This is a genomic window from Polynucleobacter sp. UB-Siik-W21, from assembly GCF_018687415.1.
GTDB lineage: Bacteria > Pseudomonadota > Gammaproteobacteria > Burkholderiales > Burkholderiaceae > Polynucleobacter.
On sequence record NZ_CP061289.1, the window covers coordinates 1,609,515 to 1,722,599 of the forward strand.

The following is a 113,085-nucleotide window of genomic DNA, read 5'->3' on the forward strand; positions in this document are numbered from 1 at the left end:
CATCACAATATATTTACTGACGATTGTGTAAAACACATCGCAAATAAAAGTAGTACCGAATGATTTTAGGGATGAAGCTTGCCATTAACAACCCTGACGCAAATGAGGATAGATGCTGTAGGGATATTTTTACTAATGAGTATTGCCAAATATTGCTAGACGCCAGAGAGATGTAGTCTCTTGAGATCGGGCTTTATGTAATGCATCCGTCTTATCAAATACCTTTTGATGTTGTGGCTTGGCATCCAATCGAGCAATCACCTTGAGACCAGCAGCATCAATCCAAGCAAGTAACTCTTCTCTGGTACGCAAGCCTAAGTGCTCGGCTAGATCTGACAGAATCAACCAACCCTCACCTTTTGGGAGTAAGTGATCTTTCAATTGACTTAAGAAACCCTTGAGCATCTGACTATCTGGATCATAAACCGCATGCTCCAGAGATGAACTTGGTCTTGCTGGTAGCCAAGGTGGGTTACAGACAACCAAGGCCGCGTTTCCTTCAGGGAATAAATGCCTTTTTTGAATTTCAATCTGATTGTCCAGATTCAGGCAATCAATATTTTCCTGTGCACAAGCAATGGCGCGATCATCTTGATCAGTGCCAATGATCTTTTTGATTTCTCGCATTGCTAATACTATTGATAGGACGCCTGTACCCACACCGATATCAAAAGCAGTCGAATTTTCTTTGAGGGCGCTTGGAAGTGGTGCCTTGAGAACAAGCTCAACATATTCCCCGCGAATTGGTGAAAAAACGCCATAGTGTGGATGAATGCGAATCTCTTCATCATCTCTTGCCAAAATCGGCACGCCCTTCTTGCGCCACTCATGCGCACTGATAACACCGAGTAATTCTCGTAAGGAGATGACGTACGACTCATTCTGGCCCCCATATGCCTCAAGACAAGCTTGTACCACATCTGGAGCACGCCTTAAGGAAATGGTGTGATCTGCATTCACTTGAATGAGCAACATTCCTAAAATACGAGCACGCTGTGATTGAGAGAGACGATGCAAATTGAAAGTATCTAGAGAACTTTTCGTTTTGTCTTTTTCGATACGATCCACCCGTTTAGATTTTTTGGATGGCTTATCTACTCTTCTGACTAAAGCTTGCAGTAACTGGCGTGCATTCTGAAAGTCGCCTCTATAGAGAATTGCAGTACCTTCGCATGCCATACGGTATGCAATATCTGCCGTTAGCGTATCGTCGCCAATCTGAATTTTTTTATGCGAAGCAATACCATTTTCGGAATGCCATTTAGCAGCGCAAGATTGACCCGCCTCGTCCCAATGGATCATCACGAATGAATCATTCAAGAGGTCACAAAGCGATTGTTTTGGTAATCGTCGATGGCCTGTTCAATCTCAGAGCGTGTATTCATTACAAAGGGGCCGTATTGAACAATAGGCTCATGCAAAGGTAGTGCTGCAAGCACAATAAACTGCGCGCCTTCAGCACCAGCTTTCCCCTTGAGCAAATCACCATCACCTAATACGATCGCAGCCTGCTTGGGTGCAGCTTTCATTGGACCACCAAGCTCTAGGTTGCCCTCATAAATATACACAAATGCGTTGAGTTCCTTGGCAACGCGATGCTCAAACTCTGCATTAGGAGGCAAATGTACATCTAGAAATAAGGGCGTAGTAGTAATCCCCTGTATAGGCCCTTGAATACTTGCAACCCCGTCCTCATAAGAGCCTGCAATCACCTTCACAGATCCACCATTCAGCAACGATGTCCTTGGAATATCTTCCACTTGAATGTCTTGATAGCCAGCTGGCTTCATTTTTTCTTTAGCGGGTAAATTAATCCATAGCTGAAAGCCTCGCATTGCGCCGCTTACTTGCTGTGGCATTTCTGAGTGGATGATTCCGCGTCCTGCCGTCATCCACTGCACTCCGCCTGTTTTGAGATGCCCTTGATTGCCCAAGTGATCCTCGTGCAACATGTGCCCTTCAAGCATATAAGTCACCGTCTCAAAACCACGATGAGGATGCGCTGGAAATCCTGCCACATAATCATTTGGATCATTCGATGAAAACTCATCGAGCATCAAGAAGGGATCAAGCCTGACTTGCTGTTGACCCCCCAAGCTGCGCCGCAACTTCACGCCTGCGCCATCAGTAGTAGCGATGCCTGGAATAATCGTTTGGATATTGCGGATCATTGAAGAATTGTTATCTTCGCTTCAGGCTGGTGGATGATCTTCAGGATTCACATCCAAAGCAATCAAAAAGCGTGACACCATGTTGTAAGCAGCAATCACTGTTACTAATTCGACTGTATCAGTGCTACCCAGCTCTTTTTGCAAACGCTTCATCAATTCAGAATCTACTTTGATATTGCGAGTCATTTGAAAAGTCAGGTCTGCAGCATCATTCTCCACCTGGGAGAACAGATTTCTAGGGAAGCTAGACTGACCAATTAAACGCAAAGCCTGAACTTGTTCTTCTGTACCACCGGCTTTCTTAAAAGGGAGTGCATGATGAAAGAACTCATATTCAGCGCCGTTCAATACTGCAACACCACACATCGCCAACTCACGCAACTTGGGATCTAGTGAAAGATTGTTCCGAATCTCGCCGATGAAATGATTCCAACCCTCGGCAACCGGCACGCTATGTAATAGCATACGATCCAAATTAATAAACTGACCGCCACGACGCTGACGAATGGCCGCAACTAGCTCAGCTGGTTCAGCTAAGTCCATGGGCTGATAGGGAATTAAACGTTCTGACATAAATACTTTCTATTGAGCGGTTTCTTTAATATTGTTTTCAATCACGAACTTACCCCAGATACCAATTTGCTTGCCAATAAATTCGCGCGCAGTTTCAGGAGTGCCGCCAATGATTTCAATGCCTTGAGATTTAAATTTCTCAGCTACAACTGGGGTCTTTAAGGCTTTATTCAAAGCCTTATTCATCGCATCCACAATGGCTGGTGGTGTTTTGCCAGGCGCCAATATTGCCCACCATGCTGGCGCACTAAAGCCAGGGAAACCACTCTCAGCAATGGTTGGAACATTTGGCAAGGCTGGAGATCTCTTTGCAGTAGTAATCACCAAAGGAATGACGCCGCCACTTTCAATGTGCGGCTTTACCAAGAACTCTGAACCAATTGCTAGCTCAACTTGACCACCCAAAACGTCTTGCATTAAAGGACCGCCGCCACGATAAGGAATGTGGTTCCAATCAAAGCCTGCCTGCTTTGCCAAACGCGCCATCGCTAAGTGCCCTAAGCTACCTATACCGATAGAACCGTAGCTAAATTTCTTACCTGCTTTAGATTGCTCAACAATTTGTTTAAAACTGGTAATGCCGGAGTTCTTACTAGCAACCAGCACCATTGGCGAAGTACCTACCAAAATGATCGGCGCAATATCTTTAATCGTGTCGTAGGGGAGCTTATCTTTGAGACTCGGGTTCACGCCATGGGTATCAAAAACTGCTGCGAAGGTGTAGCCGTCAGGATCAGAGCGTGTCATGGCAGATGTACCAATCACGCCTGAAGCACCGCCGATGTTTTCAACGATCACATTTTGTTTTAGTTCGGCCTGTAGTGCGGGAGCCAAAATTCGGGCTACCTGGTCTACAGATCCACCAGGAGGAAAAACAGCAATCAAGCGAATAGGTTTCTGGGTTGGCCAAGCACCGGTGCCCGCAGTTTGTGCCAAGGCATGGTTACTGACCCCGAGAGCTAATAAAGCCAGGATCAGGACTCTTTTAGTCTTTTTTGCCATATCTAGCATGGATTCGTCTCCTTTGAATAAGACCTCAAGATTACCACCCTCAAGCCCTATTTGCTCGATAATGCTGGGGTAGCTTGAAGAGAAAAAACATGAAGTCGATTTTGAACATTGCCGCCTATTTATTTGTCAGCTTAGATGAGCTGCCAGAACTGCGCGCCAAAATGCTCGATGAATGCAACGCCAGAGAACTCAAGGGCACCATTCTGCTCACTGGCGAAGGCATCAATCTATTTCTCGCAGGTAAAACAGATGCCTTACGTGGATTTTTAGATTGGCTACGTACCGACTCTCGCTTTGCACCTTTGCAGGCAAAAGAAAGTTGGTCGGATGAGCAGCCGTTTAAAAAAATGCTCATCAAACTCAAGAATGAAATTATTCGCATGAATCATCCAAGCATTCAGCCAGAGAAAGGTCGAGCGAATTTTATTTCCCCAAAAAAATTACAAGAGTGGTTAGATCGAGGCACAGATGATTTAGGCCGCCCTGTAGTGATGGTCGATACGCGCAATGCATTTGAAGTGGACTACGGCACTTTTGAAAATGCCCTGCACTTTAATATTGAGAAGTTCACCGAATTTCCTGCGGCCATCTCTGCGCATAAGGAAGAGTTGACCGATAAAACCCTAGTCAGTTTTTGCACTGGCGGAATACGTTGCGAAAAATCAGGACTCTACATGCGAGAAATCGGCATGGAGCATAGCTACCAACTGGAAGGTGGCATCCTCAAGTACTTCGAAGAGGTTGGTTCTGCCCACTATCAGGGCACCTGCTTTGTGTTTGATGAGCGTGAAGCGCTAGAACCCAATCTGGATACCATACCCTTAGAGCAATCGATTCGGAAAAAGCTCAAAACTGGCTGACTTGATAGCCAATACTGAGCATCAATAGTAAAATGATCTACCTGCATTACCTTAATAAGTAACAATCATTCGGACTTGAGACATGTCTAAATCTATTTATCGGCAAACGCCGATTTTTTTATCTTTTCTGTTTGCTTTGATCGGACTCACAACGAGTCTTAGCATTCAAGCGCAGACACCCGCTTATCCGACTAAGCCGATCAAGTTGATTGCACCAGTTGCTGCCGGTGGTGGGCTCGATAACATTGCTCGGGCTGTTGCAGAAAAATTGTCTCGCTCTATTGGTCAAACTATTGTGGTTGAAAATATGGGTGGTGGTGGTGGCACGATTGCTTCTCAAGTAATCGCCAAGGCGCCTGCTGATGGCTACACTCTGATGATTGCCTATGTGGGGACTCATGGCACCAACCCAGCAGTTCGTCGTCTGCCTTATGACGCCATTAAAGACTTCACCCCGATCGGCATGATTGGCGCAACACCAAACGTACTAGTGATTAACTCTGATTTACCGATTAAAAACTTTAAAGAGTTTGTTGATTACGCTAAAAAGAACCCTGCCAAGTTAAGCTATGGTTCTGCTGGTCCAGGAACGTTAACTCACCTTGGAATGGAGCAACTGAAATTAGCAGCTGGGATCTTTATGGTTCACATTCCTTATCGCGGGGTTGGTCCTGCTTATACCGATTTGTTAGCAGGCCAGACACAAGCCATGCTCCCCACCCTGTTTGCTGCTTTACCTTATATCAACACAAATCGTGTGCGTGGACTGGCGGTAACAGGCGCCAAACGCAGCTCCGCTGCTCCCACCATTCCGACTTTTAAAGAGCTAGGTTTCAGCGGTTTTGATGGCCAACAATGGTATGGACTAGTAGGACCCGCGAATTTGCCACCTGCGATCGTCACCAAGCTCAATAGTGAACTTAACAAAGTTCTCGCCTTGCCTGACTTCTCAGAAAAAATGACCAGCGAGGCGATGACTTTGATGCCAATGACACCACCCCAGTTTACAAATTACATCAAAGAAGATATTGCACGCTGGGCTAAGGTTGCAAAAGATCGTCATATTGAACTCGAATAAAAATAACCCATTAAGAATAGGAAAACATATGTCTCACGCTATTGCTGCAGCAGCCGATTTAAATGCACCACCCGTTACCAAAATGTTGGCAGAGTTTGTTACCTCCCATCCAAGCCAAGGCTGGACACCAGAGGTGGATCACGAAGCTCACCGGACTTTTCTCAACTGGCTAGGTTGTGCTATTGGCGCTGCCAATCATGAAAGTGTTGAATCGTCTTTAGCCGCTATTCGCGAATTCCAGCCAGCACCACAAGCCAGCATCTTAGGTCGAAAAGATAAAGTTGATATGGGTGGCGCTGCCTTAATCAACGGCATCAGCTCACATACTTTTGACTTCGATGACACTCACCTCAAAACCGTGATCCACCCTGCAGGTCCAGTAGCTTCTGCAATTTTGGCTTTAGGCGAACACATTAATGCCAATGGTCGCCAAATCATTGACTCTTTAGTTTTAGGTATCGATGTTGCTTGCCGCGTTGGTAATGCGATGTATCCAGATCACTACCACCGTGGTTGGCATATCACTGGCTCAACCGGTATGCTCGGATCTGCTGCAGCTTGCTCACGCTTAATGGGTCTTGATCTACAGAAAACTACCATGGCACTGGGTATTGCCGCATCACAACCAGTTGGAATGCGTGAGCAATTTGGCACAATGACAAAGCCATTTCATCCAGGTGGTGCAGCACGCGCAGGGCAACTCTCTGCATTACTTGCCAAGCATGGGTTCACTTCGAGCCCGAAAGCATTAGAAGCGGGTCGCGGCTATATGCAAACTGTTTCTACGAAATGTGACTGGTCAGAAATTGATCGCGCCCTCGGAAAATCATTTGAGATTTCTTTAAATACTTACAAGCCCTTTGCTTGTGGCATTGTGATTCACCCTGCGATTGATGCTTGCGCACAATTACGCGCCCAAGGCGTTAAGGCAGAGGAAGTGGAGCGTATTGAATTACGTGTGCACCCTCTGGTCTTGGAGCTCACTGGCAAGAAGACTCCGAAAGATGGTCTCGAAGGGAAATTTAGCGTGTACCACGGCTGCGCTGTTGGCTTAATTTTTGGTCAAGCGGGTGAAGGTGAGTATGCTGATGACATCGTCAATCGCGCTGATGTCATGGCTTTGCGCGCCAAAGTAAATGCTACTACCGACACTTCTATTGACGAAGCTTCAGTTGATGTCAAAGCATTCTTAAAAGACGGTAAAGAAGTACATGTATTTGTAAAGAATGCTATTGGCTCTCTCGAAAATCCAATGAGCGATGCTAATTTAGAACAGAAATTCACAAATTTGGCTGAACCCATCATCGGCAAAGAAAAAACTCGTCAACTCATCTCAGCATTATGGAAACTTGGCAATGCATCAGATCTCAAGCAAATCTTGAGCCTTTGCACACCTGACTAAATCTAAAGAAAGTATCGAGTTATGGCCTCATTACCAAACATCGTCATCCTTGGCGACTACGAACGCGCTCTGGCTCGCTTTTCTGACTGGGAAAATTTAGAGCAGCAAGCAAGCCTTACCTTTCATCATGAGCCCCTGCGTGATGAGGCGCTCTATGAAGCCGTTAAAGATGCTGATGCAATTGCAATCGTACGGGATCGCTCCCCATTTAATGAAGCCATGATTGCGCGCTTACCTAAGCTGAAATTTCTCATGTTTACTGGTGAACGTAATGGCACCTTGGATGCTTCAGCATTAATCGCACGCAATATTCCGATAGCCTGCTCGCCCGGCGGCCCATCCAAAGAAACTACTGCGGAACTCACATGGGCACTCATTCTTGGGGCTTCAAAGCGCCTGATTGAGGAAAACAAACTGATTGCCTCTGGTGGTTGGCGTGATCAACTATCGGTTCTTCCCATGCTCTCAGGTGAGCGCTTAGGCATCATGGGTCTTGGTGCCATTGGTAGTCGCGTTGCACGCGTAGGCGCAGCCTTTGGTATGGAAGTCGTTGCGTGGAGCCCGCGCATGACTCCTGAACGAGCTGCTTTAGAAAATGCAAAAGCAGTGAGCCTAGAAGAATTACTTTCCACATCGAAGATTGTGTCAATGCACCTAGTAGCTGGTCCTGGAACCAAGGGGCTGATTAGTGCAGATCAATTGGCTTTAATGCGCCCTGACTCTATCCTGGTAAATACTTCACGCTCTGCGCTCATCAATATGAGCGATCTGCAAAAAGCATTGGCAGCTGGCAGGCCAGGGCAGGCAGCTGTCGATGTCTTTGACATTGAGCCCCTCCCAGAAAAAGATCCTTTACGTAATACCCCCAATCTTTTAGTAACTCCCCATTTAGGATTTATTGCAGAGCCAATTTTTGCTAGCTTCTCAAAAGGCATTACTGAAACACTAGATGCCTGGTTGAACAACAAACCCATACCTCATCCTTTTAAGCCACAGTAATTTTGAAAACACTCACACCTCTCGAGCTATTTATTAGCTTTAGCAAAATCGGGATGTCTGGGTTTGGTGGGGTCTTACCTTGGGCCAGAAGAACCTTGGTTGAGCGCGATAAGATTTTGACCTCTGAGGAATTTAGCGCCATTCTGGGCATCTGCCAAATTGTTCCTGGGCCTAACATTGTCAACCTCGCAGTGTGTATTGGCTCTCGTTTTGGCGGTGCCAGAGGCGCTATTGCCGCTGTATTGGGTTTAACTCTAGGACCCATCTCGATCGTCATGGTGTTAGCCCTTTTATATGAACACTATCGATATCTTGACTCCGTCCAAGGTGTACTTCGAGGAATATCGGCCGTGGGTGTTGGCTTGATTGCATCTACAGGCTTCAAAATGCTTAAGGATGAGTTTCGGTATCCAGCGATGTTGATTGTGGTCATTGTCACCATACTTGCTGCTAGCTATTTCCATCTTGGCTTAGGTTGGGTGGTGCTCATCTCCTCGCCATTAGCATTGGTCTTAGCCTGGAAGAAGGCCCATTCAGAATGAGTATTCTCATCAGTCTTTTTCTAAAACTGTCTGCATTCTCTTTGATTGCATTTGGTGGGGTGAACGCCCTGCTTCCGGTGCTATTTAACTTGGCTGTAAACCAAGAGCATTGGGTTGATGTGCAAACTTTCTCAGACTATTTTGCAATCGCCCAAGCAGCACCCGGCCCCAATTTTATGACCGTCACTCTATTGGGTTGGCATATCTATGGTGTCATTGGTGCACTCGTTGCCACGTTTGCTATTGCATGGCCATCTTCTATTTTGATCTTCTACTTACAGCGGCTCATTATGGGCATCAAAGATCCTCTGAAAAAGAAATCAATTCAATATGCTGCGGCAGCGCTAGCCATTGGCCTAGTACTCTCTTCAGCCTGGCAAATTTCTTTACAAATCAATCAAAGTGTCGCGGCTTATATATTGACGATGACTACGATTGCGATTACCTTCTTTACACGTTGGCACCCTCTGTATCTGATAGTCATCGGAGCCGCACTAGGTTTATCAGGTATCGTCTAATAAGGATCAAAATGAAACTGACCCATTTTCTTCTAAGCGTAATTGGCTTAAGCAGTCTCTTGAATGCTGGTATGACACAGGCACAGTCTAGCTACCCTAATAAGCCGATTAATTTTGTAGTGCCTTATGGTGCTGGTGGTGGTGCAGATTCTCGTAGCCGTCAAATTGCACAAAAGATGAGTGTCATTCTGAAGCAGCCGATCGTTGTTGATAACAAGCCCGGTGCCGGCGGTAATATTGGCACTGAATTTATTTCTCGCGCTACTCCGGATGGTTACACCATTGGTATGGGCAACTTTGCACCTATGGCAGTAAACAAAACATTGTTTGGTAATTTACGCTACGACCCTGAAACTGATATCACCCCAATTGTGTTGGTTGAAAAAGGTCCTTTGGTATTAGTAGTCAATCCAAGCTCATCTTATAAAACCATCCAAGATATTGTGGCTGCAGCCAAAGCAAAGCCAGGTGAACTCACATTCTCATCCGGTGGTATTGGTGGTAGTCACCAGCTTTCTGCAGAACTCTTTGAGCAAAATGCCGGTATCGATATGATTCACGTGCCATACAAAAGCGGCTCTGCTGGCCTCACCGATTTGATGGCAGGCAATGTCACGATGATGTTTGATCAAATGTATTCGGCTATGCCAAGCATCAAAGCAGATAAGCTCCGTCCAATTGCCATTACCAGTAAGAAGCGTTCTCCGCTTCTACCCAATGTGCCAAGCTTTGCTGAGAATGGCTACCCCAAGGTTGAGGTGCTGAATTGGCAGGGATTAATTGCCCCTAAAGGCACACCGAAGGCCATCATCGACAAACTCAACGCCGCAGCCAATGAAGCCTTAAAAGATCCTCAATTACGAGAGCTCATGCTTTCACAAGGAAATGAAATCGGCGGTGGCAGTCCTGCAAACTTTGCAGCGCTGATTAAATCAGAATCCATCAAGTGGAGTGCCGTCGTCAAGACGGCTAATATCAAGCCAGAGTAATTTACTCTAGACTCACTTGAGGGCTTGGTAAGTCAAGATACCTAAGAAGGTTAGTACCAATGAGCCAATCAGGTGTAGCAGTGCTGTGCCCAGCGCCCAAGTAAATTCTCCCCGCTGAATAAAACTCACTACTTCCGCGGAGAAGCTAGAGAAAGTAGTGAGACCTCCAAGGAAACCTGTAATCACAAAGAGTTTCCATTCCGGTGAGAGTTGTGGATTGTTACCAAAGAACGCTACTGCTAAACCAACGAGGTAGCCACCGACCATATTCGAGATCAAGGTACCTAAGGGTATGACTGAGGCTGCACTCACGGTCAAAACATTAAAGCCTGCCCGCAACAAAGCACCAAGACCAGCACCAAAGAAAATTGCAAGAATAGAGAGCCACATAATTTTTCTTTATTGAACAGAAAAGCTGAGCATACTGATCGAACTCATTTCGATACCATCAACAAATACTTTGGCATGCTCACCGTCTTGTTGTAATGCTAGGGTATATAAAGCAGGCCAGTAGTGCTCTGCAGTCGGAATTGATAGATGGGCAGCCTCACCATACTTTTCCCAATCGATCAGAGGTTCATGGCGATTGGCAAGAATCTCGGTAGCAAAGAATTCACTAAATTCTTTCGCCCACGGGTAAGGTTGCGCATTCTCTTGCCAATGAATCGTGCGCAAGTTGTGCACCACATTCCCGCTAGACAGAATCAGAATATTTTCATCACGCAAGGGTCTTAACTGCTTTGCTAACTCATAATGCTCGCGCGCTGACATAGACCCATCTAAGCTCAGCTGCACCACTGGCACATCTGCATTGGGATAGAGGTACTTCAAAACAGACCAGGCACCATGATCAATGCCCCATTCATTCTCTTCAAGTACGACGGGTATATTGAATAACTCTTGAACGCGATCCGCGAGAGCAGGACTGCCCACTGCTGGATATTCAATTTCAAAGAGTGCTTGCGGAAACCCGCCGAAGTCATGAATAGTTTTAGGTTTTGCCATTGCGGTAACCCAAGTACCTCGAGTGACCCAATGCGCCGAAATCACCAAAATGGCGTCAGGACGTTTGAGTGATTTTCCTAGAGCAGCCCAAGCCGCAGTAAAACGATTGGGCTCTATAGCGTACATCGGACTGCCATGGCCAGCAAATACAGCAGGTTGGCGATGGCTAGTCATGAAGACTAATTAACCGAATACGTAACCAGTATGAGCAGCTACCAATGCAAACAAAATCGCCAAGCTAGTTGCAGCAGCCAACATCACGATCAAAGTAATGATCTTTTTGTTAACTTCTTCTTTAGATTCGTTGTGCCATTCGTTCATGCTAAATCCTCTGTATGCGCATTAATAATAAGTGCAATTATCCACTATCGACCGCGGCCGGCCTTGCGCATCATCCCTTTTCCACCGCCAAAGCCTGCCTGAGGCCTACCAGCAGGTCCAGATGGGCCTTTTGGTGCTGGTGGACGGGCTGGGGGTTTAGCCACTACAGGTTTAGCTGGGTTTTTTGGGTCGGGTTTTTTATCGTCAGTCACTTTGAGCTCCTATGGATATCATATTGCCATGATTACTGACTATTCTATCCAAGCCGTCGCCATTAATGCGATTCCCCTCATTTTTGCCATCACCATCCATGAGGCAGCCCATGGGTATGCAGCCCGTAAATTTGGCGATAACACCGCCTATATGCTTGGCCGAGTGAGCCTCAATCCCGCCAAACATATAGATCCCGTTGGCACGATCTTAATTCCCCTGGTCCTTATTTTGACCGGCTCACCCTTCTTGGTTGGCTACGCTAAACCCGTGCCTGTGAATTTTGGACGCTTGCGAAACCCTAGAATGGACTCTATTTGGGTTGCCTTAGCGGGGCCTGGCTCAAACTTCTTTCAAGCCCTGATTTGGGCGATCTTGCTTATCCTATTGTTAGGTTTTGGCATGAATGAGAAATTCTTTATCTCAATGGCTCAAGCCGGTATTACCTGGAATTTGGGTCTCCTGGTATTTAATCTTTTTCCTTTGCCACCCTTAGATGGTGGACGTATTCTTTCCAGTCTGCTCCCCGCCCGTCAATCGATTGCTTTAGGCAGACTAGAGCCTTGGGGATTTTTTATCGTTCTCGGGCTGGTCTTTACTGGAATCATCGGTAGCCTTTGGATGGAACCCTTGATGGCTTTTTTCAAATGGATCGTTTACCTACTGACGATCCCGCTGCAAATGATCTTTTCATAGGACGGTCAAACAAAAGTCATCATTCTGGAGTATGCTAATTTCACAGTAGGCGGTCTCCATTAACGAATATATCTCAAGAGGTTCCCATGAAGCTACAGAAAATTATTTTAGCGAGCACGGCAGTAGTCTTGGCAATTGGTGCCGGCGCTGCGATTGCACAATTTCAAAAACCAGAAGATGCTATTAAGTATCGCCAAAGCACCTTCACTGTTATAGGCAACTCTTTTGGAAAAATCGGCGCTGTCGTTAAAGGTGAAGCTCCCTATAACAAAGATGAAGTCGCTAAAAATGCTGCGATCGTTGCTATGCTTTCTACCTTACCTTGGCAAGCATTTGGCCCAGGTACTGAGGGTGGTAAAGCGCAGTCTGATATTTGGTCTGATAACGCCAAGTTCAAAGCTGCTTCTGAAAAAATGCAACTAGCAGCAGTCGATCTCAATAAGGCTGCTCAGTCTGGTGATTTAGAGAGTATCAAAAAAGCATTTGGCGCCGCTGGTCAAACCTGTAAAGGTTGTCACGACGATTTCAGAAAAAAATAATCTGCTTATTTAGTAATGAAATAAGCTACCGCAAGGGCTATAGCACTAACAAGCACCAAGGCTAGAGTACGTTGCAAGCCTCCATCTTTGGAGGGTTGACCCAAGTCAGAAAGCATATATTTTGCTTCCTCGCTTGGGTCGATTTCTTTATCGCCGCTCAGCATAGGTTTAATTAAGTCCTCATTTTTGTATTTCCTATAAAACCAAATGGCAGCGATATGAATCGTAATCAAGGTATAGATCACGACTTGATTGCCTTCGTGAATTTGAGATAAAAAAGAAACTACTGCATTGGGCACATATTTAGACAAGGGTCCTTGAAAAGCGATCTCATCATCAACAAATAAACCCGTTAATACTTGAACACTTAAAACCAAGAGCAACGCAAAAACGGAGAGAGCGCCTACAGGGTTATGCCCCAAAACGCGGAGAGACTTTCCTTGTAGGTAATCGAAAATAGCAGCACGCGTAGGAAAGAAGTTGGCAAAGCGGGCATGTCTAGATCCCACAAAGCCCCAGATGACTCTAAAAATCAATAAACTCAAAACGCTGTAACCAAAATAAGCATGCCATTCAATAGCGTTACCACCGAGGTTAACGCTAATCAGACTGCCGGCAATGCAAAGCACTAGCAGCCAGTGAAATGAGCGGATTGGTAAATCCCAAACACGAATTGATTTCTTCATAGCATGAAGAATAAAGCAGAAACTCCCTTAAACTCATTAAAAATGAACCCAAGTAAAGCCTTTAGAACCCTGCTGCTCTACCGAATTGGCGCAACACTCAGTTACCAAATTACGATGGTGGCGGTGGGTTGGCATATTTACGAGATTACCAATAGCGTAGTTTCCTTAGGTCTCATTGGCTTAGCTGAATTGGTACCGTACTTTCTGCTGGCACTCTATGCGGGCCATGCGGTAGATCACTACTCTCGCAAACTCATCGCAGCGATTGCCTGTCTCATTCATATTGGGGTCGCTTTATTTTTGACGGCGATTGCGCTTGGCTGGGTGGCACCACCCGTTCCTTTAATTTACACCGCAATTGCCTTGATTGGTGCAGGCCGCGCCTTGTTAAGACCCGCCTATACCGCTATCTTTGGACAAATTATTCCTAGAGAGCATTTACCACGCTATACCGCCTACGCATCTTCTGCATTTCAAATTTGCGTAGTCGCTGGTCCTGGCTTAGGCGGTCTGATGATTGGGTTTGCGGGACTAGAGTGGACCTATCTTCTCGCCGGATTTTGTGGGGCTATTGGTTTGTATGGCATCACCTTCATACATGCGCCACAAGAAAAAATGAGCCAGCTCTCAGGACATTTCTTTAAAAGCTTCTTAGAAGGGTTTGATTATGTTCGTAAGCATGAACTCATCTTGAGCATCATGGCATTGGATATGTTTGCCGTATTGTTTGGTGGTGCTGTTTCAATTCTGCCAGCTTTTGTAAAAGAGGTTTTGGATGCGGGACCAGAAGCTTTAGGCATTCTGCGTGCTGCGCCAGCAGCGGGCGCAGTCATTACTGGCATCTACTTGGCTAAGCGGCCATTACTAACAGATTCTGGCAAGCACTTGTTGCTCTCAGTAGGAGGCTTTGGTTTAGCCATTATTGCTTTTGGTCTTTCCAGTGATCTATGGGTTTGTGCCGTCTTCCTATTTATTTCGGGCTGCTGTGATTCAGTCTCGGTCGTGATTCGCGGCAGCATTATGCAACTCACTACTCCGGATCACATGCGAGGTCGAATCAGCGCCATTAATGGGATCTTTATTGGATCCTCAAATGAATTGGGTGCGCTAGAGTCAGGCATCGCAGCGAGCATGATGGGCTTGGTACCATCGGTTGTATTTGGGGGAGTTGCGACCATCGCAATCGTACTGATTACCTATCGACTCGCACCACATCTCAGTAAACTCCATCTCAAAGATATTTCCTAAAGATGGAGTTTGGGTTAGCTAGACTTATTTGATTTCTGGTAACTCTTTTTGAATAATCTTCAGGCCTTCACGCAAGGCATCTTGATATCGCTCACGTTCGGCTTTAATAGATTCAGCAGTCCATGAATAAAAACCTTCACCCGTCTTCATGCCAAACTTTCCACTCTCTACCCGCTCGCTTAAGCACTTAGCAATCGTAGTTGAGTTATTTAGCGTGGGATAAATCGTCGCTCCACCAGCAGCATGAATCTCTAGACCCGCATGGTCTCTTTGCATTGCCGGTCCAGCGGCAATATAACGGAAGCCAAATCCATAGCGCACTGCCTTATCAATATCTTCTGGAGTGCAAATACCAGCATCGACCATCGAAAACGCCTCACGCGACAAAGCATGTTGCAAACGATTTGCTAAGAAGCCAGGCAAATCTTTTTTGACCGTTACAGGCACCATGCCACATGCAGTCATCAAACGAGTCAGGCTATCGCCAACTAGGGGTGAAGTTTTTGCACCGTAGATCACTTCCACGCAAGGAATCAAATGGGCCGGCATAAAAAAATGTAAACCAATCATGCGCGCAGCTGTTTTTAATCCGCTAGCGATTTCGCTAATTGGAAAGCTCGTACTATTGCTAGCCAATACTGCTTCTGGCTTTGCGTACTTCTCTAGCTTGGCAAATAATTCACGCTTAATATCTAGACGCTCCGGAACACACTCAATCACCAGGTCAATCTCTGCCCAATCGACCTCTTCCAGAGATCCAGCAACAGACAACAAGTGAATACGATTTTCATAACCTAAATCGGTCATGGTGTTCACAAAGTAATCTGGCAACAGGGCACGACGCTCTGTGGTCGGCTCGACTACTTGCACAGCACAACCACCGCGCGCGCAGACTGCGGCGACATCGGCCCCCATCGTTCCGCCGCCGACGACAACTACTTTGGTTTCAGCTGGGGTAAACAACATGACATATTCTCCTAGAGGGGAGGACTTTTCTGCAAAAATCCTCATACAATGGAATCATTATTCCAATAAAAAATAGAGACAGACATGATCCCCGTCAATTCGGTGCTGCAGGTCGGCCATTTTCCTGAGATTATGCAGGCGGAAATCGATCGCCGCTTTACGCCAATCCGACACCCCGATATTAATGCGGCACCCCCCGCTGGAAACTTCGAGGCTATCTTGATTCGGTCTAACACCAAATTACCTGAAGCCCTGGTCAAAAAAATTCCCAGTATTAGACTGGTATCCACCTGCGGCGTAGGTTACGATAATCTCCCCCTAGGCTACCTTCAGGCACAGGGAATTAAGGCCACCAACACCCCTGGCGTTCTGAATGATGCCGTTTGTGAATTGGCGATTGGCATGATGCTCAGCCTCATGCGGCGCCTTCCTGAATCCCAAGAGTATGTCAAAAGCAATGCTTGGGCTAAAGCCCCGTTTCGCTTGACCACCACCTTGGCAGGCAAACGGGTTGGGATCGCTGGTATGGGTCGCATCGGCCAAGACCTAGCCAAACGTTTAGAGCCATTTAAGGTCGAGATTGCGTATTCTGGACCAAATCCAAAGCAGGTTTCTTATACCTATTACAAAGAGATTGTAGATTTAGCTAGGGTTTGTGATGTTCTGTTTTTGGCCTGCCCAGCAACACCTGATACGGATAACTTGGTTGACACTGCCGTTTTAGAAGCGCTTGGACCCTCGTCATACTTAATCAATATCGCTCGCGGAAGCGTGGTTAACGAAGCCGCTCTTTTATATGCGCTGCAGCATAAACAAATTGCTGGCGCCGCCCTGGACGTGTTTAATAATGAGCCCTGCCCTAATTCTGCCTTTCTAGACCTGGATAATGTTCTACTGACACCCCATATCGGTAGCGCTACCTCGGAAACACGAGTAGCTATGACGAACTTAGCAGTAGATAATTTAGAAGCTTTCTTTACACAACAACCACTTCTTTCAGAAGTTCATTATTAATTGGAGTCAGCATGACCATTTCTTTACATCCCTCTACTTTGCCAGCGGTGTTATCACCAGTTTTGACACCATTTAAAGCAGACGGTAGTCCAGATGCCCAGAAATTACTAAAGCAATGTCAATGGTTAGAAACCAATGGCGTAGGTCAAGCCATCTTTGGTACAAACTCAGAAGCAAATTCTATGTCTGCTACGCAAAAGATGAATACGCTCACTGCGCTGATTGAAGGTGGTTTAAATCCAAAGCATATGATGCCCGGTACTGGTTCTACCTCGATCGAGAGTACTTATCGGATGACTGCTCATGCATTGAGCTATCAATGTGCAGGCGTATTAATGTTGCCACCCTTCTATTACAAAGATATCAATGATGATGGTCTGTTTGCTTATTTCTCGGAAGTGATTCAGAAGGTAGGCAGCTCAGGATTACAGATTTACATCTATAACATTCCGCCAGTGACTAAAATCAACTTAAGCCTGTCACTACTCGAGCGCTTGACAAAAGAATATCCAAAGACAGTCGTTGGGATGAAAGATAGCTCGGGCGATTGGGAATATACAGAGTCCGTGATTAAGCTCTTGGCGCCACACGGCTTCCGCGTCTACGCTGGTAGTGAAGTATTCTTAATGCGCACCCTGCGTGCTGGTGGCGTTGGCTGCATCTCTGCTACTGCAAACGTTAATCCACAAGCTATTGCTGACCTTGCCACACATTGGAGAGAATCTAATGCAGATGAACGTCAAGCAGGCTTAGATAAAGTGCGTAGCGTCTTTGCAAAATATCAAATGATTGCCGGTATGAAAACAGCGGTAGCACACTACAGCAATGATCCAGAATGGTTGCGTGTACGCCCACCACTAATGCAATTGAGTGCGGAACAGCAAGCTCAGCTGCTCAGTGAGTTAAAGCAAATTAACTTCAGCATGCCAGGTCTTTAATCAATACCTCTTCATAAGATCAATAGGAGACACCAATGAAATTACTAAAGCTCATTGCCTTATCGCTCAGTTTTATATGGGCTAGCGCATATGCACAAAACATCTCGATTGCAACCGGTGGTACTGGTGGCGTTTACTACCCAATGGGTGGCGGCCTTGCTGCCATGCTCTCAAGCAAAGTACCGGGTATGTCAGTTACGGCGGAAGTCACTGGTGGCTCTGTGGATAACTTAAAACTGGTTGGCACTGGCAAGCCTTACGTTGCCTTCTCTATGGCTGATGCCGCCAAAGATGCATCAGTGGGTGATGATAAATTTAAAGACAAGCCAGTCGATTTACGGACCTTGCTCATACTGTATCCAAACCTCATGCACGTCGCTACCGTTGAGTCTACTGGCATCAAAACCATGAAGGATTTGAAAGGTAAACGCGTTAGTACAGGTGCCCCAGGAAGCGCCACTGAAGTCATGGCCTTCCGCTTGCTAGAGGCTGCAGGTCTAGACAAAGATAAAGATGTAAAACGTGAGCGCTTGAGCGTTGCTGAATCTGTCAATGCAGTAAAAGATCGCAAGATTGATGCTTTCTTTTGGGTGGGTGGCTTACCCACTGCAGCTGTTACTGATTTAGCGAATAGCCCAGGCATGAAAATCGTGATGGTTGATACCGCTGCTGAAGTTCCTGCTATGAATAAAAAATATGGCAACCTTTACTTCCCGGCTGTGATTACCAAGCAAACCTACAGTGGTATGGCGAAAGATAATAATGTTGCAGCAGTTGCAAATCTGCTGGTTGTAAACTCATCTATGCCTGATGCAGAGGCATACAAAATTGTCAAGGCTATTTTTGATAATCAACTTGAACTAGTTCGCTCACATGCGGAGTTCAGAAATATTAAATTAGAGAGCCAAAAATCGAATGCAACACCAGTTGCTTATCATCCAGGCGCATTAAAGTACCTTAAAGAAAAAGGTGTCAAGGTAAACTAAGCCATATCGGGGTGAGTTAATCTCACCCCTTCTGCTTTTAAGTGGTACATCAATATAGGTTGAAGCATGAATCAGAACGTCATCGACAATGAAACCCAAGAGAAATTAGACGCTTTTATTAAGCAAGAGGAAGGCGACTCTAATGACTACAAAGGCTTATTGGCCAAGTTCATTACTTTAGTTGCCGTCGGCATGTCTTTGTTTCACCTGTATGCCGCCTACTCGATTGTTCCAACTCAGCAGCTGCGTGTTATTCACGTTGCCTTAGTGTTATTCCTGGTGTTCTTAAGTTTTCCGCTGGCAGCTCGCTTTAAAAATAAGTTGATGTTTTGGGATGTTTTGTTTGCCCTAGGGTCAGTAGCTATTTCTTATTACATCCTGAGTGGTGGTGATGACTTCATGGATCGCAATACCGCCCCAAATCCTACTGACGTCATCATCGGGATTGGCCTCATTCTATTGATTCTAGAAAGTGTGCGCAGAACAAACGGCATGGTTCTAGTGACCGTTACAGTGCTCTTTTTACTTTACGCCCTCTTTGGTAACTATCTGCCTGCGCCATGGACACACAAAGGCTATGGCCTCGATCGCCTAGTTGGTTACATGTATATGAGTCTTGAGGGAATCTATGGCACTGCGGTCGATGTCTCTGCAACCCTCATTATTCTCTTTACGATTTTTGGCGCCTTCCTGCAATTTACTGGGGCCGGCAAATTCTTTATCGATTTCTCTTTTGCTGCAATGGGTGGCAAATCCTCTGGTGTAGGCAGAACCATTGTTCTCTCTTCTTTCTTAATGGGTGGTCCATCAGGATCCGGTGTTGCAACTACCGTTACCGTAGGCTCTGTTGCCGCTCCCATGCTGGATAAAGTTGGTTACGAAAAAAATGCTGCGGGCGGACTGTTAGCTGCTGGTGGACTTGGCGCGATCATCTCGCCACCCGTTTTGGGTGCCGCAGCGTTCTTGATTGCAGACTTCCTGAAAATTTCCTATTTGGATGTTTTGCTCATGGCAACCATCCCCACCATTTTGTTTTATCTTGGTTTATTTGTAATGGTCGAAATTGATGTTCGTAAATATGGCATGAAGAACATCCATTTTGAATCTGCTGAATCTGCTTGGGAATTAACAAAAAAATATTGGTTTCACTTTTTCTCGCTGATCTCGATTGTGGTGTTTATGATGTTTGGCTTCTCACCAGTCATGTCGGTATTTTGGGCCACCGTAGTGTCCGCCTTCTCCAGCATGTTGCGAGAAGATACGGCCATCATTCCTTGGGCTTGGTTTAAAGGCAAGGAACCTATCTTGGCAGGTCTGTATAACTCCAACCTCACCAAGGCCCTGGCCTCAGGCTCCACAGGCGTATTGGCCATTGCTGCAACTTGCGCTGGTGCTGGCCTGATCGTAGGTACAGTAACCTTAACGGGTTTAGGACTGAAATTCAGCTCGATTGTGATTCAGTATGCAGGCGGCTCTTTATTGCTCACCGCCATCTTCACCGCCTTAATTGTTTGGATTGTGGGTCTGGCAGTTCCAGTCACTGCTTCTTACATTATTTGCGCAGTGATTGCCGCGCCAGCCTTAATTAATTTAGGGGTGCCTGCATTTGCTGCTCACATGTTCATCTTTTATTACGCCGTTCTCTCTGAGGTATCCCCTCCAACTGCTTTATCTCCGTTTGCGGCAGCCGCTATTTGTAAAGGCAATCCTTATAAGACGACATTACAAACCTGGAAATATGTTGCGCCAGCCATTCTGGTGCCATTCATGTTTGTTTTAGATAAATCTGGTGTGAGCTTGCTCTTGATGGGATCAAGCAGCGCCCTCGAGCAAGCAGACTGGATGCAGATTGCGTGGATTTCCTTCACTGCAGTGGTGGGCATTATCTGTTTAGCTGGTGGCCTACAAGGCTGGTTTATTGAGAAAACCAAATCCTTCGAACGTATCATCATGGTGATCTCTGGCGTGGCTTTAGCTTATCCATCCACTGAGGCAGATCTGATTGGCTTTATTGGTTTTGGCTTGGTCTTGGTTACCCAAATGATGACTTATTACAAGCTCAATCGAAAGCCTTCCTAAACACTGTTGAGTATCAATATGAATACCCTAGTTTCATTTATAAAGCCCGCAATTGCGGGCTTTATTTTTACTCAGTGTATCTAGCTTACTTTAATGTGACTAAGCTCAAGCGATCTTGGTCCAAGGTGTTTTGCCAGCATACTTCTGAACTGCAGCTTCATCAAACTCAAAACCCAGTCCCGGAGTCTTGTGCAAAATCAAATCGCCATTCTTAAATGTTAATTGCTTATTAATTAAGCGGCGGAAGTTCAGCACTTGATCATCCAAGAAAAACTCAACAAAGCGAGCATTGGGTGTTGCAGCTACAAGAGGAGCATGGAGATCATGCATCCAATGAGGGCAAACAGTGATGCCCTTAACATCGGCATAAGCAGAGATACGGCGCCACTCCGTAATACCGCCACAAACCGCTGCATCAGATTGCAAAATCGCTGCACCACCAGCATCAATCAACTCTCTAAAGCGCCAACGACCTGCCTCCATCTCACCGGTAGCTACATTAATCTTGGTTTGACGTGCTAAAGCAGCATGCAGATCAATCGCGTCAGGTGAAAATGGCTCTTCAATCCAATAAGGGTTGTAAGCCTCAAAGCGTCTGACATACTCCAGCGCAGTAGGCAGATCACGCCAAGCATTATTCGCATCCAAAGTCAGCAGAATATCGTCTCCAATTGCCTTGCGGGCAGCCTTCACACGCGCTTCTTCTTCAGCAGGAGAGAGGCGCCCTACTTTCATTTTCACTGCCTTAAAGCCCTGCTTAACGTAGGATTCCATTTCCTTACCAAGCTTGGCAGGGGTCTTACCTTCTAAGTAATAACCGCCGCTGGCATAAGCGGGTACGCGATCATCTACTACTGAGCCAAGATAATGATGCAAAGGCAAACCGGCAGCTCGAGCATTGAGATCCCAAAGTGCCGTATCTAAAATAGAGATCCCGCGCATCACAGCACCAGTGCGTCCCTGCAAAATGGATTCGTTATACATATCCATCCACAGGCCTTCGCTCCGATGACTATTTTGACCAATCAACTTGGGCGCAAGTAATTGCTCAACAGCAATCTTCGCAATATCACCGCCAGCGCTACCAACATAGCAAAAACCAATTCCCTCATTACCATCCTTACCGCGAACTTTAACTAAGCAATAGTGACGCTCAGAGACGGTCCGGGTTGAAAATGAGGTGACTTTATCCAAAGGTACAGCCACTGAGGTGACTTGCACAGACTCGATGATCGGCATCCGAACTCCTTCATAAAAAAAATATTGTAGCCAGTATTGAAATACTGGGTTTACGTCATTTGTGGGGTTAATTTATTGCAGCACAACAAAATTATCAGAGTGGCAGTCCACATTATTAGATAATTGCATAGTGAATAGAAAAGTAACCGCTCATTACCGCCTCGTCAAAGGGATAGCGCTCCTACTGGGAAATGGCTTGCTCAGCCTCTCTATCGGATTGAGCCCCATAGCACATGCTCAGACTAGTCAGACCCAAAAGTCAAATCAAAGCCGTACCAAAGTGTATGTTCAAAACACGAAGCAAGTAGGATTTAAAGATAAATCCGCAGGGTCTAGCTCAAAGATCAATAGCATGAGCTTAAATCCATCGGTCATCCAAAGAAAAGATCCTAGTGAACTCATGCTCGATAGCGATGCCAACCTGGACTATCGAGTCATGCAGGGATGTTTGCGACGCAGCTTTAATGATGCTAATTTGCCATCAAGCATCGGTATTGATAATCGCCAATTTTCTGAATTCTTTAAAAATCAGACTAAAGGATTTTTTGATAAGATGCGGGGCGATTGCATTCCGTATGCAGTGGCATTTACAACGCGCAATCGTTTTGATTCATTAAGCATTATGAATGGTCCTGTACAGGATGATAAAACGGAAGTTTGGACATTTACACCATCTGCTTTTGGTGGATTCTTAGTACAACAAGATCTTCTCAGAAATGAATCCAAAAACCTAACAGAAATTCGGGTGCCTTTAAGAGAAGTTTTATATGACCCACGCAAACTAGGCGATAAGTTACCAGTGGAATTAGTCTGGGAACTGAACTCAATCATCAAGCAGATTTATCCAGAGGACAATAATTCGCTTGAAAATACTAATAGCGTTGTGCGACTCATTATCGACTTTGGCGACCGCGAAAGATGGGCGCAGATTTGGGCTGTTGAGATTATCGATCCCAATAATAAAGAAGTATTTGCTAGCGCCTTTTGGGTCGAACGGAGTGATATACCTGGCGGCTTCTTTACCAGTGGCGGTGAATCCCTTGAGCACTCTTTCTGGACTAACCCACTAAGCTATCGACGCATCTCCCGCGGAGTGGGTATGGTACGCGCCGGCAAAGCGAAACGCCCCAAGAGTAATACTACCGTTGTCCAACCAGCACCAGCCAAGCAGCGCTATCGCACCCATATGGGAATTGATTACGCAGCGCCGATTGGCACACCAATCTTCAGTGTAGCCAACGGTAAAGTAGCGCATCTTGGCTATAACGGCGCATTTGGCAATCTGATTGTTTTAGAGCATCCGGGTGGCTATCGCACTTTCTATGCGCACTTAAGTAATTACAATCCAGAACTTGAGTTGGGAAATGAAGTGCGTCGTGGCCTTGAAATTGGTTACGTTGGATCTACCGGGCGATCAACTGGACCCCATCTCCATTTTGAACTGAGAAAAGATGGTGTTTACATCGACCCCTATTCAAGCAAAACACAACTCGATCTATGGTCAATGCGGGATAGCGAAAGTGGACAACTCACAAGAGAGGTTTTACTACTAGGCAGCCCACTTGCTTATCAAGCCAAGTAATCCTTAGCTCCGCAAATAAATAGGGCCCAATGGGGCCCTATTCTTTTGACAATATTTGAGTTATTAACCAAGCACGAGCACAGGTAACTTAGAGTGCACAATGACTTCGTGGGTTTCGCTACCTAATAAAACACCTTTGATACCGGTGCGTTTATGAGAAGCCATCACAATCACATCTGCTTTTGCTTTTTTGGCGCCATCTAAAATACCTTCAGCAAGATTTGTATTAGAGATATGCAAGGACTTAGCCTTGATACTTGCGCCGAGGCTGGTAGCTGCCTTTTTGAAAACATCTTTTGCATAGGCTTCACAAACTTTTTGATGCTCTTTTGCAGAGACTCCGTAGCCCATCGAGCTGTCGGAATACACCAAAGGAGGTAATGGATCAGATACGTATACCAAGGTTACGGCAGCGCCATCTGCCTTAGCAAGTTCTGCAACCTTTTTTAAAGACTTTTTGCTGACCTCTGAACCGTCAACCGGTACTAATAAATGCTTAAACATATCTACCCCCTTAAATTGAACTAATAACGTTCTCTTTCTATGATAATACTTATTATTAATCTATAAAAGATCAAAGGGGAACTTAATTGCTCAAGTATCTAGGAATCTACTTTACTTTTTTAATCACCCTCCTTGCGGTGGATTTAACGTGGCTTTTAGGAATCGCAAAGAACCTCTATCGCGAGGAAATGGGCGATCTCATGGCTAGCGAACCCAAGCTCATTGCCGGCTTAGCGTTTTACCTTCTCTATGCTTTAGGCGTCTGTATTTTTGTTATTGCGCCTGCACTCTCAAAACAGTCTCTGATCTATGCACTGCAATATGGTGCCCTCTTTGGATTTTTTTGCTACATGACCTACGACCTGACCAATCTAGCCGTCATTCGAGACTTCCCTACGAAATTAGCATTCGTTGATATTGCCTGGGGATCTGTAGTAACAGGTCTCTCTGCGGGATTGGCGTATTGGGTAGGCGATCGACTGTCTTAAAACAAAGATGTTTTTTCATCCCAGAATCCTAGACTCATTTAAGGGCTATAACAGCACCTTATTAACCAAGGATGTTTTAGCAGGCTTAACAGTAGGTGTCGTAGCGCTGCCTTTGGCTATGGCTTTTGCGATTGCCAGCGGGCTTAAACCCGAAGCGGGAATTTTTACCGCCATTATTGCTGGCGGTCTCATTTCACTATTGGGAGGAAGTCGCGTTCAAATCGGTGGACCGGCCGGTGCATTTATTGTGGTTGTATACGGCATTGTTGAACGCTATGGCATCCCTAATTTATTGCTAGCTACAGCAATGTCTGGGGTGTTCCTTTTATTGATGGGAATATTCAGACTGGGAACTCTGGTGCGATTTATTCCGATCGCTGTCATCATTGGCTTTACAAATGGCATTGCCTGCTTAATCGGTCTATCGCAAATCAAAGATTTCTTTGGTTTAAGGATTGAGAAAATGCCTGCTCAATTTTTTCAGTCGATTCACGCTTTATACAACGCAGCAGATACGGTCAACCCCACTGCACTAAGTTTGGCCTGCGGAAGTCTAGCCATCATTATTGGCTGGAAAAAAATTCAGAAGCATTTAGGCTGGCTCTGCCATCTTCCAGGCACAGTCGTAGCAATGTTTCTAGCTACTCTCATTACCGCTCTCTTTAACTTGCCAGTCGATACGATTGGTAGTCGATTTGGTGGCATCCCTTCGAGCCTCCCCCATTTTGAATGGATCTCAATTGGTTGGGGCACAGCACAATTTATGGTGATCCCTGCTTTAACACTAGCGCTACTCGGCGCTATTGAGTCTCTACTCTGTGCACGCATTGCCGACAGCTTAATACATGATCGTCACGAATCCAATCAAGAGCTGATGGCGCAAGGTATTGCTAATTTAGTGACGCCATTTTTTGGCGGAATGCCCGCAACTGGCACTATTGCCCGGACTGTCACCAACATCGAAAGTGGTGGCAGATCGCCGCTAGCAGGCGTTGTTCATGCGCTTACTTTATTGCTTGTGGTGCTGTTTGCTGCTCCTCTGGCAAAAAATATTCCTTTGGCAAGCTTGGCTGCAATCCTAATGTATGTCGCTTGGAATATGGGTGAATGGAAAAAGTTTGTGGACTTAAAACAATTCCGACTACCTTATCAACTCACTATTGTGAGTGTATTTTTGCTCACAGTGATTTTAGATCTTACTGTCGCAGTACAGGTAGGTCTACTCTTTGCCTTTATCACTTTTATCTATCGCATCTCAAGCCTATCACGTTGCGAGCTAGCGGATGCTAGCAGCTTCAGTCAACTCGAAAATCAACAGGGTCGTATTGATGCCTATCGAATTTACGGTGCTATCTTTTTTGGAGCAGTCAAATTACTAGAAAAGATTGAAGAAAAATTACCTTCTCAAGTTTTATTAATTGATCTGAAGAATGTAATCTATGTAGATACTTCTGGGATGGAAACTATTACTGAATTAGCGCATCTTTGCAAAATACGTAATATCAAATTGATCATCTGCGGTTTAGAGCATCAGCCTTATGAGATGGCACAGCGTAGTGGTTTCTTACAAACCTTACCATTAGATTGTCTGTACCCAGATTTACTCTCAGGGATTGCGGCTGCAACACAGCACTAAACGATATAAATTAATACCGCCTGCAGTAAATAGTAGTGATAACAAATCGCTTTAATACTGTTTGTCATTACTCATGAACTTGGTTTATCTATCCAGCCATTTCGACGCTCATAAATCACAAAGAGAACTCCCCACATCACGACGGCAACATAAGCCCATACCCAAGCAATTTGAGAAGAACGCGAACCAGAAATATCCAACACAAAACCAAAAATGGCGGGGCCCATTAAGCCACCACCAAATCCCATGAGCGAATGCAATCCCATGGCAGCACCCTTAATATTTTCTTGAGCGCTAATGACTAAGCCGGCCGTTAAGGTAGCAGAGTCAGCCATGATAAAAATGGCATGCCCAATTGCTAAAGCCACAATTAACCACCAGGAGTGGCCTGTGGAGGAAGCAAGCGCAACACCCAGCACTGCACTTGTCAGCATCACAATACAAACCCACTTTTGACGCCCCACTCGCAGAGCAATCTCATTACCCAAAATCGAGGAAGGCACCCCAAAGAAATTGATGACTCCAGCTAGGGTAGTGGCAGCTAGAAAAAAGGATTCCCCAGATGCCGCTGTACAAAATGCAAAGAAAGCCACAAGCCAACTTCGAGAGGCAAATAATTCAAGGGAGTGAGCGGTGTAACCAAAGATAAATCCAGAGGCCTTTTTGTTTTGCAGCACTAACTTCCACTTATCCACTGGAAAGATGTCGCGCAAACGGATTTGGATAGGCCCTTTCCATTGCTCATGCGCAAGTGGCGGTATGAATATCAAGACAATCAGAAATGCAGTAAACGGCCCTAGAGCAATGATGCCAAATACATAGTGCCACCCTAGTGCACTCAATATCCAGCCAGAACATAAATAAGAAAAGCCAGTACCAATTCCAAAGAAGGCCGTATAGAAAGCAATGTGACGTGTCAACTCACCAGACTGAATTCGGTCAGACAAAATTTTAAGGCCTGGCATATAGGTCCCCGCAAGACCTGCACCATTGATTGCCATAAAGAACATCGCTGTCCAAAAATTACTGGCAAAGAGACTCATTCCCAATAAACCAGAGGTCGCAGAAAGACCACCAACCAGATATACCTTACGAGCATCTATGCGATCGGTTAATGCTGTAGCCAGAGGTACGGCAAGCATATAACCAAAGAAGAAAGCACTAGCAATCAAGCCTGATTGAAGATTACTTAAATGCCATTCCTCTTGCAAAGGGGTGAGGACAACGGCATAACAGGCGAAACCCAGTAAAGCACAGGTTTGCGCCATAAGCATAAGAGGGGTATAGCCAGCCGATCGAAAGCGCATAAAGTATCAGTAAAAACGTGAACCTATTCTACTCGCCCAAGTCCTCCAAGACCCGCTACACTAATGAAAAGAAGATGGAGACAAGATGAAAAAAATACGGATTCTGAGCTGCTACATTGGTCTTATCCTTGGCTTTACCAGCACTCTAGTATTAGCTGATAACTACCCCTCAAAACCCATTAAGGCTATCGTTCCATTTGCACCCGGTAGTGCTACCGATCAAATTGGACGAGCATTTGCAGCCAAAATGGCCGAGTCTCTCGGTCAAGCTGTTGTCATCGAAAATCGCCCTGGCGCAAACGGCATGATTGGGGCAGACGTAGTGGCCAAATCTCCTGCCGATGGATATACCCTTTTATTTGGCACGAATAGCACTAATGCAGCGCTAAAAAGTTTGGTCAAAAATTTACCGTATAACCAAGACACTGCATTTACGCCAATTGGTTACTTTGGTTCAGTTCCACTCATCGTCGCAGTCAATAATGATCTTCCGGTGAAATCTCTCAATGGCTTTGTCTCCTTAGCAAAAGCGGATCCTGGAAAAATGACTTTTGCTTATGCCAGTACATCACAACGGGTTTCATCAGAAATGTTAGCCAATGCTGCTGGCATCAAAATGACTGGCGTCTCTTATAAGGGTGGCCCCAATGCCATGACCGATTTAATTGGCGGTCAAGTCAATATGTTTACTGCTGACTTTGCAGTAACCTTGCCTCAAGTGCAAGCAGGAAAAATTCGTGGTCTAGCAGTGACCTCACTCAAGCGCTCGCCTGCTATTCCAGAGTTACCTACCGTGAACGAAGCATTAGGAATCAAGAACTATGAATTGATTGCTTTCTTTGCAGCCTTTGGTCCTGCCGGCATGCCCAAAGATGCGGTGATGAAGCTCAATAAGGCTATCAATGATGCTGCTAAATCTAAAGATTTAACTGAACGATTTGCTTCGATAGGTTTTGAATCTCAACCTGGAACACCTGAGGCACTCGGTCAAAAAATCAAGTTTGAAACTGCCAAATGGGCGCAAGCTATTAAAGCAGCTGGCATGGAAGCAGAGTAATTTACTGCTGACTACGATACGGTGAGTCTTGAAAACCGTTTGATCTATAAGTGAGGACTAAGGTATCGCGATAGCCATAGTCTGCCAGTGGCTGAATTGGCGTGGATTCATGGATCATGCGCTCATCATTCATGAGGAGCAATGACCAGGGTTGCGTCAAAGTAAAGCGTAAACCAGCAGAGCCTTTAGCATCGAATATCCTGGTCTCACCACCTTTGATACCAACCCGATCTAGTAAAAATACAGCGACAAAATCTACGCCATCACGGTGCGCCCCCTCTGGCGTTGGGCGACCAATTCCATCAGTGGTATCAATCCGAAATTGATGGGCTTCCACAAACCAAGTAGTGACAGGCTTTATGCTACTGAATACATTTGCCAAGCCAAGTAGTACAGCCTGCCATGCTGAATCATCAAGGACGTTTGACTGAATAGGTTCAAACCAACGCTCAAGGCCGCCATGTAATGCGTTGTAGTCAAGCGACTGCCAATGCGCACGATGAGGCACTAAAGTCAGTGCATTATTTTTAATCTCGTAACTGGCGTGACGACGAAAACGATAACGACCGCCATCCTTGAGATAAGGGTCACGTGGTAAGCCTTCCCAATACTGAGTGAGATTCTGTAAATTAACTAAAGAGGCTTTACTAAGCTCTGCAACTGTTTCAGCAGATACTACTGCAAAACCATCATCCTGCAGAGCCTGCGGGATGTCTTTAGCTGGAGTTAATGCAGGAGATAAATGGGCTGAAGTCATCGTTTCATTTTAGGGCAATCAGCCACCAGAGATTAATCCAGCTGCGCACCTGATGCCTTCACGATTTTTGCCCATTTAGCCAACTCCTCCTTGAGCAGGCTACTGAGCTTTGCTGGTGGTACGGGACTTAAATCCAAACCTTGCGCAATCAACTTCTCGCGCACATCTGGCTTAGCCATCATCTTATCCATTGCCACCTGAATCTTCTTCACCGCGTCTGCTGGCGCACCAATCGGTGCAAATAAAGCGACCCACACTTCGCCTACGCAATCAGGATAGGTTTCTGCAATGGTTGGAATTTCTGGGGCAGCACTAGAACGTTTGGCTGAACTAATTGCAATAGCTTGCAGCTTGCCCGCCTTAATGTAATTTAAGGCAGATGGCAGACTAGCAAATGCCAGTGGCACCTGACCTCCCAAGACGTCATTAATTGCCGGTGCTACACCTTTATAAGGAATGTGCTGCATATCTACACCTGCACTGGTATTGAGCATCGCGCCCAAGAGATGGCTGATAGTTCCATTGCCAGCAGATGCATATGAAAGTTCACCGGGTTTCTTCTTAGCAGCAGAAATCACATCAGCGAGTGTTTTGTAAGGAGCGCCAGGTGGTGACACTAAAACGTAAGGCGTAGCCCCAATATAGTAGAGAGGAACAAAATCATTGATTGGATCAAAGCCAGGATTTTTATAGAGGGCAGGATTAATCGCTTGTGCACTATTAATCGTGAGCAACAAGGTATAACCGTCTTTTGCTCCACGCGCCACACTTTGCGTACCAATATTACCGCCAGCACCAGGTCTATTTTCAACGACTACTGAAGAGCCAATAGCATCTCCAAAGGCCGGTGCAATTAAGCGAGCAACAATATCATTCGTACCGCCAGCCGCCTGTGGCACAACCAATGAGATTGGCTTATTAGGGTAAGGCTGGGCAATCACCAATGAAGATAGTAAGAGCCCGATGAGTAGGCCTGCTAAAGCAGTGTATTTTTTATACATATTGTCTCCGTTAAGCATATAGCTGTTTTAAGCGAGCTCTGACATCCCCAACATGTCCCTTGAGGTCATACAGCTCTTTTGAATCCATCATAGATACTTTGATGTTACCCACCCGCCTTTCAATAGCCTCAAGATCTTTCATATTTTTATCTTTGAGATCTGGGTTAAAGGCGTTTTTCTCAAGCTCTCGTAGCTCTGCGTAGACTTGCGCGAGCTTCAGTCGTAGTAAAAAGTTTTTAGCTGACGGAATGTAAGTAAATAAGGGAATAAAAATCACCAGTAGCGGAATCACAATCTTGACGAAGCGCCCGACCCATACTGCTGTCCAAAATGGGAGATGGCGGTGCAAGAAAGATGGTCCATCTTTTAAGTAAATTTCGGCATCTACATGGAGTGGAAAGTCCATGCCAATACTAGAAGGAAACTCTCCTGGCTTTTGTATACGTGAATAAGACTTCAAAATATCGTAAGAGGCACTGAGCAATAGGGAGATCATTGCGGGACTCACATTGTCATGCGCTACTAAAGTGGCTGTCGGAGCTATCACCTGAATCTCCTGGCGAGGGAGATCGTATTCAATACTAAGCAGACCGCGTGGAACACTGACTTTAGATAAATAAATTAAGTTACGAGTGTATGCATCTGCCTGATCAAAGCTCATTAAACGAATGCCTGGGATTTTGTAGAACTTTTCTAAAATCGGGGCTTCAGCAGCAGCCACAATAAATGCTGCGTCTAGTTCCCCACTATTGAGTTTTGCTAAGGCCTCATCCGACTTTAATTTTTGCGCAGAAAATTCATTTTCAGAAATGCCGCTAATTTTTAAGAGGGCTGTACTAAGTGCCAGTGTTCCGCTACCCTCATTACCAATGGCAACACGCTTACCCTTTAACTGCCCCAAGACCTGCAGTCTTCCGCCATCATTTTTAAATCCTGGCTCCCGGTACCAAACCCAAACAGGTTCATAGAACATTCCTGCGACAGAAACTAAATTGGGATATTTACTAACATCTGCAACACCACCTTGAACCATCGCAAAGTTCACGCCAGACTTGAGGTCACTGAGTAAGGCTAAATTATCGATCGTTCCACCAGTAGTTTTGACTTCCAAATTCACACCGTCGGCTGCAAGCTCCTTCTTTAAGCGCTCACCAAACTGGTAATACAAACCCGTTGGAAAACCGGTAGCCATTTCAATTGCTTTGGGTGGCGGCGGCACCAGAATCCACAAGACAGCAAAAATAGAAAACAGCAACACGCAAAAGCCAATGGCAATTGCTACAGGATTGTAAATTTTTTGTTTTAGAGAATTCATAAGGCCTCTATGGTGTATTGCTTGCGGCTAACTGCCATGCTATCAATTTATTGGCGAACTTGATCGACTAATAGCTTAACTTGATTTGATCCGACTTTAACGGTTTGAACTGCAGAGATCAAATCTCCTGCCTCAGCCCTAGCCATACCCGTTTTAGAAATTCTCACTTCAATAGAAACTTCGGATAACTTTGAGATAGGCGCGCTTGGATTCATGGCCAAGACATCGGTTAAAGCAAAACTCATTGGAAATTCAGTCACAGGCGCTTTCAGAACGGCAACTGGCATCCGTTCGCCTAATGGGCGTGCGATTACCAGCACTATATCGCCAGGATTCACTTTAGATTTAAGGCCAGCAACGATCTCAATCTTCCCACTAACGCCCTTACTACTAACAACCGCAGTATTGGTGCCCACTAAACCACCTTTAGAGCGTGCCTCGCCAATAGAACTTTCAATCGCCCGCGCCTCTTCAGAGCCTGGCGGCAATTGTTGAGCCAGCTTTTCCCAAGTTTGCACTGCCACCTTGTAATTGCCACTAGCAAAGGAGGCTGTTCCCGAAAGCCAAAGTGCTAATAAATTCTTGGGGTCGAGTTTTAAGGCCTGATTGATCAGTTGCAATGGCTTTCCTGAGAAGTTGCCGTTTGCATTGGCTACTAAGGTATCTGCATACTCTGCCAGAAGCTCTGGATCATTATTGATAAAGCTGCCTGCGCGACCATATGCCTTTGCAGCATCCTCATTGCGCCCCAAGATTCGATAGGAACGCCCTAACATTGCCCAACCCTGCAGATTATCTGGATCTTTTTCCATCTTGAGGGCAAAATCAGCAACCATTTTTTCAACGCCAACCTGGCTCATGGGTTTTTGATCGCCCTGTTGAGCAATACGAACAACATCGCCCAAGGAAAAATACAAGCCAGAAGATAGCAGCACAATAAAGGCGCAAACACCGATGACTACTTTTTTAGTAGAGCCCATGACTGCCTTGTCATCTTCTTCATTGGTATCTTGAAAAAGACGTTGGCGCATTTCTGCATGGCTCATCTCGTACTCTTGCGCATTAATCGTTCCAGCAGCTTGCTCAGCCGCTAATTTATCAAGCTCTTCACGATAAATCGCAGCATTCATCTGGCGGCGAGAGGTGCCCTCATTTTTTCCTGAGAAGATAAATGGTCGCAGCAATAAAAACAATACCAGCGCAAGCAATAAAAAGGCAGGGATGAAGAAACTAGCCATGGATTCCATCCCGATCATTTTTGCCAAGTGTATTTAGTAAGGCATCGATTTTTTGATTGTCTGCTTCAGATAGCACCTTAGTCGCAGCCATCGTATTTCGACGACGCAAGTAAGACATTAAGAAGGCGATGCCAATGGCTAAGATCACAAATGGTCCAATCCACAGCAGCCAAGTAATGGGCTTTACCGGTGGGCGATATAAAACAAAATCGCCATAGCGCTCAACCATAAAAGCACGAATTTGCTCATCGCTCTTACCCTCTTTAATGAGGGTGCGGATTTCTCTGCGAAGATCATTTGCCAAATCCGAACGGGAGCCAGCTAAAGATTCATTTTGACAAACCAGACAACGCATTTCTTCAGAGATACTAATAAGACGTTGTTCCGTTACCGGATCATCAGCCAATGGAGCGGCATTATTTGCATAAGCGGCATGCAAATACAACGCTGACGCGAGCACTAAAAAAATAGATTTCATGATTTTTTTAGCTCGGCCAATAAAGGGTAAATCTTGTTGTTCAAAATAAGCGGGGTTAGCGGGCCAATATGCTTGAAGCGAATTACGCCCGCTTGATCAATCACGTAAGTTTCAGGAACACCATACACACCATAATCAATGCCCACTCGGCCGTTGGCATCGAATGCAGAAAGCATATAGGGATTGCCCTGTCTTTCTAACATCACTAGAGCGTCTTCACGTTTATCTTTGTAATCAAGACCAATCAAGGGTGCCTGTCCAGACTTTGCTAGTTCAACCAAGACAGGATGTTCTTCTCTACAGGCTACACACCAAGAAGCCCAAACATTCAAGATCCAAACTTGACCCTTCATGCTTGCTGGTGAAAATGTTTTATTCGCTTGCGCTAACTGAGCAATGTCAAAAGCGGGCGCAGGCTTATTAATCAAAGGGGAAGGAACTTCATGCGGATCACGATTAAGACCAATAGCCAAAAAGATCACGAGCACAACAAACAGCAATAAAGGTATTAAAAATTTAGCCTTCATGGTGTCGCTCTTTTTAAGCTCATTCGATAGCGCTTATCGGAGATGGCGAGAATGCCGCCTAAGGCCATGAACAAACAACCACCCCAGATCCAATCTACGAACGGCTTGTAATAGACCCGCACAGCCCAAGCTTGATCGTCTATAGCCTCGCCCAAGGAAACATAAATATCTCTGGTTAAACCCACATCAATAGCAGCCTCGGTCATCGGCATCGTAGAGGAAAAATAGCTCCGCTTTTCTGGATAGAGGGTTGCTTCAGTGCTACCGTTCTTAGTTAATAAGAATGTGCCACGCATGGCTTGATAATTCGGGCCGGGCGCCTTATTAACACCAACGAGCTGAATCTGATAACCGCCCACACTGACAGTATCGCCAGCCAACATGCGCACATCTTTTTCTTCCTGATAGGCGCCAACCATCGTGACCCCAATCACAAAGATCGCGATACCCAAGTGAGCAACTTGCATTCCGATAAATGAACGGGTTGGTTTACCCAGCTTTGCTTGTCGAGCGATTTGCATGCACCCAGAAGCAATCACCCAAAAAGCCAACAAGAAACCAAGCCCAGCGAGCCAAGTAAATTCACCCATCATCAAAGGAATACCTAAACCAGCTAGAACTGCAACCAAGCCAGCGAGCCATAAACGCTTGATCACTGTCAGAAGATCAGTATTTTTCCAATGGGTCCACGGGCCAATACCCATGAGCACTAATAGTGGAATCATGATCGGCACAAATACGCTATTGAAATAAGGAGGGCCTACTGAAATCTTTCCTAAGTGGAGAGCATCAATTAATAAAGGATAGAGAGTGCCCAACAATACTGATCCTGCTGAAACCACCAAGAACACATTGCCTAATAAAATAAAGGTTTCTCGAGAACTCAAACTAAATTTGCCGCCCAAGGTATTTTTAGGAGCGCGCCACGCATACAAAGCCAATGAAGAGCCGACGACAAGTGATAAGAAAATCAAAATAAAGATACCGCGCCTTGGATCAGTCGCAAATGCGTGAACTGAAGTCAATACGCCTGAGCGCACCAAGAATGTCCCCAACAAGGAGAGTGAGAAAGCAGTAATCGCAAGCAGTACTGTCCAACTCTTAAAGCCACCGCGCTTTTCAGTTACCGCCAAAGAATGCAATAAAGCAGTGCCAACCAGCCATGGAATAAATGAAGCATTTTCCACAGGATCCCAGAACCACCAACCGCCCCAACCTAATTCGTAATAAGCCCACCAGGAACCCAATGCAATACCAAGCGTCAGAAATACCCATGCAGCAGTTGTCCAAGGGCGTGACCACCGTGCCCATGCGGCATCTAATCTACCGGACAGCAAAGAGGCTATGGCAAAGGCAAACGCTACCGAGAAACCAACATAACCCATATACAACATCGGTGGATGAAACACCAAGCCCGGATCTTGTAATAAAGGATTGAGCGAGCGACCGTCTTGAGCTGCAGGCAATAAGCGCTCAAATGGATTAGAGGTAGTTAATACGAACAATAACAATCCACTGGTTACTAAACCCAATACGCCAATCACTCTAGCAACCATGAACTCGTCTAAGGCTTTAGAGAGTTGAGCTACTAAAATGGTCCAGGTACTTAATAAGAAGATCCAGAGCAATAAAGAGCCTTCATGACCACCCCATACCGCACCTAAGCGGTAGATGACCGGCATTTGCGAATTGGAATGCTCAGCAACATACAGTACTGAAAAGTCATTCGCATAAAAGCTCCATGCCAAAATGACGAAGGCAGTTGCCAAGAGCATGAAGACTGTTTGGGCAGCAGGTCTAGCGAGAACTAAGAATTCTCGGCGACCATAATGAGCGCCTACAAGCGGCAAGACCCCTTGAATGAGGGCGATACATAAAGCCAAAATGAGCGCGTAATGCCCAAACTCAGGAATCATTTATTGCTTCCATTTTTTTGCGCTTGCTCTAGGGCATGCTTTGCTTCGGGAGGCATATAGTTTTCATCATGCTTTGCTAGCACTTCACTAGCAACAAATTCACCATTGGGATTAAGACGACCTTGGATAACTGCGCCCTTACCCTCTTTAAATAAATCTGGCAGGATTCCGGTATAGGACACGGGAATATCTTTCACAAGATCAGTAATCACAAAGTGAACTGTCAAGCCATCGCGCTTTACAGAGCCATCCTTAACCATGCCACCAATGCGAAAGGCTTGGCCTTGTGGCGCCTTACCAGCAGCCACTTCGCTTGGGGTGACATAAAGTGCAATATTGCTATTGAGCGCATTCAAAATCAACATTGCAGCGATGCCAATGACCACTAAGGCAGCAACAATCATGAGTGCACGTTTATATCTAGGCTTCACTGACTACTTTCTTGATCAAACTGTTCTGCTAAACGCTCTTGCTGAAGTCTGCGAATAATTGCTTTTTTGCGAACCCGAATACTCATAGGCTCCCACAATAAAACCGCTGCACAAACACCAAAACTACTCCATACATAGAGTGCGTAGCCACCCATTGCAAAAAACTCTGCTGGACTATTCCACATTAGCTTTTCACCTCTTCTAATTGTCTCACCCAATCCGTATGGGCTTCACGCTCCAGGATAATGGTGCGGACGCGCATCAAGCCTACTGCAATGGAGTACATCCAGAAGCACAGAGTCATTAATAACATTCCTAGCAACATGGTCTGTGCCATGGCTGGGGCCTTAGTCAAAGATACTGAGGCGCCTTGATGGAGGGTATTCCACCACTTCACTGAAAAATAAATAATGGGCACATTGACCACACCGACCAAAGCCAAAATCGCGCCCGCTTTATCTGCTCTGCGCGGATTATCGATTGAAGCCTGTAAGGCAATGAAACCTAAATAGAGGAATAACAAAATCAGCTCTGAAGTGAGGCGGGCATCCCATACCCACCAAGCACCCCACATGGGCTTACCCCAGAATGCACCTGTCCATAAGGATAGAAAAGCCATCCAAGCACCAATGGGTGCTAGCGCTTGTGCCATCATGGCTGATAGGCGAGTATTAAAAATCAGCCCTAAACCTGCCCATGCTGCCATCACTACGTAGATGAACATCGACATCCAAGAAACTGGCACATGAACAAAGATAATTCGATAGCCCTGGTCTTGAACAGCATCCACTGGTGCCACAAAGAAACTGACCCAAAGACCGGCTACCCCAAAGATAGCAGTCAAAACCCAAAAGAGTGGAATCAGCTTTCCCGCTAATGGATAAAAGGTACTGGGGCTTGATAACTTAAACCAGTTCATCAGGCGGTTATTAGAAAAATTATTTGTATCAGTCATTCAATCGCAATCTTTACAGCGGTAGCACTAACCCAAGGGACAAATGCTAAAGCCAAAATCAATAAAGCGCCCAACAAGGAAAAATGTCCAGAAGTCTCTAGTCCCACACTACTGGCATATACTGCCCCAGCGCCAAAAATCAGCACGGGAATATAGAGGGGCAGGATCAATAAGCTCATCAATACGCTCCCACCCCGGACGCCCAGAGTTAAGGCTGCGCCAATAGAGCCCAATAGCGAAAGTACCGGGGTGCCCAGTAACAAAGTTCCCATTAATACATAAAGGGAGCTTGGATCAAGATCAAACTGAATCCCAATCACTGGCGCCAAAATGACCAATGGCAAGCCACAAACAAGCCAGTGCGCAATGATTTTCCCAGCAATCAATAAAACCATCGGCTGCGGTGAGAGAACGATTTGCTCTAAAGCCCCATCAGCGTAATCGGCCGCAAACATCCGATGCAAGCCCAGTAAGGTGGCCAACAAAGCAGCAACCCAGATTACGCCTGGAGCGATTTTGCGAAGGAGCGCGGCATCCGCACCAATGCCTAAAGGAAATAAACTTGTCACCACGACAAAGAAAAATAATGCCGTTAGCACCTCACTCTTGCGACGCATTACCAAGAGCAAATCTCGTTGAATCATGGCAAATAAGGCGCTCATAAATCCAGCACCTTCACATGAGGGAGGTTTATAGTCTGGTGGCTCGTCAGTACTAGCAAGCCACTAGCAGCAAGATGCTCGGCAATCAGGTTCTCTAGTTCAGTAACTGCATTGCTATCTAAGGCATTAAATGGCTCATCCAAAATCCATAGACGCGCTTGACGCGTCAACATCCGCGCCATGATGACTCTGCGCTTTTGTCCTGCTGATAAATAATGCACTGGTAAATTTTCACGGCCACGCAAACCAAAACGCCACAAAGCAGCCAATGCCTGATCAAGAGAAAGCTTGACATCATCGAGTGCTGCATACATTTGCAAATTTTCGAGAGCGCTTAACTCTTCTTTGAGCGCATCACGATGACCTAAAAATAATAATTCGCGATGATAGTGAGCTGGCTCAGAAAAGATGGATTGTGCATTCCACAATACTTCACCAGACTCAGGCTTAGATAAGCCAGTCAAGAGACGCAATAGACTCGTTTTACCAACCCCGTTTTCACCACGAACATGCAGGCAGTCACCAGCAGCAAGCTGAAAACTCAGACCAGAAAATAAGCTTCTGTCGCCACGCACACAGGCCAAAGCGCGTGCTTCAAGCGCTTGACTAGATTGACTGGAAGTTGGGGAAAGATGGGCTGTCATGAGTGTTTTGGCATGAATCAAACCGCCAAACGCATTGTCCAAGAGCACCTACAGGCTGTCAAACGTACAGAAAGGGATTTTTGAGAATAATCTCTTTTAATTCAATTGCTTACAAGATTATAAGCGGAGTTTAACGGCAAGTCTCTAAATGCCTAAAACACTATTCTGGCTTGATACCCGCGCTTTTAATAATTTTCCCCCAGCGGGCTGACTCTTTCTTTTGGAAGGCCCCAAATGCTTCAGGTGTCATAGCGTAATACTTGGCACCCTCAGACTCCAACTTTTTTTGCACCGCTGGCTGCTGCATAATTTTGCTCACATCATCATGCAGTTTTTTGACGATAGCGGGTGGCGTTCCTACTGGCGCAAATAGACCAATCCAATTTTTAACATCAAAACCGGGAAGGGTTTCGCTAATGCTCGGTAAATCGGGCATCGATGGATCTCTAGTGGCACCAGTCACTGCCAAGCCCCGCAACTTATCACTCTTCACATATGGAAGAATGGTGGGCATGGTTGCAAACATGACTTGAGTTTGCCCACCGATTAAATCGGTAATCGCCAAGGCATTTCCTTTGTACGGAATATGCGTCATGTCCACCTTAGCAGTCATTACAAAAAGCTCTCCTGCTAAATGACTAGCAGTTCCAATACCCCCTGAACCATAAGATACTTTTCCTGGGTTCGCTTTTAAATAGGCAATCAGCTCACTCACATTTTTCACTGGAAGACTTGGGTTAACAGCCAATAAACCTTCAGCATCAAGAACAAAAACTACCGGAACAAAATCTTTCAGCGGGTCGTACGGCATATTTTTTACGAGGTAAGGATTAACTGCATGCGTACCGATACTTCCCATAATTAAGGTGTAGCCATCAGCTGGAGACTTCGCAACAAAGTCAGCGCCAATATTGCCACCGCCACCCGTCTTGTTTTCAACAATTGCTGGTTGACCATAAGACTCGCTTAATGCTTGTGCAATGATGCGTGAGAAACCATCAGCGATTCCGCCAGTAGCAAACGGTGAAATAATTTTAATTTGACGATTGGGGTAATTTGCTCCTTGCGCACAAGCAAGTTGAGCACTCAAAAACGTTAATCCCAGAACACAGACTAGTGCAATTTTTTTCACGTTCAATTTCTTAAGAAGATTTATTCAGGGGTGCGGGTGCCAAACCCTGTACTCGATATTTCTGAATCAAATTAGCGACCAAACTCGTACTAATAAATTCCTCTACACAGGCAGTTAAAAACTGAACCGCCTCATGATTGGCATTCTGGGTTGCAATCGCTTGTTGGATTCCAGTAAATTGGCCATCGAGAACCCGTGATCCAGGAATTTTCTGAGCGGCAGTTATGAGGCCTGTTTTCAAGCCTGCTAATGCATCGAGCTTTTCATTCACAAATAAATCATTGCTTGCTTGAATGCTGTCAGCATGAACCAAGGTGGCATGTTGCAGATTACGCTGCAGCCAAAGATCGTAGGCGCTCTTAAAAAAAGAGGCGATGCGGATCCCTGGCCGGTCTACTTGTGACACATTATGAATAGGCGAATTGTCCAATACCAGATAGGTTGCCTCCAACTCAACGTAGGCAGGCGTGAAGGTCACTTTTTTAGCGCGCGCAGGATCTGAGCCCAACAATACAATTCCACACTTTCCACTGGCAGCAGATTCAACCACCTCATCCTGAGTTTCATGGCCAATGAGTTTGAGCTCAACATCTAAGCGGTTGGCAATCTCACGACAGATATCAGGGGCGATGCCAGCAGGCTCACCCGACGGTGAGCGCCCAGTCACTAGCAAAAAGTTTCCAAGATAGACTGCAGCCGAGAGAACGCCGTGAGGAGCAAGCTGGCTCCTCACTTTAGGTGAGATGAAATTCAAGAAAATCCTATCTGCTATGAATACGATTTAAAACTGGACTGTTTCACCTTCTGTCATCGGAACAATCTTGATATTGCTTCCCTTCATCGCCGCCTGGAATTCAGCAAGCGTTCCTTTTGTCATCGGATTGGAGTTGTAGTGCATTGGAATCACCATCTTAGGTTTGATCCAAGTTTTTAATGCATAAGCCGCATCGTCTGGCGCCATAGTGAAGTTGCCACCAATCGGAATCAACACTAAATCTGGTTTGTAGTGTTCGCTGATGAACTTCATATCGCCAAATAAACCGGTATCGCCCATATGCCAAATCTTGAAACCATTTTCAAGTTCAATGATGTAGCCCATTGCTTCGCCTGCAGGATGTGATTCCATCTTTTCAGTAGCCGGATTTTTCCAAACCAGTAAAGAAGAGTGCTCAGCCTGAACTGCAGTTACCTTTACACCTGGCAATGGAGTTACACGACCAGTTTTATTAAAACGCCAGCCGAGATCAGCAGGCAAGATCCCCAATGTAATTAATGGTGTCACCATATCAGCAGGGCCGTACAACTTAGTGTTATTTGCTTTAGCTACTGCAGGTGCATCACCAATATGGTCTACGTGCGCATGAGTTACCAATACCAAATCAATTGGGCCAATTGAAGCCAAATCATTTTTGTACTGTGGGGGAGTTTTTGGTCCGCCAGTAATCCAAGGATCAATCAAAATCATCTTTCCCTGAGGAGACTTAATCCGAAAACCGGCCTGACCGAACCATAAAAGCTCTGTCTTACCTTGTGCACCTGCGCTTGTAGCAGTTTGAGCCAAAGCAAGGCTGCTGCCAGCCAAAAATATTGACAGCAATAAAGCATTTGCAATCGTTTTCTTAAATGAAGCGCTTCCCATGGTTTTGTCTCCTAAGATCTTTTATGTGAATAAGAAAACTATATCCGAAATCGGGTATCAGGGCTGAGCAAGCCTCTTATACGGCACTGCACCAATTCTTAGGGCCAAATGCTTTGTATTTTTGTGACAAGCGTGCTTTGATACAAATGAAAAGCCCCGTAAGAACGGGGCTTGTGCTAATCAACTTCTACTTCTAACTAAGGAATCATCACAATGGCGCCAGATACTTTTCTGCCTTCAGCGGCACGATGTGCATCAGCCGCCTGCTCCAGTGGGAACTTTGCACCGATCTGCACTTTGACATAACCCTTAGCAATGGCATCGAATACCGCTTTAGCGTTCTCTTGCAACAACGCATGTGTCGCGTTATGAGGAAATACTGATGGTCTTGTTAAGAATAGACAACCTTTTTTATTAAGAATCTCTGGCTGAATTTCAGGGGCAGGACCGGAAGCGGCACCAAAGAGTGCAAGCGTACCAAAAGGGGCTACGCAATCTAAAGAACCTAAGAAGGTATCTTTAGCCACAGAGTCATAAACCACATTGGCTTTTTTGCCACCGGTCGCCTTCAATACTTCCTCCACCCAATTGGCATTGGAGTAATCGACAACAGCATCACATCCCGCTGCCTTAGCTGCAGCAACTTTTGCTTGAGAACCAACTGTGCCGACCACAAAAGCACCCAAACCTTTTGCCCAGCCAGCCAAAATTTGGCCAACACCACCAGCAGCAGCATGTACCAATACGATATCACCGGCTTTCACTTTGTAAGTCTTTTGCACAAGGTATTGGGCAGTCATGGCTTTAAAGAAGACTGCAGCAGCAACTTCATCTGAAACATTGTCGGGCACTGGGACTAATTTATCAGCAGCAACATTGCGTGCACTAGCGTATGCACCAATACCTGCATTCATATACATGACACGGTCGCCTACTTTTAAACCAGTGACACCCTCACCCAAAGACTCAACTACACCAACAGCCTCATGACCAAGACCCGTAGGTAATTCAAGCGGGTAAAAACCAGAGCGCTGATAAATGTCGATGAAATTAAATCCAATCGCTGTCTGACGAATCTGCACTTCGCCCTTTGCTGGTGGAGGTAATTCTTTATCAATCACTTGAATGACATCTGCGCCACCCAGTTTATCCAAACTCACTACTCTTGCTTTTGTCACATGTCACCTATTTGTATTTGTTATGAGAAAAAATATCATACAACAAGGGCGTTTTCTTCTATCACTGCCCAAGTACTGTCTCCCAACTTCTTCACTGCCATGGCATATGTCCAACCATCCGGAATGCCACAGCTCCACTCTTTAGGTCCATTCTGTATCAAAACGTTCGTTGAATTTCTGCTGTCGTAATACAGGTGGTAAATTTTTCCATGAATGGGATTGAAGCTAAATTTTGCACTGTGCACCATCTCTGTTGCATCGAGCCTTGCCTGCAAGGCCCTCGCCTGCTTCATCAACACCTCAGCCTGCTCCATGATGCGCTCGTACTCTTGCTTGGCATTTTGACGTGCCACATTTACTGCTTTATCTTTTTCTTCGACTACTTTGATAGGGGCGAAAACAGGGGCGCCAACCTCCATTGGGTATTCGATACCCGCGTGTCTTGCTGGGTCGGTGTCTTCGATTCTCATTGCTTGCCCGTGAAATCTGGTTTTACTGCAAAATTGGTTTTAGTCAGCGATATTGACCGAGAAAGTGTGACACAAAAAGGGAAATTTTGCCGAGAGGTAAAGCAAGCTATTGAATACAGCAGCTACAAACACTAATAAGGAAAGAATTAATGAGTAATGATGTCGCCCTTAACGTTTTAGGGCAGCCCTTGGTTCCCTGTTCTTTTGATCCTCTAACCGGATTCTTGAGGGATGGATGTTGCAAAACCAATTTGGAGGATGTGGGTAGTCATCTAGTCTGCGCAATTGTGAATGATGACTTTTTGCAATTTAGCCTCAGCCGTGGCAACGATCTCATTACACCCATGCCTGCATATCGCTTTCCTGGTCTTGTTGCAGGAGACCAATGGTGTCTATGCATCAACCGCTGGCTCGAAGCAGTAGAGGCTCGTTGCGCACCTTTAATTAAATTAGAGAGCACCAACATCAAAGCCTTAGAAAAAGTATCCCTAGATTTTCTAGAGCAATATTCCAGCGATATTTAGAGACTTCCTAGAAAGCGTCTTTGAAAGCTTATTACTCAGACCATTTTGTATTACCACTGCCATCGGGACATCGCTTTCCAATGGAGAAGTATTCCCGCTTGCGGGATTTAGTCGGCTCGCTTGCTAAGCTGGAGTTACTTGAAGCACCTGCCGCAAGCGATACCCAACTTCTCTATGCACATGACCCGAGCTATCTTCTGAAAGTCATCGAGGGCAAACTGAGTCCTGAAGAGCAAAGAGAGATTGGCTTTCCTTGGAGCGAAAAAATGGTGGAACGCTCACGACGTTCTGCAGGGGCCACTATCGCTGCAGCTAAGACTGCTATAGGTGAAGGCATATCTGGAAATCTTGCTGGAGGCACACACCATGCCTACCGTAATCTTGGCAGCGGGTTTTGCGTATTTAATGACTCCGCAGTTACCGCTCGCACACTCCAAAAAGAAATCAGCCCGCACCTCAAGATCGCTATTATTGATTTAGATGTTCATCAGGGTAATGGCACCGCATCTATTCTTCATCACGATGCCTCTATCTTTACTCTCTCGATACATGGTGAAAATAATTTTCCCTTTAAAAAGGAGAGTAGTGATCTTGATCTGGGTCTTGCCGATGGATGCGATGATCAAACCTATCTTCAATCCCTCAATCAATGCCTCGACAAATTAGACTCTCGCTTTAAAGCAGACTTTGTTATTTACCTTGCAGGAGCTGATCCTCATGAAGGGGATCGCTTGGGCAGACTCAAGCTCAGCAAAACAGGTATGCGTCTCAGAGATGAAACGATCTTTCAATACGCCCTAGATAAACAAATACCCCTGGCATTCTCGATGGCCGGTGGTTATGGCAAGGAAATCGACTCTACTGTCGAGATTCATTTTCAAACCATCCAAACCGCCCTTCACTTCCAACAGCAATACTAGCGTCAGGGCTGTTTTAAACACCGCTTCTAAGACTTCTTCTTGGAAGCACCTTGAGCAGTCGTCAAACTAGTCATACTCTCGACGCTTTTTTCAAAATGACTAAATGAATCTGCCATAGCAGCACGGACTAATTCGAAGTTTTGGAGAGCGTTATTAAACGAGGTTTTAAATACCGAAACATACGCTTCACTACCAGCGGGTGCATTGTTGGTAGCATCATTCACAAAATGAATGAGGTCCATCTTGGAATCCTGAATCATCACTTCCGCAATATCTGCCATTTCTTTATTACCACTTCTCAATACATCGAGTAGCTGTTGGTGATAATGGGCCACTTCTTTTGCAGCATCTTGCAATACTTCAGCATGAACAAAGTCAAAAGCTGTTTTAGGATCCTGAGCTTTCATTAACTCAGCAACCCGTTTCTGAATAAGCTCTGCAAACTCTTCAGTAGCCTTTTGATTGATTTGTGCAATCGCTTGCGCACTCTCCATGGCTACGCGACCGACAACCCTACTTGCATCAATAGCCTTTTGTGGACTTTTGCTCATAACAACCCCTTTCAGTGAGAGAGACGCGATGGATATTTATACCAATCTACTCTCGTTTTAGGGCCTTGCTATAGAGAAATACCAGTAGATCCCAGCATAGGCTTTCGTGCTTATTTTGCTGCGGGGACCTTACTCGTCAGGCTCTTGAGCGTAGCGGCGTCATTCAACTGCTGATCCACTAGATATAAGGTGCCGCCATAGTTAGCCTGCAAGTCATAGCCGGAGAGACCGACTGTATAAAAGGTGATATCTGGGTTGAAAGAGCGAATCGTTCCACCAGAGCCTGCTGAAAAATTAGCATCCACATCGATACCGCCTTTTTGCCCGTCAATCGATGTTAATAAAAATTGGTCAATTGCTGCAGTCGTTTTAAAAACCACAATTTGATATTGATCTTGATAGCCTGCACCCAATCCTTCACCTGTTTTTAAAGCCTGCATAAATACTGGCTCTTTGCGACGTTTGTCATACAAGACGCCCTCACCCCGCGCCACTACGATCAAGACAACATTCACATTGGTTGTGCTAAAGACGGCATAGCCCGGTGCCTTTTCAATATCTTCTTTTACTTTAGGGTTTTGTTTGATCAAAGCATCCAGACCCGTTTTAGCCATCTGGAGCGTTGCCTGTCGTTTCTGAAGAATTTCAGCTTGAGTCAGCGGCTTGCCATCCTTACCGGTCGATTGGCAGCCTGTTAGCAACAATATGCCACAGGCAATTGCTGAAATAAACCGGATGAAAGCTGTAAGTTGAATGGACATGTCGAGAAAGATCTTTCAAAAGGCGTTGAAATAGGCATTTAGGTGCTCAGGATGCCATTATCTGCGCATTGCATTATGGCGATATTTTATTATCAATAAAATCGATTATTTCTATCTAAATTATTCATTATACAAATATACAGATAGCCCCTAGAATGGACTCCGTTGTCAAAACATTAGCAGTTTGATTAACCCAATTTATTCAACAAGAGGAGCACTATGTCTATTATCAACACCACCGTAGCACCATTTAAAACCGAAGCTTTCCACAACGGTAAGTTTGTCACTATTACTGATGAATCTCTCAAAGGTAAGTGGTCAGTTTTGATTTTCATGCCAGCAGCATTCACATTCAACTGCCCAACAGAAATTGAAGATGCGGCTAATAACTATGCTGAATTCCAAAAATTAGGCGCTGAAGTGTATATCGTTACAACAGATACTCATTTCTCACACAAAGTTTGGCACGAAACTTCTCCCGCAGTTGGTAAAGCCAAGTTCCCCTTGGTTGGTGACCCAACTCACACATTGACCAATGCATTTGGCGTACACATTCCTGAAGCAGGCTTGGCATTGCGCGGCACATTCGTTATCAACCCAGAAGGCGTGATCAAGACTGCTGAAATTCATTCCAATGAAATCGCACGTGATGTCTCTGAAACATTGCGCAAGCTCAAAGCTGCTCAATACACAGCAGCGCACCCAGGCGAAGTTTGCCCAGCGAAATGGAAAGAAGGCGCAGCGACTTTGACTCCATCTTTGGACCTCGTAGGCAAGATCTAAATAGATCTCACTCTATAACCAATCAGACTCTCTCCGGAGAGTCTATTGGAGAGGATCAGATCCTGCCCAATAGACTCACTGAAATTGAAATAAAGGATGCACCATGTTAGATGACAATATCAAAACCCAATTAAAAGCATACTTCGAAAAAATCGTTGCTCCAATTACGCTCACAGCCAGCTTAGATGAAAGCCCTGCGGCCGTCCAGATGCTAGAACTTTTAAATGAAGTGGCTGAGCAATCAGACAAAATTAATGTCAAGACGGATGGTAAAGCGGCAAACGTTCCTAGCTTTACTGTCAGTAAGACTGGTGAAGATGCACGCATTACTTTTGCGGGCATCCCAATGGGCCATGAAATGACCTCGTTTATCTTAGCAATTTTGCAAGCCAGTGGCTATCCACCTAAGGTCGAAGAGGACATCATTGCGCGTGTACGCAAGCTAGATGGAAAGTTCCGCTTCCAGACTTTTATTTCTTTGTCATGCCATAACTGCCCTGACGTGGTTCAGGCCTTGAACTTAATGTCAGCCCTCAATCCTCATGTTGAGCATGAAATGATTGATGGCGCTATCTATCAGAATTTGGTAGATCAATACCAAATCATGGCTGTCCCCACTGTCATCCTCAATGGCGAAGTATTTGGTCAAGGGCGTATGGGCGTAGAAGAGATTATTGCCAAACTCGATACTGGCAGTGCCGAAGAGGATGCAGCCAAACTCAATGCTAAGGATAACTTTGATGTGCTAGTCATCGGTGGCGGCCCAGCTGGTGCTGCTGCTGCAATCTATGCGGCGCGTAAGGGCATCCGCACTGGCATTCTTGCCGAACGATTTGGTGGTCAAGTCATGGATACCTTGGGTATTGAGAACTTTATCTCTGTATCTCATACCGAGGGACCAAAGCTCGTGCAAGCATTAGAGCAGCACGTGAAAGACTATGAAGTGGATATCATGAACTTACAACGTGCTAGCGCTTTGCGTAAGACAGGCGATGGCATTGAAGTAGAGATCGCTAATGGCGCGGTATTGAAAAGCAAATCTGTCATCATCAGCACCGGTGCACGTTGGAGAGAAATGAATGTTCCAGGCGAACAAGAATATCGCAACAAAGGTGTCGCCTACTGCCCACATTGTGATGGCCCTCTATTTAAAGGCAAACGTGTAGCAGTGATTGGCGGTGGCAACTCGGGTGTTGAAGCCGCGATTGACTTAGCTGGTGTTGTAAGTCACGTTACCCTGATTGAGTTTGATAACCAATTGCGGGCTGATGCCGTGTTGCAAAAGAAATTATTTAGCCTGCCTAACGTCTCCGTCATTAAAAGTGCTTTGACAAAAGAAGTGTTGGGTGATGGCAGCAAGGTGAATGGCCTGCGTTATCAGGATCGCATTAGCAATGCTGAGCAAACTCTTGCGCTGGAAGGCATCTTTGTTCAAATCGGCTTGTTGCCAAATAGTGAATGGCTCAAAGGCACAGTCGATCTTTCGCCTCGTGGTGAGATCATCGTGGATGCAAGAGGAGAAACATCAGTACCTGGCGTATTTGCTGCGGGAGATTGCACTACCGTTCCTTATAAGCAAATCATTATCGCCATGGGTGAAGGTGCCAAAGCGTCACTGGGAGCCTTTGACTATCTGATTCGGCACTCCGTTAGTGAAGAGGTACCCAGCAAAATTGCTGCTTAGGTAAATGTAAAGTTCTGAGTCGGCCCGAGCTCAGCAAATAAAAACCCCAGAGCAATTTCTGGGGTTTTGTCTTTCCGGGTGATGAAAAACTTAATTTAGCTTACGAGGCATTCCAAAACGGGGTGCATCTTTATATACAGGAGTTGTGCTCACTGGGCCCATACCCATGATTTGGATCTCTGTAGCTCCCTTCATAGCACCATCAAAATGCACTACACCTGCAGGATGAAACATCATACTGCCTGCTGGCAAGCCAACCGTAGTCGCTGGATCCCAACTAGCATCAGTACCTGCATACCAAGTTCCCTTGATGACTGTAACAAAACGATCTTCAGAATGAGAATGGGGTGAACTCATAATGCCCTCAGGAAAGATATTACGAACAACATACATTCCAGGCTTACTAGGATCACCGAATAACACTGCAGTCTTCACGCCTGCAGGCAAATCGCCCCACATCACTTGATCGGGTTTGACAATCACAAAATTCTTAGCAGCGGCTTGTGCGGAGACATGCAGAGATGCAAAGCTCAGAACCGCCATAGCGAAGATTTGTATTGCTAAAGAAAGTCTTTTCATCTATATCTCCAAAATAATTTTTATGTGATGTGAATTACGAGGATTAATCTAGCATGGGCTTATACAGAAGGCTCTAAGGGATTACGCCTAACGTTTATAAAAACTCAGTGTGACTTCGCCTAGATTGATACCAAACTTGCTCATTTGGGCTTTATTAATCATGACTTTTGGTGTTACGAGATACATCCAGTCATCAAACTGAACATGGTAAATGGTGCCATCAACTGGCAAAGCTAAGGTGTATGCCCAGTTGAGAGCATTCCCAGCAGATGAGCCATTGGCCTCACCTACTACGTCATCTGCCTTACCAGTATATTTTCCAGGAGCAACTTCGGTTAGCTTCCAAATGCGTTTCTGCTTTGTGCCATCAGAGTATTCAAAGCTTTCATCTAGAGTACCTACTTTCTTACCATCGACGACCTGCCAGTTCGCTTGAATCAAGACCGTAAAACGTTTGACCACTACTCCGCTGCGATCGGTGAAGATGCCGTAGGCATCAATCGTGCCTGAGAAATACTCACTCAAATCCAATACGGGCTTTTCATTAGCGTATTGAGATACTTTTGGGCCAGCGCAACCCAGCAAGAAGCTGGCACAAAGGATAGCTACACTGAATTTGCTAAAGAATGATTTCATTATGGACAAGCCTCTTGGAAAAGGGGTGGTGGGCAATTCTGCCCAAGTAGTTGCTCACGTAGTTTAGGGGCACTCGTTTTAGGATCTAACCAAATACCAAAAAAAGCTTTAGAAAAATCCGCTCCCGGAATCTGCGCAAGGGGTTTTCCTTCGAAATAAAAAGTAGTTCCCTGGTTGGGTGCGTAAATTGCAGTGAGATTTTGACCTGACTCCACGTTTGGCATAAATGTGGCTAATTGTTTCTCCCAAGCCTGTGCCTGTGTATCTGGTACACCAAGCTTTTTCATCTCATCTGCTGAGCTCTTAGCGATTGCCACACCAGTGAATGATTTTTGATACCGCAAGTCCAGTGCAAATGCTGAAGCATTAGTACTTGCACCTCGATAAAAATTGGCATCATAAATATGAAAGCCCCACCAAGTTAATTTGCCGCTGCCCTGAAGTTTGGCAGGATTCAAGGCTTCATTGATATAGGTCAACTCTCGGGCATTACTATTGGCGCTGAATAAAAAGGCAAGAGCACACAGTTGGATGAATAGGGTTTGGACTTTCATAAGGCGCCTGATACATTCTTACTTTTAGATGTGGCATTGACTAGTCGCAATGCACCTGGACCTAATATTCGTGAAATCGCATGGCGATGCTTAGCAAAAAATTGATAACCTAGGCGCAAGGGTGGCTGCACGATCTTTCTGGAAAACAACCAGGCCAGAAAAGGAAGATTAGCTCTGCGATATGCCTCTGGAAAAACAACCGCACCACTGATTAATGAGCCATCAGCATATTGACCATACATAGCAGCTAGCGCTTGTTCGCATGACACACCAAGGGCTGATGGGTCATAGCGATCTGAATTGATGTCGACAAAGCCAAGTAAACCAGCTTGGTTACGCCCATTAAGAAACAATATCTCCGCCTGACACAAAGGGCACGCGCCATCATAAAACAGAGTGAGTTTTTGTAAATCATGGGCCATGAAGCAAGTGTAAGACTTATTGACTAAACTAGCTTGCAGCACAGTCGTCATTAAAGCCCCTTTGAAAATACTCCCTAATCCCTTTCGCGCTCTGGTCATTGGCTCATCTGGCATGATTGGGTCAGCTTTTGTAGAGCTCCTCAAAAATAACCCCTCATGCTCAGGGGTTGTGGGTATTCACCGTCATTCAGAGCATCCGCTTGATTATCAAAATCCGGCTTCTATCGAAGCTTCCGCTAATGCGCTTGCAGCAGTAGAACCCTTTCAACTGATCATCAATACCATTGGTGTATTGCACAGCAAAGACTGGATGCCGGAGAAAAAAATAGATGACCTCAATGCCGAACAATTCATTGAGCTCTTCAAAATCAATACGATTGGTCCCGCCTTAAGCATTCGATATTTCTCCAAACTATTGGATCCAAAAAATTCTATTCTGATTACCTTATCTGCCAAGGTTGGTAGCATTGAAGATAACCGTCTCGGTGGCTGGTATAGCTATCGAGCCTCTAAAGCAGCCTTGAATATGCTGATTAAAACGGCGTCCATTGAGCTTGCTCGCACCAAACCCAATGCTGCACTCATTGCTATGCATCCAGGCACTGTCAATTCCAGCCTTTCAAAGCCTTTTCGGGGCGAGCAAATTGGCAGACCAGCAGCAGATGCGGTGTCCGATATGTTTCAAGTGATGCAAAATCTTGAGAAAGAGGATTCTGGCAGTTTTATTTCTTATTCAGGTGAAAAGCTGCCTTGGTAAAAGTCAAAGGTGATCAGGCTCGACAACATCTGACTACTACGCCTGAGTACTGCACCTGACTACTACACCTGACTTTTAGCTCCCTTTTTTCTACAGGCATCAGAGCAGTATTTCACTGACTCCCAATTTTTTGCCCATGACTTTCTCCAGGTCATTTCCTTTTTGCAAACAACACAGATCTTGCTTGGCAAATAGCTCTTATTTCCTTTAAAGGAAGTGCTCATAACAAACCCTAGAGATCATTCAAGTGATTTAACAACTGCTTTGCGTGCTTTGTAATCGAGCTCTGATCTTCATCGCTGATTCTTTTCAGATTTGCTGTCATTAAACGCGTTCGTGGGCTTGCCTCAAACTGAGTGCGATGCTTGATTAAGAAATTCCAGTACAGGGTCGTGACTGGGCAAGCATTATCTCCAAAGCGAACATCTGGCTTGTATTGACAGGAGCCGCAGTAATTGCTCATGCGTTTGATGTAGGCTCCACTAGCAATATAAGGCTTACTCGTAAAGCGTCCACCGTTAGCAAACAAGGCCATGCCAGCGGTGTTCGGTAACTCTACCCATTCAATAGCATCAACATAAATTGCCAAATACCAGTCACAGACTTGTGAGGGCAGGATCTCAGCCAACAGAGCAAAGTTGCCGGTCACCATCAGGCGCTGAATATGATGCGCATATCCATACCTCAAGGTCTGACCAATGGCATCTTTCATACAAGCCATATTGGTTTGGCCGGACCAATACCACTTAGGCAAAGACCTCTGATGCTGGTAATAATTATCCTGAGCCATCTTTGGCATATCCAAGTAATACATCCCTCGAACAAATTCTCGCCACCCCAAAATTTGACGAATAAAGCCCTCGACCGTAGATAAATCTAGGGAGTACTTTTTCCAAGCATTAATAACAGCAGAAATGACCTCGCGGGGATTAAGGAGCTTGAGATTCAGGGAGCTCGAGAGCATAGAATGCCAACCATATGGCGTATCAGTCCACATAGCATCCTGGAAGACACCAAAGTTTCGCAAACGGTAATCTACAAAATAATTCAGCGCTTCTAGAGCTTGCTCTCGAGTTACCGGCCAACGAAATGCCTCTAGTGAGCCAGGATGCTTTGGGTAGGTTTTCTTGACGAATGCAATCACCTCTTGAGTGATGGTGTCTGGCTCAAACAGAATGGGTTCCTCAATGATGCCGGGCCCTTTTTTGGGATAGGGCTTACGATTGTCTTGATCAAAGTTCCATTGACCGCCTTCTGGATTACCATCAGCATCCACCAGAATTTGATGGGTCTTCCGCATCAAGCGATAAAAGTACTCGAGCCTCAATTCTTTTTTACCAGCTGCCCAATCTGTAAATTCTTGATGGGAGCAGAAGAAATGCTCATCCTCACGCATCTCCAATTGCAATCCAAGCTTATTGGCTAATGCTTCAATCTCCTGCTTTAGGCGCCATTCGCCTGGCTCGACGCAAATGAGATGGGTAATTTTCTCTTGCTGTATTCTCTCTTTTAATGCATCAACAATAGATAAAGGGGTGCTTCTGATGTAGCTGATTGGGTAATGCAAGCTTTTCAAAGTCTGGGCAAAGTGCCGCATAGCCGATAGAAATAAAGCAATTTTGGCCTGATGCGACCAAACATATTGAGCCTCATGCATAGACTCCACCATAAATACCTCATCGGTTTCATGATGAAAGTTGTGAAGTGCTGCACTCTTTAAATCCAGCTGATCCCCCAGAATCAAGACCAGCCTTTTAGGGGATGTCATTTATTTTTATATTGGGTTGGGCAATAAGCACGATCGACTAGCTTACTTCGCAGAGCGACATGTTTCGTAGATCGACCTGTCACGCGCTTACGCCATAGCTCAAATGAACCTCTCTTGAGCTCGTGTCGCATTAATTGAATCACTTGAGATTCAGAGAGGCCAAATGACTGCTCAATCGCATCAAACGGAGTACGGTCCTCCCAAGCCATCTCAATGAGACGAGATATATCAGGAGCAGAGAGTGTTTTTGGAGAGAATCTTGCCACCGTGCAAGTTTAAGACTTATTTAATAAACTGGCATGACCCCACCAAACCCAAATACTCATGCTTGGAAAAATTCGTCAGAAACTCATTTCTTTGGAGCCCAAGCCACTCCAAAAGGTACTGGAAACTGTCTGCCCTATTTGTGACCGCCCTATCCCGGAATCACAAAAAGATGCTCATCATCTAGTACCCAAATCGAAGGGCGGTAAGACCACGGAATATCTGCATCGCATTTGTCATCGGCAGATTCATGCTTTATTTACTGAAACTGAGCTAGCCATACAATTCAATACTGCTAGTAATCTACAAGAGCATCCTGAAATGCAGCGATTTATTCGTTGGGTCAAATCCAAGCCCAACCACTTTTATGAGAAAACTCGCAAAAGCGCGCGTATTAAAACCTCATAAGAAAGGCTTCAACTAAATTAGCTTTCTTTCATCACCATAGATGATTGAATAGCGGCAATATTAGCGGCACCCATCTGCTGCATGGTTGATTTAAATTCAGTTTGCAAAATTTCCATGACGCGCTCTACGCCGGGTTGTCCAAAAGCACCCAAACCCCAGAGATAAGGACGACCCACACAAACTGCATTCGCTCCTAATGCCATTGCTTTAAATACATCGCTACCTCGACGTACACCACTATCAAATAGAATGGGTACCTTACCTTTTGCCACTCTGACAACTTCAGGCAAACACTCAATCGAACCGCGCCCACCATCTTCACTTCTGCCGCCATGGTTTGATACATGAATTCCATCAACGCCATATTTGAGGCAAAGTTGCGCATCCTCTTCAGTCAAAATTCCCTTGATGATGATTTTCATTTTGGTGGTATCGCGCACCTGCTTAATAAAGTCCCAAGTCATATTAGAAGAGGTCATCCTGACGCCAGTCATATCAATTCCATCATAGTTTGGTCTTTCTTGCGCACTGCCAAAGCCATGCACATGGCAGCCTGCACAATTTCGCGGATCCAATTTCTTAAGACGGGCAAAAGTTTCTTGATTTCTTCCGCCATTACGATCAACAGTAATTTCTAAAACAGGTGCCCCAGCTTTTTCAACCCGTCGAATAACTTGCTTAGCAACTGCAGGGCTAGAAGTTGCATATAACTGAAACCAAACCTCACCTTGACGAGCAGCGATGACGTCTTCAATTGTGGAGGCTCCAGCATTTGACAGGATATTTAAGAAACCACCCGCTCTCGCCGCTCTCGCAACCGCTACCTCTCCCTCTGGGTCATATGCCTTATTGCCACCAGTTGGGGCAATAATGATGGGAGAGTTCCACTTAGTTCCAAAAAGCGTAATAGAGGTGTCAATTTGACTCACATCGCGTAAACGACGAGGACGTAATTGGTACTTTAGAAATGAAGTGCGATTTGCTCTTAATGTCACCTCATCATCAATGCCTGATGCCATGTAAGCAAAGTGTGCTGGAGGTACTTTCGTAAATGCTACTGGCTCAAAATCAAAAACATTGATTGCTTCCTTTGGATTGGATATCAGATCCAAGGGAGTATTTGGCGCCCAAATCATGGGGTCTGGTCGCTTCGTGAAATTTCTGATTAACTCTCTCGGATCTTTTGCTTCTTGAGCAAACAAATCTTGATTAGCGCTAAGGGCAAACAAGGGGCTGGCTGCAAGCCATGTTAAGAGCTGTCTACGTTGTTCATTTCGGTCCTTGCGATTGCTCATGTCTCCTCCATCCTATTTTTTGAGCTACAGGTATTTCAACCACTGTATTACATTACCTCAAAGCCTCTAATACTGCTTTTGCCATAGATGCAGTATTTCCTTTGCCATTGATATCCCCGGTTCTAGCATTTGGATTAGCAAGCGCTACTGAAGTTGCCTCTGACATCGATCTTGCCATCGCCACAGCCTCTGGGATATTCCGGCTATAGCCAAGCCAATCAAACATCATACGAGTTGATTCAATCATGGAGTATGGATTGGCAATGCCTTTGCCTACGATATCCGGAGCTGATCCATGAGTGGCCTGTGCCATCACCACATCACCATCACCGATACATAAACCTGGCGCCATTCCCAAACCGCCAACCAGACCTGCAGCTTCGTCTGACAAAATATCGCCAAACATATTCGTAGTCACAATCACATCAAAGTTTTGGGGGTCACGCACTAAGCGCATTGCCATAGTGTCAACGATCACATCATCAACGAGGACATCTGGATATTCTGGTGCTAGTTTTTTACACTCCTCAACAAACATACCGCAACCTAGTTTAAAGACTGTATCTTTATGGACGTAGGTCAAATGCTTCTTGCGTTGACGCGCTAATTCATAAGCTGCTTGGGCAACGCGACGGCTACCAGTTCTGGTAATCACGCGCATAGACAGAGTCATTTCATCGCTTGGACGAAACTCTGCATTACCTACCAACATATTCCGATCTGGCTGAAAGCCCTCGTTGTTTTCACGAACAATAATTAAATCAATATCATCACGAAGACACCCAATATCTGGGTAAGAACGTGTTGGTCTCACGTTTGCAAACAAATTAAATTGCTTACGCAAAATTGGGTGGGGATTGATGGCGTTAGCCTGCTTTGGATAAGCACGATGACCAATCGGACCCAAGATCCATCCATCCAGAGTATGGAGAGTTTCTAAAGTTTCAGGTGGCAGAGTATGGCCATGAGTATCGAGCGCGCGACGCCCAATGGGTAAAGGTACCCACTCGATATTCACTTGATGCAGTTTTGCAGCTGCTTTGGCAACCTCTACTGCAATCGGCACAATCTCATGACCAATGTCATCGCCTTCTAAAATTCCAACTCTTAATTTCTTCGACATGACCTACTCTTCCAATTGAATATTGCGAGCTTTTGCCAAGGCAGTCCATCGCTTAGTTTCATTTTTAATAAATTGACCGAATTGTTCAGGAGACATCGGCATAGGCTCAACTGCTTCAATTAATAACTTCTCCCGCATCTCCGGTAACTTCAGTGTAGCAATTTGCGTTTCATTTAAACGCTTCACAATATCCGATGGAATTCCAGCAGGGCCTACCGTGCCATACCATTGCATTGCGTCAAAACCCTTAAAACCGAGCTCTTCCATAGTTGGGACGTCTTTTAAGACTGAGCTGCGTTTTGATCCCGTAACCGCTAATGCACGGACCCTGCCTGTTTGTATATATTGCAAAGCCGCAGCTAGGCCTGGGAACATAGTCTGCGTTTGACCGCCTAATAGATCGTTAATCGCTGGGGCAATGCCACGATATGGGATATGCAGAATGTAAAGACCAGTTTCCTGCTTAAATAATTCCATGGTCATATGTGTCAAAGATCCCTGACCAGCAGTACCGTAACTTAACTTCCCTGGGTTCTTGCGCGCATAGTCGATAAATTCTTTCATGTTCTTGACTGGAACCTGACTATTCACAATCAAGACGTTTGGGGTCGCACCAATCATCCCAATCGGCGTGAAATCCTTAATAGGGTCATAAGGAACTTTTCTTGTCGCAGGATTTGTACCATGAGTGGCCACATAACCCTGCATCAAGGTATATCCATCAGGCGGCGCTCTCATGGTGGCCTGAGAGGCAATGACTCCGCCCCCACCACTTTGATTCTCCACTACAAAAGTTTGGCCCAAAACTCGCCCCCAGCGCTCAGTAACGACCCGTGCAATCATATCGTTACCACCACCTGCCGCAACAGGAACGATATAACGAATGGGTTTTGAGGGGTATGCCTGTGCCCTCACAGAAAATGGCAGAGACAGAGCTAGCGATAAACCTAAAAAATTGCGGCGCTTCATATGTGCATTCGTATCTTGATAGAAAATTAGGATAACTGAATTTAGGGCTTGCTGTATATTTAAGTCATCCATTAAGTAAAAAAATATGAGCAAAAATATTCTGGTTGTTGGAGAGTACGGCAAGATCTTCCTTGATCCACTTAGTGCAGTACTTGGAGATCAGTGGGCAATACAACATTGGACTATTGAACAGCCCAAAGCAGAGCTATTTGACTTAGCATCTAAAGCCAGCATTCTGGTAGTAACAGCAGAGCTGATCTATTCAAAAGATAAGCAACTGATTGAAGATCTCATTAGGGCTGGCAAGCAATTACAGTTAATTCAGGTACCATTTTCTGGAATGGAATGGCTTCATCCAGATTGGCTACCAGCGGGCTGCAAGGTCTGCAACACCAACCAACACTCTGAGCCAATCGCTGAATATGTCATGCTCGGCATCTTAGAGTTTGCTGTCAATATGCGCTTAATGGATCGCGAGCTACGTCAAGGTCGCTGGACTTACGGCGGATCAATTGTGCGAGGTAAGAAGCATAGTGAAATTCAGCATAAAACCATTGGTTTTATAGGCTACGGCCACATCGCAAAGCGTGTTACTGAATTAGCCACTCCTTTTGGCATGAAGTTTCTGGCCATTAGTCGTAACCCTAAGCAAGACTCAAGACTGGCATGGTGGAAAGACAGTTCACATCTTGATGAATTACTTTCTGAGAGTGACTATATCCTCATCACCTCGCCTCTTAGTGACAGCACGAGAGACCTGATTAATGAACGCACGCTAAAAAAGATGAAACCAACAGGTGTCATCATTAATGTGGCTAGAGGTCCCATTATTAATGAAGAGGCTATTTATCAAGCCCTGAAGCATCGTCAGATTGGTGGTGCTCTTCTTGATGTTTGGTATCAATATGCCAGCACTGAAAACTTAGAGATGCAACCATCAGCCTTTCCGTTTCATGAGCTCGACAATGTCATCATGACACCACACACTGCCAGCTGGACGGATGATCTCGATGCGAGACGTATCGAATCGGTCACGCAGAATATTCAAAACTTCATCAATCAAAAACCACTAGTAGAAGTTGTGTACTAGCGGTTTTAAGCTTACTGAGGTGCTAGATTAATTTTTGTAGCCAGGATCTAGTTTTTCAACAATACGCAACATGGCAGGCCATTCCATTTCACCAAAAGGCCTTCTGACATTGGGTTGATAGAGATGATGCGTCTTCTCTATCACCTCTTTTGAGGGCATGGTGAGCTTCACCCCCGAAGAGAGCGCATCCACCTGAGCTTTGCAGGCCATCTCCAACCAATATAAGGTATTAAATGCTTGCGCTACGCTAGGCCCTACTGCTAGCAAACCATGATTCCGCAAGATCATGGCGGTTTGATCGCCCAAGTCCGCCACCAAACGGGTTTGCTCATCAAGATCTATCGCAACACTTTCGTAGTCGTGATAACTAATGCCATGAAAGCGCATGGATGTTTGCGTAATTGGTAAAAGGCCACACTCCATAGCAGAGACTGCCATACCAGCACGTGTATGCGTGTGAATGACACAGCTGACATTTTCTCTTGCACGGTGCACCGCACTATGAATTACATATCCTGCTTGATTAATACCAAAATCAGGATTGGGGTTATAAATTACTTCGCCATCTAAATTAATCGTGACTAAATTAGAGGCGGTGACTTCGTTGTACATTAATCCATAAGGATTAATCAAAATATGATCGTCTTTACTGTCTGGAATTCTGGCAGTGATGTGGTTATAAATCAGATCACTCATTCCAAAATGGGCAACCAGTCTGTAACAAGCGGCTAAATCAACGCGTACCTGGCGTTCTGCAGCTGAGACAACATAATTACTCTTAGTCATTACTTCATTGCTCCATTGGTTTGATATTGAAATCACGGATCAGCTTACCGGTATTTTCATTATCATTTTTTATGAATAGAGCAAACTCACCCGAGTTAGTTGACATCCGCACCTCAGCGCCACTCTTAGCTAACTTGGCACGAGTTTCAGGCTCTTGCAAGATTGCGTTGATTTCATTGAGTAAGGTTTTTTGAATCGCAGGCGGCAAGCCTAGCGGGCCAAAGAGGCCGAGCCAAGCACCAATTTCAAAGCCCGGAAAGCCCTGCTCTACTACTGTCGGTATTTCCGGAGCAAGTTCTGTCCTCTTCAGAGTCGCTACAGCAAGAGGCTTTAACTTACCAGCCCTCACCATTGCAATGCTAGAAGAAAGCGTATCAAAGGTCACAGGTAATTGCCCACCAATCACATCTGCTTGCGCTTGGCTACTTCCTTTATAAGGAATCTGAGTCATTTCAACGCCAGCTCGTTTAGCTAAAACTGACATTACCAAGTTACTGGTTGCACCATTACCAGTAGAGCCATAGCTCACTGGAGTTGAACTCTTTTGTGCATTCGCCAAAAATTGCTGCAAGGTATTAGCAGGATCATTCGGGTTGACCACCATGAGATACGGCAACCATACCAACATGCCAATCGGTGTGAAATCAGTCAGCGGGTTATAAGTCAGATTCTTATAGATATGCGGATTAATTGACATGGGTGCAGATGCACTCACCAACAGGGTGTAGCCGTCTGGTTTCGCTTTCGCTGCAATGCCCGCACCAATACTGCCAGCAACACCTACTTTGTTATCTACTAAAAACTGCTGACCCATACGCTGAGAGAGTCGATCAGCCATGATGCGAGTCACAGTGTCTGTCCCTGTGCCCGGCGGAAAGCCAATGATGATCGTGACGGGTCTATCAGGATAGGCAGCTAAGGCTACTATGGCATTGCTAGCTAAAAAGACAAGTCCAAAAAACTTTATTAAGCAATTCAATTTCACGATGCCCTCAAATAGTTTCTATATTGATATTTATTTTTCTGGCTTAAATGTACTATCCAAAAACTCCTGGACACCAGTAAACATCAACATGCGATTCTTTTCCATAATGATGGTGTGAGTACCTTCGCTGATTTGCAACATGATTTTGTAAGGCGCATTTTCTAGCTTAGTAAAGTACTCATACATCATGTAGCTTGGCAAGTCCGCATCCCACTCTGCGTGAACCAGCATGACTGGCACACGAATATCTTTAGGCTCATAAACCGGTATGCCTGCTGTCCAGAACTCACGTGCATCCTGAATGGTTCCATTAGGTGCACGCAGTTTTTTAGGGCTCTGTGTTTTTCCCCAAGGATCGGTTTCAAAGGTGGCTACAGCCCACTTCTCAAACCAGCCATCGGGAATCAATGTGGCTTTGGCACTCTCTGGCACACCAGTCAACCAACGATTCTTGGCATCGGCAACCGAAGCGACACGATATGCGCCTAAAGGACCGCCTTTGTCTGTTAATGGCGCACCGCCTTGACGTAACCATTGCGGTGCATACAGCACTAACTTGTTAACCTTTTGATTATTTTCAGCTGTGTACTTACCCATGATGGTGGTACCCCATGACCATCCAAGTAAATTCAACTTATTAATGTTGCGCTTCTTCAAGATGTAATCTACGGCACTAGACACATCACCGACGGCAACATTGGTACGGACTATCGGTGGATTTTGCTCAGCAGGTTGATCCATCTCTGGTGGACGAGTCGATTTTCCATAGCCACGCAAATCAACTAGCCAAACGTCATACCCCCTAGCAGCGATGTACTCCATCCATGATGTGCCACCTAAAGATAAGTCAAACGCTGTCTCTGCGGGATAGGTTGAGCCATGTACATAAAGCAATGTTTTTTCAGGGGAAAACTTTTTCATTCCCGCTAAATGCTTATTGCGGACATACAGAGAAATACCAGGGGTATCACTCTGAATCATGTATTCATTCATCTCGATTTTGCCAGCAGCAAAAGCCTGAGAAAAACCCAAAAAAGCGAGTAGACCAAGGAATAACTGTTTACTTGATTTCATTACGTCTCCTGATGATTTTTTGTGTAATTTATTCACAGACAATATTACTATTAACTAGTCAGATTGAGTCAATTTAACCCAAGGAATCCAGCCCATCCGTATATGTTTGCGAAAGGTGCAGAACTGCATTGAATGCCTCTTTTAAATAGTCCTAATCACGGTATCAAAAGCATAGCTAATGGAAGATACCAATAGAGTCTGATCCGAAAGAGCAGATACTTTAAATAAAAGTAGCAAATTTCACTTATAGAGGAGACAAAATGATTAAGACTGCTATTACTAAAAAGCTAGCCTTAGCTGCATTCGGTTTTGCAATTACGGGCAGCGCTTATTGCGCAACTTATGTTTACATTTCCAATATTGAGGATGCTGACATCACAGCATATGAACTCACGGCTGGGGCAAGTCCACACTTAACTTCAGTTGGTCGTTTCCCCGCTGGAAAATTTGTGATGCCCATGGCGGTGACACCAGATAATAAAAATTTGTATGCCTCTGTGCGCTCCAAGCCCTTTTCTTTATACATGTATCAAATTGATCAAGCCAATGGACAGCTAAAATGGACTGGTGCAATTCCATTGCCCGATAGCATGGTTAGCGTCTCGACTGATAAAACCGGTAAATGGTTATTGGCCACCTCTTTTGGCGGTCACAACAATAGCGTTAATCAAATCCAAGCAAATGGTTACGTTAATCCCGTTCCAGCTGAGGCCTTCCCTAGTGGTGGAAAGAATCCGCATGCGATCGTATTTGATCAGTCCAATAAGTTTGTTTATGTTCCACAACTAGGTACCGATGAGATCAAAATTCATACCTTTAATGCCTCTCAAGCAAAGCCCTTATCAGAGACAGCCAGCTCAGTAGCACTTCAAAAACAACAGGGGCCAAGACATATCGTCATTTCGGCGGATAATAAATTCGCTTATGTCATTACTGAGATGACTGGTGAAGTAATTGTTTTCTCTAGAGATATCAAGACAGGAGCCTTAACTCAAATTCAGGCTGTATCCAGCCTGCCAAGTGATAGCAAGTTAGTGCCAGGAAGACCAAGACCTCCTACCGGATCCCCAGAAGCCACTGCTTTTGATGATTCCAATATGATCTTCTGTGCCGAAATTAAACTGACACCTAACGGTAAATTTCTTTACACATCAGAGAGAACAAAAAGCACTTTAAGCGGCTTTGAAGTGGATACCCAAACTGGCAAAGTAAAGTATCTATTTACCACCCCGACAGAGGAGATGCCTAGAGGATTTAATGTTGATCCGAGCGGACAATTTTTGGTTGCTACAGGCCAGAAATCTGACAAGGTTTCCCTTTACTCTATTAACCAATCTTCAGGCGAGATCGCTCTAATCGAGAGAGTTCCTGGAGGTAAAGGGGCGAACTGGGTCACTTTTGTAAAAACGAAATAAGCTTCAGAATTCTTTTTTTGATTGAGACTAAATACCGCCTGCAGGCGGTATTTTCATAAGACTAAAGGTGACATCATGAAAGTGATAAACAATAGAAAACGTCAATTTTTACAATATGGGGCTAGCCTGATAGGTGCCTCGGCTGTGAGTAGTATCAGCCAACCCGCTTACTCTCAAGGGGCAAAATGGGTAGGCTCGCAGTACCATAATCAACCTGCAATCAGCCACCAACATTCTTTTTTGGTGGATATGTGGTCTGCTGTCGCTCGTGAAACCAATGGGCAATTACAAATTACGGTTTATGCCCAGAACAATCAAATTCCAGGATCAGACCCACAGGCCTTAGATATGCTGCAGCGTGGAGATCTGGAGTTCTTTACCCTCATGGGCGGAATCTTAGGAAAAGTAGTGCCCATTGCAGAGATCCAAGGCATCCCCTTCGCTTTCCAAAATAACGCTCAGGTCTATGCTGCTAATGACGGATCCCTAGGTGAATACATAGCAAAAGAATGCGCAGCCAAAGGAATCTATCGATTTCAATACGGACTACTAGAAAATGGATTTAGGCAAATTGGAATGATTGATAAGGCAATCTATACTCCAGCCGATTTATCTGGAATGCGCATTAGAGTTCCCGATGGTGAAATGTTTCGCGATCTATTTAGCTCTCTTGGGGCAACACCTGTCACCGTAAATATTCGAGAGCTCTATGAATCAATGAAGACTCGTAAGGTTGATGGACAGGAAAATCCTCTCGTCATCACTGAAGTCAATAAGCTGTATGAGGTCAGCAACAATCAATCTATTACAAATCACATGTGGTCTGGATTTAATCTCTTGGCTAATCAGAAATTCTGGAAATCGCTGCCAGGTGACGTTCAAGAAGTAGTTCTCAGGAATGTCAAAAAATATGTTTCCCTACAAAGAACCTATACCAATAATTTAAACAAGCAACTTGAGGTCACTCTTACAGAACGCGGTCAAAAATTCAATCAAGCCAATATCCAAAGCTTTAAAGATAAGCTAGGTGATGGCTTCTACGGAAGATGGCGCGAGCATTTTGGAAAAACGGGTTGGAACCTATTAGAACAATCTGTTGGAAAGTTATGAATAGGCTCTAAACTCTAAAATAGATTGTTAGCAGCTTTCAGTTGAATGACTTCATGCTTTAGCTGATGACTGCTCCTTCATTGCGGTCTTGACCGACTCCGGCGTAAATGGAATCGTTCTCAGTCTCACACCTACCGCATCAAATACTGCATTAGCAATGGCTGCAGGAATGGTTGTTGGGGTTTGCTCTCCCGCGCCCCATGAAGGTGTACCAGGTTGGTCAATCAACACGGTATGGACTTTAGGAACTTCATTGAAGCGAATAATTGGGTAAGAGGCCCAGTCAACACTCTCAATATCGCTGCCCTTCCACTTCACTTCCTCCATTAATACACGGCTGACCGTTTGTATTGCACCACCCTGAATTTGATTTTGCACACCATCAGGATTAATGATTTGACCGCAATCATGTGCAACATACAAATTCTTAACCAAAATCTTGCCAGTCTCTCGATTAACCTCTACATCAGCAACTGTAGCAACATAGGTAATAGCGTTGTTGTATCTCACATAAGCAATGCCACGACCCTTAGCGATATTGCTGCCTTGATTAGACTTATATGCTGGATCCCGACTTTGCCAGCCCGAAGACTTCATCGCCGCACGGATCACTGCAATAGCTCTAGGATCCGTTAAATTCTTGATACGATACTCCGCAGGATCAGCATTACTAGAGATAGCAAGCTCATCAATAAAAGATTCATTACCAAAGCTATTCTCAATTCTTCCGGGGCTTCTGAGATGGGAAGATCTTAAGAAAGTTTGCGCAATATGTTTGGTATTGACTGAAATATTAGGCACTGCATAGGGTGCCCCAGTATTTTGAAAGAGGAAGCCTACCCAATTTCCAGGACGAGGAACTCCCGTATCGGTAGCAGCAAGCAATGGAAAATCTAAAGGCTTCATAAATGCAATGTGATTCAGGGCGATATAAAAATCACTCTTCCAGCCAATAATATTTCCCTTGCTATCCAAACTGGCTTCGAAGTCCATCGTTCTTGGTGGACTCTTTGGTGCGAGTGCAGTTTCATCATGACGCATCCACTGCATGCGTACAGGCTTACCTAGCGCAATAGCAGCTAAGGCAGCGTCGGCAGTAGCATCTTCATGCCCATTGCGACCGTAACAACCAGAACCATCTAGATAGATCAGGCGAATTGAATCTTTTGGTAAACCAGTAATGACTGCTAACTCATGCTGCATTGAATGGGTTGCCTGAGAGGCGCTCCACACCGTCAGTTTTCCATTCTGATAATCAGCTACCGCACAAGATGGGCCAATTGAGGCGTGTGTCTGCACAGGAAAATTGTAGGTAGCTTTGATATTTTTAGCGCCTGAACCAATCACGCTATTAACATCTCCCACCTTCTGGGTTACCTCTTCCTTTGCAAGCGGCATTTGTCGCCACTCTTGAAAGATAGTTTCTTTCTTTGGTAAATCGGGTCCCTTTTTCCAAGATACCTTGAGATCGCGAGCCGCCTTGACAGCACCCCACTCTGTGGTCGATATCACAGCGAGGTAATCGCCTTTGCGGACTGTTTGGACATAGCCTTTAATGTTCTTCAAGGATGCGTCGTCATAGCTTTCTAATTTAGCGCCAATCGAGTCTGGACGAATAACGCGAGCATGCAGCATGCCAGGCAACCTGAAATCATGCATATATACATATTCGCCGGTGACCTTGCTCGGAATATCAACGCGTGGAATAGATTTACCCACAACTCGGTATTCAGTATATTTTTTCAAGGGAACTTTAGTGTCAACCTTAATCTTGAATCCCTCACCAATCAGACTACCGTAAGTAGCCTTTTGACCTGGATTGCTGATGGGGAAAATAACGCCATCTCTCACCATTAATTCTGAAACGGGTATTTGCCATTTAGCAGCAGCTCTCTCTAACAGAGCTTGTCTCGCATTAGCAGCAGCTTGACGCAATTCAGTGCCGCCCTGAGAAATAGAAATCGCACCACCCGTAATCCATTGATCTGGAGTGGTGGCTGTATCACCCATCACCATTTCAATACTACCAAATGGAACATAGAGCTCATCCGCCGCCATTTGCGCTAGAGCAGTTTTCACACCAGTCCCTAAATCTACTTTGCCAGAAAAAATAGTGACCTTACCGTTTTGATCAATACTCAACCAAGAGTCAACGGCCTCTCTACTGACTTCTTTAGGATCTCTTAAACCATACTGATTCGTCGGAGCAGCCTCTAAACTCAAGGAGAAGCTGACCATCAATACACCAGCACTGCTGGTCTTTAAAAATTCACGGCGTGTAAATGTATTCATATAAATACCTGATCTCAAGGAATTGAGGAAATTAAGCTGCTAAATAGCGCTTCACGGCTGCAACAATGCGCTGATGGGTACCACATCGACATAAATTACCGGACATCGCTTCGACAATCTGCGCATCGCTGGGATTTTTATTTTTGGCCAAAAAGGCTGAGGCCGTCATAATCATGCCATTCAGACAGTAGCCGCACTGAGCTGCCTGCTCATCAATAAAGGCCTGCTGAAGTTTGCTGGGTTTTTGAGTGCTACCTAAGCCCTCAAGCGTAGTAATTTTTTTACCACTCACACTCTTAGCAGGCGTGACACAGGACCTCACCGCCTGCCCATCTATCTGCACCGTACAAGCTCCGCACTGACCTAAGCCACAACCAAATTTGGGGCCCTTCATACCAAGGTCGTCACGTAATGCATATAACAATGGAATGTCATCATCTACATTAATAGATTTACTCTTTCCATTCACTAGTAAAGTAATTTGTGTCATATGCTTCATTTCCCATGATGAAATTTTAAAAAACAGAATGTCTCACATCTTCCTAGATTGCTTAGAATCAAGTCTAGGTTTTTTCTAATTAGTATCAATTTATACAATAAAGAGAATGGGGTATCACTAGTAAATACCCGCACTCAGCCAGACGATGCTGTTTGAATACATCAGAAAACCACCCGCTATTCAATAAATGGTCTTTTTGGGTATTTTTAAAGTCTCACTTCTTGAGTGCCGAAATGAGGCATTTAGATAATTGTTCATAGTGGTTATCTGCTTTGGCCGTTAAGTGAACGAGCTTTCTGCGGCCATCCTCTTTATCTTCAAGTAAACGTATATAGCCTTTTCTAACTAAATTCTTTAGGCGACCATGTAAGGTGGCTTGCGATCCAAATTGCTTTAATAAAATTATCTGGCCTACTAACAAACTTTCGTCTCTGGCAGTAGTAAGAAAGATGTAATTTAATAACTGCTCTTCAAGCCAATCTAATCTGGTACTAGGGCTATTGGTAGGTAAGGAGGCAACCGCATTTAAAAAACAGGCAATGGGTGTGGAGTGAATTAATTTCATTAGGAGTGTGCTTATGCTTTCTATCCCACAACAGATCATCACCAAAAGGATGAAAACCACTTTGAACGGGGATTACGTCAATAAGCACCCTCAGTATCAGAAAGCTTCTAGTTATTAGCAAGAATATAAAGATGCTTAAAAAAGCTTTTAAATTAAAAGCTTTTTTCACTACCAATTAAGAGTTATTAGCCTTAGAGTAAGGCATGTTCAGTGAAAACCATCCACTTCTGATCGAGTCTATCTTTAGATTACGGAAGTGGGTCCAAGAAAATCTTCCTATTGAAAATTCTTTGATTGCCTATGATCTGATTTTGCTACTCTCGATTCATAACTATGCCAATGGGCATATTACGATTAAGCAGCTCTTTGCATCCCTGCCTCATTCTTCGACAGCAGTCAGATCTCACTACCAACGCTTTATCGATGATGGCTGGATCGAGCATTACCCTGATCTACTGGATAAACGGATCAAATACGTTAAACCGACCAAAAAATTTATCGACATTATTAATGCCTTTACTGAAACCACAGAAGAGATTTTTATCGTTAAAGATAAAGAAAAAGTATGAGGTAGCTTGTATTTTTGATGTTAATCTCTAGCAGCGATTAAAAAGCACCCCGGAGAGCGCCATGACTCAAAGTCTTGAACAGGTTTATCAAAAATTAGAAACAATGCAAGCAGATTTAGAGGATCTGCGTAATACCTATAAAGGCGTGAGCAAAAACTATCAGGAGGCGCTCTCATCCCTTAAAGAACTGACTTTGCAATCTGCAGAGGCATCTAAGCGAGCTGCCAAAGCAGCCGAGCAATCCAGACTAGCCGCTTTAAATGCCATGAATGCTGCAGAACTCGCCTCTAAAGACAAATCCTTTTTGGCGGTAGTGGAGTCTTCAGTTAAAGCAGCAGTATCTGCTGCAATAGCGGCGATCGAGTCAGCTGCAGCAGCTGCAGCAGCTGCAGCTGCTGCAGCTGCTGCGGTTTCTCAACACGCTGAAGAAGCGCTACTCAAAGCCTCGAGTGAAGCAGCTGATGCCTCTCGGTTGGCAGCTGATTCAGCAGCAGAAGCGGTCAAACTATCGAATCAAGCTCGCGAGATTAGTGATTTGATGAAGAAAAGTGTTTAAAAATTACCAACAGCAATACTTGTTGGCTTAATGATTCTTCTCGTAGGCTGCTAACTTTTCTTTGAGCTTGCGCTCTTCTTGGAATCGTTCTGTTTCATCGCGAATAATGGCTGCAATCGCCATAGGCTGATCCTGATCATCAAAAATCATCGTGACTGAAAAGGCAATTGAAATAGATCTACCATCTTTATGCACTGCTGGAACCCGCAGCAAAGTATTGCCATACTTCGTTTTGCCCGTTTCCATCGTGTGAAAGTAGCCTTTAGAATGGCGCTCCCTAAAACGCTCAGGCGTAATGATGCTGAGTGTTTTTCCTAAAGCCTCTTTTTGGCTATAGCCAAAAATACGCTGGGCTGACGCATTCCAGAACAAGATATTCTCATTTCGATCCGAAATAATCACTGCTTCGCCAATATGGCCCACCAGTGCTTTGAAATCAATCCCATCTGACATGCGTAATCTCTATTGTTTAGTCATTTCTTACTAAGAATACTCCAATAAAAAAGCCACCCGAAGATGGCTTACTAAGAGACTAGTTTGATTAGTAAGTCTTATAAGAAAGGTACTTACCTGATAGCACTACCTGCACACGATCACCTTTTGGATCTGGTTCGCGTTGGATATCCATTGAGAAATCAATCGCACTCATAATCCCATCGCCAAATTCTTCATGGATCAACTCTTTGATCGTGGTGCCATATACGCTCACAATCTCATACCAACGATAGATCAGTGGATCGGTTGGCACTGCAGTTGGTAAAGAGCCTTTATAAGGAACAATTTGCAACCAAGCCATTTCTTCATCGGTCAAGTCAAATAACTTACCAGCAGCTTCAGCCTGTGCTTTAGTAAAGGTCATTTGGCCCAAGCAGCCTGCAGTAACCCATTCCTTTGACTCGCCAATTGCTTTGGCAATGTCACTCCACTTCATGCCTTTACGAACTTTGGCTTCGATAATTTTCTGTGTCACTACTGAACGATCCATCTTTTTCTCCTAAGTTTTAAGTTTGAATTTATTGAGTCACTGGGGTTTGTAGACCTGGGCATACCAAGATTGGCTGGTAGCCGTCTAAACCTCCAGCAGATCCTTTAGCCTGCAAATCCTTAGAACGATTGACTAAAAAATCAACCAAGTGATTTCGCATGGGGTAATACATCGGATCATGGTGCAAGCTTGCCCTCTTTCGATCCTTAGGCAATGTATTGATGACGATTTCGGCGATCCGTGCATTCGGCCCATTACTCATCAACATAATTTTGTCTGAGAGTAAAATCGCTTCGTCCACATCATGCGTAATCATGAAAACCGTTTGCTTGGTTTCGCTACAAATTTTGAGCAACTCATCCTGAATCACGCCACGCGTCAGGGCATCCAATGCACCAAAGGGCTCATCTAACAAAAGCATTTTTGGTTCAATTGCAAAAGCCCTGGCGATACCAACCCTTTGTTTCATGCCACCAGATAACTCAGAAGGCTTCTTATTTTCAGCATTAACGAGCCCAACCATTGCCAAGTACTTTTTAGAGTGATCCGAAATCTGCTGCTTTGACCAATCTGGGTACTTAGACTTCACCGCAAAGGCAACATTTTGCAAGACCGTCATCCAAGGCATTAATGCGTGCCCCTGAAATACAACGCCACGATCAAGGCTTGGGCCATTAATTTCTCGACCCAGCATATAAGCATAACCACTGCTAGCATCTTCAAGACCAGCCAGCACGTTCAAAATCGTTGTCTTGCCACAGCCCGAATGGCCAATGATGCAAACAAACTCTCCGCGCTCAATTTCAAAATTGATACCCTCGAATACTGGTGGCGCATCCGTCTTGTATGACTTACTTAGACTCTCAACTTTTAAAAATGAATTTTCATTCTGCATAAGAAACTGCCTTCTGTAATCTTGCAAATGCCATATCTAAAATCATCCCAACTAGTCCAATCATCACAATGGCAAAAATTACGCTGGAGATAGATAGGTTGTTCCATTCATTCCATAAGAAATAGCCAATTCCGGTGCCTCCAACAAGCATCTCTGCGGCAACAATCACCAGCCATGCAATGCCCATTGAGATTCGCATTCCAGTCAAAATCGTTGGCGCAGCTGCTGGCAAGATCACTAAAAAAGCTTTTCGGAAAGGGGAAACTTCCAGAGTCTTAGTGACGTTTAATAATTCTTTGCGAACATTGGCCACACCAAATGCTGTATTGAGCAGCATGGGCCATACTGAACAAATAAAGATCACAAAGATGCCGGAGATGGATGAATCTTTAATCGTATACAGCGCTATTGGCATCCACGCTAAGGGAGAAATAGGCTTTAGGATTTGGATAAACGGATTAAATGCCTCATATGCCAATGGCGACATCCCAATTAAGAAGCCGAAAGGAATAGCTACTAACATTGCAAGCAAAAAGCCAAGCCCAACTCGAGCTAAGGAATATGCAAGCTGAATACCAATCCCCTTGTCGTTAGGACCATTGTCATAAAAAGGGCTTGAAAGTTGCTTATAAAAGGTTTCTCCCATTTGGGTTAGCGTTGGAAATCCAGACTTCTCCACAGAAACCCCGCCACCCTGCCCCATCAGGGCTTGATACTCACTGGTGCCTGTACTGACTACTGGAGTAGAAACTACCTTTGGGGCAGTTGCGATATGCCAAAGCAATAATGCAAAAACCAAAATGGCAACCGAAAGTATGGCTCCACGAACTTTGATAGAAAGCTTATTCATGTTTATCTCTGACTCACTGGAAAGATTTCAAATAAGCAGCAGGCTGACTTGGATCAAACTCTTTGCCCATGATCTTGTCTTTTTTATAACCTGCTTTTGCCAGGGCTGGAATAGCAATGCCAGTCTCCCCCATATACTTTTTGGCGTCGGTCAGCAGAAATACTTTTTCAGAGATGTCCTTGTAATTGACATCACCCTTGACATAACCCCAGCGCTGCATTTGAGTCAGCATCCAAGTTGCCATTGAGTACCAGGGAATTGGGTTGAAATCAATTCGGTCAGGAACGTTTTGAACATTGCCAAGACCATCAGCAAATTTTCCGGTCAACACTTGCATCACAACTGTTTCTGGTTGATTTAAGTAGTTGGCTGGCGAAATCACTTTTGCAATGAGCGGTCTGTTAGCGGGATCGCGCGCCATGGTTGAGGCATTCAATACAGCACGATAGAGCGCTGCAAAAGTATTTGGATTTTTCTTAATAAAGTCTTCAGATGTTCCAAATGCACAACAAGGGTGTCCATCCCAGATTTCTTTAGTCAAGATATGGATGAAGCCAACCTCGTCATAAACGGCGCGTTGATTAAATGGATCAGGCCCCAGGAATCCATCAATATTGCCAGCACGTAAGTTGGCAACCATTTCTGGAGGTGGGGTAACGCGAATCTGGATATCTTTATCAGGATCTAATCCAGCTTGAGATACGTAGTACCGCAACAAGAAGTTATGCATCGAATATTCAAATGGAACAGCAAATTTCATACCCTTCCATTTTTTTGGATCACGATTATCTTTGTGCTTATTCGCCAAAGTAATAGCCTGGCCATTCACGTTCTGAATAGTCGCCACCCGCATTTGAGTGGGATCAGAACCTAATCCCATAGACATTGCAATGGGCATTGGTGATAAAAAGTGAGAGGCATCATGCTCTTTGTTCAGCATCTTGTCTCGAATTAACGCCCAGCCAGCAGTTTTATTCAGTGTGACATTGAGGCCCTGCTTCTTATAAAAACCTAGGGGATCGGCCATGATAAGAGGGGTGGCACAGGTGATCGCAATAAAACCAATTTTGAGATCAGGCTTTTCTAAAGGGGCTTTTTCTTGAGCCATCGCCTGCAAGGCACCTATAGGCAAGAATCCAGATAAGGCACTCATTGCACCGCCAGCACCAACCGCTTTTAGAAATGCGCGGCGACGACTCTCTTGCGGGAACAATGCCTTGACAAGACTTGCCTCCACAAAATCAGCACTCATTTTCTCTTCGTCGACTCTCGCAGACAAATCAAGGGCATGCTCAGCATCGGATGCATGACGACCACAACTACAACGACTACTAAATAATGGCCTATCAGGATCAAAGGGGCGATATGAATTCATTTGAATCTCCTAGAGGTTTTAGTCATTAAAAATAAGCAAAAAGTTAATAAGTCATTTTTAACCTGCCAAAATCACAGGGAGATACAGCAACGCACCAAACCACTTCCCATGAAAATGATTCGCACCAAAATGGTGATTATTGAATTGGGATCAGAATTTTAAGGAATGGGACTCAAAACATGCAGCAATGCATATTGAGTCCAAGGAAGGCATTTAACTCATGCCCCAAAATTGTGCGGAAGATGAAATTTATTCAAATACTCAAAGAATTTTGGGCATGCTGGCTACACTACTTCAACTTAAAAATACGGGGAAAAGAGTGGCTAGTTATTAGCGTCATGTCAGTAACTATGCTGTGAAATTTCACATCTTTTAAGAAATGCTTTCTCACTCTTTAGTTCTGCTTTAGGCAACACTGACTTACCAAGCACTTCACTACCAATAGGCTTGTAGAATCAAATGATGAAACCAACCATCAAAATTGATTATGTATCTGATATCGCCTGCCCATGGTGCGCAGTCGGTCTAGGCAATCTAAATCAAGCGATTGATCAGCTCAGTGATCAGGCAAATTTTGAGGTGCATTTTCGCCCCTTCGAACTCAACCCTAATATGCCTAAAGGCGGCCAAGATGCTATAGAACATCTCACTGAAAAATATGGTTTAACTGCAGAGCAGGTCAAAACCAATCAGGCCAATATTCGAGCCAAAGCTTTAGAGGCAGGATTTGAATTTCATCCAGAAGGTCGCAAAAGGGTTTACAACACCTTTGACGCTCATCGTCTTCTGCATTGGGCAGGTCAAGAGTTTGGGCTGGAGAAGCAAGCAATCCTCAAGAAAGAATTGCTCAATACTTACTTTTGCTTAGCAGTGAATTTAGATGATCAACATAATCTACTAGATGCAGTGACTCGTTCTGGCCTAGATCAAGATAGAGCTCTAGAGATTCTCAAGAATAATGAATTTGCCAAAGAAGTGCGTACTGAAGAGGCTACTTATACAAATGCGGGAATTAACTCTGTTCCTGCGATCATTCTGAACAATCAGTATCTTATGCAAGGAGCTCAGCCTCCTGAGTCATTCGTAAATGCATTTGCACAATTGATTGAGCAAAGTTAAAGAAAAACTGTATACCCCATCGGAACTTGAATAGATCAAGCGGGTGCTAGCCAGCATTCCTCAAAGCAATTAACAACGGATGGCCCGCTGGAAAATCAATATCCTCAATAGCGGCACTCACTTCTGGCAGAGTTTTAGCAATCTCTTCGCTACCTTGAAATACCATCGTCCATTTACTAAAGCTACGCTCACTGATGGGCTTAGATTCTATTAGGCGGACATTTTTATGCCGGCCGTCTTTTTGAATCTTTTGCCATAAGGCTTCAATATCTTTTTCAGGCCCCTCAATCACTTGGCCGAATTTATTGTCCTCATAGATGAGCGCCCCAGTAATGCCCAATGCTTGATTATTTGAGTAGGAGTGATACAAGAGTCTCATCAAGCCCAAAAAAGACATACTTTGAGCCGGCTCACTCACATAAGTTAGTTCGATTAGCTTAGACATATACCCATACTAGATAGCTCGAAAAATAATTACTCTAGGCGTTTACCCCAGCATCACCCAAAGCAATGCTTAAGTGAAAAACATTACAGCTGAATCACTTGATTTTTATAGTGTCCAGCCAAAGCCTTTTTCACTATCTTATAAATATCAAGATCAAATTCAGCCTCTCCCGATTCTGTTAGCTCATAAAGCTCATCTTGATTAATAGCAGTACCGAGATAACACCACTTATCTAGAACGATCATTTCTCCGCCGTCATTGATGGCAATTGGGCCTACATAGGGCCAGACTTGTACCTTATATAGATTCATCGCAGTCTTCAGCTGAAGATTGTGCATTTCAGCAGACATAATTCCAATACAAGCACCACCACATTGTTTTGCTTGATATCCGAAACAGGACTTCCCATCCTCGCCCTTTTCTATTCCTAGCAATACTTCGCATAAGCGATACTTTTTAGCTACTGCTTTTAAATAAGAGTGAGCCTCTCTTTTGCTGTAGAACAATCCATAAAGGTTATCTTGAAGGCCTGGTAGCAAATCCTTTTGATTGACAAGCGCTGGCTTAAGCTTCCCAGCAGAATCTATCTCCAAACTCCAAGCACAAAGATCTTTAGAGCGACGAAGCTTGATATTCATGCTCGGCATGCGTTCTTTGATCAGCTGAGACTCTAAAATTAAGGCGCCTAACTCACCACTAGTCTCTATCCAATCAATGTCTCGGATTTGCAAAGAGAGCTTCATTTCTTTGCGCTGCGTCAAGGCTCCCTGAAAGTGACCCATCACTCTACTGCGCAAAGAAATACTCTTACCGATATATAAAGGAACCTTATTCTCACCATAAAAGATATAGCAACCTGGAGCATAGGGAATAGAGTCTATTAAATCTTTATCTATATTTGGCGGCAGACTAGGATTGCCAACCAGCTGATTGATCAGCTCATTCAATTTTTCTTTACCAAACTTCTCTTCACATATTTGCCAAAACTGGAGCAATAAATCTGCATCGCCTAGCGCACGATGACGGGCGCTCACCTTCAGATGGTGAGCGTTAATGATGGTATCTAGATTATGGCGAGACTGCTCTGGAAAGAGTAATCTTGAAAGCTTTACCGTACATAAAACTTTAGGCTTGAAGTCTATGCCGATTCTTTTAAAAGATGCTTTGATAAAACCGTAATCAAATCGAGCATTGTGGGCTATGAATATTTTCCCTCAAGCTCTTGCTTTAACTCTTTCGCCACCTCCTCAAAGCTTGGCTTATCTTCAACCATCCGGGGTGATATGCCAGTCAGTCTTTGGATATTTTGCGGAATAAAGGTTTGGGGATTGATTAATTGCTCCCATACCTGAATTTGATTGCTGGCTAGAGTTTTGATACCAATCTCGGTAATGCGATCGCGATCAAAATGAGAACCAGTGGTTTCAATATCTACAAAAGCTAAATCAGGGTATGACACCTGCTGAATATCCACGCCAAATGAATTGATAACTTTAGTTTGCTGGTGAGTTTTTATTAAGGTAGTCTGCAAAACTAAAAATGGAGTTGGGCCCGCGTGGGATTTCTTCAACTTTTTTAAATGAAGTCTTTAGAACTTTTTGAGTCTCTCCTTTGGGGCTTTTTTCTTGCTTAGCCTTTACTTCAGACTCTGTGGGGAAATAGGGTTTTCTTTCAGGCGCAGTTTGCACCTCACTAAAACGTGGAATGTAATCCTTAATAGCAGAAGCCAAAGTAACATTAGAAATGCAATTCATCATGTAAGTCTCGAGCGACTGATAGAGATCTTTTGCAATATCTGATACTTCTACTTTTCTTTTTTTAATGAGATTCATCGCTAAAACAATGTCTTTGATCGTAATCATGCGAGGGTCTTTTAGAAGTTGATAACCCCCAGTTCGCCCCTTAATCCCGATGACAAGTCCAGATTCCCGCAGAGGTCTCAGCAATAGCTCAATGCGACTAACCGACATGCGCAGTCTTCTGGCTATTTCCGGAACGGTGACTAATTGACCGTTACTTGAGTGGCTTGCAATATCGACCAAAGTATTCAGGGCTACCTTGACTGCTTGAGTGACTTCCATGGTGTTTTTGGTATAAAAGTTAGATTACGGCTAGTATGAAACTGATTCAAAATTTGTGCTGCAGCGCATTAATTAACCCTTTTTATCCCATAGTTGAAGTTCCCAGTACCCAATAATTCCTCCAACTTAGTTGCTGCACTTGCTTGCCCTCCGAATTGCTGGCAGCGAAGCCATTCATCTTTTTCAGCTAATAACTTTTATCTACCTTCTCTTCAAAGTATCCTGAAAACAGGGGGCTAAAGTACTAGCCCTATTAGTCAGACTCAGGTTTATTAGAATCTGGTTCTACGTTCTTTGGAGCGCTTGGCTTTAAGTTTAAGGTGGGTGCTGCCATTTTTTCACCATCCCAGACTTGCCCACACCAACACTCGCCGGCATCGTTAATGATGCAAACACCTGAACCACAACAGCGCTTATCTGGAGCTTTCATACTTAAACTTTCATCAGCTGGTGAAATATTCCATAGGCAGCGCCTGTCCATAGACCTGCCACCACAAGAATAGAAATTAAGAAACCAAGTCCACGTTTAGCGGGATTAAGTTGATAGGCAATCGCATACCAAACTCTAGCAATCAACCAAATTACACCCGAATCACCTGCCCCTTTATCTCCGATGAATATGGCATAGAGCCACAAAGCAGGCAAAAACATGAGAACGTTTTCAATCGTATTGAGCTGGATTCGATAGGCACGCTCAAAAAGTTCATGCCCAGATACTGCAGGCGCTTTCACTTGATATTTACCTCTTGCTCTACCTACATTAAAAGTCAACCCAAACATCAATAGAACGGTCAACAGTGTAATAAACGAGGTATAGAGATACTGATTCATCAGTAAGAGCCCATCAAGAAATAAGAATTAAGGCTATTCTAGGGTTTTTATTGGCTTGGCGCTGACCTCCGATTCTTTTCATGAATCAAGGTTCTTTATTTGTCGCCAACTCAACCCAGCACAATTTACAACTATCACCCAAGGATGGGAGGGCTGGAAATTACATCTTTCTACCTATTCCTCAAGAACGCAATGAAAGTCAGCTTGCTCTGGCTGTAAAGATTGATGAGGATATTTCAAAAAATTTTCTCGATGCCTTCTGTAGAACAAAAGTCCTTCTTTGAGACTGCTTACTGTAGCACCTTGTTCAAGCATCTCATCCCATAAATTCCAATCCTCTTGGGGATGCATTCCATCTTCATATCTTTTCTTATAACCAATTTTTTGCCCAAAAGCAGTGCGGTACAACATGGATCCGTGATGCTGATATTGGCGATTCCAATAAAGGTCTCCTTGATAGGGCACAGTTTCACCAGGCACCCTATTTAAGATCTCTTCTTTTAATTCACCTGTAACGACAATATCGTAAGTGAGAATATCGGTGCTTGCATTGGATAACAAATCAATTGCATCTGATCGCAACCAATTATCAGCGCCTATGAAAAGTACATATTCTGTTTTGATCTGAGATAGGATGTCTTGAAAATTATCTACAACACCTAAATTATCTTTCCTTAATATATATTCAATGTCTGGGTATATGCCTGGTAAATGATCACAATCAAAGCCGCCATCATCTACAAATAAAATCCTTGCAGGTGGAGTAGTTTGAGAAAGTAGCGACTCGATGCAATGTGCTGCAAGGTGTCCGTACCTGTAGGAGGCAATAACGACAGTAATCATATTGAGTCGGATTAGAGCACATAACTGTGTCGTTGATGACAATTGAGTCTTTGCCAGGCCAAAAGACAATAATCTAGAAATCAACTATCCTAAGATCTTTACTAATTTAGATAAATTTTTATTGATAAAGCTTATGCTTTTTTGAAATAAACTTTCTTCTTAATTTCACATTAACCAACTTTATGAGTCTTAAAAATGAAATATTTTCTATTTCTCAGCTTATCTTTTTTTAGCCTACTGAGCCTAGCAAGCGGTGAAGACACCTATAAAGCTGTTTGCTCGAGCTGTCATGCCACTGGTCTAAATAAGGCTCCTATGGTAGGCGATAAAAAGCAATGGGGTAAGTTAATTAAAGAGGGTCAAGCACACATTACTTCTGATGGTTATCACGGCGTAAGAGCGATGCCGGCAAAAGGCGGAAAGCCAGACCTATCCGTTCCAGAATTCGCTTCTGCGGTTGTCTATATGGCAAATCAAGCGGGTGCCAATTGGAGCGAGCCTGATGAAGCAATGCTGAAAGAGATCAATAAGCGGATTGCTAAAAAGCCCTCAAAATCATGAGTTTTGTTTTACGCTTTTACAAGCCCTAACACCTAGTAAATAATCTATCGGCTCATTATTCAGCCAATGGTCTCAGAAAGTTTTAACTAAAAGTGCGCAAAAAAATACCAACCTTAGAGTTGGTATAGCGATGAATAATTAAGAGAATTATTTATTCATCAGCTTACAAATGGTATCTGAAATAGCAACCATGAAATATAGCACCATGCCACTCACAAAAACTAAATACTCACCGCTATTGAAATATTGCAGCAAGCCAATTAATACTATGCCAAAGGCAAGAACGCTAAGTGTGGTTTTAGCAAACATCGTAATTCTCCAAAAAATTTCATGATTGCTTGATATCTTAAGGCAAAAAGAAACTTCATGCTGAGAAGTCTTGAATAATTAAATCGAAGATTAAATTCAGTATCAGCACCATTACTTGAAGTGGCGCTCAAAAAAATACCAACCCGAAGGTTGGTATTTTATTTCTGGTGGGCCACCAGGACTTGAACCTGGGACCAAAGGATTATGAGCTAAATCTTATTTTTGCAAGATGATTCTCAGTTAGTTCACCACCATTTTTGACTCTTTGACCAAAATAGCCGCTGAATCCATCTCTGTTTTAACCATCTGTTCAAATTTTTCAGGGCTCATCACCATTGACTCTGCACCAAGTCTATGTAGTTGCTCAACCACAGCAGGCTCTTGCATTACCTTAATGATGGCAGCATTCATTCGATTGATGATCTTTGTAGGCGTTTTAGAAGGAGCAAAAATGCCTACCCAAAAAATATAAGAGGAATTAGGAGCGCCAGATTCAATCGTAGTGGGCACATTAGGCAATACTATGGAGCGCTTAGAGGTGCCAACAGCCAATGCCTGAAGTTTGCCATCCTTGATTAAGGGTAAAGCAGAAACAATGGGTGAAAAAAACCAATCCACCCTACCGGCCATCGTATCTGTAATAGCATCTGGTGTTCCTTTGTAGGGAATATGGTTTGCGTTAATTTTTGCAGCGATTCTGAATTTTTCCGCATTCATATGCGTGGCTGATCCATTGCCAGCAGAAGCGTAATTTTTAGAGCCTGGATTAGCTTGAGCCTTAGCAATCAAATCCGCAACTGAAGTGTAACCAGCATTTGGTGATGTCACCATGACATTTGGGAGTTGCACCAAGGAAGTAACAGCAGCAAAATCTTTCAAAGTATCGTAAGGTAAGCCGCTATAGATAAATGGATTAACTACATGACCAGAAGATTGAATTAAAAATGTATATCCATCGGGCGCAGATTTGGCAACCAGTGCTGCGCCGATAGTACCGCCAGCACCAGGCTTATTCTCGATAAAAATTGATGTGCCAAGGCTATCTGCCACCTTGTTAGCAATAAGACGAGCAATCACATCGGTTCCACTGCCAGGAGTAAACGGCACAATAAAACGTATAGTTTGGGCGTTAGGCCAAGCCGTTTGGGCAAAAGAATTACCAATACCAACCATTGAAATCGTAAGCATCACGATTAGCTTAGCAAGTAAGGATTTCACATTAAATTGAACTTGTTTCATGATGATTGATTTTCCATTAAATGATGTAGTTGAAACATTTGATCAGAATTTAATTTGATGCCATGATTAAAATGACCTTCGCAATGTGATTGCTTAAATTTTTTAGCTGCCTTTTCTCGCCTGCTAAAAAGACACAAGAATCATTCTTACGTAAAATACCTTCTGACTTGAGGCCATCCTCAGACTCGCAAAATACTGCCACTTCTCCCTCTACAACAAAATAGATCTTTTCCAATGTTGAGCCATCAAGTGCGGTTTGACCTCCAGGCTCAAAAACACTCATGCCCATCCACATTGAATTACACGGACTCGCCTCTTTGCCCTGAAGGCGATAGCAAGTCATATCATCATGATTCGGGGCTTGATAAGTGTTGGCCGCTTCAAATCTCGTAATGTGCATAAATTGCTCTATCTATAAATTAAACACAACTCGTTTTGGGGAGCCGCTTAAAACAAGTTTATAAGCCTCAAGAGCATGATCAATCGCAAAAGTCTGATCCACATGAAATGCTTTCAGTTGATTAGATTCAAAACCAGACTTCAATTGATTTAATAGTTTGATTGACTCAATGCAGTCTAGCGCTAAGGTATCGATTCCAACAAAGGTATGCATGCCGCGATAAAAAGTAAAAATATCAAATGGCACAGCTCTATCTTGCGTTGCTATAAAAATCTGAGTGCCACCCTTTGCCAAAGATTTATTGGCAGCTTCAAAATAAGCACTTCCAACGGTGTTGTAGATAATATTTGCCCCCTTACCATTGCTTAGTTGCTGAACTTGCTCTGCAATTTGCTCTGCTCCTAAGTCTTTAGCATTAATCACACTTACATCGCTACATGCAAAGGCACTAAAGGAGTCAGAACGTTGAACGGCAATTACTTGAGCCCCATTCATAGCAGCAATTTGTACGGCAGCTTGACCTACTTTTCCATTGGCGCCCATAACTACAACAATCTGACCAGGCTTAGGCAATCCACTCCTTCGAAATCCCTCGTAAGCAGTAACAAATGGCACACCAACCGAGCCCGCCTCTTCAAAGCTTAAATTTTGTGGTTTTTCATAAAGGGCCTGCTCAGGCAGAACCAACCAACCCGCATGCGAACCGTTGCGGGTTATACCTATATCGCCACCAGATCCCCACACTGCTTTACCAAGCCATGCGCTAGAACCATCCACTACTACACCAGCAAAATCGCGACCTGGAATACGCGGAAAGATTGCTTTAGGCATAATTCCTAATGCTGCCTTAACATCACTGGGATTTACGCCTGCACTGACTACACGCACCAAAGCCTCGCCCTGATTTAAGGTGGGGGGTTGTTGCATCTCAATCAAAGGTGAGAGCTCGTCAATTGACGATACTTTTGCATTCAAACGTATTGCACGCAAATTCTCTTTTTGCATTGTCATTTCTTTATACCGATTCTTATGATGATTTAATTGGTAAATTAAGCATTGCACGAGCTTCTTGTGAACTAGCTAACTCGCCACCTAAGTCATTGATGATGCGTTTGGCTTTAGCAACCAACTCAGCATTACTTTTTGCCAGCACGCCCTTTTCCAAATAGAGGTTGTCTTCCATACCAACCCGCACATGACCGCCGGCAAGCCAAGCCTGCGCAACCATTGGAAATTCAAAACGTCCGATACCAAACCCTGACCAAATTGCACCAGAAGGTAAAAGACTACGGGCATATAACAAGGTTTCAGGGGAAGAGGAAAAACCATATTTCACGCCAGTCACAAAAGACCACAAGCCTGGCCCTTCAAGTGTTCCATCGTTAATAAGATCTCGCGCTAAATGTATATCACCCGAATCAAAAATTTCTAATTCAGGCTTCACACCGGCTGCTCGCATGATATCTGACATAATTCGCACATTACGCGGCGTATTGATCACAACATCAGCACCGGAATTCATTGTATTTAGATCTAATGTACAGATATCAGGTCTAAGAGCAGTAATGTGCGTTACCCGTTTTTCAGGTTGCATCAAGCTTGAACCAGGGGCCGCAATACACGGATCTTCAATACTTGGTATGAAACGGCCGCCAGGGCCAGTAGTGAGATTGATGATTAATTGTGGATTGACATTACGAATCTGATCAAACACCTCGCGATAGAGATCTAATTCCATTGAGGGCTTACCAGTCTGAGGATCACGAACATGAATATGGACAGCGGCGGCCCCCACTTCTGCTGAGGCCAGGCACTCATCAGCAATTTGATTTGGCGTAATAGGTAAATATGGGGTCTGATCAGGTGTGGTCAGATTGCCGGTCACAGCGCAGGTAAGGAAGGTTTTTTGACTCATATCTAATTCTTTTTTTTAAAGATGGCGACCGCCATCAACCACAATTCGAGTTCCGGTTGAAAAACGCAGGCGAGTAGCACAAGCTTCGATAGCTGAGGCGACATCATCGGGAGTGCCGATTCGTTTAAGTGGCGTTGTAGCTGCAGTCTTATCATTGAAGTCATCTCCACGACCAGGAACAAAGGCTGAATCAACTACGCCAGGAGAAACACAAAGAACGCGAATGTCTGGCGCAAGGACTTTTGCAAGTGAATCACTCACAATATCTAAGCTCGCCTTTGCTGCCACATAAGCAAGATTGCTCCCAACCCCAGTAAAACCAGCAATGGATGAAACATTCACAATCAGACCATCTCTATTTGCTTTTAGCAATACTTGAAAAGCCCGAATAGATGCAAACACTCCACGGAAATTTGTCTTCAAGATATCATCAATCAGATCGTCGGTAAGTGCATCTAAATTTGCAGCCGGCACAGGCTTAGTAAAGCCGGCAGAGTTCACTAAAATATCGCATCGACCTAGCCGTAACTCAACTTCTTTAGCAGCGGCTACCAGGCTTTCTGAATCAATAATGGAAGCATTCAAGCAAAAATGCTTTCCTGCTGGCAACTGATTGATCTGCTCTACACTTTTTTCAATTGCGTTGCGTCCAACCAAGACACAGTTAGCACCTAAACTAGCTAGTCTCTTTGCTGTAGCAAAGCCAACGGCACCGCTGCCGCCAATAATGACGGCAACTTTATTATTTAAATCATCTACAGATTGAAATGTATTCATAAAATCCTAAGGGATAGGTGGGGCCGGGAAAACCATTTCACCAGCTTGTAATACAAAAGAATGATTTAGCTTGCAAGCTCCAGTAGCTGCATCAGTTAAATACTCTCCAACTAATTGTTTGGAGACACCAAATACAGGATCACTTTCCAAGTTTTCATCTGTTGAATCAAAAACCTGGGTGATTAAAACCTTATAGCCAGGTTTTGAAATCATAAAATGAATATGGGCAGGTCTATTTGGATGTCTTTTTTGTGCGCGCAATAATTCACCACACGGACCATTGGTTGGCACGGGGTATCCAGCTGGGCGGATAGTAGTAAAAAAGAATTCGCCATTTTCATTGGTCTCAAAGCGACCACGCAAATTCATATCTGCTTGCTGCTCATCTTGGTTTTCATAAAATCCGACAGGTGAAGAATGCCAAACATCTACAACTGCGCCAATCACGGCCTGCTTTGATTCATCAACAATGCGACCACGCACCTCCATTGCTTGGCCAGCCAGCTCAGTTCTGGAGATATTCTCCCCCCAAGAACACAAGGGGGCATTTTTTCGCCAAAACGGACCAAGCAAAGCAGCGTAAGAGCCACCATCTAAATCTAAATTATTGATTGTAGATACTAAAGAGGAGACGCCTAATATATCTGCCGCCAAAACAACCTCGTTAGTATTTTTTCCAGTTGCCTGACCAATGCCAACAATGAATTGGAGCGCCTTTTCGAACTCGAGCTCAGTTAGTCGATTCTCCAATACAAATTGATGCAAATGTTTGGTTAATGAGACTACTAAAGTTTTAAGTCTCTGATCCTCCGTACTTTGCATCGCCGCAATGGTGATGTCCAGTATAGATTCAGGACTAGTTATAAGCGCCATATTTAAACCCCAGATCTCTCTTTCGTCCACCTTTGGTTAGGGGAATATTGAATTTAATTAGGAAACTTGCGAGGTGCTAATTTCTACAATTATCGAAAATTAGTTTATAGCAAATTAAAAAATACAGTATTGCTAGAGCCAGCTCCATAAATAGTACTTTGCCCTACCGGCATAGCTGCATATTTATTAGGGTTGCATTGGAAGATTTGTGGAGATCACTTAAATACTGAGCGGCATAAATAGAAAAACGACTTAGGAATTTCTCCCTAAGTCGTTGATTTCATTGGTGGGCCCACCAGGACTTGAACCTGGGACCAAAGGATTCCGGTTTGTGTAGCTTTCACTACTCCCTGGACTATGCCTTCATCATATCGATTGCTCGACTTAGATGGGTGCCGTCTAGTCTCTACACGTTCAAAGTATTTCTACTAAGCTTCGCTCGGCGTTAGCTTGGGCAGTTAATTACAACCGCCTTTAGCTTTCTCCGAATTTGACACCATCCCTTATGCAGTTTCCACGCATAAGGCACAACTTTCGCTATGAGTCCTCTGCTCTAACCAACTGAGCTATGGGCCCTTAATCGTTACATTTACTACACACCTTACTGCTGGTGTTTTTTACTGCAAAACCACACTAAAACCGCATTTACTACACACCATGAAAAAAGCTCTGGTGTGTAAGCGGTGTGTAAGCAATCTTAACTACCTAATCGACCACTAACCTCTTGAATCTATTGAGGTCTTAACTACAAGACCCCTAGGGCTTCTTTCTTATGAGAGCAGAAGCCCAAGGTAGACCCTTATAAAAAGGGGGTCTGCGGGTGGTCAGTGTCGGTGTGTAAGAAAATGTGTAAGTAAATTCATCGATTTAAAGGAGGAAGTCTCTCGGTCTTTGGTTTTCGAAACCAAAGGAATTTTGGAGCAACTATCTAACACTTCGTTGCTCCAAAGACCTCTTTAAGAAATTAAGTGTTACTTTAAGTAACACTTGTAAAGCGATGGGCAGCTAACGACCCATAGGAGACATTCAAGCTATTGAATTTTTTCCAGTGCAGCCTTTGCAAAAAGAGCGTCTTTAAATCGGGTATTTTTACCATTTGACTGAAGAAATACCATAGCGATATTTCTGCCCTTAATTTTTGCCTCCATAACCAAGCATCTTCCAGCTGCTGCAATATAACCCGTCTTTTGCACCAAGACATCCATGATTTCATTGCGGACAATCGGGTTGGTGTTTACAAATGGCTGCGGTGCATGGATGCCATCAACAACATTGAATTTTTCTGTTGTTGAGAATTCTTGAATCAAGGGGTAGCGCATAGACTCCTGCAATAGGAGAACTAAATCCTGCGCTGTAGAAACATTCTGTGGGGAGAGTCCAGTAGGCTCAATGAAGTGGGTATGCGCCATTCCAAGCTCTTTTGCCTTTAGGTTCATGGCAGCAACAAAAGCCCCCGTTCCCCCTACATATGATCTTGCCAGAGCATTGATCGCTCTATTTTCTGATGACATTAGACCAACTCTCAAGACCCTCATTCGACTTATTTCCGTCCCCACCTTGAGTTTCCATTTTGCGCTTGATTGCCGGGCAATATCTTCACGCTCAATCCTGAGTGGCTCAGCTAGACCTTGACCGGACTCCAAAACAACTATGGAGGCCATTAACTTAGATATTGAGGCAATTGGTGAGATGGCTAAAGAATTTCTATCAACCAACACCTCCCCGCTATCAACATCAACGACATAGGCAATATTGGAATGGAAATCCTCTGCCTGGCGACCCTTTGCAAATACAGGGGCATCAGTAAATGTTAGCGCTAGTGCGCAGGCTATCAATAACTTATACATATGTTTGCTTATTTCACCAATACTTAAATGGGCGCTCGGTTTTAGTATTTGTTCCAATCGTCTTTATCTTCCGCTTGCAGTGTGGGCATGTCAGCCCATCCCATAAAGTGAGATGAGCATTAGAACCGCATGTCTTGCCAACTGCAGTGCCCGACTATTGATCAACTATAACTACAGGATCGGCAATGGAATCAATATGCAGCTGTCATCATTGCATCACTCTCCCGTCTCAGATTTTAGAATCTGAGCAAAGCGACTTTTTGCATATTGAATACGCATTTGCCTTTCTTGATTAGCAACTCCTATAGTGATTCGCTTATCAATCAAGTCTTTGTATACAGCATCAATATTTGTGTAGAAATTGGTATACACAGCTAACAAGGCTGGGGAAGGCAGTTCATTTGTAATATCTCGACATTTCAAGGTGGACTCTTTAAATCTTATCAATACAGCTGCTTGATCGAAGGCAATCTTGTCGCTTGAATTAAATAACTCTTTTGCGTTTGGACTCTTCTCCGTTAGCACCAAAATATGTTCATCAACATACTTCGCATCCTCTGACAGATTTACCTCAGCAATACATGAGGCGATCTTTTTCTGTACTTCATTAACTTTAGCAATCGAGACGTTATTACCAGGCTTGTTAGTCGACGCTTCATTTGTGGCGCATCCTGATAGCAAAATTGCAAGCAATGCAATACCGCGATAGATATTTTCCATGATGATCCTTTTGTTAAAAAAGCCCCAAAAACTCCTTTGAGTTCAGGGGCAAGGGAGAACACTGTAGATTAAATAGTGGAGAGGCTTAATTCAGATAAGGCGTCAATTCGATGCAACTCTTCTTCCGGAGATGTCAGCAGATGCTGACCCAATAACACGGAAGCAGTGATGATTACTATCGCAATCAATGCGACAAGCCTAGGATGCAATCTAGCAAGAACCAAAACCTCAGAGATTCGATCCGTTGGTTGATCTCCCTTAGAGACAGCTCGTTGCCAATCTTGATAAATGTGTTGTTCAAAATGGGTAGATGACTCTTGCACTTCGATTTGATCTAACACTTTCTTTAAATGTTTTTTATCATTCGCTCGCATGAGATTCACCTTTTTCTAATTCCATCTTGAGTTTCAACTTAGCCCTATATAACAATTGATCGACGCTATTCTTATTCATACCCATTGCCAGACCAACTTCTTCTGCCGTCATATCTTGATAGGCCCACATCAACATCGCCATTCTTTGTTTGCTACTTAAAACATCCATTGCCTTTTTAATGCTTTCTGGGCTGACGCCCTCTGCGATACTCCACTCAATCTCTTTTATGGGTTGATGCTCAATCTCATCAAACTCCTCGAAGAATCCCTTATTAATACTTTTGATCCGATCCAAACAAAGATTGCTCACGATTGCGTAAAAGTACGTAAAAAGTCCCGACTTTCCCGCAAACGAATCGGCACTTTTCCATAAGCGAATAAAGGCCTCTTGTACGACATCTTCCGCATCTTCTTTGTTGCCAAGCATCTTCCAGGCCAAGGAATATGCGGGGGAACTCAGTAGGTGAATGACTTCTTTTGACGCCTTGGAATCCCCCGCTACAGCTCTTTTTAATAAAGCCTGTTCGATGCGGTGTTGCTTACTAGGAAATAAAGTCAAGCTGATCCTTAATTGCTTATTGGCTTATTCCAATGTTCTTTTTCATGAGGATGCGCCTTCATCCACTCTTCGCGTTCTTTTTTCATCTCAAGACGCTCTTCAGGAGTCATTGCCGCAATCATGGCTTTGCGGTTATCGCGCAGCTCTTTCTTTTGCTCAGGGCTTAGTGCCTGCCACTGAGCGTGCATTTTGTCGCGCAATGCCTTGCGCTCTTCGGGGCTGAGCGCCTTAAATTTGGCATGAAGTTTTTGGCGATATGCACGGCGCTCTTCTGGAGTAGCTTGTTTAAATTGCTCTCGCAAATCCTTGGACATTTGCAGGCGTTGCTCAAAGCTCATATTAGCAACTACCTGGGGATCTTGCGGCTCTGGTAAGGCGGCGCTGGCAATGCTAATGGTACTCACCATCAACACACTAGCCATAATTAGACCTTGCATCGTTCTTTTCATTTACATCTCCTTGCTTGTTGTTACTACTTAGACGCGGGCGCCTATAGAAAACTTACGACCAAGACAAAATAATTATTTTCTTTTTAGAGTAAGTATTTTCCAAAATTACTGTCTAACAAGGGTTAAGGATATCCAGTTGAGAGAAAAATGAATCGAGCCATCATGCCATTGCGCTCAATTATCTTGAGTTTTCTAGTTTTAGTAGCAATTTTGCCCATTAAAGAGTCTTTTGCTCAATGGGGCGGATCCCAAGGCTCTGGAATCCCAGGAATGCCTGGAATGCGAAGGGGTGCCGGGCGCAATGCCTCTAATCCCGACTCTTCCAGCACATCGGCAAATACCCATATCTCAATGCCTACTCCAGGCTCACATCTGCTGACTTATGAGCAAATCGAAATTGGATTGTCTCGCCTTGAGGAAAGTCTTAAGCTAACACCCGAACAAAGCAAGGCTTGGAACAATTTCGCAATAAAAGTAAGACTCTATGCAAGTGATGTTGCCAAAGAAAGGGCTAAATTGAATAACGATAGTTCCGCCACTATTGATGGCCTGAAATTTCTAAACCAATCTACCGAAGATGCAAAAAATCGATATACCAGCTTAAAAGAGGTAGATGAGACTGCCAAACCGCTTTACAAACTATTGAGTGCTGAGCAAAAGGCATCTTTTGATAGCAAAGTACCTACTTTTATTAATGCAAGCCCAAAAAGGCTGGCGCCAAGCCAACCAAACTACAACTTGCCAGAACTCGGTGGATCACCATCGCCCAACCAAAACCCTGGGTCAGGTACCTTGCCAGGCTACATTCGCCAGTAAATGCGTAACCCCAACAATCTAAGTGGTCATATTCTGCCGACTTCAGGCGCAATGCTTGGGGTATGCATGACCGTTATCAGCATTGTGAAGCTAACCCAAACAAACCGAGGTATTGCCTATTGGGTAGATGACCTCCTAGCCCTAGATACCCTCATCTTTCTAGCAAGCTCTATCTTTTCATACCTATCCATTCGAAGCAATTCAAAAAAGGTTTATTTTGAAGATATTGCGGATAAGTTCTTTATGCTCGCATTGCTCTGCATGGGTGCTGCAGTCTTACTCCTGACATACGAAATTGTGTAGTCAGTGCGATGGCTGCGTCTGGCAGTAAGCAGGCCTTAAATATTAGACACAACAATCTACAAGTAGTTCATTGTTTCAACGGCAGACCTATATGTTTATTGGGGTTGCCATGGAAGATGTGTGAGGATTGCTTACATACTTTGTTGCACAGAAAGAAAAACGACTTAGGAATTTCTCCCTAAGTCGTTGTGTCCTACCCGAGACATAGTTTACGTTTTATACCGGACACATACTTTACAGTTTTTGGCATAGGAGGGACCACTCTATGCCGTGGAATGAAAGTACGAAGATGGATGAAAAGCTGAAGTTTGTGTAGCTTTCACTACTCCCTGGACTATGCCTTCAAACTATCTTTTTAGTGTTTGATGGACAAACTTTTCCAGACTCTCAAATAACTCATCCGAAGCCCTTTCAGCGGCTTTAGAGTCGCCATTAGAGATTGCCAAAGCGAGGTTTGCGTGCAGTTTTCCAGATTCCGCATCATCCTGGCTTTGATGATAAACAAACCAAAATCTCCGCGATAAAGAATCTAAAGAATCTAATGCCCTAGATGCAAATTCATTTCTCACGCAAGTGGAAAAATGATCATGAAAGGCTTTATCAGCCTGCAAAAGTGCATGACCGTCTCTTGTTTTGACTGCACCCAAAAGCTGATCAGCAATTGCTTGCATTTGCTTACGCTCTTCATCACTTGAACGTCTTGCAGCAGATCCGGCAGCAAATCGAGATACTACACACCTAAATTCCAAAAGCTTTAACTGATCAGCAATATTGATTTCGGTGACAACAATTCCCCGACGCGGAAGGATGTTAACTAATCCCTCCCTAGCTAATCGTTGGAGAGCCTCTCCAATCGGCGTTCTGCTGACTTGAAGCATCTCGCCCAACTCTGACTCAGAAAGCATCTGTCCCGGCTTAAATTGAAGAGTGACGATCATTTCCTCAAGCTCAGCGTACACCTTATCAGCCAAGCTGATGATGTAAGTCTTTTGCAAGACTAGTCGCTTCTTTTTTCCGGTATTTTTTAATTCAGTATTTTTTAATTTCACAGCAGGATTTAGGTATTGAAAATAGTGAGGATATTAAACCCCACCATTTTCGCCTGAAACTAGGTTTTTATAATTTTATATCCACATTTTTAGTTTCCGGTAAAAATATCAAGCCAAAAATTACAGTCACTGCCGCAATAATTACCGGGTACCAGAGTCCATAGTAAATATCGCCCTCTAAGGCCACTAGAGCAAAGGCTGTTGTAGGCATTAGGCCCCCAAACCAACCAGTGCCAATATGATAGGGCAGCGAGAGGGAAGAATAGCGAATTTTGGTTGGAAAGAGCTCAACCAAGGCTGCCGCTGTTGGTCCATAAGCCATCGTTACATAGATTACAAGCAAAAATACCAGCAAGAAAACCATTGGTTTATTGATCTCATCTACATTTGCTTTTTGAGGATAACCAGCCTCTGAAATGGTAGCGCTCAGCTCTTTTGCAAAATTATTCATTTTTAGTGCGGCCTCTTCTTTTGAGAGTCCCACTGAGTCAAATGAATTAACAATCTTATCGCCAACTTTAACGCTCGCAATTGTTCCGGGCACCGCATTCTCAACATGATAGTTAACTGATGCAGCTACTAACTTTGCCTTAGCAATATCACAAGAAGAGGTAAATTTCTTAGTTCCAGTGGGGTTAAATTGAAATTGACAATCCCCAGGATCTGCTACCACAACTACAGGGGAATTTTTTAATGCCATCTCTAGAGCAGGATTCGCATAATGTGTCAGACCTTTAAATATTGGGAAATAGGTCAGCACAGCCAATGCCATTCCAGTCAGAATAATTTTTTTTCTTCCAATACGATCTGATAGCGTGCCAAATATCAAAAAGAATGGGGTGGCGAGTAAAAGCGCCCCAGCCACAATTAAATTCGCAGTAACGCTATCAACCTTAAGTGTTTGCGTCAAGAAAAGTAGTACATAAAATTGACCCGTATACCAAACACACCCTAATCCGGCGGTGATACCAAACAATGCTATCAATACAATTTTCAAATTTTTCCAACGCAGGAATGACTCTGTTAATGGGGCTTTTGACTCAGCCCCCTCCTCTTTCATTTTGGCAAACACAGGCGACTCGCTCATAGACATGCGAATCCATACAGAGATTCCTAGCAAAATGATGGATACCAAGAACGGGATGCGCCAACCCCAATCTCCAAAGGCCGCCTCACCCAAGAATAGTCTTGTTGATAGGATTACTAACAGTGATAGAAATAGCCCCAAGGTTGCGGTAGTCTGTATCCAAGCAGTAAATTGCCCCCGTTGATTATTCGGCGCATGCTCCGCTACATAAACTACAGCACCGCCATACTCTCCGCCAAGCGCAAGACCTTGCAACAACCTAAGCGAAATCAGAATAATCGGCGCTGCAATACCTATACTTTCATATGCAGGCAGCAAACCAACACCAAAGGTCGATAAGCCCATAATGAGGATGGTCATTAAAAAGGTATATTTGCGACCGATCATGTCCCCAAGTCGACCAAATACGAGGGCGCCAAATGGGCGAACGATAAAGCCTGCCGCAAAGGCTAATAAAGCAAAAATAAGTCCCGTTGTTGGATCGGCCTTGGCAAAAAATTGCTTCGCTATTACAGCTGCCAAAGATCCATATAAAAAGAAGTCATACCATTCAAATACAGTACCTAAAGATGAAGCAATGAGTATTTTTCGCTCCGCCTCAGTAATGACCCTTTTGCTGTTTACAGAATTATTTGTGCTTTGAGTTGACATTTACAGCCCCCTTTAAAAGTTTATTTGCTTAGCCAAGAAGATTTGGAATTTCGGCTATCGAAGTTAATGCAACATCAGGAAGAAGGCCCACCTCGTCAGGGATTGCACCATTCCGATTAATCCAAATCACCTGAAACCCGAATGCTTTGGCACCAGCTACATCAAAGTAATTTGATGTAACAAATCCAATTTCATGTCTTTGGAGATCGAACTTATCAGTTGCCAACTGATAAGTTCTTGGATGTGGCTTATAAACTTTGACCTCATCCACACTTAATAAGGCGTCAAATTGATCCGTAATTCCTGCGTTGCCAACTAAATTTGTTAGTAATGATGGGGTTCCAACAGATAGGATTGCCCTCTTAAGTCCACTCAATTTAGGAAGAGTCTGCCTAGCATCCTCAAAGGGAGATAACCTTTCGTAGGCATCCATTAAGGCACCTCTCTCACTTGTTCCTCCAGGAAGCCCTAAATATTTCAATGAATACTTAAGGCCTGCTTCTGTATTTTGGTTATGGGGTATATATCTACCCATAATGGTTCTCAAAAACATATATTCAATTTGCTTTGATCTCCAAAGTTGACTTAACTCCTTGCCTTTCCCTGGGTACATCTTTTCAGCCAAAGCAACAACTGAGTGAACATCAAACACCGTTCCATAAGCGTCAAACGCAAGAGCTTTAATTCCGTGCAATTTTTTCATACATTCCTTACTGAAGTTCAATTGGGATTTCAGTAGGATACTAGTAAAAAATGGGAAAAACATAGCCAATCAAGCTAGTGAAAACCCTTGTTTGCAAAAATTTTTACTTCGAATTGCTCAGCGTTACTCAAAGTAACGCTCAAAATACAAAATCCCCACCATTGCTGATGAGGGTTTTATATAGAAGCTTAAGTTACTTAATAACGGCAGATGAAACTAGTTGCTTGATCATCCGACGGTAATAAGGACGAATAGGGCCTGGAACTTGGCTCATGACTACTACTGCTAATTGCTCTTTTGGGTCAATCCAGAAGAAAGTGCCTGCAGCGCCAGCCCACATATATTCACCTGGAGAGCCATCAACAGATGCCAGTCCCTGACCTTGGCGAACCATAAAGCCCAGACCAAAGGTGTAGCCATCAACACCCATCAGCAGTTGACCAGGGGTTAGCGGTACCGTTGTTCTACTACCCAACATATCAGATGCCATCAAATTGACAGTCATGGGTGACAAAATTCTTTGGCCGTTTAGCTCCCCACCATTGAGCATCATGCTGGCAAAGTTTAGATAGTCGCCAGCCGTACCTGCTGCTCCAGCACCACCAGAATCATTATTTGGCTTGATGGTGACATCTAGCAACTTAATAGGAGCTTTATTAAATGGATCAGTTGTAAATGGCTCAGCAATACGTGACTGCTTATCCGCAGGGACAGAAAATGCAGTGTCCTTCATCTGCAAAGGAGTAAACAAACGCTCTTGTAGGAAATCTCCAAGACGTTTGCCGGAGGCTACTTCAACTACGCGACCCAGCAAGTCTACGGACATGCCGTATTCCCAGTTAGTTCCAGGCTGAGTACTTAATGGTGCTTTTGCAATACCTGTGATCATTTCTTGCGGGGTGACACGACGTTGATCATAGTCAGTGCCGCCGGCCACATAAAGACCAGCATCGGTATATGCCTTCTTGATATTAGGATTGGAAGTAATTTCTGGATAGCCAATTCCTGATGTATGGCGTAAAAGATCCTGTACTGTGATTGGCTTTACTGCAGGCACTAAGGAATATTCCATATTGCCACTACTATCTTTTGTTCCTACGCTAACTTGCATATTGGCAAACTCAGGCATGAACTTAGAGATTGGATCGGCTAACTGAATCTTGCCCTCTTCTGCCAAAATCATTGCTGCAACAGATGCTAGCGGCTTGGTCATTGAATAGATTCTAAAAATAGAATCTTTACTCATAGGCTTATTGGTGGTTTTATCCTGATAGCCTACAACCTCAGAGTAAACCAACTTCCCCTTACGGTTAATCATCACTACAGCGCCTGGAATATTGCCTTTATCTACCTCAGCCTGCAAAGAGGCCTTCACATTTTTCAATCTAGCAGATGACATACCAACATCCTCAGGCTTTGCTGTTGGAATATTTTGTGCAATCGCTAAGTTGCTGATGAAAAAGCTTGCTACAAGTAACTTATTAATAAGATTTTTTTGATATCGCATGTCGGCCTCCTTGTTGTATTAATTTCGAACAAGAATAGCATGTAGTATTTTCTAACCCCAGCATAAATTTAGTGCAGCGCACAAAAATATCCGGTTACCAATTCAATGGATAAACTAGTACTAACCCCAAACCCTCTGACGTGCTTTATTGTAATAACGCAGAGAAAAATATAAGAATGCTTCAAATAAAGTAAGCATTCAATTAAATTAAAACTAAAAAAAGGAGATTTGATGAAGATCAATATTTACGCAGCACATTTATTCATAGTAATAGCGAGCACATTTATTTCATATACTGCATTTTCACAAAGCTACCCAATCATACCTCTTTCAGATTCAGCTCTAAAAGCACCTCTCATTATTAACAAACAGGGGAGTTTTTTTGTTGGTGGTCAAGATGTCGAATCTAGCACCCTATCAACCATGCCAGCATTTGGCTCTAAAGGAACGATCACTCTAGATCAGATGTATGTAGCATATCAAATTCCTGTTAAAGCCAAGTCGACCTCCGTTGTCCTGATACATGGTTGTTGTCTAACAGGTAAGACCTGGGAGTCAACTCCAGATAATCGCATGGGATGGAACGAATACTTCGTCCGCAGAGGGTTTCCAACCTATGTCGTTGATCAAGTTGGACGTGGCCGCTCTGCAGTCAATGCGGCCTCCCAAATTAATGCAGTCAAAACCAATCAGGTTCCGCCTGAAAAATTACCGACTATCATTGCTGCTAGCCATGAGGGCGCGTGGCAAATCTTTCGTTTTGGCGCTGAATATCCAAAGACGTTTGAGAACCAAAGATTTCCAGTTGCTTCACAACAGGGGCTTTGGCAACAGATGGTAGCCGACTGGTACTATGGACTCGAAGAACCCAACGCTACACCAATAGCATTGTCAACGCTATCAAAAGAGCTCAAAAAAACTGTATTAATCAGCCATTCACAATCTGGTATTTTTCCATTTAATTCCGCAAAAATTAGCAACGACGGTATTGCCGGAATTATTTCAATTGAGCCAGCAGCATGCCCCTCAGCAGATTCTGATTTGACACCTTACTTAAGAATACCTTCGCTGATCATGTTTGGAGATTTTGTTGAACTATCAACTAGATGGGCCCCACGACTAAAAGCTTGCCGAGAATTTGTTGCTAAAGTCAATGCGCAAGGCGGCAAAGCTGAATTACTCGTTCTACCCGAAGTTGGTATAAAAGGAAATACCCATATGTTGATGCAAGATAACAATTCTATTGAGTTGGCAGCATTACTGAGCACTTGGATTGAAAAACGTCTATCAATTAAATAATTTTCTCCCACACCATTCCCAAAAGGAATTCAAGTATTTAGAAATACATCATAGGTATAACTTAAAGTAACCATAAAAAATACCAACCCGAAGGTTGGTATTTTTTATTTCTGGTGGGCCCACCAGGACTTGAACTTGGGACCAAAGGATTCCGGTTAGTGTAATTTTCATTACTCCCTGGACTATGCCTTCACTCTTATAACGACTCAAGATTATTATTGCTTATGAATATTTTTAATCAATCTTAATATTTTTATCCTGTATTAACTTGGACCATTTCTGTTGATCAGTCTTGATGAGTTCTGCAAACTCTTCTGATGTCCCACCAGATGGCTCTATCCCGCGATCTACCATTTCCTTGCGCACCTGGGGAGTTTTTAAAACTTTATCAATGTCAGCGCTTATCTTTGAAACAATATTGTTTGGAGTCTTTGATGGCACAAAAATACCAAACCAACCAACAGCGCTATATCCAGGTATCCCATTCTCAGAAATCGTTGGCAATTCTGGAACAGATTGCGATCTTTTAGGACTGGTAACAGCTAGAGCTTTCAAATTACCTGCCTGAATTTGGGGCATTACAGTTTGAGCAGGCGAAAACATTACATTGATATGTCCCCCCAATAAATCAGACAGAGCCGGACCTGAACCTTTATAAGGAACATGAAGCATCTCCACGCCAGCCATCGACTTAAATAATTCCCCTGATAAATGCGATACAGATCCCGAACCAGAGGAACCAAAACGAATTAACTGAGGATTTGCTTTTGCAGCTGCAATTAATTGCTGTACCGTATTGACCTTTAAAGATGGGTTAATGGTTAATACATAGGGAGATGCGGAAACCAAACTGACTGGCGCCAATTGATTAACAAGTTGATCTGGCAATGCAGGCGTAGCAATTAACCAGGTATAGCCATCAGCCGGCGAACGGATCACTGCATCCGCCCCAACCGCGCCAGATGCACCAGGTTTATTTTCAATAACGATAGACTGTTTCCAAATCTCTGTTAGGGGTGGAACAATAATTCGCATAAGGGTATCCGTTCCACCGCCTGGAGGATAAGGAACAACTAGACGAATGCTCTTAGAGGGGAAACTATCTGCTTGTGCAAGTGCCCAACTTGTACCAACAAGATAGACGCACAAGCAAATTAAAAATTTCTGCAGATTTGGTTTTAAGAACATTCATCACCCTTAAATCTGTTAACAATAGCTTCAGCTAGAAAGTTGTTTTTAATAAGTTTTTAATATACAGTAAAAAAAATAATAGGAATAATACGGAGACACAAAATGACAGTAAATTCAATGACACGACCTATTGATATGGTTGGGTCCGTGATTGATGTAGTTGATCCAAATCATGACATCCTTGGAGAGTCAATTATTTGGGATAAGGATAAAGGTCTTCTGTGGTGGGTGGATGGAATCGGAATGTTCATCTATCGTCTTGATCCAAGCACAGGTCAAAAACAAAGTTGGAAATTAGATGAAGAAATTGGCTCGATCGGACTCAGACAAAAGGGTGGCCTCATTGTTGGCATGAGATCAGGTTTGTATTTTTTTAATCCTGATAATGGACAACTCAGCGAAATTACTAAGCCAGACTCTGATCGGCCAGGCAATCGATTTAACGACGGCAAAGTAGATCGTCATGGACGATTTTGGACGGGCACCGTTCAAGCAAGTGCATACACACCACGAGGCAGACTCTGGAGGCTAGACGCTGATTTAAAAGCAAACCTCATTATGGAGGGTATCACCTGCGTCAATGGAATTAGCTTTAGTCCAGATAATCGCTTAATGTACTTTACAGATTCATTCAGTTGTCGAATTGATGTTTTTGATTATGACTCTACTGATGGCGCTATTTATAACAGACGTCATTTCGCAGATGTACCTCTAGGCAGAGGAATTTGTGACGGCTCAACAGTCGATGCAGATGGATGTTTTTGGAGTGCCAATATGGATGGTTGGTGTGTAACTCGCTACGATCCGCGAGGGCGTATTGATACCGTCATTAATTTACCCACTAGAAGGGTTTCAAGTTTATGTTTCGGTGGGCCGAATTTAGATACGCTCTTTATCACTACCGCACGCCGAAGAATGCAAGACAAAGAATTAGCGCAGCAACCACTGGCAGGATGTGTATTAGCTGTTAATCCTGGCATTCAAGGATTGCCTGAACCCGAATTCCTTGGCTAGCTCTACCAACAACCCAACCTTTATACAAGGGAAGTTATGAAAAAAATTCTTGTGATTTTTGTTTGGTATTTCATTTCCCTAGGCTACGCGATTGCCCAAAACTTTCCAGATAGACCGGTAAAAATAGTAGTCCCTTATACCCCAGGGGGAGCTACTGATACCCTAGCAAGAAGTATTGCAAATCAATTAAGCGCTAAATGGAATAAACCGGTACTAGTTGATAATCGCGGTGGCGCCTCAGGAATGATTGGTGCTGAATTCGTAGCAAAAGCACCTTCAGATGGCTATACCCTCATGATTTCGGACAGCGCGCCATACGTTATCCTGCCGAACTTTTATCCGAACTTGAATTATGCTCCGCTAAAAGACTTTGCACCTATCACTGTAATTGCTCGACAAGCTCCTATTATTGTTATATCCAATAAAATTCCAGCAAACAATATTAAAGAGCTGGTTACCTACTTAAAGTCACATCCAGATACTCCATATGCTTCTTTGGGTAATGGTTCTTACCCCCATGTAGCAATGGAGGACTTTCAAAGACAAACTGGCACTAAGCTGTTGCATGTTCCTTACAAAGGAACAGCACAAATTATTACCGACATGATTGGGGGTCAGGTAGATCTATATGTTGGCACTCTTGGCGCATTTGAGCAACATGAGAAAAGTGGCAAAGTGAAAATATTGGCTACTGCTACAGAAAAGCGCTTGCCATTTAGGCCAGAACTAGTGACCGTATCAGAATCTGGAGTGCCTGGGTTTTCAGTTAGCGTTTGGTTTGGAATGGTTGCAACCGCAGGTACACCAACCCCACTACTCAATAAGATTTATCAGGACGTAGCAGAAATCCTAAAAAATAATACATTTATAAGTGAAGTATTAACCCCCCAAGCATTGATACCAGGCGGCGACTCTAGAGCTGACTTTGGTGCACTAATGAAAACAGATACAGTGAGATGGGGTGAAATCATCAAATCAACTGGAATTAAGCCATAACTGCCAATAGAAAGACTGAAAGAAACCATGACTAAATTAAGTGAGTATGCTGACAAATATCAAACCATCAAGATGAAACGTAAAGATGGGATTATTGAGGTTAAATTACATACAAATGATGGCCCTCTACATTGGAGCCTGTTACCCCATGGAGAACTTGAAAAAGCCTTTTATGAAATTGGTCACGATCCAGAAAACGAGGTGATGATCCTTACTGGTTCAGGTGATGCTTTTAGTGGCCCTCCCTGCCCGCCTAATGGCCATAATCATGTCAGCCATCCAGTCACAGCGATGGAGTGGGACAAAATTTATTGGGAGGGAAAACATCTCCTGATGAATCTTTTAAATATTGAAATCCCAATTATTGGCGCTATTAATGGGCCAGCCTTGCGCCACTCAGAAATTCCACTGCTCTCCGATATTGTGATTGCCAGTGACAACACGACTATTCAAGATTCTGCGCACTTTGCTGGTGGCTTAGTTCCCGGCGATGGCGTTCATATTGTCTTTCCACACCTCATGGGAGCCAATCGCGGTAGATATTTCCTTTTAACTGGTCAAACTCTAAATGCGCAAGAGGCAAAAGATATTGGCTTGATTAGCGAAATATTACCAGCAGATAAATTACTAGATCGAGCTTATGAACATGCCCATTTTCTAATGCAACGCACACCCTTACTCAGAAGATATGCAAGAACACTTCTCACTCAAGAACTCAAGCAAAAAATGCATAACTTGCTTGGTTATGGCTTAGCACTTGAAGGACTAGCAGCCTCCCATAAATCAATCTAATTGCGAGTCTCTAAGAAGTAAAAAAATACCAACCCGAAGGTTGGTATTTTCATTGCTGGTGGGCCCACCAGGACTTGAACCTGGGACCAAAGGATTCCGGTTTGTGTAGCTTTCACTACTCCCTGGACTATGCCTTCATCATATTCAAACTTAACATCTGAACTTAGATGGGTGCCGTCTAGTCTCTACACGTTCAAAGTAATTTCTTACTAAGCTTCGCTCGGCGTTAGCTTGGATATCTCTACCTTTAGCTTTCTCCGAATTTGACACCATCCCTTATGCAGTTTCCACGCATAAGGCACAACTTTCGCTATGAGTCCTCTGCTCTAACCAACTGAGCTATAGGCCCTAAAACTTTACTTTTACTACACACCTTTTTACAGATGTTGACCACTTCAAAACCACACTAAAACCGCATTTACTACACACCATGAAAAAAGCTCTGGTGTGTAAGCGGTGTGTAAGCAATCTTAACTACCTAATCGACCACTAACCTCTTGAATCTATTGAGGTCTTTGTTACAAGACCCCTAGGGCTTCTTTCTTATGAGTCCTCTGCTCTAACCAACTGAGCTATAGGCCCGTTAATCCTTCGATCAATCTTCCTCTAGGAAAGTCTTGAGTTTGTCGCTGCGGCTTGGATGACGCATTTTTCTCAAGGCCTTTGCTTCGATCTGACGAATACGCTCACGGGTTACGTCAAACTGTTTGCCTACTTCTTCGAGCGTGTGATCTGTACTCATTTCAACACCAAAGCGCATACGCAATACTTTTGCTTCGCGTGGCGTCAGTGAATCAAGAACATCCTTCACTACATCGCGCATCGAGTCATGCAATGCTGCTTCAGCTGGAGCCAAGGTGTTGCCATCTTCAATGAAGTCACCCAAATGAGAATCTTCGTCGTCACCGATCGGTGTTTCCATAGAGATTGGCTCTTTTGCAATCTTCATGATCTTACGAATCTTATCTTCTGGGATTTCCATCTTCAGTGCCAAGGTTGCAGCATCTGGCTCATGACCAGTTTCTTGCAAGATTTGACGGCTGATACGGTTCATCTTATTGATGGTCTCAATCATATGAACTGGAATACGGATCGTACGCGCTTGATCAGCAATAGAGCGAGTAATCGCCTGACGAATCCACCAAGTTGCATAAGTGGAGAACTTATAACCACGACGGTATTCAAACTTATCTACCGCTTTCATCAAACCAATGTTGCCTTCTTGAATCAAATCCAAAAACTGCAAACCACGGTTGGTGTATTTCTTAGCAATCGAGATCACCAAGCGTAAGTTGGCTACGGTCATCTCACGTTTTGCTTCACGCGCACGCTTCTCGCCCGCAATCATTTGCTTGTTCACTTCTTTCAATTCAGGAAGTGGGATAACCACATTCTTCTGAATATCAATCAACTTCTGTTGAAGTTCCTGAATCGCTGGTACGTTCCGTTGTAAGAGAGCACTATAGGGCTTGTTCTCTTTGAGTAACTTGTCAGTCCAAGTAAGATTCATCGACATCTTAGGGAAATCTTTTAATACTTCACCACGATTAACGCCAACCTTATCTACCAATAAGTTAACGATGCCACGCTCTAGTTTCCACACTTGATCTACTTGCGAGCGCATCGTGTCACATAACTTCTCAACACTCTTCGCCGTTAAACGGAAGCCCAGTAACTCTGCACGAATTGCATCTTGTGCCTTGATATAGGCCGGGCAGTTATAACCATCTTTATCAAAAGCACGACGCATCTTGTCAGCTTGCGTGCGAACAATTGCAAACTTCTCTAGGGAGATTTGCTTTAACTCTTCAAGCTGTTTAGCATTCGCAGTTGCAGCGCCACCGCCACCACCTTCGTCTTCACCTTCCTCTTCACCTTCTTCAGCATCAGGATCAATCTCTGGCTCTTCTGGTCCCAGTTTGATATCTTCCGCATTAGGATCTACCAAGCCATCAACGAACTGATCGATTTCCATTTCGCCGGAAGCAATCTTATCCACGTTGCTCAGAATCTCTGCAATCGTGACAGGGCAAGCAGCTAAAGCCATCACCATGTCTTTGAGGCCAGCCTCAATCTTCTTGGCAATGACGATCTCGCCTTCGCGAGTCAACAAATCTACCGTACCCATCTCACGCATGTACATACGGACTGGGTCAGTGGTACGACCAAACTCTGAATCTACTGTAGAGAGCGCTGCTTCAGCCTCTTCTTCAGCCTCTTCTTCAGACGCTGCAGCAGCAGTGTTATCAGACAGAATTAAGGTTTCAGCATCAGGCGCTTGTTCGTAAACAGTAATACCAATGTCGTTCAACAAACTGATCAAGGTTTCTAATGCATCAGCATCAGACAACTCGTCAGACATCACGTCATTCATCTCGCCATGGGTTAAGTAACCCTTGGACATACCCATCTTGATCAAAGTCTTCAAGCGCGCACGACGTAATTCTTGTTGCTCTTCAGTACCTAACTGTTGTGCTGCGAATTCTTTTAAGAGGGCTTTTTCTTTCGCTTTACGCTCACGGGCTTTTTGCCGATCCGTTAATACTGGTTCAGCGCCATCTGCAGGAGTCTCAGCTTTGGCTTTACGGCCGCGCTTTTTTTCTTCATCAACGACTGGAGCAGCAAGCTCGGCTCCTTTTGCTTTTTTACCTTTTAACTCTTCTACTTTTGGTGCTGGTGCAGCCTTGCCTTTTTTAGCCGACTCTACCTTTACAACCTTAGCTGGTGCTTTAGCAGCAACCTTGACCGATTTGGCTGGAACTTTTACAGGTGCTTTCTTGGCGGCTGGCTTTGCAGCAGCTTTCACTGGTGTTTTAGCTTTCACAGGAGTCTTCGCTTTTACAGCTGGCTTAGCAGGTGCTTTCTTAGCCGCTGGCTTTGCAGCAGCCTTTACTGATTTAGCGGGGGCCTTCTTAGCCGCTGGCTTTGCAGCAGCCTTTACTGGTTTAGCAGGAACCTTCTTAGCAACCGGTTTTGTGGTCGCCTTTTTGGCTGCTGGTTTTGCAAGCGCTTTTACTGGCTTAGCCGGAGCTTTTACTGTTTTAACTGGTTTTTTGGTCTTGGTATTAGGCATTTATTAGCACTTACTCACATTACTGTTATTGATCTCGACTGATAAAACACAGCCCCGTAACTCACTTACTCACTTACCCCAAATTTCTTCAAAATAAAGCGCAAGTGGCTGAATTAATTCGTTTTTTTCTTGAGAACAGAGGATTATAGTCGATTGCGACTTTTTTAACCCCTGATTACCTAAAAATATGGGGTATTTTTCAGGTATTTCTAGGGGTGTTTCAATAAATTCTTAGGAGAATTTCAGCTTTTCACCCAATTCACGATATCGGGCTTTATCTTGGTCGCTGGCGGTCTCACCAGCGATTTTTTGGGCAATGTCAGTCATTTCTTGTTTGAGGTGAATCAGCTCTAGTTTCTTAAAGGCCCCGTCTAAATCGGCAGCTGCCCCCTCAAGCTCTAAATCAGAATCCATGACACGCTTTCTGAGCACTTCATACATTGAGGCAAGCTCACTGCGAGAGAGCTGATCTTGGAACATTGCAAATGCCCCGGCGCCTACTGTGTCAGGTTTTCCGTTTTCCCCTGGAATCAATTCCACTTGATCACATTGAGATAAAAGATCTTTCATTAATGCGAGTGCATTGGCTGATCGTTGCTCAGCAGCTTTGAGTGCGAGCGCACGCTGATTGCTATCGAGCGCTTTACCTAAATGCGGAAACTGAATTAACACACGTAACATCTGCTCGGCTAAATCGGTTGGCGCTTTTGGTGGCTCAATATTCTGTGTCGCCACTCGCTTTGCAGAGCCTTTAGAGGCTTGCCATGGAGCGCCTTGTCGATTGCCGGCATTAGTGTAATTGCTTTGATTGTTTTGATAATGGGTTTGCTTTGCCTGAGCAGGCTGATAGCTTGTCTGTCGAACAGGCACTACCGTTAATCCGCAAAAAGTTTCTAACTCAGCAGGAGTGGTGTTAGTTCGAATGGCGAGCTCACGCAAAATTTGAGTACGCAACGCAATCGGTGGCATGGATAGTAGTAAAGGCTTGGCTGCATGATGCGTATGGGCCCTGCCTTCCGGAGTTGTTAGATCGTGATCTTCGCTCGCAATCTTAAAGAAGAAACTGGAGATCGACATTGCCTCTTTGATGACTTTTTCAAAAGCAGGTGTGCCATAAGCACGCACATAACTATCAGGGTCGTGCTCAGTTGGCAAGAATAGGAAACGAATTTCTTTATCGTCAGACATGAGAGGTAGACAGGCTTCAAGAGCGCGCTGGGCTGCACGTTGACCAGCAGAGTCGCCATCAAATGAAAAAACAACTTTGTCAGTTTGACGCAATAACATGCGTACATGGTTTGCGGTACACGCCGTACCCAGTGTGGCCACTGCATTAGGGAAACCCAATTGCGCCAGTGCTACAACATCCATATAACCTTCGCACACCAAGACATATTCTTGCGCACGAATCGCTTGTCTTGCCTCAAATAAACCGTAAAGCGTATTGCCTTTAGAAAAGAGTGGTGTCTCTGGAGAATTTAAATATTTAGGCTCACCTTGATCTAAGATACGACCACCAAAGCCAATCGTTTGACCTTTGGGATTCCGAATCGGAAACATCACACGATCCCGAAAGCGATCGTAGCGCTTGACTACTGGCTTAGTCACAGGGGAGCCTTCAGCCTGTTCCCCTTGAATCAGTAAGCCGCCTTCCACTAAAGTCTTGGCTACTTCATCGCTGGCGTAGGAGCCAAAGACAGCTTCAAGACCTTGCCAACCATCTGGGGCATAGCCAAGTGAATATCGTTTAGCAATCTCACCAGTCAGGCCGCGCCCTTTTAAATACTCTACTGCGCGAGTACTACCCTTAAGCTGTTGGCGATACCAATCAGCTGCAGAACTCATCACCTCGCTAAGTGCCATCGCCTGCTGTTGTCTTGCAACATCATTCGCTGTGCGCTCTTCACGCGGTACATCTAAACCTGCAGAACGCGCGAGCTCTTCAATAGCATCGACATATCCAAGACCAGAATATTCCATCAGAAAACTGATGGCAGATCCATGGGCACCACAACCAAAGCAGTGATAGAACTGTTTGGTTGGTGATACAGAAAATGAGGGGGACTTCTCTGAATGAAAGGGGCACAAGCCTTGGTAGTTTGCGCCTGCTTTTTTTAACTTTACGTGCTGCCCAACCACATCAACGATGTCGACCCGATTTAAAAGATCGGCAATGAAGGATTGTGGAATGAGCGCCATAAGGCTAAGAGTATGGAGCGAGTTCTCTTATTTTGCGAGTGCGGCTTTTACTAAGCCAGATACCTTACCCATATCCGCTTTACCAGCCAATTGACCTTTGAGTACGCCAATGACTTTACCCATATCCTGTGGACCGGCAGCGCCTGTAGAGGCAACCGCGGCTGCTACTGCAGCAGCAACTTCAGCATCGGACATTTGGGCAGGCAAGTAAGCCTGCAGAATGACCATCTCGGCAGATTCCACCGCGACCAAATCATCACGCTGTGCTTTTTCAAATTGAGAGATCGAGTCTTTGCGCTGCTTGATCATTTTTTCAATTGTTGCAATGATGGCTGCGTCATCGAGCACAATGCGATCATCTACTTCGCGTTGTTTGATAGCGGCTAACAAAAGTCGAATGGTGCCAAGACGTGCAGTCTCTTTAGCGCGCATCGCGTTTTTCATATCTTCGGTAATTTGATCTTTCAAACTCATTTGATTCTTTCTGATGTTGAATGTATCCAGTTTTATTTGGCTATTTAAAAAGCAAAAACCCGCTGCGTTTCACCGTCAGCGGGTTTCAAAGCTTCTCGGTGAAGAGAGCTTTAAATTCTATTAGTAAAGCTTCTTCGGCAACATTTGGCTGCGAATACGCTTGTAATGGCGTTTAGCAGCGGCAGCCTTTTTACGCTTACGCTCAGCCGTTGGCTTCTCGTAAAACTCGCGGGCACGCAAGTCTGTCAAAAGACCATTTTTTTCAATGGTGCGCTTGAAACGGCGCAATGCCACTTCAAATGGTTCGTTTTCGCGGAGGCGGACTGTAGTCATACTTATTTAACTCGTATATGCTCGATAAATATCGAAAAATTAACTGAATTGCGATTCTAGCACGACCAAACCAAAAAATGATTGTTTTAGGAATAGAAACTTCTTGTGATGAAACCGGGGTGGCTTTATACAACACCACCCCCTGGGAAAAGGGCAAACCTCCATTCCAAGGCATTCTGGGGCAGGGTTTGCACTCTCAGATCGCCATGCACCGAGATTACGGGGGCGTAGTCCCGGAGTTAGCCTCTCGAGACCATATTCGCCGGGTTTTACCCCTTTTAGACCAATCTTTGACCCAATCTGGCCTGAAATTAGCCGACATTGATGCGGTTGCTTTCACTCAAGGTCCGGGCCTAGCAGGCGCCCTACTGGTTGGCAGTGCTTTCGCCAAATCCCTCGCCCAAGGCCTCCATTTGCCCTCGATCGGGATTCATCACCTCGAAGGACACCTACTTTCGCCACTTTTGGGCCATACTGCGCCCCAATTTCCCTTTATCGCCCTCCTGGTTTCTGGTGGACATACCCAACTCATGAAAGTCTCTGGCATTGGCCAATACGAACTTTTGGGTGAAACCTTAGACGATGCCGCGGGTGAAGCTTTTGATAAAACTGCCAAATTATTAGGTCTTGATTACCCCGGTGGTGCAGCTATTTCTAAACTCGCAGAACAGGGTCACGTCGGAATATTTGATTTACCAAAACCGATGCTGCACTCTGGTGATTTAGATTTTTCTTTCTCAGGCTTAAAAACTGCAGTGCTGAATCAAGTCAAAAAGTTTGAAGAGAAAAAAGTATCTGATCCTACTGAGGTTGCACAATTTCATGCGGATCTTGCGAGAAGTTTTGTTGATGCCATCGTCGCAGTCTTAGTCAGTAAATCTGAAAAAGCACTAAAACAAACTGGCTGTCAGCATTTAGTACTTGCTGGCGGTGTTGGTGCCAACTTGCAATTGCGTGGCGCTTTAAATGAGAAGGCTACACGTCAAGGTTTTGAGGTGCACTACCCACCACTAGAGTTGTGTACCGATAACGGCGTGATGATTGCTTTTGCTGGTGCACTACGCATGCTTGCCAAAAATAATGGCTCCACAACTTCTGGAGCCTTTGATATCAAACCCCGTTGGGATTTGCAAAGCAATAATTTGGTTTAGCTTGCTTTATTTCTTATGACTGATACGAGCAAATGCACTGTGATTGTGGATAGACTCAAAGTTCTCAGCCTCAACTACAAAAGACTGGATACGCTGATCTGCCTTAAGATTGCCAGCTACATCACGCACTAAGTCTTCAACGAATTTAGGATTACTGTAGGAATGCTCAGTCACCCACTTCTCGTCTGGGCGCTTAAGTAAACCCCAGAGTTCGCTAGATGCCTCGCTCTCGGCAGCGGCAACTAAATCTTCTACAGTCATCTGTGTTTTGGAATCCAATGTCACCGTCATCGTGACATGTGAGCGCTGATTGTGCGCACCAAACTCCGAGATCTCTTTTGAGCAAGGGCATAAACTCATCACAGGTACTTGTGCGCGTAGAACCAATTCAATATCGGTACCACCAGCCGTATGTTGCGTATTTTGTTTAGCAGTGGCCATCCAAGTGACTTCGTAATCCATCAAGCTTTCGACACCAGAAACGGGCGCCGCTTTTTTAACGAAGTGGGTGTAAGTAAATTGCACATGGCCTTCTTTAGCATCTAACAAAGGCAACATCTCTTTTACGAGTGCGACAACCGTAGTGCTATCGACTGCCGCATCTTGCTTTTGCAAGAGCGCCATGAAACGAGACATGTGCGTGCCCTTGACATGAGCAGGCAATGCCACATCCATCTCAAAAGTACCAACCGATGGAAAGTTGCCAGTCTTGCTGCGAATCATCAGTGGATGACGTACACCCCGAATACCGACTTGCTCAATTGGCAACGCGCGCACATCCAAAGTGGATTGCACGTCAGGCATTGCACTAGCTTTCAGAAAGGCGGGGTTCATGTCATTCATGACTCTATTTTCAAGCAAAACGGGCTTATTTGCCTGAAATTGCTGAATTTGCCATTAATACCGCAGGAAAACGCTTTTTAATAGAGTTTGTAATACCCTCGACATCCAAGCCACACTTAGTCATGAGCAGCTGATAGTCGCCATGTTCGATAAATTCATCAGGAAGACCTAACTGCAATAGGGGCTTGTTAATCCCGAGTGAGGAGAGCGCCTCCAAGCAAGCGCCACCAGCGCCGCCAGCAATGGCGCCATCTTCAATGGTGACTAGATAATCATGATCGGCCGCTAATGATTTGATGAGATCAATATCGAGTGGCTTTACAAAGCGCATATTGGCAACAGTCGCATCGAAACCTTCAGCTGCTTCTAATGCGGCATACAACAAAGTGCCAAATGCCAAGATCGCCACACGCTGTCCAGCGGGTGCGTTCGATTTACGACGAATCTCACCCTTACCCAAAGGCAAAGTACGCAGCTCTGTTGAAGGAATAGTGCCAACACCTGAACCACGCGGGTAACGCACGGCACTCGGGTGAGCTTGATGATATGCAGTCGTCAATAAATCGCGGCACTCTGCTTCGTCTGCTGGCGTCATCACCAACATATTTGGAATACAACGCAAGAATGGAATGTCATACGCACCGGCATGTGTTGCGCCATCAGCACCCACTAAACCTGCGCGATCGAGCGCAAACAAAACTGGCAAATCTTGTAGAGCAACGTCATGAATCAATTGATCGTATGCGCGTTGCAAGAAAGTGGAATAGATCGCCACCACTGGCTTCATGCCTTCGCAGGCCATACCTGCTGCAAAAGTCACTGCATGTTGTTCAGCAATACCAACGTCGTAATAGCGCTTAGGAAAAGTCTTTTCAAATTCAACCAGACCAGAGCCTTCCCGCATGGCTGGTGTAATGCCAATCAACAAAGGATCGGCATGGGCCATATCGCAAAGCCATTCACCAAACACTTGAGTGAATGTTTTCTTGCTAGCAGCAGCTTTCTTGACGCCCTCTTTAGGATTAAATTTGCTTGGCCCGTGATACAGCACTGGATCAGCCTCAGCCAACTCATAGCCCTGACCTTTTCTAGTCACCACGTGCAAGAACTGGGGGCCATTTCCCTCGAGCGCTAGGCGGCGTACGTTCTGCAACATGGGAATCAAAGCATCTAAGTCATGACCATCAATCGGGCCAAAGTAGTTAAAGCCAAATTCTTGGAAGATGGTTGATGGTGAGACCATGCCCTTGGCATGATCTTCCAGGCGTTTAGCAAACTCGCGCAGTGGGGGTGCGATCGATAGCACGCTATCAATTCCTTTTTTGGTTGCAGAGTAAATATTTCCACTAAGCAATCTGGCAAGGTGACGATTGAGCGCGCCCACTGCTGGTGAGATCGACATATCGTTGTCATTCAAAATCACCACAAGGGGCAAATCGTCATACACACCCGCATTATTCATCGCTTCAAAAGCCATGCCGCCCGTCATCGCACTATCACCCATCACAGCAACTGCAACTTGGCGTTCACCCTTGGTTTGAAAAGCACGTGCCATACCCATTGCTGCAGAAATACTAGTCGATGAGTGGCCAGTACCAAAAGCATCAAACTCGCTTTCAGCACGCTGAGGAAATCCTGACAATCCTTTGAATTGACGCAGAGTGCTCATGCGCTCACGACGACCAGTTAAAATTTTGTGCGGATAGCTTTGATGACCTACATCCCACACGATGCGATCGCGCGGCGTATCAAATACGTAATGCAAGGCAATCGATAACTCTACTGTGCCCAAGTTGGAAGACAAATGTCCACCAGTTTTGGAAACGGATTCCAAAACAAATTGGCGTAACTCATCGGCAAGAGCAGGCAGCTCTTCGCGAGAAAATGTTTTTAAATCGTCAGGAGAATTAACGGAATGCAAAGTCATCGAATCTAGTTTGTCTCATTTGCCTCTATTGACGACCAATAGGGCTAAATCTTTTAAGGCCTGCGCTTGATCACCAAAACCATCCAAACTACTGATGGCGGTTTCTTGCAATTCTTTCGCCTGTTTCTGTGCATAGTCTAAACCCATCAAGGTCACATAGGTTGGCTTGTCATTGGCTGCATCTTTACCAGCAGTTTTTCCAAGAGTTTGGCTATCAGCCGTAGCATCCAGCACATCATCCACAATTTGGAAAGCCAAACCCAGGGCTTTTGAGTATTTTTGGAGTTGGGCCAATTGATTTGCATTGAGATCGGCAGCAATGCCACCGAGCTCTACCGCACAAGAAAGCAAAGCACCGGTCTTCATGGCATGCATTTGTTGTAAACCTGCCAGATCCAATTTCTTGCCAACGCTCTCTAAGTCAATAGCCTGACCACCCGCCATACCGCGCGAACCAGAGGCTGCAGCTAAGACACTGATCATGCGTAAACGATTATTCATATCGCACTGGGCGGTAGCCAGAATTTCAAATGCGCGGGTTTGCAAAGCATCGCCCACTAACAATGCAGTTGCTTCATCAAAGGCTTTGTGTACTGTTGGTCTACCGCGGCGCAAGTCATCATCATCCATGCAAGGCAAGTCATCGTGCACTAATGAATATGCATGAATACATTCGATCGCTACTGCTGCAGCATCTAATGCCGCATTCTTTTCCTGGGAAGATTGATCACCCAGTTCACCAGCCGCATAAACCAATAGAGGACGAATCCGTTTGCCACCACCCTGTGCTGCATAACGCATGGCTTCATGTAAACGCTGAGGCGTGACCTGCGCAGAATCAAGCAAACGATCTAAGGCAGATTCAGTGCGTTCAGAGTGAGTGGTAATCCACTCCTGAAATTGAAAAGGAGTACCCAATTAAGCCTCGAACACTCTCACTTGCTGTTCGACTTGCGCAAGAACCCCTTGGCAATGTTTCAGCAAAGCTGCGCCCCGTTGATAGGCCAATAAAGTCTCTTCTAGAGAAAATTTGCCAGACTCCATATCAGAAATGAGCTTTTCAAGCTCTTTTACAGCTTGCTCATAGCGCAGATCTGGGTCGATTTGGATCTCAAGACCTGGTTTTTGACTCTCTGATTTCTTGGCTGGCATAAGCGGGTTCCTTCATATTTCCGATGCGGATTGCCCTCCATATTAAAGCGAGATGCCCCTCAGATGGGTATAATCGACCCCTTCCTTTCCAATATCGATCCGTCGATGGTTGGATTGGTTATTCCGCTTAGCTTCGGCTGACGTTTTCGGGGGTGGGGAGAATGACTAATCTGGCTACCGCGCAGAAGCTTGCGCCGTCCAATCTACAACTGCCGGTTTCGGCATATTTCGATGCTGATTTGTATCAGCAAGAAATTGAACTGCTTTTTAAGCAGGGTCCTGGCTATGTTGGCCACGAACTCATGGTGCCTGAAGTGGGCTCTTATCAAACTTTAAGCGCAGAAAATGAAGGTCGCATCCTCGTTCGCAATAACGAGAGTGTTGAACTGCTTTCCAATGTTTGCCGGCATCGCCAAGCACTGATGCTCAATGGCAAAGGTAAAACTGAAAATATTGTTTGCCCCCTGCATCGTTGGACGTACGACTTAGGTGGCAATTTACTGGGTGCACCGCACTTTGAAGATAAGCCTTGTTTAAATCTTGGCAAGTCCCCTTTGCAAAATTGGCAAGGCCTATTGTTTGAAGGTCCCCGCGATGTGCGCGCTGATCTTGCCAAACTCGGTGTGGCAGACGATCTCCAATTTGATGGCTATCTGCTCGACCATGTTGAAGTACACGATTGCAATTACAACTGGAAAACTTTCATCGAGGTATATCTCGAGGATTACCACGTGGTGCCGTTTCATCCAGGCTTAGGCAAGTTTGTTTCATGCGAAGACTTGCATTGGGAATTTGGTGATTGGCATAGCGTACAAACTGTGGGCATTCATAAAGATCTCCAAATCCCGGGATCGCCAACCTACCGTCATTGGCACGAAGCCGTGTTGCGCCAATTTGACGGCAAAGCACCACGCCATGGGGCGATCTGGCTGACCTACTACCCTAATGTGATGGTGGAGTGGTACCCAGGTGTTCTGTGCGTTTCTACATTGCATCCGATGGGTGTCAACAAGACTCGGAACATCGTTGAGTTTTACTACCCAGAAGAAATTGCCTTATTCGAGCGTGAATTTGTGGAAGCCGAACGTGCTGCTTACATGGAGACCTGCATCGAGGATGATGAAATCGCAGAGCGCATGGATCAAGGAAGAGCAGCACTACTTGCTCGTGGCATTAATGAGGTTGGTCCTTATCAAAGCCCGATGGAAGATGGCATGCAGCATTTTCATGAATGGTACCGTCGCGCTATGAATTTTCAAGGTGCATAATCTAAATTAGTAGCTTTACTCCTTTCCTCGCTACCTCAATAAAGGAAACATCATGACTCCTCTAATTACCGCAAACCAGTTAGAAGAAATCATCAATAGTGGTGAAGATGTTTTGCTCTGCGACTGCCGCTTTGATTTAACCGATCCAGAGTCAGGCAAGAAAGCGTATGAAGAGAGCCATATTCCGGGTGCGATTTACGTCGATCTTGATCGCGATATGTCAGGCAATAAAACGGGCAGCAATGGCAGACACCCCTTGCCAAGTCCTGAGACATGGGCACAAACTAAAACCCGCTTAGGCATGACCCCCAATACTCTCGTAGTTGCTTATGATAAACAGGGCTCGGTCTATGCCAGCCGCTTGTGGTGGATGCTCAAAGCTACTGGCCATGCGAAGGTTCAAGTCTTAGATGGCGGCCTTGATGCCTGGAATGGCCCTATGGGAACGGTGCCACGCAAACCTAACCCTGCACCCCAAGCCATTGAGCCAAGAACCTATGTTGGGCTTGCCTTAGTAGATGAAGTGGTAGCCAACTTACAAACCAAGAAACTTACAGTCATTGATGCGCGAGCTAACGATCGCTTCCATGGTCAAAACGAAACTTTAGACCCAATTGCTGGACATATCCCTGGCGCAATCAATCATTTCTTCAAAGGCAATTTATCTGCGACTGCATTTAAACCCGCAGAGCAACTCTTTAAAGATTTTGTTGAATTACTAGGCCCTGTTAAACCTGTTGAAGTTATTCACCAATGTGGCTCAGGCGTTACTGCATGTCACAACCTTCTGGCGATGGAAGTCGCTGGTCTCAAAGGCTCTCGCTTATATGCGGGCAGCTGGAGTGAATGGTGCGCTGACCCTAGCAGACCAGTCGAAACTTAAAAACAAACTTTTGAATTAGTGCAGGAGCGAGAGTAGGATCACAAATCCTACGCCGCAGGCAATCAACACTGTTTGACGCAGTGACTCAGCCCAGTGTGGGCGACGGTGCATTTGCGGAATTAAATCGCTCACCGCAATGTAAATAAAACTGCTTGAAGCAATCACGAGCAAATACGGCATCGCTGCATGCGCTTTCTCTAAAAAGAAGTAGGCCAATACCCCGCCCACTACAGCTGACAGACCACAGATGAAGTTGTAGAGCAAGGCGCGCGCGCGTGAGAAACCTGCATTGAGAAGCACAATGAAGTCGCCAATCTCTTGTGGAATCTCGTGAGCAATGATGGCGATCGCCGTAAAGATACCCACTTGATAGTCGGCCATAAAAGCAGCGGCAATCAAAATGCCGTCCACAAAGTTATGAATACCATCACCTACCAAAATCATCCAACCACTGCGCCCTGCATTCTCCGCATCATGACCGTCATGATGGTGGTGACCATCACCTTCGTGATGATGGTCATGGCGCAACAAGGCAATTTTTTCTAGCAAGAAAAATCCTAATAATCCCGCCAACAAAGTCGCAAATAAGTACTGGGGGTTAGTACCCTGCATATTGAATGCTTCGGGTAATGAGTGTAAGAGCGCTGTGGCCAGCAGAATACCAACCGACAAGCTGACCATGTTATTGACCATCTTCGACAGCAGCGTGATTGAAAAACTGGCGGCGACCAAAACGCTAGCAGTACCTGCTAATGCTGTCACCAAAAGAATACTTTGAAGAACCGTCATCGAGAGTTACGCTACGCCCATTTTCTTAAACCAAGCAAGACATTTCTCCCAACCATCTTTAGCAGGGCCTTCGCGATAGGTTGCGCGATAGTCAGCATGGAAAGCATGAGGGGTATCGGGATATACCTCAATCAGAGAGGCTTTTGCCGCAGGATTTTTCGGTGCTGCTTGCGCAAGTGCTGCACGCATTTGCTCAACACTCTCCAAAGAGA

127 protein-coding genes and 1 pseudogene (1 of these 128 cut by a window edge) are annotated in these 113,085 nt (G+C 44.5%); 40 read left to right on the plus strand and 88 right to left on the minus strand.

Going from position 1 to position 113,085, the window contains the following annotated elements; all coding sequences use genetic code 11:
- Nucleotides 1–132 precede the first annotated feature (132 nt).
- Genes C2756_RS08390 through C2756_RS08405 form a run of 4 tightly spaced genes read right to left on the minus strand, consistent with a single transcriptional unit; the run spans nt 133 to nt 3,755 of the window.
- Entirely contained in the window at nt 133–1,302 is a 1,170-nt protein-coding gene (locus C2756_RS08390) for a class I SAM-dependent methyltransferase (protein ID WP_215320921.1), read from the minus strand.
- Nucleotides 1,303–1,316: 14 nt separating this feature from the next.
- The gene (locus C2756_RS08395) at nt 1,317–2,171 is read right to left on the minus strand and encodes a pirin family protein (protein ID WP_215318580.1); all 855 of its coding nucleotides are present in this window, start codon (nt 2,169–2,171) and stop codon (nt 1,317–1,319) included.
- Nucleotides 2,172–2,192: 21 nt separating this feature from the next.
- On the minus strand, nt 2,193–2,744 hold the full coding sequence (locus C2756_RS08400) for a carboxymuconolactone decarboxylase family protein (RefSeq protein WP_215318582.1): 552 nt from the start codon (nt 2,742–2,744) through the stop codon (nt 2,193–2,195).
- Between the two features lie 9 nt (nt 2,745–2,753).
- Nucleotides 2,754–3,755, minus strand: coding sequence for a tripartite tricarboxylate transporter substrate binding protein (locus C2756_RS08405; protein WP_215318584.1), 1,002 nt, complete (start codon nt 3,753–3,755; stop codon nt 2,754–2,756).
- A gap of 89 nt (nt 3,756–3,844) precedes the next feature.
- Here C2756_RS08405 and C2756_RS08410 point away from each other — a divergent pair, with 89 nt between their 5' ends.
- From C2756_RS08410 to C2756_RS08440, 7 genes are all read left to right on the plus strand, one after another.
- A complete protein-coding gene (locus C2756_RS08410; RefSeq protein ID WP_215318586.1) occupies nt 3,845–4,615 on the plus strand; it encodes a sulfurtransferase in 771 nt (256 codons plus the stop codon).
- Between the two features lie 82 nt (nt 4,616–4,697).
- A complete protein-coding gene (locus tag C2756_RS08415) occupies nt 4,698–5,693 on the plus strand; it encodes a tripartite tricarboxylate transporter substrate binding protein (protein ID WP_215295504.1) in 996 nt (331 codons plus the stop codon).
- Nucleotides 5,694–5,721: 28 nt separating this feature from the next.
- The gene (locus C2756_RS08420; protein WP_215318588.1) at nt 5,722–7,095 is read left to right on the plus strand and encodes an MmgE/PrpD family protein; all 1,374 of its coding nucleotides are present in this window, start codon (nt 5,722–5,724) and stop codon (nt 7,093–7,095) included.
- Between the two features lie 21 nt (nt 7,096–7,116).
- A complete protein-coding gene (locus C2756_RS08425; RefSeq protein WP_215318591.1) occupies nt 7,117–8,094 on the plus strand; it encodes a D-2-hydroxyacid dehydrogenase family protein in 978 nt (325 codons plus the stop codon).
- Between the two features lie 2 nt (nt 8,095–8,096).
- Nucleotides 8,097–8,636, plus strand: a complete 540-nt coding sequence (locus C2756_RS08430) for a chromate transporter (protein ID WP_215295509.1) — start codon at nt 8,097–8,099, stop codon at nt 8,634–8,636.
- Nucleotides 8,633–9,154 (plus strand): chromate transporter, encoded by a 522-nt coding sequence (locus C2756_RS08435; protein WP_215318592.1) that lies wholly within the window; start codon nt 8,633–8,635, stop codon nt 9,152–9,154. The genes C2756_RS08430 and C2756_RS08435 overlap by 4 nt, the downstream gene beginning before the upstream one ends.
- A gap of 11 nt (nt 9,155–9,165) precedes the next feature.
- Complete coding sequence (locus C2756_RS08440) at nt 9,166–10,143, plus strand: tripartite tricarboxylate transporter substrate binding protein (RefSeq protein ID WP_215318594.1); 978 nt, start codon at nt 9,166–9,168, stop codon at nt 10,141–10,143.
- A 12-nt stretch (nt 10,144–10,155) separates the two neighbouring features.
- Here the strand turns inward: C2756_RS08440 and crcB are convergent, their stop codons facing one another.
- From crcB to C2756_RS08460, 4 genes are read right to left on the minus strand one after another with little or no spacing between them, the layout of a single operon-like run.
- Nucleotides 10,156–10,533, minus strand: coding sequence for a fluoride efflux transporter CrcB (gene crcB / locus C2756_RS08445; protein ID WP_215318596.1), 378 nt, complete (start codon nt 10,531–10,533; stop codon nt 10,156–10,158).
- Between the two features lie 9 nt (nt 10,534–10,542).
- Complete coding sequence (ygiD, locus tag C2756_RS08450; protein ID WP_215318598.1) at nt 10,543–11,322, minus strand: 4,5-DOPA dioxygenase extradiol; 780 nt, start codon at nt 11,320–11,322, stop codon at nt 10,543–10,545.
- A 9-nt stretch (nt 11,323–11,331) separates the two neighbouring features.
- Nucleotides 11,332–11,469, minus strand: a complete 138-nt coding sequence (locus tag C2756_RS08455) for a hypothetical protein (RefSeq protein ID WP_172793433.1) — start codon at nt 11,467–11,469, stop codon at nt 11,332–11,334.
- 44 nt (nt 11,470–11,513) lie between these two features.
- Nucleotides 11,514–11,681, minus strand: a complete 168-nt coding sequence (locus tag C2756_RS08460; RefSeq protein ID WP_215318599.1) for a hypothetical protein — start codon at nt 11,679–11,681, stop codon at nt 11,514–11,516.
- A 28-nt stretch (nt 11,682–11,709) separates the two neighbouring features.
- Between C2756_RS08460 and C2756_RS08465 the strand changes: the two genes are divergently transcribed.
- Together C2756_RS08465 and C2756_RS08470 are read left to right on the plus strand one after the other, a co-directional pair.
- The gene (locus tag C2756_RS08465; protein ID WP_215295519.1) at nt 11,710–12,375 is read left to right on the plus strand and encodes a site-2 protease family protein; all 666 of its coding nucleotides are present in this window, start codon (nt 11,710–11,712) and stop codon (nt 12,373–12,375) included.
- An 86-nt stretch (nt 12,376–12,461) separates the two neighbouring features.
- On the plus strand, nt 12,462–12,914 hold the full coding sequence (locus C2756_RS08470; RefSeq protein ID WP_215295521.1) for a cytochrome c: 453 nt from the start codon (nt 12,462–12,464) through the stop codon (nt 12,912–12,914).
- Nucleotides 12,915–12,919: 5 nt separating this feature from the next.
- Here the strand turns inward: C2756_RS08470 and C2756_RS08475 are convergent, their stop codons facing one another.
- Nucleotides 12,920–13,600 (minus strand): cytochrome b/b6 domain-containing protein, encoded by a 681-nt coding sequence (locus C2756_RS08475; RefSeq protein WP_215318601.1) that lies wholly within the window; start codon nt 13,598–13,600, stop codon nt 12,920–12,922.
- 42 nt (nt 13,601–13,642) lie between these two features.
- Here C2756_RS08475 and C2756_RS08480 point away from each other — a divergent pair, with 42 nt between their 5' ends.
- Nucleotides 13,643–14,848 (plus strand): MFS transporter, encoded by a 1,206-nt coding sequence (locus tag C2756_RS08480; protein WP_215318603.1) that lies wholly within the window; start codon nt 13,643–13,645, stop codon nt 14,846–14,848.
- A gap of 24 nt (nt 14,849–14,872) precedes the next feature.
- Here the strand turns inward: C2756_RS08480 and C2756_RS08485 are convergent, their stop codons facing one another.
- Nucleotides 14,873–15,814 carry a 3-hydroxyacyl-CoA dehydrogenase family protein gene (locus C2756_RS08485; RefSeq protein ID WP_215318605.1) on the minus strand — a complete coding sequence of 314 codons (942 nt, stop codon included), beginning with the start codon at nt 15,812–15,814 and terminating at the stop codon, nt 14,873–14,875.
- Nucleotides 15,815–15,898: 84 nt separating this feature from the next.
- Here C2756_RS08485 and C2756_RS08490 point away from each other — a divergent pair, with 84 nt between their 5' ends.
- The 4 genes from C2756_RS08490 to C2756_RS08505 all read left to right on the plus strand — a co-directional run bounded on the left by C2756_RS08490 (nt 15,899) and on the right by C2756_RS08505 (nt 20,831).
- On the plus strand, nt 15,899–16,828 hold the full coding sequence (locus C2756_RS08490; RefSeq protein ID WP_215318607.1) for a 2-hydroxyacid dehydrogenase: 930 nt from the start codon (nt 15,899–15,901) through the stop codon (nt 16,826–16,828).
- Between the two features lie 11 nt (nt 16,829–16,839).
- Nucleotides 16,840–17,766, plus strand: a complete 927-nt coding sequence (locus C2756_RS08495) for a dihydrodipicolinate synthase family protein (protein WP_215295531.1) — start codon at nt 16,840–16,842, stop codon at nt 17,764–17,766.
- A 35-nt stretch (nt 17,767–17,801) separates the two neighbouring features.
- Complete coding sequence (locus C2756_RS08500) at nt 17,802–18,752, plus strand: TAXI family TRAP transporter solute-binding subunit (RefSeq protein WP_215295533.1); 951 nt, start codon at nt 17,802–17,804, stop codon at nt 18,750–18,752.
- Between the two features lie 66 nt (nt 18,753–18,818).
- A complete protein-coding gene (locus C2756_RS08505; protein ID WP_215318609.1) occupies nt 18,819–20,831 on the plus strand; it encodes a TRAP transporter fused permease subunit in 2,013 nt (670 codons plus the stop codon).
- A gap of 105 nt (nt 20,832–20,936) precedes the next feature.
- Here the strand turns inward: C2756_RS08505 and C2756_RS08510 are convergent, their stop codons facing one another.
- Nucleotides 20,937–22,070, minus strand: a complete 1,134-nt coding sequence (locus tag C2756_RS08510) for a mandelate racemase/muconate lactonizing enzyme family protein (RefSeq protein WP_215318611.1) — start codon at nt 22,068–22,070, stop codon at nt 20,937–20,939.
- Between the two features lie 352 nt (nt 22,071–22,422).
- Here C2756_RS08510 and C2756_RS08515 point away from each other — a divergent pair, with 352 nt between their 5' ends.
- Nucleotides 22,423–23,652 carry a M23 family metallopeptidase gene (locus C2756_RS08515; protein WP_251372032.1) on the plus strand — a complete coding sequence of 410 codons (1,230 nt, stop codon included), beginning with the start codon at nt 22,423–22,425 and terminating at the stop codon, nt 23,650–23,652.
- A 63-nt stretch (nt 23,653–23,715) separates the two neighbouring features.
- On the opposite strand, the gene C2756_RS08520 is transcribed toward C2756_RS08515, so the two are convergent.
- Nucleotides 23,716–24,156 (minus strand): universal stress protein, encoded by a 441-nt coding sequence (locus C2756_RS08520; RefSeq protein WP_215295537.1) that lies wholly within the window; start codon nt 24,154–24,156, stop codon nt 23,716–23,718.
- An 86-nt stretch (nt 24,157–24,242) separates the two neighbouring features.
- Here C2756_RS08520 and C2756_RS08525 point away from each other — a divergent pair, with 86 nt between their 5' ends.
- A complete protein-coding gene (locus C2756_RS08525) occupies nt 24,243–24,644 on the plus strand; it encodes a DUF2177 family protein (RefSeq protein WP_215295539.1) in 402 nt (133 codons plus the stop codon).
- Nucleotides 24,645–24,651: 7 nt separating this feature from the next.
- Complete coding sequence (locus tag C2756_RS08530; protein ID WP_215318613.1) at nt 24,652–26,280, plus strand: SulP family inorganic anion transporter; 1,629 nt, start codon at nt 24,652–24,654, stop codon at nt 26,278–26,280.
- 71 nt (nt 26,281–26,351) lie between these two features.
- Here C2756_RS08530 and C2756_RS08535 read toward each other — a convergent pair whose 3' ends face one another.
- Nucleotides 26,352–27,554, minus strand: a complete 1,203-nt coding sequence (locus tag C2756_RS08535) for a nitrate/nitrite transporter (protein ID WP_251372033.1) — start codon at nt 27,552–27,554, stop codon at nt 26,352–26,354.
- Nucleotides 27,555–27,672: 118 nt separating this feature from the next.
- On the opposite strand from C2756_RS08535, the gene C2756_RS08540 reads away from it, so the two are divergent.
- Nucleotides 27,673–28,644, plus strand: a complete 972-nt coding sequence (locus C2756_RS08540; RefSeq protein WP_215318617.1) for a tripartite tricarboxylate transporter substrate binding protein — start codon at nt 27,673–27,675, stop codon at nt 28,642–28,644.
- A gap of 1 nt (nt 28,645) precedes the next feature.
- Here C2756_RS08540 and C2756_RS08545 read toward each other — a convergent pair whose 3' ends face one another.
- The 17 genes from C2756_RS08545 to C2756_RS08625 all read right to left on the minus strand — a co-directional run bounded on the left by C2756_RS08545 (nt 28,646) and on the right by C2756_RS08625 (nt 42,987).
- Entirely contained in the window at nt 28,646–29,401 is a 756-nt protein-coding gene (locus C2756_RS08545; protein WP_215318619.1) for a 2OG-Fe dioxygenase family protein, read from the minus strand.
- A 32-nt stretch (nt 29,402–29,433) separates the two neighbouring features.
- Nucleotides 29,434–30,402, minus strand: a complete 969-nt coding sequence (locus C2756_RS08550; RefSeq protein ID WP_215318621.1) for a tripartite tricarboxylate transporter substrate binding protein — start codon at nt 30,400–30,402, stop codon at nt 29,434–29,436.
- A gap of 10 nt (nt 30,403–30,412) precedes the next feature.
- Nucleotides 30,413–31,717: a TAXI family TRAP transporter solute-binding subunit gene (locus tag C2756_RS08555; protein ID WP_215318622.1), complete on the minus strand. Its 1,305-nt coding sequence runs from the start codon at nt 31,715–31,717 to the stop codon at nt 30,413–30,415.
- 47 nt (nt 31,718–31,764) lie between these two features.
- Nucleotides 31,765–32,955: a c-type cytochrome biogenesis protein CcmI gene (ccmI, locus tag C2756_RS08560; RefSeq protein WP_215318626.1), complete on the minus strand. Its 1,191-nt coding sequence runs from the start codon at nt 32,953–32,955 to the stop codon at nt 31,765–31,767.
- A complete protein-coding gene (locus tag C2756_RS08565) occupies nt 32,948–33,433 on the minus strand; it encodes a cytochrome c-type biogenesis protein (protein ID WP_215318628.1) in 486 nt (161 codons plus the stop codon). Before C2756_RS08565 ends, ccmI begins: the two co-directional genes overlap by 8 nt.
- Nucleotides 33,430–33,960, minus strand: a complete 531-nt coding sequence (locus tag C2756_RS08570) for a DsbE family thiol:disulfide interchange protein (protein ID WP_215318630.1) — start codon at nt 33,958–33,960, stop codon at nt 33,430–33,432. Before C2756_RS08570 ends, C2756_RS08565 begins: the two co-directional genes overlap by 4 nt.
- Nucleotides 33,957–35,876 (minus strand): heme lyase CcmF/NrfE family subunit, encoded by a 1,920-nt coding sequence (locus tag C2756_RS08575; protein ID WP_215318632.1) that lies wholly within the window; start codon nt 35,874–35,876, stop codon nt 33,957–33,959. The genes C2756_RS08570 and C2756_RS08575 overlap by 4 nt, the downstream gene beginning before the upstream one ends.
- A complete protein-coding gene (ccmE, locus tag C2756_RS08580; RefSeq protein WP_215318634.1) occupies nt 35,873–36,307 on the minus strand; it encodes a cytochrome c maturation protein CcmE in 435 nt (144 codons plus the stop codon). The genes C2756_RS08575 and ccmE overlap by 4 nt, the downstream gene beginning before the upstream one ends.
- Entirely contained in the window at nt 36,304–36,492 is a 189-nt protein-coding gene (gene ccmD / locus C2756_RS08585) for a heme exporter protein CcmD (RefSeq protein ID WP_215318637.1), read from the minus strand. Before ccmD ends, ccmE begins: the two co-directional genes overlap by 4 nt.
- Nucleotides 36,492–37,262 carry a heme ABC transporter permease CcmC gene (gene ccmC, locus C2756_RS08590; RefSeq protein ID WP_215318639.1) on the minus strand — a complete coding sequence of 257 codons (771 nt, stop codon included), beginning with the start codon at nt 37,260–37,262 and terminating at the stop codon, nt 36,492–36,494. Before ccmC ends, ccmD begins: the two co-directional genes overlap by 1 nt.
- A complete protein-coding gene (gene ccmB, locus C2756_RS08595) occupies nt 37,259–37,924 on the minus strand; it encodes a heme exporter protein CcmB (RefSeq protein ID WP_215318641.1) in 666 nt (221 codons plus the stop codon). The genes ccmC and ccmB overlap by 4 nt, the downstream gene beginning before the upstream one ends.
- Nucleotides 37,921–38,610, minus strand: a complete 690-nt coding sequence (gene ccmA / locus C2756_RS08600; protein WP_251372034.1) for a cytochrome c biogenesis heme-transporting ATPase CcmA — start codon at nt 38,608–38,610, stop codon at nt 37,921–37,923. The genes ccmB and ccmA overlap by 4 nt, the downstream gene beginning before the upstream one ends.
- A 118-nt stretch (nt 38,611–38,728) precedes the next feature.
- The gene (locus C2756_RS08605) at nt 38,729–39,700 is read right to left on the minus strand and encodes a tripartite tricarboxylate transporter substrate binding protein (protein WP_251372035.1); all 972 of its coding nucleotides are present in this window, start codon (nt 39,698–39,700) and stop codon (nt 38,729–38,731) included.
- A gap of 10 nt (nt 39,701–39,710) precedes the next feature.
- Nucleotides 39,711–40,454: a transporter substrate-binding domain-containing protein gene (locus C2756_RS08610; protein WP_215318643.1), complete on the minus strand. Its 744-nt coding sequence runs from the start codon at nt 40,452–40,454 to the stop codon at nt 39,711–39,713.
- Between the two features lie 27 nt (nt 40,455–40,481).
- A complete protein-coding gene (locus C2756_RS08615) occupies nt 40,482–41,339 on the minus strand; it encodes a metal-dependent hydrolase (RefSeq protein WP_215318644.1) in 858 nt (285 codons plus the stop codon).
- 197 nt (nt 41,340–41,536) lie between these two features.
- Entirely contained in the window at nt 41,537–42,517 is a 981-nt protein-coding gene (locus C2756_RS08620) for a quinone oxidoreductase (protein WP_215318646.1), read from the minus strand.
- Nucleotides 42,518–42,552: 35 nt separating this feature from the next.
- The gene (locus tag C2756_RS08625) at nt 42,553–42,987 is read right to left on the minus strand and encodes a DUF2452 domain-containing protein (protein WP_215318649.1); all 435 of its coding nucleotides are present in this window, start codon (nt 42,985–42,987) and stop codon (nt 42,553–42,555) included.
- A 149-nt stretch (nt 42,988–43,136) separates the two neighbouring features.
- Between C2756_RS08625 and C2756_RS08630 the strand changes: the two genes are divergently transcribed.
- Nucleotides 43,137–43,511 carry a DUF2237 family protein gene (locus C2756_RS08630; RefSeq protein ID WP_215318650.1) on the plus strand — a complete coding sequence of 125 codons (375 nt, stop codon included), beginning with the start codon at nt 43,137–43,139 and terminating at the stop codon, nt 43,509–43,511.
- A 20-nt stretch (nt 43,512–43,531) separates the two neighbouring features.
- Nucleotides 43,532–44,431, plus strand: a complete 900-nt coding sequence (locus C2756_RS08635; RefSeq protein ID WP_215318652.1) for a histone deacetylase — start codon at nt 43,532–43,534, stop codon at nt 44,429–44,431.
- Between the two features lie 26 nt (nt 44,432–44,457).
- Here C2756_RS08635 and C2756_RS08640 read toward each other — a convergent pair whose 3' ends face one another.
- Together C2756_RS08640 and C2756_RS08645 are read right to left on the minus strand one after the other, a co-directional pair.
- Nucleotides 44,458–44,982, minus strand: a complete 525-nt coding sequence (locus tag C2756_RS08640; RefSeq protein ID WP_215318653.1) for a phasin family protein — start codon at nt 44,980–44,982, stop codon at nt 44,458–44,460.
- Between the two features lie 110 nt (nt 44,983–45,092).
- The gene (locus tag C2756_RS08645; RefSeq protein ID WP_215318655.1) at nt 45,093–45,743 is read right to left on the minus strand and encodes a hypothetical protein; all 651 of its coding nucleotides are present in this window, start codon (nt 45,741–45,743) and stop codon (nt 45,093–45,095) included.
- Nucleotides 45,744–45,962: 219 nt separating this feature from the next.
- On the opposite strand from C2756_RS08645, the gene ahpC reads away from it, so the two are divergent.
- Both ahpC and ahpF read left to right on the plus strand, forming a co-directional pair.
- Nucleotides 45,963–46,526, plus strand: coding sequence for an alkyl hydroperoxide reductase subunit C (gene ahpC, locus C2756_RS08650; RefSeq protein ID WP_215295565.1), 564 nt, complete (start codon nt 45,963–45,965; stop codon nt 46,524–46,526).
- 103 nt (nt 46,527–46,629) lie between these two features.
- The gene (gene ahpF / locus C2756_RS08655; protein WP_215318657.1) at nt 46,630–48,210 is read left to right on the plus strand and encodes an alkyl hydroperoxide reductase subunit F; all 1,581 of its coding nucleotides are present in this window, start codon (nt 46,630–46,632) and stop codon (nt 48,208–48,210) included.
- A gap of 90 nt (nt 48,211–48,300) precedes the next feature.
- Here the strand turns inward: ahpF and C2756_RS08660 are convergent, their stop codons facing one another.
- The 4 genes from C2756_RS08660 to C2756_RS08675 form a co-directional block, all read right to left on the minus strand.
- Complete coding sequence (locus tag C2756_RS08660; protein ID WP_215318659.1) at nt 48,301–48,789, minus strand: cupin domain-containing protein; 489 nt, start codon at nt 48,787–48,789, stop codon at nt 48,301–48,303.
- 87 nt (nt 48,790–48,876) lie between these two features.
- On the minus strand, nt 48,877–49,425 hold the full coding sequence (locus tag C2756_RS08665; protein WP_215318661.1) for a DUF3833 domain-containing protein: 549 nt from the start codon (nt 49,423–49,425) through the stop codon (nt 48,877–48,879).
- On the minus strand, nt 49,425–49,979 hold the full coding sequence (locus C2756_RS08670) for a chalcone isomerase family protein (protein ID WP_215318663.1): 555 nt from the start codon (nt 49,977–49,979) through the stop codon (nt 49,425–49,427). Before C2756_RS08670 ends, C2756_RS08665 begins: the two co-directional genes overlap by 1 nt.
- Nucleotides 49,976–50,401 carry a thiol-disulfide oxidoreductase DCC family protein gene (locus tag C2756_RS08675; protein WP_215318665.1) on the minus strand — a complete coding sequence of 142 codons (426 nt, stop codon included), beginning with the start codon at nt 50,399–50,401 and terminating at the stop codon, nt 49,976–49,978. Before C2756_RS08675 ends, C2756_RS08670 begins: the two co-directional genes overlap by 4 nt.
- Nucleotides 50,402–50,513: 112 nt before the next feature.
- Here C2756_RS08675 and C2756_RS08680 point away from each other — a divergent pair, with 112 nt between their 5' ends.
- Nucleotides 50,514–51,158 (plus strand): SDR family NAD(P)-dependent oxidoreductase, encoded by a 645-nt coding sequence (locus tag C2756_RS08680; protein ID WP_371817101.1) that lies wholly within the window; start codon nt 50,514–50,516, stop codon nt 51,156–51,158.
- Between the two features lie 62 nt (nt 51,159–51,220).
- Here C2756_RS08680 and C2756_RS08685 read toward each other — a convergent pair whose 3' ends face one another.
- Genes C2756_RS08685 through C2756_RS08695 form a run of 3 tightly spaced genes read right to left on the minus strand, consistent with a single transcriptional unit; the run spans nt 51,221 to nt 53,192 of the window.
- On the minus strand, nt 51,221–51,382 hold the full coding sequence (locus C2756_RS08685) for a DUF2256 domain-containing protein (RefSeq protein WP_215318667.1): 162 nt from the start codon (nt 51,380–51,382) through the stop codon (nt 51,221–51,223).
- 8 nt (nt 51,383–51,390) lie between these two features.
- Entirely contained in the window at nt 51,391–52,926 is a 1,536-nt protein-coding gene (locus C2756_RS08690) for a cryptochrome/photolyase family protein (RefSeq protein WP_215318669.1), read from the minus strand.
- Nucleotides 52,923–53,192, minus strand: coding sequence for a TIGR03643 family protein (locus C2756_RS08695; protein WP_215318671.1), 270 nt, complete (start codon nt 53,190–53,192; stop codon nt 52,923–52,925). The genes C2756_RS08690 and C2756_RS08695 overlap by 4 nt, the downstream gene beginning before the upstream one ends.
- A gap of 58 nt (nt 53,193–53,250) precedes the next feature.
- Between C2756_RS08695 and C2756_RS08700 the strand changes: the two genes are divergently transcribed.
- Nucleotides 53,251–53,598 carry an HNH endonuclease gene (locus tag C2756_RS08700; protein ID WP_215318673.1) on the plus strand — a complete coding sequence of 116 codons (348 nt, stop codon included), beginning with the start codon at nt 53,251–53,253 and terminating at the stop codon, nt 53,596–53,598.
- 17 nt (nt 53,599–53,615) lie between these two features.
- On the opposite strand, the gene C2756_RS08705 is transcribed toward C2756_RS08700, so the two are convergent.
- Genes C2756_RS08705 through C2756_RS08715 form a run of 3 tightly spaced genes read right to left on the minus strand, consistent with a single transcriptional unit; the run spans nt 53,616 to nt 56,985 of the window.
- A complete protein-coding gene (locus C2756_RS08705) occupies nt 53,616–54,893 on the minus strand; it encodes an alpha-hydroxy acid oxidase (protein WP_215318675.1) in 1,278 nt (425 codons plus the stop codon).
- A 52-nt stretch (nt 54,894–54,945) separates the two neighbouring features.
- Nucleotides 54,946–56,016, minus strand: coding sequence for an isocitrate/isopropylmalate dehydrogenase family protein (locus C2756_RS08710; RefSeq protein ID WP_215318677.1), 1,071 nt, complete (start codon nt 56,014–56,016; stop codon nt 54,946–54,948).
- A gap of 3 nt (nt 56,017–56,019) precedes the next feature.
- Nucleotides 56,020–56,985 carry a tripartite tricarboxylate transporter substrate binding protein gene (locus tag C2756_RS08715; protein ID WP_215318679.1) on the minus strand — a complete coding sequence of 322 codons (966 nt, stop codon included), beginning with the start codon at nt 56,983–56,985 and terminating at the stop codon, nt 56,020–56,022.
- A gap of 85 nt (nt 56,986–57,070) precedes the next feature.
- On the opposite strand from C2756_RS08715, the gene C2756_RS08720 reads away from it, so the two are divergent.
- On the plus strand, nt 57,071–58,075 hold the full coding sequence (locus tag C2756_RS08720; protein WP_215318680.1) for a 2-hydroxyacid dehydrogenase: 1,005 nt from the start codon (nt 57,071–57,073) through the stop codon (nt 58,073–58,075).
- A gap of 27 nt (nt 58,076–58,102) precedes the next feature.
- On the opposite strand, the gene C2756_RS08725 is transcribed toward C2756_RS08720, so the two are convergent.
- Genes C2756_RS08725 through C2756_RS08735 form a run of 3 tightly spaced genes read right to left on the minus strand, consistent with a single transcriptional unit; the run spans nt 58,103 to nt 60,920 of the window.
- A complete protein-coding gene (locus C2756_RS08725; RefSeq protein ID WP_215318682.1) occupies nt 58,103–58,861 on the minus strand; it encodes a class II aldolase/adducin family protein in 759 nt (252 codons plus the stop codon).
- Between the two features lie 4 nt (nt 58,862–58,865).
- The gene (locus tag C2756_RS08730; RefSeq protein ID WP_215318684.1) at nt 58,866–59,846 is read right to left on the minus strand and encodes a tripartite tricarboxylate transporter substrate binding protein; all 981 of its coding nucleotides are present in this window, start codon (nt 59,844–59,846) and stop codon (nt 58,866–58,868) included.
- A gap of 30 nt (nt 59,847–59,876) precedes the next feature.
- Complete coding sequence (locus C2756_RS08735) at nt 59,877–60,920, minus strand: alpha/beta hydrolase (RefSeq protein ID WP_215318685.1); 1,044 nt, start codon at nt 60,918–60,920, stop codon at nt 59,877–59,879.
- 260 nt (nt 60,921–61,180) lie between these two features.
- Between C2756_RS08735 and C2756_RS08740 the strand changes: the two genes are divergently transcribed.
- The gene (locus C2756_RS08740) at nt 61,181–62,335 is read left to right on the plus strand and encodes a beta-propeller fold lactonase family protein (protein ID WP_215318688.1); all 1,155 of its coding nucleotides are present in this window, start codon (nt 61,181–61,183) and stop codon (nt 62,333–62,335) included.
- Between the two features lie 75 nt (nt 62,336–62,410).
- Nucleotides 62,411–63,445: a TRAP transporter substrate-binding protein gene (locus tag C2756_RS08745; protein WP_215318691.1), complete on the plus strand. Its 1,035-nt coding sequence runs from the start codon at nt 62,411–62,413 to the stop codon at nt 63,443–63,445.
- Between the two features lie 51 nt (nt 63,446–63,496).
- Here the strand turns inward: C2756_RS08745 and C2756_RS08750 are convergent, their stop codons facing one another.
- The 3 genes from C2756_RS08750 to C2756_RS08760 form a co-directional block, all read right to left on the minus strand.
- On the minus strand, nt 63,497–65,737 hold the full coding sequence (locus tag C2756_RS08750; protein ID WP_215318693.1) for a xanthine dehydrogenase family protein molybdopterin-binding subunit: 2,241 nt from the start codon (nt 65,735–65,737) through the stop codon (nt 63,497–63,499).
- Between the two features lie 31 nt (nt 65,738–65,768).
- Nucleotides 65,769–66,227, minus strand: coding sequence for a (2Fe-2S)-binding protein (locus C2756_RS08755; protein ID WP_215318695.1), 459 nt, complete (start codon nt 66,225–66,227; stop codon nt 65,769–65,771).
- A gap of 223 nt (nt 66,228–66,450) precedes the next feature.
- On the minus strand, nt 66,451–66,801 hold the full coding sequence (locus C2756_RS08760) for a winged helix DNA-binding protein (protein WP_215318697.1): 351 nt from the start codon (nt 66,799–66,801) through the stop codon (nt 66,451–66,453).
- Nucleotides 66,802–67,004: 203 nt separating this feature from the next.
- Here C2756_RS08760 and C2756_RS08765 point away from each other — a divergent pair, with 203 nt between their 5' ends.
- Both C2756_RS08765 and C2756_RS08770 read left to right on the plus strand, forming a co-directional pair.
- Nucleotides 67,005–67,370 (plus strand): hypothetical protein, encoded by a 366-nt coding sequence (locus C2756_RS08765; protein ID WP_215318699.1) that lies wholly within the window; start codon nt 67,005–67,007, stop codon nt 67,368–67,370.
- Nucleotides 67,371–67,431: 61 nt separating this feature from the next.
- A complete protein-coding gene (locus tag C2756_RS08770) occupies nt 67,432–67,926 on the plus strand; it encodes a hypothetical protein (protein WP_215318701.1) in 495 nt (164 codons plus the stop codon).
- A gap of 27 nt (nt 67,927–67,953) precedes the next feature.
- On the opposite strand, the gene C2756_RS08775 is transcribed toward C2756_RS08770, so the two are convergent.
- From C2756_RS08775 to C2756_RS08795, 5 genes are all read right to left on the minus strand, one after another.
- Nucleotides 67,954–68,379 (minus strand): PAS domain S-box protein, encoded by a 426-nt coding sequence (locus C2756_RS08775; RefSeq protein WP_215318703.1) that lies wholly within the window; start codon nt 68,377–68,379, stop codon nt 67,954–67,956.
- 88 nt (nt 68,380–68,467) lie between these two features.
- Entirely contained in the window at nt 68,468–68,911 is a 444-nt protein-coding gene (gene cynS, locus C2756_RS08780) for a cyanase (RefSeq protein ID WP_215295609.1), read from the minus strand.
- Between the two features lie 28 nt (nt 68,912–68,939).
- Nucleotides 68,940–69,806, minus strand: a complete 867-nt coding sequence (locus tag C2756_RS08785; RefSeq protein ID WP_215318705.1) for an ABC transporter ATP-binding protein — start codon at nt 69,804–69,806, stop codon at nt 68,940–68,942.
- Nucleotides 69,796–70,656, minus strand: a complete 861-nt coding sequence (gene ntrB / locus C2756_RS08790) for a nitrate ABC transporter permease (protein ID WP_215295613.1) — start codon at nt 70,654–70,656, stop codon at nt 69,796–69,798. The genes C2756_RS08785 and ntrB overlap by 11 nt, the downstream gene beginning before the upstream one ends.
- Before the next feature lie 13 nt (nt 70,657–70,669).
- The gene (locus C2756_RS08795; RefSeq protein ID WP_215318710.1) at nt 70,670–72,031 is read right to left on the minus strand and encodes a CmpA/NrtA family ABC transporter substrate-binding protein; all 1,362 of its coding nucleotides are present in this window, start codon (nt 72,029–72,031) and stop codon (nt 70,670–70,672) included.
- A 462-nt stretch (nt 72,032–72,493) separates the two neighbouring features.
- Here C2756_RS08795 and C2756_RS08800 point away from each other — a divergent pair, with 462 nt between their 5' ends.
- A complete protein-coding gene (locus C2756_RS08800; protein WP_215320932.1) occupies nt 72,494–73,150 on the plus strand; it encodes a DsbA family oxidoreductase in 657 nt (218 codons plus the stop codon).
- A gap of 46 nt (nt 73,151–73,196) precedes the next feature.
- Here the strand turns inward: C2756_RS08800 and C2756_RS08805 are convergent, their stop codons facing one another.
- From C2756_RS08805 to C2756_RS08830, 8 genes and pseudogenes are all read right to left on the minus strand, one after another.
- Nucleotides 73,197–73,595: a BLUF domain-containing protein gene (locus tag C2756_RS08805; RefSeq protein WP_215295617.1), complete on the minus strand. Its 399-nt coding sequence runs from the start codon at nt 73,593–73,595 to the stop codon at nt 73,197–73,199.
- 83 nt (nt 73,596–73,678) lie between these two features.
- Nucleotides 73,679–74,629, minus strand: a complete 951-nt coding sequence (locus C2756_RS08810; protein ID WP_251372036.1) for a GIY-YIG nuclease family protein — start codon at nt 74,627–74,629, stop codon at nt 73,679–73,681.
- 18 nt (nt 74,630–74,647) lie between these two features.
- Nucleotides 74,648–74,803, minus strand: a pseudogene (locus tag C2756_RS11135) (PolC-type DNA polymerase III); the annotation flags it as partial.
- A complete protein-coding gene (locus tag C2756_RS11140; protein WP_251372037.1) occupies nt 74,794–75,069 on the minus strand; it encodes a 3'-5' exonuclease in 276 nt (91 codons plus the stop codon). The pseudogene C2756_RS11135 and the gene C2756_RS11140, both read right to left, overlap by 10 nt.
- 19 nt (nt 75,070–75,088) lie before the next feature.
- Nucleotides 75,089–75,676: an Rrf2 family transcriptional regulator gene (locus tag C2756_RS08815; protein WP_215318712.1), complete on the minus strand. Its 588-nt coding sequence runs from the start codon at nt 75,674–75,676 to the stop codon at nt 75,089–75,091.
- Nucleotides 75,677–75,929: 253 nt separating this feature from the next.
- Nucleotides 75,930–76,106, minus strand: coding sequence for a hypothetical protein (locus C2756_RS08820; RefSeq protein ID WP_215318713.1), 177 nt, complete (start codon nt 76,104–76,106; stop codon nt 75,930–75,932).
- A gap of 2 nt (nt 76,107–76,108) precedes the next feature.
- Nucleotides 76,109–76,507: an MAPEG family protein gene (locus C2756_RS08825; protein ID WP_215318715.1), complete on the minus strand. Its 399-nt coding sequence runs from the start codon at nt 76,505–76,507 to the stop codon at nt 76,109–76,111.
- A 174-nt stretch (nt 76,508–76,681) separates the two neighbouring features.
- Nucleotides 76,682–77,350 carry a glycosyltransferase family A protein gene (locus C2756_RS08830; protein ID WP_215318717.1) on the minus strand — a complete coding sequence of 223 codons (669 nt, stop codon included), beginning with the start codon at nt 77,348–77,350 and terminating at the stop codon, nt 76,682–76,684.
- A gap of 195 nt (nt 77,351–77,545) precedes the next feature.
- On the opposite strand from C2756_RS08830, the gene C2756_RS08835 reads away from it, so the two are divergent.
- Nucleotides 77,546–77,911 carry a cytochrome c5 family protein gene (locus tag C2756_RS08835; RefSeq protein WP_215318718.1) on the plus strand — a complete coding sequence of 122 codons (366 nt, stop codon included), beginning with the start codon at nt 77,546–77,548 and terminating at the stop codon, nt 77,909–77,911.
- Between the two features lie 147 nt (nt 77,912–78,058).
- On the opposite strand, the gene C2756_RS08840 is transcribed toward C2756_RS08835, so the two are convergent.
- The 12 genes from C2756_RS08840 to C2756_RS08895 all read right to left on the minus strand — a co-directional run bounded on the left by C2756_RS08840 (nt 78,059) and on the right by C2756_RS08895 (nt 87,373).
- Nucleotides 78,059–78,220, minus strand: coding sequence for a hypothetical protein (locus C2756_RS08840; RefSeq protein WP_215318720.1), 162 nt, complete (start codon nt 78,218–78,220; stop codon nt 78,059–78,061).
- Nucleotides 78,221–78,460: 240 nt separating this feature from the next.
- Nucleotides 78,461–79,459, minus strand: a complete 999-nt coding sequence (locus C2756_RS08845) for a tripartite tricarboxylate transporter substrate binding protein (protein WP_251372038.1) — start codon at nt 79,457–79,459, stop codon at nt 78,461–78,463.
- A gap of 49 nt (nt 79,460–79,508) precedes the next feature.
- Nucleotides 79,509–79,859 (minus strand): cupin domain-containing protein, encoded by a 351-nt coding sequence (locus tag C2756_RS08850; protein WP_215295622.1) that lies wholly within the window; start codon nt 79,857–79,859, stop codon nt 79,509–79,511.
- A 12-nt stretch (nt 79,860–79,871) separates the two neighbouring features.
- Complete coding sequence (locus tag C2756_RS08855) at nt 79,872–80,864, minus strand: zinc-binding alcohol dehydrogenase family protein (protein WP_215318722.1); 993 nt, start codon at nt 80,862–80,864, stop codon at nt 79,872–79,874.
- Nucleotides 80,865–80,886: 22 nt separating this feature from the next.
- The gene (locus tag C2756_RS08860; RefSeq protein WP_215318724.1) at nt 80,887–81,774 is read right to left on the minus strand and encodes a 3-keto-5-aminohexanoate cleavage protein; all 888 of its coding nucleotides are present in this window, start codon (nt 81,772–81,774) and stop codon (nt 80,887–80,889) included.
- A gap of 15 nt (nt 81,775–81,789) precedes the next feature.
- The gene (locus C2756_RS08865) at nt 81,790–82,551 is read right to left on the minus strand and encodes an SDR family NAD(P)-dependent oxidoreductase (RefSeq protein ID WP_215318725.1); all 762 of its coding nucleotides are present in this window, start codon (nt 82,549–82,551) and stop codon (nt 81,790–81,792) included.
- A gap of 6 nt (nt 82,552–82,557) precedes the next feature.
- Entirely contained in the window at nt 82,558–83,424 is an 867-nt protein-coding gene (locus tag C2756_RS08870; protein ID WP_215295628.1) for a dioxygenase, read from the minus strand.
- Nucleotides 83,425–84,455: 1,031 nt separating this feature from the next.
- Nucleotides 84,456–85,328, minus strand: coding sequence for a serine hydrolase (locus C2756_RS08875; protein ID WP_215318727.1), 873 nt, complete (start codon nt 85,326–85,328; stop codon nt 84,456–84,458).
- Nucleotides 85,329–85,487: 159 nt separating this feature from the next.
- Nucleotides 85,488–85,991: a hypothetical protein gene (locus tag C2756_RS08880; protein WP_215318729.1), complete on the minus strand. Its 504-nt coding sequence runs from the start codon at nt 85,989–85,991 to the stop codon at nt 85,488–85,490.
- A gap of 68 nt (nt 85,992–86,059) precedes the next feature.
- Entirely contained in the window at nt 86,060–86,365 is a 306-nt protein-coding gene (locus C2756_RS08885) for a hypothetical protein (protein WP_215318731.1), read from the minus strand.
- Nucleotides 86,352–86,924, minus strand: a complete 573-nt coding sequence (locus C2756_RS08890; protein ID WP_215318733.1) for an RNA polymerase sigma factor — start codon at nt 86,922–86,924, stop codon at nt 86,352–86,354. The genes C2756_RS08885 and C2756_RS08890 overlap by 14 nt, the downstream gene beginning before the upstream one ends.
- Before the next feature lie 8 nt (nt 86,925–86,932).
- The gene (locus C2756_RS08895) at nt 86,933–87,373 is read right to left on the minus strand and encodes a DUF3106 domain-containing protein (RefSeq protein ID WP_215318734.1); all 441 of its coding nucleotides are present in this window, start codon (nt 87,371–87,373) and stop codon (nt 86,933–86,935) included.
- A gap of 147 nt (nt 87,374–87,520) precedes the next feature.
- On the opposite strand from C2756_RS08895, the gene C2756_RS08900 reads away from it, so the two are divergent.
- Both C2756_RS08900 and C2756_RS08905 read left to right on the plus strand, forming a co-directional pair.
- On the plus strand, nt 87,521–88,189 hold the full coding sequence (locus C2756_RS08900; protein ID WP_215318736.1) for a Spy/CpxP family protein refolding chaperone: 669 nt from the start codon (nt 87,521–87,523) through the stop codon (nt 88,187–88,189).
- Entirely contained in the window at nt 88,190–88,492 is a 303-nt protein-coding gene (locus tag C2756_RS08905) for a hypothetical protein (protein WP_215318738.1), read from the plus strand.
- Nucleotides 88,493–88,839: 347 nt separating this feature from the next.
- Here C2756_RS08905 and C2756_RS08910 read toward each other — a convergent pair whose 3' ends face one another.
- The 4 genes from C2756_RS08910 to C2756_RS08925 all read right to left on the minus strand — a co-directional run bounded on the left by C2756_RS08910 (nt 88,840) and on the right by C2756_RS08925 (nt 93,489).
- Nucleotides 88,840–89,541 (minus strand): GntR family transcriptional regulator, encoded by a 702-nt coding sequence (locus C2756_RS08910; protein WP_215318740.1) that lies wholly within the window; start codon nt 89,539–89,541, stop codon nt 88,840–88,842.
- A 67-nt stretch (nt 89,542–89,608) separates the two neighbouring features.
- Nucleotides 89,609–91,279, minus strand: a complete 1,671-nt coding sequence (locus tag C2756_RS08915) for an MFS transporter (protein WP_015421842.1) — start codon at nt 91,277–91,279, stop codon at nt 89,609–89,611.
- A 28-nt stretch (nt 91,280–91,307) separates the two neighbouring features.
- Entirely contained in the window at nt 91,308–91,982 is a 675-nt protein-coding gene (locus tag C2756_RS08920; RefSeq protein WP_015421843.1) for a haloacid dehalogenase type II, read from the minus strand.
- A gap of 193 nt (nt 91,983–92,175) precedes the next feature.
- Entirely contained in the window at nt 92,176–93,489 is a 1,314-nt protein-coding gene (locus C2756_RS08925) for a serine hydrolase (RefSeq protein ID WP_215318742.1), read from the minus strand.
- A 231-nt stretch (nt 93,490–93,720) separates the two neighbouring features.
- On the opposite strand from C2756_RS08925, the gene C2756_RS08930 reads away from it, so the two are divergent.
- A complete protein-coding gene (locus C2756_RS08930) occupies nt 93,721–94,788 on the plus strand; it encodes an esterase (protein ID WP_215318744.1) in 1,068 nt (355 codons plus the stop codon).
- 234 nt (nt 94,789–95,022) lie between these two features.
- Here C2756_RS08930 and C2756_RS08935 read toward each other — a convergent pair whose 3' ends face one another.
- On the minus strand, nt 95,023–95,976 hold the full coding sequence (locus C2756_RS08935; protein WP_215318745.1) for a tripartite tricarboxylate transporter substrate binding protein: 954 nt from the start codon (nt 95,974–95,976) through the stop codon (nt 95,023–95,025).
- A 105-nt stretch (nt 95,977–96,081) separates the two neighbouring features.
- Here C2756_RS08935 and C2756_RS08940 point away from each other — a divergent pair, with 105 nt between their 5' ends.
- From C2756_RS08940 to C2756_RS08950, 3 genes are read left to right on the plus strand one after another with little or no spacing between them, the layout of a single operon-like run.
- Nucleotides 96,082–96,993 (plus strand): SMP-30/gluconolactonase/LRE family protein, encoded by a 912-nt coding sequence (locus tag C2756_RS08940; RefSeq protein WP_215318747.1) that lies wholly within the window; start codon nt 96,082–96,084, stop codon nt 96,991–96,993.
- 36 nt (nt 96,994–97,029) lie between these two features.
- Nucleotides 97,030–97,989: a tripartite tricarboxylate transporter substrate binding protein gene (locus tag C2756_RS08945; protein ID WP_215318749.1), complete on the plus strand. Its 960-nt coding sequence runs from the start codon at nt 97,030–97,032 to the stop codon at nt 97,987–97,989.
- A 27-nt stretch (nt 97,990–98,016) separates the two neighbouring features.
- Complete coding sequence (locus tag C2756_RS08950) at nt 98,017–98,781, plus strand: enoyl-CoA hydratase/isomerase family protein (protein WP_215318751.1); 765 nt, start codon at nt 98,017–98,019, stop codon at nt 98,779–98,781.
- Between the two features lie 595 nt (nt 98,782–99,376).
- Here the strand turns inward: C2756_RS08950 and rpoD are convergent.
- From rpoD to rpsU, 4 genes are all read right to left on the minus strand, one after another.
- The gene (rpoD, locus tag C2756_RS08955) at nt 99,377–101,854 is read right to left on the minus strand and encodes an RNA polymerase sigma factor RpoD (protein ID WP_215318752.1); all 2,478 of its coding nucleotides are present in this window, start codon (nt 101,852–101,854) and stop codon (nt 99,377–99,379) included.
- 231 nt (nt 101,855–102,085) lie between these two features.
- Nucleotides 102,086–104,053, minus strand: coding sequence for a DNA primase (gene dnaG, locus C2756_RS08960; RefSeq protein ID WP_215318754.1), 1,968 nt, complete (start codon nt 104,051–104,053; stop codon nt 102,086–102,088).
- Between the two features lie 27 nt (nt 104,054–104,080).
- Nucleotides 104,081–104,527, minus strand: a complete 447-nt coding sequence (locus tag C2756_RS08965) for a GatB/YqeY domain-containing protein (protein ID WP_215318755.1) — start codon at nt 104,525–104,527, stop codon at nt 104,081–104,083.
- A gap of 120 nt (nt 104,528–104,647) precedes the next feature.
- Complete coding sequence (rpsU, locus tag C2756_RS08970; protein ID WP_011903537.1) at nt 104,648–104,860, minus strand: 30S ribosomal protein S21; 213 nt, start codon at nt 104,858–104,860, stop codon at nt 104,648–104,650.
- A gap of 77 nt (nt 104,861–104,937) precedes the next feature.
- Here rpsU and tsaD point away from each other — a divergent pair, with 77 nt between their 5' ends.
- A complete protein-coding gene (gene tsaD / locus C2756_RS08975; RefSeq protein WP_215318757.1) occupies nt 104,938–106,011 on the plus strand; it encodes a tRNA (adenosine(37)-N6)-threonylcarbamoyltransferase complex transferase subunit TsaD in 1,074 nt (357 codons plus the stop codon).
- Nucleotides 106,012–106,017: 6 nt separating this feature from the next.
- Here the strand turns inward: tsaD and folE2 are convergent, their stop codons facing one another.
- From folE2 to xseB, 4 genes are read right to left on the minus strand one after another with little or no spacing between them, the layout of a single operon-like run.
- Entirely contained in the window at nt 106,018–106,854 is an 837-nt protein-coding gene (gene folE2, locus C2756_RS08980; RefSeq protein WP_215318759.1) for a GTP cyclohydrolase FolE2, read from the minus strand.
- Nucleotides 106,855–106,879: 25 nt separating this feature from the next.
- Nucleotides 106,880–108,781, minus strand: a complete 1,902-nt coding sequence (gene dxs, locus C2756_RS08985) for a 1-deoxy-D-xylulose-5-phosphate synthase (protein ID WP_215318762.1) — start codon at nt 108,779–108,781, stop codon at nt 106,880–106,882.
- 15 nt (nt 108,782–108,796) lie between these two features.
- Nucleotides 108,797–109,699 carry a polyprenyl synthetase family protein gene (locus C2756_RS08990; RefSeq protein ID WP_215318763.1) on the minus strand — a complete coding sequence of 301 codons (903 nt, stop codon included), beginning with the start codon at nt 109,697–109,699 and terminating at the stop codon, nt 108,797–108,799.
- A complete protein-coding gene (gene xseB, locus C2756_RS08995) occupies nt 109,700–109,933 on the minus strand; it encodes an exodeoxyribonuclease VII small subunit (RefSeq protein WP_215318765.1) in 234 nt (77 codons plus the stop codon).
- Between the two features lie 161 nt (nt 109,934–110,094).
- Here xseB and C2756_RS09000 point away from each other — a divergent pair, with 161 nt between their 5' ends.
- Nucleotides 110,095–111,201: an SRPBCC family protein gene (locus C2756_RS09000; protein WP_215295701.1), complete on the plus strand. Its 1,107-nt coding sequence runs from the start codon at nt 110,095–110,097 to the stop codon at nt 111,199–111,201.
- A 52-nt stretch (nt 111,202–111,253) separates the two neighbouring features.
- On the plus strand, nt 111,254–112,084 hold the full coding sequence (locus tag C2756_RS09005; RefSeq protein ID WP_215318767.1) for a sulfurtransferase: 831 nt from the start codon (nt 111,254–111,256) through the stop codon (nt 112,082–112,084).
- 15 nt (nt 112,085–112,099) lie between these two features.
- Here the strand turns inward: C2756_RS09005 and C2756_RS09010 are convergent, their stop codons facing one another.
- Nucleotides 112,100–112,873: a ZIP family metal transporter gene (locus C2756_RS09010; RefSeq protein WP_215318769.1), complete on the minus strand. Its 774-nt coding sequence runs from the start codon at nt 112,871–112,873 to the stop codon at nt 112,100–112,102.
- Between the two features lie 6 nt (nt 112,874–112,879).
- On the minus strand, nt 112,880–113,085 hold the 3' portion of the coding sequence (locus C2756_RS09015) for a dienelactone hydrolase family protein (protein ID WP_251372039.1). The gene runs 655 nt beyond the window's last position; the window shows 206 of its 861 coding nt (coding positions 656–861); the start codon falls outside the window, past its right edge — the gene reads right to left on this strand; it ends in the stop codon at nt 112,880–112,882.

Coding starts and splice junctions, on each gene's coding strand:
- C2756_RS08435 (WP_215318592.1), top strand. CDS start 8,633: ATGAGTATTCTCATCAGTCTTTTTCTAAAACTGTCTGCATTCTCTTTG.
- C2756_RS08505 (WP_215318609.1), top strand. CDS start 18,819: ATGAATCAGAACGTCATCGACAATGAAACCCAAGAGAAATTAGACGCT.
- C2756_RS08660 (WP_215318659.1), bottom strand. CDS start 48,789: ATGAAAAGACTTTCTTTAGCAATACAAATCTTCGCTATGGCGGTTCTG.
- C2756_RS08735 (WP_215318685.1), bottom strand. CDS start 60,920: ATGAAATCAAGTAAACAGTTATTCCTTGGTCTACTCGCTTTTTTGGGT.
- ntrB (WP_215295613.1), bottom strand. CDS start 70,656: ATGAATAAGCTTTCTATCAAAGTTCGTGGAGCCATACTTTCGGTTGCC.
- C2756_RS08930 (WP_215318744.1), top strand. CDS start 93,721: ATGAAGATCAATATTTACGCAGCACATTTATTCATAGTAATAGCGAGC.
- C2756_RS08640 (WP_215318653.1), bottom strand. CDS start 44,982: ATGAGCAAAAGTCCACAAAAGGCTATTGATGCAAGTAGGGTTGTCGGT.
- rpoD (WP_215318752.1), bottom strand. CDS start 101,854: ATGCCTAATACCAAGACCAAAAAACCAGTTAAAACAGTAAAAGCTCCG.
- C2756_RS08775 (WP_215318703.1), bottom strand. CDS start 68,379: ATGTCAGATGGGATTGATTTCAAAGCACTGGTGGGCCATATTGGCGAA.
- C2756_RS08900 (WP_215318736.1), top strand. CDS start 87,521: ATGAATCGAGCCATCATGCCATTGCGCTCAATTATCTTGAGTTTTCTA.
- C2756_RS09000 (WP_215295701.1), top strand. CDS start 110,095: ATGACTAATCTGGCTACCGCGCAGAAGCTTGCGCCGTCCAATCTACAA.
- C2756_RS08495 (WP_215295531.1), top strand. CDS start 16,840: ATGACCATTTCTTTACATCCCTCTACTTTGCCAGCGGTGTTATCACCA.
- C2756_RS08815 (WP_215318712.1), bottom strand. CDS start 75,676: ATGGAAGTCACTCAAGCAGTCAAGGTAGCCCTGAATACTTTGGTCGAT.
- C2756_RS08570 (WP_215318630.1), bottom strand. CDS start 33,960: ATGAAGGCTAAATTTTTAATACCTTTATTGCTGTTTGTTGTGCTCGTG.
- C2756_RS08760 (WP_215318697.1), bottom strand. CDS start 66,801: ATGAAATTAATTCACTCCACACCCATTGCCTGTTTTTTAAATGCGGTT.
- ccmI (WP_215318626.1), bottom strand. CDS start 32,955: ATGGCTAGTTTCTTCATCCCTGCCTTTTTATTGCTTGCGCTGGTATTG.
- C2756_RS08915 (WP_015421842.1), bottom strand. CDS start 91,279: ATGTCAACTCAAAGCACAAATAATTCTGTAAACAGCAAAAGGGTCATT.
- C2756_RS08625 (WP_215318649.1), bottom strand. CDS start 42,987: ATGAGAATCGAAGACACCGACCCAGCAAGACACGCGGGTATCGAATAC.
- C2756_RS08945 (WP_215318749.1), top strand. CDS start 97,030: ATGAAAAAAATTCTTGTGATTTTTGTTTGGTATTTCATTTCCCTAGGC.
- C2756_RS08680 (WP_371817101.1), top strand. CDS start 50,514: ATGATTGGGTCAGCTTTTGTAGAGCTCCTCAAAAATAACCCCTCATGC.
- C2756_RS08520 (WP_215295537.1), bottom strand. CDS start 24,156: ATGTTTAAGCATTTATTAGTACCGGTTGACGGTTCAGAGGTCAGCAAA.
- dxs (WP_215318762.1), bottom strand. CDS start 108,781: ATGACTTTGCATTCCGTTAATTCTCCTGACGATTTAAAAACATTTTCT.
- C2756_RS08745 (WP_215318691.1), top strand. CDS start 62,411: ATGAAAGTGATAAACAATAGAAAACGTCAATTTTTACAATATGGGGCT.
- C2756_RS08805 (WP_215295617.1), bottom strand. CDS start 73,595: ATGTCTAAGCTAATCGAACTAACTTATGTGAGTGAGCCGGCTCAAAGT.
- C2756_RS08870 (WP_215295628.1), bottom strand. CDS start 83,424: ATGGCGCTTATAACTAGTCCTGAATCTATACTGGACATCACCATTGCG.
- C2756_RS08575 (WP_215318632.1), bottom strand. CDS start 35,876: ATGATTCCTGAGTTTGGGCATTACGCGCTCATTTTGGCTTTATGTATC.
- C2756_RS09005 (WP_215318767.1), top strand. CDS start 111,254: ATGACTCCTCTAATTACCGCAAACCAGTTAGAAGAAATCATCAATAGT.
- C2756_RS08480 (WP_215318603.1), top strand. CDS start 13,643: ATGAACCCAAGTAAAGCCTTTAGAACCCTGCTGCTCTACCGAATTGGC.
- C2756_RS09010 (WP_215318769.1), bottom strand. CDS start 112,873: ATGACGGTTCTTCAAAGTATTCTTTTGGTGACAGCATTAGCAGGTACT.
- C2756_RS08395 (WP_215318580.1), bottom strand. CDS start 2,171: ATGATCCGCAATATCCAAACGATTATTCCAGGCATCGCTACTACTGAT.
- ccmB (WP_215318641.1), bottom strand. CDS start 37,924: ATGAGCGCCTTATTTGCCATGATTCAACGAGATTTGCTCTTGGTAATG.
- C2756_RS08935 (WP_215318745.1), bottom strand. CDS start 95,976: ATGTTCTTAAAACCAAATCTGCAGAAATTTTTAATTTGCTTGTGCGTC.
- C2756_RS08925 (WP_215318742.1), bottom strand. CDS start 93,489: ATGCGATATCAAAAAAATCTTATTAATAAGTTACTTGTAGCAAGCTTT.
- C2756_RS08845 (WP_251372038.1), bottom strand. CDS start 79,459: ATGAAACAAGTTCAATTTAATGTGAAATCCTTACTTGCTAAGCTAATC.
- C2756_RS08885 (WP_215318731.1), bottom strand. CDS start 86,365: ATGCGAGCGAATGATAAAAAACATTTAAAGAAAGTGTTAGATCAAATC.
- C2756_RS08490 (WP_215318607.1), top strand. CDS start 15,899: ATGATCCCCGTCAATTCGGTGCTGCAGGTCGGCCATTTTCCTGAGATT.
- C2756_RS08510 (WP_215318611.1), bottom strand. CDS start 22,070: ATGCCGATCATCGAGTCTGTGCAAGTCACCTCAGTGGCTGTACCTTTG.
- C2756_RS08545 (WP_215318619.1), bottom strand. CDS start 29,401: ATGACTTCAGCCCATTTATCTCCTGCATTAACTCCAGCTAAAGACATC.
- C2756_RS08415 (WP_215295504.1), top strand. CDS start 4,698: ATGTCTAAATCTATTTATCGGCAAACGCCGATTTTTTTATCTTTTCTG.
- C2756_RS08825 (WP_215318715.1), bottom strand. CDS start 76,507: ATGAATCAGTATCTCTATACCTCGTTTATTACACTGTTGACCGTTCTA.
- ygiD (WP_215318598.1), bottom strand. CDS start 11,322: ATGACTAGCCATCGCCAACCTGCTGTATTTGCTGGCCATGGCAGTCCG.
- C2756_RS08820 (WP_215318713.1), bottom strand. CDS start 76,106: ATGAAAGCTCCAGATAAGCGCTGTTGTGGTTCAGGTGTTTGCATCATT.
- C2756_RS08475 (WP_215318601.1), bottom strand. CDS start 13,600: ATGAAGAAATCAATTCGTGTTTGGGATTTACCAATCCGCTCATTTCAC.
- C2756_RS08400 (WP_215318582.1), bottom strand. CDS start 2,744: ATGTCAGAACGTTTAATTCCCTATCAGCCCATGGACTTAGCTGAACCA.
- C2756_RS08540 (WP_215318617.1), top strand. CDS start 27,673: ATGAAAAAAATACGGATTCTGAGCTGCTACATTGGTCTTATCCTTGGC.
- C2756_RS08830 (WP_215318717.1), bottom strand. CDS start 77,350: ATGATTACTGTCGTTATTGCCTCCTACAGGTACGGACACCTTGCAGCA.
- C2756_RS08855 (WP_215318722.1), bottom strand. CDS start 80,864: ATGCAAAAAGAGAATTTGCGTGCAATACGTTTGAATGCAAAAGTATCG.
- C2756_RS08690 (WP_215318669.1), bottom strand. CDS start 52,926: ATGACATCCCCTAAAAGGCTGGTCTTGATTCTGGGGGATCAGCTGGAT.
- C2756_RS08670 (WP_215318663.1), bottom strand. CDS start 49,979: ATGAAAGTCCAAACCCTATTCATCCAACTGTGTGCTCTTGCCTTTTTA.
- C2756_RS08615 (WP_215318644.1), bottom strand. CDS start 41,339: ATGGGAAGCGCTTCATTTAAGAAAACGATTGCAAATGCTTTATTGCTG.
- C2756_RS08440 (WP_215318594.1), top strand. CDS start 9,166: ATGAAACTGACCCATTTTCTTCTAAGCGTAATTGGCTTAAGCAGTCTC.
- cynS (WP_215295609.1), bottom strand. CDS start 68,911: ATGGATCGTTCAGTAGTGACACAGAAAATTATCGAAGCCAAAGTTCGT.
- C2756_RS08515 (WP_251372032.1), top strand. CDS start 22,423: ATGAGCTTAAATCCATCGGTCATCCAAAGAAAAGATCCTAGTGAACTC.
- xseB (WP_215318765.1), bottom strand. CDS start 109,933: ATGCCAGCCAAGAAATCAGAGAGTCAAAAACCAGGTCTTGAGATCCAA.
- folE2 (WP_215318759.1), bottom strand. CDS start 106,854: ATGAATGACATGAACCCCGCCTTTCTGAAAGCTAGTGCAATGCCTGAC.
- C2756_RS08470 (WP_215295521.1), top strand. CDS start 12,462: ATGAAGCTACAGAAAATTATTTTAGCGAGCACGGCAGTAGTCTTGGCA.
- crcB (WP_215318596.1), bottom strand. CDS start 10,533: ATGTGGCTCTCTATTCTTGCAATTTTCTTTGGTGCTGGTCTTGGTGCT.
- C2756_RS08665 (WP_215318661.1), bottom strand. CDS start 49,425: ATGAAATCATTCTTTAGCAAATTCAGTGTAGCTATCCTTTGTGCCAGC.
- C2756_RS08390 (WP_215320921.1), bottom strand. CDS start 1,302: ATGATCCATTGGGACGAGGCGGGTCAATCTTGCGCTGCTAAATGGCAT.
- C2756_RS08565 (WP_215318628.1), bottom strand. CDS start 33,433: ATGAAATCTATTTTTTTAGTGCTCGCGTCAGCGTTGTATTTGCATGCC.
- C2756_RS08465 (WP_215295519.1), top strand. CDS start 11,710: ATGATTACTGACTATTCTATCCAAGCCGTCGCCATTAATGCGATTCCC.
- rpsU (WP_011903537.1), bottom strand. CDS start 104,860: ATGACTACAGTCCGCCTCCGCGAAAACGAACCATTTGAAGTGGCATTG.
- ccmD (WP_215318637.1), bottom strand. CDS start 36,492: ATGTGGAATAGTCCAGCAGAGTTTTTTGCAATGGGTGGCTACGCACTC.
- C2756_RS08860 (WP_215318724.1), bottom strand. CDS start 81,774: ATGAGTCAAAAAACCTTCCTTACCTGCGCTGTGACCGGCAATCTGACC.
- C2756_RS08755 (WP_215318695.1), bottom strand. CDS start 66,227: ATGACACAAATTACTTTACTAGTGAATGGAAAGAGTAAATCTATTAAT.
- C2756_RS08795 (WP_215318710.1), bottom strand. CDS start 72,031: ATGAATTCATATCGCCCCTTTGATCCTGATAGGCCATTATTTAGTAGT.
- C2756_RS08420 (WP_215318588.1), top strand. CDS start 5,722: ATGTCTCACGCTATTGCTGCAGCAGCCGATTTAAATGCACCACCCGTT.
- C2756_RS08905 (WP_215318738.1), top strand. CDS start 88,190: ATGCGTAACCCCAACAATCTAAGTGGTCATATTCTGCCGACTTCAGGC.
- C2756_RS08765 (WP_215318699.1), top strand. CDS start 67,005: ATGTTCAGTGAAAACCATCCACTTCTGATCGAGTCTATCTTTAGATTA.
- C2756_RS08700 (WP_215318673.1), top strand. CDS start 53,251: ATGCTTGGAAAAATTCGTCAGAAACTCATTTCTTTGGAGCCCAAGCCA.
- C2756_RS08895 (WP_215318734.1), bottom strand. CDS start 87,373: ATGAAAAGAACGATGCAAGGTCTAATTATGGCTAGTGTGTTGATGGTG.
- C2756_RS08405 (WP_215318584.1), bottom strand. CDS start 3,755: ATGCTAGATATGGCAAAAAAGACTAAAAGAGTCCTGATCCTGGCTTTA.
- C2756_RS08630 (WP_215318650.1), top strand. CDS start 43,137: ATGAGTAATGATGTCGCCCTTAACGTTTTAGGGCAGCCCTTGGTTCCC.
- tsaD (WP_215318757.1), top strand. CDS start 104,938: ATGATTGTTTTAGGAATAGAAACTTCTTGTGATGAAACCGGGGTGGCT.
- C2756_RS08485 (WP_215318605.1), bottom strand. CDS start 15,814: ATGTTGTTTACCCCAGCTGAAACCAAAGTAGTTGTCGTCGGCGGCGGA.
- C2756_RS08710 (WP_215318677.1), bottom strand. CDS start 56,016: ATGTCGAAGAAATTAAGAGTTGGAATTTTAGAAGGCGATGACATTGGT.
- C2756_RS08740 (WP_215318688.1), top strand. CDS start 61,181: ATGATTAAGACTGCTATTACTAAAAAGCTAGCCTTAGCTGCATTCGGT.
- C2756_RS08785 (WP_215318705.1), bottom strand. CDS start 69,806: ATGCAGAATGAAAATTCATTTTTAAAAGTTGAGAGTCTAAGTAAGTCA.
- ahpF (WP_215318657.1), top strand. CDS start 46,630: ATGTTAGATGACAATATCAAAACCCAATTAAAAGCATACTTCGAAAAA.
- C2756_RS08800 (WP_215320932.1), top strand. CDS start 72,494: ATGAAACCAACCATCAAAATTGATTATGTATCTGATATCGCCTGCCCA.
- C2756_RS08950 (WP_215318751.1), top strand. CDS start 98,017: ATGACTAAATTAAGTGAGTATGCTGACAAATATCAAACCATCAAGATG.
- ahpC (WP_215295565.1), top strand. CDS start 45,963: ATGTCTATTATCAACACCACCGTAGCACCATTTAAAACCGAAGCTTTC.
- C2756_RS08455 (WP_172793433.1), bottom strand. CDS start 11,469: ATGAACGAATGGCACAACGAATCTAAAGAAGAAGTTAACAAAAAGATC.
- C2756_RS08705 (WP_215318675.1), bottom strand. CDS start 54,893: ATGAGCAATCGCAAGGACCGAAATGAACAACGTAGACAGCTCTTAACA.
- C2756_RS08835 (WP_215318718.1), top strand. CDS start 77,546: ATGAAATATTTTCTATTTCTCAGCTTATCTTTTTTTAGCCTACTGAGC.
- C2756_RS08770 (WP_215318701.1), top strand. CDS start 67,432: ATGACTCAAAGTCTTGAACAGGTTTATCAAAAATTAGAAACAATGCAA.
- dnaG (WP_215318754.1), bottom strand. CDS start 104,053: ATGGCGCTCATTCCACAATCCTTCATTGCCGATCTTTTAAATCGGGTC.
- C2756_RS08550 (WP_215318621.1), bottom strand. CDS start 30,402: ATGTATAAAAAATACACTGCTTTAGCAGGCCTACTCATCGGGCTCTTA.
- C2756_RS08530 (WP_215318613.1), top strand. CDS start 24,652: ATGTTTTTTCATCCCAGAATCCTAGACTCATTTAAGGGCTATAACAGC.
- C2756_RS08840 (WP_215318720.1), bottom strand. CDS start 78,220: ATGTTTGCTAAAACCACACTTAGCGTTCTTGCCTTTGGCATAGTATTA.
- C2756_RS08880 (WP_215318729.1), bottom strand. CDS start 85,991: ATGGAAAATATCTATCGCGGTATTGCATTGCTTGCAATTTTGCTATCA.
- C2756_RS08685 (WP_215318667.1), bottom strand. CDS start 51,382: ATGAGCACTTCCTTTAAAGGAAATAAGAGCTATTTGCCAAGCAAGATC.
- C2756_RS08750 (WP_215318693.1), bottom strand. CDS start 65,737: ATGAATACATTTACACGCCGTGAATTTTTAAAGACCAGCAGTGCTGGT.
- C2756_RS08645 (WP_215318655.1), bottom strand. CDS start 45,743: ATGTCCATTCAACTTACAGCTTTCATCCGGTTTATTTCAGCAATTGCC.
- ccmC (WP_215318639.1), bottom strand. CDS start 37,262: ATGACTGATACAAATAATTTTTCTAATAACCGCCTGATGAACTGGTTT.
- C2756_RS08965 (WP_215318755.1), bottom strand. CDS start 104,527: ATGAGTTTGAAAGATCAAATTACCGAAGATATGAAAAACGCGATGCGC.
- C2756_RS08410 (WP_215318586.1), top strand. CDS start 3,845: ATGAAGTCGATTTTGAACATTGCCGCCTATTTATTTGTCAGCTTAGAT.
- C2756_RS08940 (WP_215318747.1), top strand. CDS start 96,082: ATGACAGTAAATTCAATGACACGACCTATTGATATGGTTGGGTCCGTG.
- C2756_RS08850 (WP_215295622.1), bottom strand. CDS start 79,859: ATGCACATTACGAGATTTGAAGCGGCCAACACTTATCAAGCCCCGAAT.
- C2756_RS08500 (WP_215295533.1), top strand. CDS start 17,802: ATGAAATTACTAAAGCTCATTGCCTTATCGCTCAGTTTTATATGGGCT.
- C2756_RS08555 (WP_215318622.1), bottom strand. CDS start 31,717: ATGAATTCTCTAAAACAAAAAATTTACAATCCTGTAGCAATTGCCATT.
- C2756_RS08425 (WP_215318591.1), top strand. CDS start 7,117: ATGGCCTCATTACCAAACATCGTCATCCTTGGCGACTACGAACGCGCT.
- C2756_RS08675 (WP_215318665.1), bottom strand. CDS start 50,401: ATGGCCCATGATTTACAAAAACTCACTCTGTTTTATGATGGCGCGTGC.
- C2756_RS08535 (WP_251372033.1), bottom strand. CDS start 27,554: ATGCTTATGGCGCAAACCTGTGCTTTACTGGGTTTCGCCTGTTATGCC.
- C2756_RS08715 (WP_215318679.1), bottom strand. CDS start 56,985: ATGAAGCGCCGCAATTTTTTAGGTTTATCGCTAGCTCTGTCTCTGCCA.
- C2756_RS08725 (WP_215318682.1), bottom strand. CDS start 58,861: ATGACTAAGAGTAATTATGTTGTCTCAGCTGCAGAACGCCAGGTACGC.
- C2756_RS08865 (WP_215318725.1), bottom strand. CDS start 82,551: ATGAATACATTTCAATCTGTAGATGATTTAAATAATAAAGTTGCCGTC.
- C2756_RS08720 (WP_215318680.1), top strand. CDS start 57,071: ATGAGCAAAAATATTCTGGTTGTTGGAGAGTACGGCAAGATCTTCCTT.
- C2756_RS08920 (WP_015421843.1), bottom strand. CDS start 91,982: ATGAAAAAATTGCACGGAATTAAAGCTCTTGCGTTTGACGCTTATGGA.